The sequence below is a fragment of the Rhodococcus sp. MSC1_016 genome, from assembly GCF_023667485.2.
Classification (GTDB): domain Bacteria; phylum Actinomycetota; class Actinomycetes; order Mycobacteriales; family Mycobacteriaceae; genus Rhodococcus_F; species Rhodococcus_F oxybenzonivorans.
This window is the reverse complement of the sequence record NZ_JAMOZI020000001.1, coordinates 1,891,954-2,007,296: the sequence shown is the minus strand read 5'-3', so window position 1 is coordinate 2,007,296 and position 115,343 is coordinate 1,891,954. Positions and strand designations below refer to the sequence as shown.

General features: G+C 65.3%; 102 protein-coding genes and 4 pseudogenes (2 of these 106 only partly in view). 48 read left to right on the top strand and 58 right to left on the bottom strand.

Going from position 1 to position 115,343, the window contains the following annotated elements; translation table 11 throughout:
* A protein-coding gene (locus tag L1080_RS09405) for an MFS transporter (protein WP_250763342.1) crosses the window boundary here: on the top strand, positions 1-933 show its 3' portion. 504 nt of this gene lie to the left of the window's left edge; only the last 933 of its 1,437 coding nucleotides appear in the window; its start codon lies beyond the left edge, outside the window; the stop codon is at positions 931-933.
* Here L1080_RS09405 and L1080_RS09400 read toward each other — a convergent pair.
* Positions 930-2,126: an acetyl-CoA C-acetyltransferase gene (locus L1080_RS09400; RefSeq protein ID WP_250763344.1), complete on the bottom strand. Its 1,197-nt coding sequence runs from the start codon at positions 2,124-2,126 to the stop codon at positions 930-932. The two genes, L1080_RS09405 and L1080_RS09400, sit on opposite strands and share 4 nt — an antisense overlap.
* A 40-nt stretch (positions 2,127-2,166) precedes the next feature.
* Positions 2,167-3,351 carry an acyl-CoA dehydrogenase family protein gene (locus L1080_RS09395; RefSeq protein WP_250763346.1) on the bottom strand — a complete coding sequence of 395 codons (1,185 nt, stop codon included), beginning with the start codon at positions 3,349-3,351 and terminating at the stop codon, positions 2,167-2,169.
* A 358-nt stretch (positions 3,352-3,709) separates the two neighbouring features.
* Between L1080_RS09395 and fabG the strand changes: the two genes are divergently transcribed.
* Entirely contained in the window at positions 3,710-4,453 is a 744-nt protein-coding gene (gene fabG, locus L1080_RS09390; RefSeq protein ID WP_250763348.1) for a 3-oxoacyl-ACP reductase FabG, read from the top strand.
* Between the two features lie 42 nt (positions 4,454-4,495).
* A complete protein-coding gene (locus tag L1080_RS09385) occupies positions 4,496-5,365 on the top strand; it encodes a LysR family transcriptional regulator (RefSeq protein WP_250763350.1) in 870 nt (289 codons plus the stop codon).
* Here L1080_RS09385 and L1080_RS09380 read toward each other — a convergent pair.
* Positions 5,305-6,198 carry a LysR family transcriptional regulator gene (locus tag L1080_RS09380; protein WP_250763353.1) on the bottom strand — a complete coding sequence of 298 codons (894 nt, stop codon included), beginning with the start codon at positions 6,196-6,198 and terminating at the stop codon, positions 5,305-5,307. The genes L1080_RS09385 and L1080_RS09380 overlap by 61 nt on opposite strands.
* A 202-nt stretch (positions 6,199-6,400) precedes the next feature.
* On the opposite strand from L1080_RS09380, the gene L1080_RS09375 reads away from it, so the two are divergent.
* Positions 6,401-6,628 (top strand): hypothetical protein, encoded by a 228-nt coding sequence (locus L1080_RS09375; protein WP_250763356.1) that lies wholly within the window; start codon positions 6,401-6,403, stop codon positions 6,626-6,628.
* Positions 6,629-6,725: 97 nt separating this feature from the next.
* Here the strand turns inward: L1080_RS09375 and L1080_RS09370 are convergent, their stop codons facing one another.
* The 3 genes from L1080_RS09370 to L1080_RS09360 form a co-directional block, all read right to left on the bottom strand.
* On the bottom strand, positions 6,726-6,935 hold the full coding sequence (locus L1080_RS09370) for a hypothetical protein (RefSeq protein WP_250763359.1): 210 nt from the start codon (positions 6,933-6,935) through the stop codon (positions 6,726-6,728).
* A 284-nt stretch (positions 6,936-7,219) separates the two neighbouring features.
* Positions 7,220-7,816 (bottom strand): MFS transporter, encoded by a 597-nt coding sequence (locus L1080_RS09365; protein ID WP_250763362.1) that lies wholly within the window; start codon positions 7,814-7,816, stop codon positions 7,220-7,222.
* Positions 7,817-7,849: 33 nt separating this feature from the next.
* Positions 7,850-8,011 carry a hypothetical protein gene (locus tag L1080_RS09360; RefSeq protein WP_250763365.1) on the bottom strand — a complete coding sequence of 54 codons (162 nt, stop codon included), beginning with the start codon at positions 8,009-8,011 and terminating at the stop codon, positions 7,850-7,852.
* 357 nt (positions 8,012-8,368) lie between these two features.
* On the opposite strand from L1080_RS09360, the gene L1080_RS09355 reads away from it, so the two are divergent.
* A complete protein-coding gene (locus tag L1080_RS09355) occupies positions 8,369-9,061 on the top strand; it encodes a GntR family transcriptional regulator (protein ID WP_250763368.1) in 693 nt (230 codons plus the stop codon).
* Positions 9,062-9,448: 387 nt separating this feature from the next.
* Here L1080_RS09355 and L1080_RS09350 read toward each other — a convergent pair whose 3' ends face one another.
* The 3 genes from L1080_RS09350 to L1080_RS09340 form a co-directional block, all read right to left on the bottom strand.
* On the bottom strand, positions 9,449-10,168 hold the full coding sequence (locus L1080_RS09350; RefSeq protein WP_250763371.1) for a nitroreductase: 720 nt from the start codon (positions 10,166-10,168) through the stop codon (positions 9,449-9,451).
* A gap of 502 nt (positions 10,169-10,670) precedes the next feature.
* Positions 10,671-11,567 (bottom strand): HpcH/HpaI aldolase/citrate lyase family protein, encoded by an 897-nt coding sequence (locus L1080_RS09345; RefSeq protein WP_250763374.1) that lies wholly within the window; start codon positions 11,565-11,567, stop codon positions 10,671-10,673.
* Between the two features lie 33 nt (positions 11,568-11,600).
* Positions 11,601-12,776 carry a CaiB/BaiF CoA transferase family protein gene (locus L1080_RS09340; protein WP_250763378.1) on the bottom strand — a complete coding sequence of 392 codons (1,176 nt, stop codon included), beginning with the start codon at positions 12,774-12,776 and terminating at the stop codon, positions 11,601-11,603.
* A gap of 256 nt (positions 12,777-13,032) precedes the next feature.
* Here L1080_RS09340 and L1080_RS09335 point away from each other — a divergent pair, with 256 nt between their 5' ends.
* The 6 genes from L1080_RS09335 to L1080_RS09310 all read left to right on the top strand — a co-directional run bounded on the left by L1080_RS09335 (position 13,033) and on the right by L1080_RS09310 (position 21,250).
* The gene (locus L1080_RS09335) at positions 13,033-14,514 is read left to right on the top strand and encodes an aldehyde dehydrogenase (RefSeq protein ID WP_250763381.1); all 1,482 of its coding nucleotides are present in this window, start codon (positions 13,033-13,035) and stop codon (positions 14,512-14,514) included.
* 25 nt (positions 14,515-14,539) lie between these two features.
* Positions 14,540-15,934 (top strand): MmgE/PrpD family protein, encoded by a 1,395-nt coding sequence (locus tag L1080_RS09330; protein ID WP_250763383.1) that lies wholly within the window; start codon positions 14,540-14,542, stop codon positions 15,932-15,934.
* Between the two features lie 54 nt (positions 15,935-15,988).
* Positions 15,989-16,864, top strand: a complete 876-nt coding sequence (locus tag L1080_RS09325; protein ID WP_250763385.1) for an alpha/beta fold hydrolase — start codon at positions 15,989-15,991, stop codon at positions 16,862-16,864.
* Positions 16,865-17,420: 556 nt separating this feature from the next.
* Positions 17,421-18,524 (top strand): lactonase family protein, encoded by a 1,104-nt coding sequence (locus L1080_RS09320; protein WP_250763388.1) that lies wholly within the window; start codon positions 17,421-17,423, stop codon positions 18,522-18,524.
* Positions 18,525-18,574: 50 nt separating this feature from the next.
* Positions 18,575-19,489, top strand: a complete 915-nt coding sequence (locus L1080_RS09315) for a mycofactocin-coupled SDR family oxidoreductase (RefSeq protein ID WP_250763391.1) — start codon at positions 18,575-18,577, stop codon at positions 19,487-19,489.
* Positions 19,490-19,651: 162 nt separating this feature from the next.
* A complete protein-coding gene (locus L1080_RS09310) occupies positions 19,652-21,250 on the top strand; it encodes a sigma-54-dependent Fis family transcriptional regulator (protein ID WP_250763395.1) in 1,599 nt (532 codons plus the stop codon).
* 11 nt (positions 21,251-21,261) lie between these two features.
* Here the strand turns inward: L1080_RS09310 and L1080_RS09305 are convergent, their stop codons facing one another.
* A complete protein-coding gene (locus L1080_RS09305; protein WP_250763397.1) occupies positions 21,262-22,125 on the bottom strand; it encodes a helix-turn-helix domain-containing protein in 864 nt (287 codons plus the stop codon).
* 152 nt (positions 22,126-22,277) lie between these two features.
* On the opposite strand from L1080_RS09305, the gene L1080_RS09300 reads away from it, so the two are divergent.
* Entirely contained in the window at positions 22,278-23,174 is an 897-nt protein-coding gene (locus L1080_RS09300; RefSeq protein ID WP_250763400.1) for an alpha/beta hydrolase, read from the top strand.
* Positions 23,175-23,271: 97 nt separating this feature from the next.
* Here the strand turns inward: L1080_RS09300 and L1080_RS09295 are convergent, their stop codons facing one another.
* The 8 genes from L1080_RS09295 to L1080_RS09260 form a co-directional block, all read right to left on the bottom strand.
* Positions 23,272-23,643: a nuclear transport factor 2 family protein gene (locus tag L1080_RS09295; protein WP_249353712.1), complete on the bottom strand. Its 372-nt coding sequence runs from the start codon at positions 23,641-23,643 to the stop codon at positions 23,272-23,274.
* A 129-nt stretch (positions 23,644-23,772) separates the two neighbouring features.
* A complete protein-coding gene (locus L1080_RS09290) occupies positions 23,773-25,119 on the bottom strand; it encodes a phenylacetate--CoA ligase family protein (protein WP_250763403.1) in 1,347 nt (448 codons plus the stop codon).
* 16 nt (positions 25,120-25,135) lie between these two features.
* The gene (locus tag L1080_RS09285; RefSeq protein ID WP_250763406.1) at positions 25,136-26,290 is read right to left on the bottom strand and encodes a CaiB/BaiF CoA transferase family protein; all 1,155 of its coding nucleotides are present in this window, start codon (positions 26,288-26,290) and stop codon (positions 25,136-25,138) included.
* Positions 26,287-27,078: an enoyl-CoA hydratase/isomerase family protein gene (locus tag L1080_RS09280; RefSeq protein WP_250763409.1), complete on the bottom strand. Its 792-nt coding sequence runs from the start codon at positions 27,076-27,078 to the stop codon at positions 26,287-26,289. The genes L1080_RS09285 and L1080_RS09280 overlap by 4 nt, the downstream gene beginning before the upstream one ends.
* A gap of 54 nt (positions 27,079-27,132) precedes the next feature.
* Positions 27,133-28,254 (bottom strand): CaiB/BaiF CoA transferase family protein, encoded by a 1,122-nt coding sequence (locus tag L1080_RS09275; protein WP_250763412.1) that lies wholly within the window; start codon positions 28,252-28,254, stop codon positions 27,133-27,135.
* 25 nt (positions 28,255-28,279) lie between these two features.
* On the bottom strand, positions 28,280-29,446 hold the full coding sequence (locus tag L1080_RS09270) for an acyl-CoA dehydrogenase family protein (RefSeq protein WP_250763415.1): 1,167 nt from the start codon (positions 29,444-29,446) through the stop codon (positions 28,280-28,282).
* Between the two features lie 10 nt (positions 29,447-29,456).
* Positions 29,457-31,406 (bottom strand): AMP-binding protein, encoded by a 1,950-nt coding sequence (locus L1080_RS09265; RefSeq protein ID WP_250763417.1) that lies wholly within the window; start codon positions 31,404-31,406, stop codon positions 29,457-29,459.
* A gap of 51 nt (positions 31,407-31,457) precedes the next feature.
* Positions 31,458-31,922, bottom strand: a complete 465-nt coding sequence (locus tag L1080_RS09260; protein ID WP_109330439.1) for a MaoC family dehydratase — start codon at positions 31,920-31,922, stop codon at positions 31,458-31,460.
* A 210-nt stretch (positions 31,923-32,132) separates the two neighbouring features.
* On the opposite strand from L1080_RS09260, the gene L1080_RS09255 reads away from it, so the two are divergent.
* The 3 genes from L1080_RS09255 (at position 32,133) to L1080_RS09245 (ending at position 34,611) form a co-directional block, all read left to right on the top strand.
* Positions 32,133-33,467 carry an MFS transporter gene (locus tag L1080_RS09255; protein WP_250763420.1) on the top strand — a complete coding sequence of 445 codons (1,335 nt, stop codon included), beginning with the start codon at positions 32,133-32,135 and terminating at the stop codon, positions 33,465-33,467.
* A gap of 122 nt (positions 33,468-33,589) precedes the next feature.
* Complete coding sequence (locus L1080_RS09250; protein ID WP_459032222.1) at positions 33,590-33,937, top strand: WhiB family transcriptional regulator; 348 nt, start codon at positions 33,590-33,592, stop codon at positions 33,935-33,937.
* A 545-nt stretch (positions 33,938-34,482) separates the two neighbouring features.
* On the top strand, positions 34,483-34,611 hold the full coding sequence (locus L1080_RS09245) for a hypothetical protein (RefSeq protein ID WP_284707190.1): 129 nt from the start codon (positions 34,483-34,485) through the stop codon (positions 34,609-34,611).
* Between the two features lie 29 nt (positions 34,612-34,640).
* Here L1080_RS09245 and L1080_RS09240 read toward each other — a convergent pair whose 3' ends face one another.
* From L1080_RS09240 to L1080_RS09210, 7 genes are all read right to left on the bottom strand, one after another.
* Positions 34,641-36,002, bottom strand: a complete 1,362-nt coding sequence (locus L1080_RS09240) for an MFS transporter (protein WP_250763423.1) — start codon at positions 36,000-36,002, stop codon at positions 34,641-34,643.
* A gap of 219 nt (positions 36,003-36,221) precedes the next feature.
* Complete coding sequence (locus tag L1080_RS09235; RefSeq protein ID WP_109330448.1) at positions 36,222-37,271, bottom strand: zinc-dependent alcohol dehydrogenase family protein; 1,050 nt, start codon at positions 37,269-37,271, stop codon at positions 36,222-36,224.
* A 65-nt stretch (positions 37,272-37,336) separates the two neighbouring features.
* On the bottom strand, positions 37,337-38,851 hold the full coding sequence (locus tag L1080_RS09230) for a sugar ABC transporter ATP-binding protein (RefSeq protein ID WP_250763426.1): 1,515 nt from the start codon (positions 38,849-38,851) through the stop codon (positions 37,337-37,339).
* On the bottom strand, positions 38,848-39,954 hold the full coding sequence (locus L1080_RS09225; RefSeq protein WP_250763429.1) for a hypothetical protein: 1,107 nt from the start codon (positions 39,952-39,954) through the stop codon (positions 38,848-38,850). Before L1080_RS09225 ends, L1080_RS09230 begins: the two co-directional genes overlap by 4 nt.
* Complete coding sequence (locus tag L1080_RS09220; RefSeq protein WP_250763432.1) at positions 39,951-42,137, bottom strand: ABC transporter permease; 2,187 nt, start codon at positions 42,135-42,137, stop codon at positions 39,951-39,953. The genes L1080_RS09225 and L1080_RS09220 overlap by 4 nt, the downstream gene beginning before the upstream one ends.
* Positions 42,138-42,147: 10 nt before the next feature.
* Positions 42,148-43,227 carry a sugar ABC transporter substrate-binding protein gene (locus tag L1080_RS09215; protein WP_250763435.1) on the bottom strand — a complete coding sequence of 360 codons (1,080 nt, stop codon included), beginning with the start codon at positions 43,225-43,227 and terminating at the stop codon, positions 42,148-42,150.
* 50 nt (positions 43,228-43,277) lie between these two features.
* The gene (locus L1080_RS09210; RefSeq protein WP_250763437.1) at positions 43,278-44,291 is read right to left on the bottom strand and encodes an ABC transporter permease; all 1,014 of its coding nucleotides are present in this window, start codon (positions 44,289-44,291) and stop codon (positions 43,278-43,280) included.
* A 355-nt stretch (positions 44,292-44,646) separates the two neighbouring features.
* On the opposite strand from L1080_RS09210, the gene L1080_RS09205 reads away from it, so the two are divergent.
* Positions 44,647-45,711 (top strand): LuxR C-terminal-related transcriptional regulator, encoded by a 1,065-nt coding sequence (locus L1080_RS09205; RefSeq protein ID WP_109330459.1) that lies wholly within the window; start codon positions 44,647-44,649, stop codon positions 45,709-45,711.
* Positions 45,712-45,784: 73 nt separating this feature from the next.
* Here L1080_RS09205 and L1080_RS09200 read toward each other — a convergent pair whose 3' ends face one another.
* The 5 genes from L1080_RS09200 to L1080_RS09180 form a co-directional block, all read right to left on the bottom strand.
* Entirely contained in the window at positions 45,785-47,341 is a 1,557-nt protein-coding gene (locus L1080_RS09200) for an aldehyde dehydrogenase (RefSeq protein ID WP_308202096.1), read from the bottom strand.
* Between the two features lie 175 nt (positions 47,342-47,516).
* On the bottom strand, positions 47,517-49,007 hold the full coding sequence (locus L1080_RS09195) for an aldehyde dehydrogenase family protein (RefSeq protein ID WP_250763440.1): 1,491 nt from the start codon (positions 49,005-49,007) through the stop codon (positions 47,517-47,519).
* 63 nt (positions 49,008-49,070) lie between these two features.
* Positions 49,071-50,039 (bottom strand): zinc-binding dehydrogenase, encoded by a 969-nt coding sequence (locus L1080_RS09190; RefSeq protein WP_250763441.1) that lies wholly within the window; start codon positions 50,037-50,039, stop codon positions 49,071-49,073.
* A gap of 47 nt (positions 50,040-50,086) precedes the next feature.
* Entirely contained in the window at positions 50,087-52,045 is a 1,959-nt protein-coding gene (locus tag L1080_RS09185) for a hydantoinase B/oxoprolinase family protein (protein ID WP_250763444.1), read from the bottom strand.
* Between the two features lie 2 nt (positions 52,046-52,047).
* Positions 52,048-54,090 carry a hydantoinase/oxoprolinase family protein gene (locus L1080_RS09180; RefSeq protein WP_250763447.1) on the bottom strand — a complete coding sequence of 681 codons (2,043 nt, stop codon included), beginning with the start codon at positions 54,088-54,090 and terminating at the stop codon, positions 52,048-52,050.
* A 90-nt stretch (positions 54,091-54,180) separates the two neighbouring features.
* On the opposite strand from L1080_RS09180, the gene L1080_RS09175 reads away from it, so the two are divergent.
* The gene (locus L1080_RS09175; protein WP_250763450.1) at positions 54,181-54,333 is read left to right on the top strand and encodes a hypothetical protein; all 153 of its coding nucleotides are present in this window, start codon (positions 54,181-54,183) and stop codon (positions 54,331-54,333) included.
* 195 nt (positions 54,334-54,528) lie between these two features.
* Positions 54,529-55,509, top strand: a complete 981-nt coding sequence (locus L1080_RS09170) for an AraC family transcriptional regulator (RefSeq protein WP_250763453.1) — start codon at positions 54,529-54,531, stop codon at positions 55,507-55,509.
* A 220-nt stretch (positions 55,510-55,729) separates the two neighbouring features.
* On the opposite strand, the gene L1080_RS09165 is transcribed toward L1080_RS09170, so the two are convergent.
* From L1080_RS09165 to L1080_RS09130, 8 genes are all read right to left on the bottom strand, one after another.
* A complete protein-coding gene (locus L1080_RS09165) occupies positions 55,730-57,157 on the bottom strand; it encodes an MmgE/PrpD family protein (protein WP_250763456.1) in 1,428 nt (475 codons plus the stop codon).
* Positions 57,158-57,205: 48 nt separating this feature from the next.
* Complete coding sequence (locus L1080_RS09160) at positions 57,206-58,669, bottom strand: aldehyde dehydrogenase family protein (RefSeq protein WP_250763459.1); 1,464 nt, start codon at positions 58,667-58,669, stop codon at positions 57,206-57,208.
* 104 nt (positions 58,670-58,773) lie between these two features.
* A complete protein-coding gene (locus tag L1080_RS09155; RefSeq protein WP_250763462.1) occupies positions 58,774-59,538 on the bottom strand; it encodes an SDR family NAD(P)-dependent oxidoreductase in 765 nt (254 codons plus the stop codon).
* Positions 59,539-59,567: 29 nt separating this feature from the next.
* Positions 59,568-59,828 carry a hypothetical protein gene (locus L1080_RS09150; protein ID WP_250763466.1) on the bottom strand — a complete coding sequence of 87 codons (261 nt, stop codon included), beginning with the start codon at positions 59,826-59,828 and terminating at the stop codon, positions 59,568-59,570.
* Between the two features lie 13 nt (positions 59,829-59,841).
* Entirely contained in the window at positions 59,842-61,761 is a 1,920-nt protein-coding gene (locus L1080_RS09145; protein WP_250763467.1) for a hydantoinase B/oxoprolinase family protein, read from the bottom strand.
* A 10-nt stretch (positions 61,762-61,771) separates the two neighbouring features.
* The gene (locus L1080_RS09140; RefSeq protein ID WP_250763469.1) at positions 61,772-63,838 is read right to left on the bottom strand and encodes a hydantoinase/oxoprolinase family protein; all 2,067 of its coding nucleotides are present in this window, start codon (positions 63,836-63,838) and stop codon (positions 61,772-61,774) included.
* A 144-nt stretch (positions 63,839-63,982) separates the two neighbouring features.
* Complete coding sequence (locus L1080_RS09135) at positions 63,983-65,086, bottom strand: LuxR C-terminal-related transcriptional regulator (protein ID WP_250763471.1); 1,104 nt, start codon at positions 65,084-65,086, stop codon at positions 63,983-63,985.
* A gap of 83 nt (positions 65,087-65,169) precedes the next feature.
* Positions 65,170-66,537, bottom strand: a complete 1,368-nt coding sequence (locus L1080_RS09130) for an MFS transporter (RefSeq protein WP_250763473.1) — start codon at positions 66,535-66,537, stop codon at positions 65,170-65,172.
* A gap of 151 nt (positions 66,538-66,688) precedes the next feature.
* On the opposite strand from L1080_RS09130, the gene L1080_RS09125 reads away from it, so the two are divergent.
* The gene (locus L1080_RS09125) at positions 66,689-66,973 is read left to right on the top strand and encodes a hypothetical protein (RefSeq protein ID WP_250763475.1); all 285 of its coding nucleotides are present in this window, start codon (positions 66,689-66,691) and stop codon (positions 66,971-66,973) included.
* Positions 66,974-67,180: 207 nt separating this feature from the next.
* On the opposite strand, the gene L1080_RS09120 is transcribed toward L1080_RS09125, so the two are convergent.
* Both L1080_RS09120 and L1080_RS09115 read right to left on the bottom strand, forming a co-directional pair.
* Positions 67,181-68,080, bottom strand: coding sequence for an alpha/beta fold hydrolase (locus L1080_RS09120; protein ID WP_250763477.1), 900 nt, complete (start codon positions 68,078-68,080; stop codon positions 67,181-67,183).
* A gap of 281 nt (positions 68,081-68,361) precedes the next feature.
* Complete coding sequence (locus L1080_RS09115; protein ID WP_250763479.1) at positions 68,362-69,765, bottom strand: phenylacetate--CoA ligase family protein; 1,404 nt, start codon at positions 69,763-69,765, stop codon at positions 68,362-68,364.
* 449 nt (positions 69,766-70,214) lie between these two features.
* On the opposite strand from L1080_RS09115, the gene L1080_RS09110 reads away from it, so the two are divergent.
* From L1080_RS09110 to L1080_RS09065, 10 genes and pseudogenes are all read left to right on the top strand, one after another.
* On the top strand, positions 70,215-71,084 hold the full coding sequence (locus tag L1080_RS09110; RefSeq protein WP_250763482.1) for a MurR/RpiR family transcriptional regulator: 870 nt from the start codon (positions 70,215-70,217) through the stop codon (positions 71,082-71,084).
* A gap of 148 nt (positions 71,085-71,232) precedes the next feature.
* Positions 71,233-72,402, top strand: a complete 1,170-nt coding sequence (locus L1080_RS09105) for an ABC transporter ATP-binding protein (protein ID WP_250763485.1) — start codon at positions 71,233-71,235, stop codon at positions 72,400-72,402.
* Positions 72,402-73,760: an ABC transporter substrate-binding protein gene (locus L1080_RS09100; protein WP_250763488.1), complete on the top strand. Its 1,359-nt coding sequence runs from the start codon at positions 72,402-72,404 to the stop codon at positions 73,758-73,760. Before L1080_RS09105 ends, L1080_RS09100 begins: the two co-directional genes overlap by 1 nt.
* Positions 73,761-73,791: 31 nt before the next feature.
* Positions 73,792-74,541, top strand: a complete 750-nt coding sequence (locus L1080_RS09095) for a tyrosine-protein phosphatase (RefSeq protein WP_250763491.1) — start codon at positions 73,792-73,794, stop codon at positions 74,539-74,541.
* 25 nt (positions 74,542-74,566) lie between these two features.
* Positions 74,567-75,430 carry a phosphodiesterase gene (locus L1080_RS09090; RefSeq protein WP_250763494.1) on the top strand — a complete coding sequence of 288 codons (864 nt, stop codon included), beginning with the start codon at positions 74,567-74,569 and terminating at the stop codon, positions 75,428-75,430.
* Positions 75,430-76,383 carry a carbohydrate ABC transporter permease gene (locus L1080_RS09085; protein ID WP_250763497.1) on the top strand — a complete coding sequence of 318 codons (954 nt, stop codon included), beginning with the start codon at positions 75,430-75,432 and terminating at the stop codon, positions 76,381-76,383. The genes L1080_RS09090 and L1080_RS09085 overlap by 1 nt, the downstream gene beginning before the upstream one ends.
* Positions 76,384-76,391: 8 nt before the next feature.
* Complete coding sequence (locus L1080_RS09080) at positions 76,392-77,285, top strand: carbohydrate ABC transporter permease (protein ID WP_250763501.1); 894 nt, start codon at positions 76,392-76,394, stop codon at positions 77,283-77,285.
* 32 nt (positions 77,286-77,317) lie between these two features.
* Entirely contained in the window at positions 77,318-78,160 is an 843-nt protein-coding gene (locus tag L1080_RS09075) for a metallophosphoesterase family protein (RefSeq protein ID WP_250763505.1), read from the top strand.
* Between the two features lie 262 nt (positions 78,161-78,422).
* Positions 78,423-78,617: a Clp protease N-terminal domain-containing protein gene (locus L1080_RS09070; RefSeq protein WP_374432475.1), complete on the top strand. Its 195-nt coding sequence runs from the start codon at positions 78,423-78,425 to the stop codon at positions 78,615-78,617.
* 29 nt (positions 78,618-78,646) lie between these two features.
* Positions 78,647-78,969: pseudogene (locus L1080_RS09065) on the top strand (N-formylglutamate amidohydrolase); the annotation flags it as partial.
* Between the two features lie 305 nt (positions 78,970-79,274).
* Here L1080_RS09065 and L1080_RS09060 read toward each other — a convergent pair.
* The 3 genes and pseudogenes from L1080_RS09060 to L1080_RS09050 all read right to left on the bottom strand — a co-directional run.
* Positions 79,275-80,325: pseudogene (locus tag L1080_RS09060) on the bottom strand (hypothetical protein); the annotation flags it as partial.
* Between the two features lie 116 nt (positions 80,326-80,441).
* On the bottom strand, positions 80,442-80,978 hold the full coding sequence (locus L1080_RS09055; protein ID WP_250763508.1) for a VOC family protein: 537 nt from the start codon (positions 80,976-80,978) through the stop codon (positions 80,442-80,444).
* The gene (locus tag L1080_RS09050; protein WP_250763511.1) at positions 80,975-81,508 is read right to left on the bottom strand and encodes a 2,4'-dihydroxyacetophenone dioxygenase family protein; all 534 of its coding nucleotides are present in this window, start codon (positions 81,506-81,508) and stop codon (positions 80,975-80,977) included. Before L1080_RS09050 ends, L1080_RS09055 begins: the two co-directional genes overlap by 4 nt.
* 187 nt (positions 81,509-81,695) lie before the next feature.
* On the opposite strand from L1080_RS09050, the gene L1080_RS09045 reads away from it, so the two are divergent.
* Entirely contained in the window at positions 81,696-82,583 is an 888-nt protein-coding gene (locus L1080_RS09045; protein WP_308202097.1) for a LysR family transcriptional regulator, read from the top strand.
* Between the two features lie 114 nt (positions 82,584-82,697).
* On the opposite strand, the gene L1080_RS09040 is transcribed toward L1080_RS09045, so the two are convergent.
* From L1080_RS09040 to L1080_RS09020, 5 genes are all read right to left on the bottom strand, one after another.
* Positions 82,698-83,057 (bottom strand): SDR family NAD(P)-dependent oxidoreductase, encoded by a 360-nt coding sequence (locus tag L1080_RS09040; RefSeq protein WP_250763519.1) that lies wholly within the window; start codon positions 83,055-83,057, stop codon positions 82,698-82,700.
* Positions 83,058-83,487: 430 nt separating this feature from the next.
* On the bottom strand, positions 83,488-85,134 hold the full coding sequence (locus L1080_RS09035) for a flavin-containing monooxygenase (protein ID WP_250763522.1): 1,647 nt from the start codon (positions 85,132-85,134) through the stop codon (positions 83,488-83,490).
* A 151-nt stretch (positions 85,135-85,285) separates the two neighbouring features.
* Positions 85,286-86,431: an acyl-CoA dehydrogenase family protein gene (locus L1080_RS09030; protein WP_250763525.1), complete on the bottom strand. Its 1,146-nt coding sequence runs from the start codon at positions 86,429-86,431 to the stop codon at positions 85,286-85,288.
* A gap of 153 nt (positions 86,432-86,584) precedes the next feature.
* The gene (locus tag L1080_RS09025; RefSeq protein ID WP_250763527.1) at positions 86,585-86,851 is read right to left on the bottom strand and encodes a helix-turn-helix domain-containing protein; all 267 of its coding nucleotides are present in this window, start codon (positions 86,849-86,851) and stop codon (positions 86,585-86,587) included.
* A gap of 176 nt (positions 86,852-87,027) precedes the next feature.
* Complete coding sequence (locus L1080_RS09020) at positions 87,028-88,608, bottom strand: long-chain fatty acid--CoA ligase (protein WP_250763529.1); 1,581 nt, start codon at positions 88,606-88,608, stop codon at positions 87,028-87,030.
* 247 nt (positions 88,609-88,855) lie between these two features.
* On the opposite strand from L1080_RS09020, the gene L1080_RS09015 reads away from it, so the two are divergent.
* The 5 genes and pseudogenes from L1080_RS09015 to L1080_RS08995 all read left to right on the top strand — a co-directional run.
* On the top strand, positions 88,856-89,755 hold the full coding sequence (locus tag L1080_RS09015; protein WP_250763531.1) for an SMP-30/gluconolactonase/LRE family protein: 900 nt from the start codon (positions 88,856-88,858) through the stop codon (positions 89,753-89,755).
* A gap of 2 nt (positions 89,756-89,757) precedes the next feature.
* Entirely contained in the window at positions 89,758-90,732 is a 975-nt protein-coding gene (locus L1080_RS09010) for an NAD(P)H-dependent flavin oxidoreductase (protein WP_284707220.1), read from the top strand.
* A 20-nt stretch (positions 90,733-90,752) separates the two neighbouring features.
* Positions 90,753-91,637, top strand: a complete 885-nt coding sequence (locus tag L1080_RS09005; protein ID WP_250763534.1) for a crotonase/enoyl-CoA hydratase family protein — start codon at positions 90,753-90,755, stop codon at positions 91,635-91,637.
* Positions 91,638-91,856: 219 nt separating this feature from the next.
* Positions 91,857-92,225 (top strand): WhiB family transcriptional regulator, encoded by a 369-nt coding sequence (locus tag L1080_RS09000; protein WP_308202098.1) that lies wholly within the window; start codon positions 91,857-91,859, stop codon positions 92,223-92,225.
* Positions 92,226-92,293: 68 nt separating this feature from the next.
* Positions 92,294-92,723: pseudogene (locus tag L1080_RS08995) on the top strand (PhoU domain-containing protein); the annotation flags it as partial.
* Between the two features lie 661 nt (positions 92,724-93,384).
* On the opposite strand, the gene L1080_RS08990 reads toward L1080_RS08995, so the two are convergent.
* A complete protein-coding gene (locus tag L1080_RS08990; RefSeq protein ID WP_250763537.1) occupies positions 93,385-93,990 on the bottom strand; it encodes a TetR family transcriptional regulator in 606 nt (201 codons plus the stop codon).
* A 92-nt stretch (positions 93,991-94,082) separates the two neighbouring features.
* On the opposite strand from L1080_RS08990, the gene L1080_RS08985 reads away from it, so the two are divergent.
* From L1080_RS08985 to L1080_RS08975, 3 genes are read left to right on the top strand one after another with little or no spacing between them, the layout of a single operon-like run.
* A complete protein-coding gene (locus L1080_RS08985; protein ID WP_250763539.1) occupies positions 94,083-95,612 on the top strand; it encodes a class I adenylate-forming enzyme family protein in 1,530 nt (509 codons plus the stop codon).
* A gap of 52 nt (positions 95,613-95,664) precedes the next feature.
* Positions 95,665-96,855 carry an aromatic ring-hydroxylating oxygenase subunit alpha gene (locus tag L1080_RS08980; protein ID WP_250763541.1) on the top strand — a complete coding sequence of 397 codons (1,191 nt, stop codon included), beginning with the start codon at positions 95,665-95,667 and terminating at the stop codon, positions 96,853-96,855.
* 2 nt (positions 96,856-96,857) lie between these two features.
* Positions 96,858-97,790 carry a hypothetical protein gene (locus L1080_RS08975; RefSeq protein ID WP_250763545.1) on the top strand — a complete coding sequence of 311 codons (933 nt, stop codon included), beginning with the start codon at positions 96,858-96,860 and terminating at the stop codon, positions 97,788-97,790.
* On the opposite strand, the pseudogene L1080_RS08970 reads toward L1080_RS08975, so the two are convergent.
* From L1080_RS08970 to L1080_RS08945, 6 genes and pseudogenes are all read right to left on the bottom strand, one after another.
* Positions 97,760-98,909: pseudogene (locus L1080_RS08970) on the bottom strand (amidase). The gene L1080_RS08975 and the pseudogene L1080_RS08970 sit on opposite strands and share 31 nt — an antisense overlap.
* A gap of 31 nt (positions 98,910-98,940) precedes the next feature.
* Positions 98,941-99,108: a hypothetical protein gene (locus L1080_RS08965; RefSeq protein WP_250763548.1), complete on the bottom strand. Its 168-nt coding sequence runs from the start codon at positions 99,106-99,108 to the stop codon at positions 98,941-98,943.
* A 180-nt stretch (positions 99,109-99,288) separates the two neighbouring features.
* Complete coding sequence (locus L1080_RS08960) at positions 99,289-100,065, bottom strand: VOC family protein (RefSeq protein ID WP_250763551.1); 777 nt, start codon at positions 100,063-100,065, stop codon at positions 99,289-99,291.
* A gap of 259 nt (positions 100,066-100,324) precedes the next feature.
* Positions 100,325-100,507 carry a hypothetical protein gene (locus L1080_RS08955; RefSeq protein ID WP_250763554.1) on the bottom strand — a complete coding sequence of 61 codons (183 nt, stop codon included), beginning with the start codon at positions 100,505-100,507 and terminating at the stop codon, positions 100,325-100,327.
* Between the two features lie 384 nt (positions 100,508-100,891).
* Entirely contained in the window at positions 100,892-101,182 is a 291-nt protein-coding gene (locus L1080_RS08950) for a hypothetical protein (protein ID WP_250763557.1), read from the bottom strand.
* A gap of 6 nt (positions 101,183-101,188) precedes the next feature.
* Entirely contained in the window at positions 101,189-101,581 is a 393-nt protein-coding gene (locus L1080_RS08945; RefSeq protein WP_250765159.1) for a hypothetical protein, read from the bottom strand.
* Between the two features lie 256 nt (positions 101,582-101,837).
* On the opposite strand from L1080_RS08945, the gene L1080_RS08940 reads away from it, so the two are divergent.
* The 3 genes from L1080_RS08940 to L1080_RS08930 all read left to right on the top strand — a co-directional run bounded on the left by L1080_RS08940 (position 101,838) and on the right by L1080_RS08930 (position 103,181).
* Positions 101,838-102,101 (top strand): CD225/dispanin family protein, encoded by a 264-nt coding sequence (locus tag L1080_RS08940; protein ID WP_250763560.1) that lies wholly within the window; start codon positions 101,838-101,840, stop codon positions 102,099-102,101.
* A 160-nt stretch (positions 102,102-102,261) separates the two neighbouring features.
* On the top strand, positions 102,262-102,588 hold the full coding sequence (locus tag L1080_RS08935) for a hypothetical protein (RefSeq protein WP_250763563.1): 327 nt from the start codon (positions 102,262-102,264) through the stop codon (positions 102,586-102,588).
* Positions 102,585-103,181 carry an FHA domain-containing protein gene (locus L1080_RS08930; RefSeq protein WP_250763565.1) on the top strand — a complete coding sequence of 199 codons (597 nt, stop codon included), beginning with the start codon at positions 102,585-102,587 and terminating at the stop codon, positions 103,179-103,181. The genes L1080_RS08935 and L1080_RS08930 overlap by 4 nt, the downstream gene beginning before the upstream one ends.
* 295 nt (positions 103,182-103,476) lie before the next feature.
* On the opposite strand, the gene L1080_RS08925 is transcribed toward L1080_RS08930, so the two are convergent.
* Positions 103,477-103,617, bottom strand: a complete 141-nt coding sequence (locus L1080_RS08925) for a hypothetical protein (protein WP_250763568.1) — start codon at positions 103,615-103,617, stop codon at positions 103,477-103,479.
* 25 nt (positions 103,618-103,642) lie between these two features.
* Complete coding sequence (locus L1080_RS08920; RefSeq protein WP_250763571.1) at positions 103,643-104,908, bottom strand: Lsr2 family DNA-binding protein; 1,266 nt, start codon at positions 104,906-104,908, stop codon at positions 103,643-103,645.
* Between the two features lie 921 nt (positions 104,909-105,829).
* Between L1080_RS08920 and L1080_RS08915 the strand changes: the two genes are divergently transcribed.
* Positions 105,830-108,088, top strand: coding sequence for an ATP-binding protein (locus L1080_RS08915; protein WP_250763574.1), 2,259 nt, complete (start codon positions 105,830-105,832; stop codon positions 108,086-108,088).
* A gap of 53 nt (positions 108,089-108,141) precedes the next feature.
* Here L1080_RS08915 and L1080_RS08910 read toward each other — a convergent pair whose 3' ends face one another.
* Complete coding sequence (locus L1080_RS08910; protein ID WP_250763577.1) at positions 108,142-109,077, bottom strand: LysR family transcriptional regulator; 936 nt, start codon at positions 109,075-109,077, stop codon at positions 108,142-108,144.
* Between the two features lie 136 nt (positions 109,078-109,213).
* On the opposite strand from L1080_RS08910, the gene L1080_RS08905 reads away from it, so the two are divergent.
* The 6 genes in view from L1080_RS08905 to L1080_RS08880 are tightly spaced (at most 40 nt apart) and all read left to right on the top strand, a layout consistent with a single transcriptional unit that may run on beyond the window.
* Positions 109,214-110,413: an ATP-grasp domain-containing protein gene (locus L1080_RS08905; protein ID WP_250763580.1), complete on the top strand. Its 1,200-nt coding sequence runs from the start codon at positions 109,214-109,216 to the stop codon at positions 110,411-110,413.
* Complete coding sequence (locus L1080_RS08900; protein ID WP_250763583.1) at positions 110,410-111,315, top strand: succinate--CoA ligase subunit alpha; 906 nt, start codon at positions 110,410-110,412, stop codon at positions 111,313-111,315. The genes L1080_RS08905 and L1080_RS08900 overlap by 4 nt, the downstream gene beginning before the upstream one ends.
* Before the next feature lie 29 nt (positions 111,316-111,344).
* Positions 111,345-112,967 (top strand): acyl-CoA carboxylase subunit beta, encoded by a 1,623-nt coding sequence (locus tag L1080_RS08895; RefSeq protein WP_250763586.1) that lies wholly within the window; start codon positions 111,345-111,347, stop codon positions 112,965-112,967.
* A gap of 40 nt (positions 112,968-113,007) precedes the next feature.
* Positions 113,008-113,556 carry an acetyl-CoA carboxylase biotin carboxyl carrier protein gene (locus tag L1080_RS08890; RefSeq protein ID WP_250763589.1) on the top strand — a complete coding sequence of 183 codons (549 nt, stop codon included), beginning with the start codon at positions 113,008-113,010 and terminating at the stop codon, positions 113,554-113,556.
* On the top strand, positions 113,553-114,956 hold the full coding sequence (gene accC / locus L1080_RS08885) for an acetyl-CoA carboxylase biotin carboxylase subunit (protein WP_250763592.1): 1,404 nt from the start codon (positions 113,553-113,555) through the stop codon (positions 114,954-114,956). Before L1080_RS08890 ends, accC begins: the two co-directional genes overlap by 4 nt.
* Positions 114,953-115,343, top strand: the beginning of a protein-coding gene (locus L1080_RS08880) for an acetyl-CoA carboxylase biotin carboxylase subunit family protein (RefSeq protein WP_250763595.1). The gene runs 1,046 nt beyond the window's last position; only the first 391 of its 1,437 coding nucleotides appear in the window; the start codon lies at positions 114,953-114,955; the stop codon falls past the right edge of the window. Before accC ends, L1080_RS08880 begins: the two co-directional genes overlap by 4 nt.

Below are 115,343 nucleotides of genomic sequence, written 5' to 3'. Positions count from 1 at the left end.
TGGTTCGCGGCGCTGTTCCTAACCACCACCATCCTCGTCGTCTGGCGTGTCGTTCCCGCAGGCCCCGACGAGCAGGCGCCACGCAACACACTCGACGTCCCGGGCGCACTGCTGGTCGGCACCGGACTCGCCTCCCTACTCGTCGCCGTCAGCGAAGGCTCGCGGTGGGGCTGGGACTCGCCATGGACCATCGGATTCTTCGCCGGTGCGGCCACACTGCTGACGGCGTGGTCTCTTGTCGAACTGCGCACCCCGTACCCACTGATCAACCTGCGAGTCCTGCGCAACGGGGACGTTCTGGTCGCGAACAGCACCGCGATCGGCCTCGGCGCCGCCATGTATATCGGACTGTCGATCGGCAGCCTCATCGCCCAGGCGCCCGCCTCCACCGGATACGGCATCGCGCTGCCCCTGTTCTGGGCCGGATTCGTGATGCTTCCCCTGTCGGTCGCAAGCTTCGGCGCGAACCGGCTCGTGCGCGCCCTCTCGCATCGAATACGGATGAGGACTCTGCTGCTCGTCGGCGCCGGGCTGGTGACAGCCTCGAGCGCACTTCTCTGGGTGGCCCACGACGCGTTGTGGGAAATCCTGATCGGTATGTTCGGGTTCGGACTGGGGATGGGCATGACGTACGCGGCGATGCCGGCCCTGATCGCCCGGAGTGTGGCCGACACCGAACTCGGCAGCGCCGTGAGCTTCAACCAGGTGCTGCGCACCGTCGGCGGCTCATTCGGCAGCGCCCTCGCGGGTGCGGTGCTCGCCGCGAACCTGGCACCGGACCTACTTCCTACCGAAGGCGGGATCAAGCTCGCCCTTGCCGTGGGTGCCATCGGGTGCGCCGTCGTCTTCGTCGCACTCCTCGTCAATCACGTGATGTCGCGTCCGCCGACCCCGACGTCGGAGCCGGCGGACGCGCGTGTCAGTCGGGGCTAGGCGCCTTCGATGATGGCGGCCATTCCCTGCCCGCCACCGATGCACATCGTGACGAGCGCCTTACCGCCGCCGCGCCGCCGCAGTTCATGCAGCGCGGTGGTCGTCATCCGCGCACCGGTGGCACCGATCGGGTGTCCGAGTGAGATCCCGGACCCGTTGACATTCAGTCGGTCCCGGTCCTCGAATCCCCATTCCTCGAGCACGCCGAGCACCTGGCACGCGAATGCCTCGTTCAGCTCGATCAGCGTGAAGTCGTCGAAGCTCGCACCGGTCCTGCGGAACAGCTTCGACGTGGCCGCGACCGGACCGAGGCCCATCAGTCCCGGTTCGCACCCGGCGGCGGACCAGCCGGTGAGGAAACCCAGCGGCTCGAGCCCGAGTTCGTCGAGTTGATCCTCGGCCACAACGAGCATCGACGACGCCGCATCGTTCTGCTGGCTCGCGTTGCCCGCGGTGACGACACCGTCCGGTAGCGCACTGCGCAGGCGCGCCAGCGTCTCCGGCGTGGTTTCCGGGCGGATACCCTCGTCGCGGGCCACGACGGAGACGTTGCCCTTCCGGTCGGTGATCTTGACCTCGATCACCTCGTCGTCGAACTTGCCTGCCTCCCAAGCGGCGTGGGCCTTGGCGTGGCTTTCGGCAGCGAATGCGTCCGACTCCTCACGGCCGATTCCGCATCGTGTTGCGACGTTCTCGGCGGTCTCGATCATGCCGCTGATCTTCCCGAACCTCCATTCCGGCTGGGAGCGTTCCCGTCCGCGGTCGAGGCGGTCGTACAGGTTGAGCGAACCGGCGCGGGTCCCCCAGCGGGCCCCGGTGGTGTAGTGCTCGATGTTGCTCATCGACTCGACGCCACCGGCGAGCACCACGTCGGCTGCGCCGGTCTGCACCATCATCGACGCCGTCACGAGGGCTTGCAGGCCCGTGCCGCACCGGCGGTCGGTCTGCAATCCGGCGACGCTGATCGGCAGTCCTGCCTCGAGGGCGGCCCACCGGCCGATGCACGGGGCCTCGGAGTTGGCGTACGACTGGCCCATCACGACGTCTTCGATGAGGATCGGGTCGATCCCGGACCGCGCCACTGTCTCCTTGATCACGGTGGCGGCCAACGTCTCTGCCGGGACGTCGCGCAGTGCGCCGCCGAAACGGCCGACCGCGGTGCGGACCGGGGCGACCAGTGCTGCTCTTCGCATGTAACTTTTTCCTTGTCTCAGGGAACCAGGGCCCCACCGATCACTTGTGTACGGGTTCAGAGTGCTTCTTGGCTTCGCGGACGAGGCCGCCGCCGATGATCAGACGCTGGATCTCGCTGGTGCCCTCGTAGAGGCGAAGCAAGCGGATGTCCCGATAGATGCGTTCGACCGCAACACCTCTCATGTACCCGCTACCACCATGGACCTGCACCGCGAGATCGGCGACCTTGCCGGCCATTTCCGTGCAGTACAACTTCGCCACGGACGGGGCGATACGACGGTCCTCACCGCTGACGTACTTCTGTGCCGCCTCCCGCACCAGCGCGCGGCCCGCGGACACACCCACTTGCTGGTCGGCGAGCATGGCCTGCACCAGCTGGAAGTCGCCGATCGGGCTGTCGCCCTGCTTCGTGACCGCCGCGAAGGCGACGGACTCGTCGAGCGCTCGCTGTGCACTGCCGACGGCGAGGGCGGCGATGTGCACCCGGCCCCGGGCAAGGGAGGTCATAGCGGCCCGGTAGCCGGCCTCTTCACTGCCGCCGACCAGGGCGGATTCGGGGACGGTGACGTCGTCGAACGCCACCTCTGCGGTCCAGGCGCCCTCCTGGCCCATCTTCTTGTCTTTCGGACCGACCACGACACCGGCGGTGTCGGCCGGAACGAGGAACACCGCGATCCCGGTGCCGGTCTCGTCGGCGGGACGGGTGCGGGCAAACACGACGAACAGGTCGGCCAACGGTGCGTTGGTGATGAACCGCTTGGTGCCGTTGATCGTCCACGTGCCGTCTTTCAGGACGGCGCGGGTGGTCAGGCCCGCCGGGTTCGACCCTGCCTCCGTCTCGGTCAGCGCGAACGACGCGACCACCTCACCCGACGCGATCCGTTCGAGCCATTCCGACTTCTGCTCGTCGGTGCCGAAGTTCACCAGCACCTGACCGGCGATCCCATTGTTGGTGCCGAACATCGACCGCAATGCCAGGCTTGTGTACCCGAACTCCATCGCCAGTTCCACGTCCTGCGTGAGGTCGAGCCCGAGCCCGCCCCACTGCTGCGGAATGGCGTATCCGAACAGACCCATCTCCGCCGCCTTACGGCGAACGTCGTCCGGAATCACATCTTTGTCCGCGATTTCACTTTCTCTCGGAATTACTTCCTTCTGAATGAAGGTTCTCGTCTGCGCGAGAATGTCCTTGAAGTCTTCGTCACTTACTTCGCGCTCAGCCATGAAGGTGAATATCCAGCAAGCCCGGCCCTGGTGTCAAGTACGGGTCGCGCGCGGAAACGCGCTGTACAGAGACCCTTCCGACTCATAGGAAGGGGTTAACTCTCGGTTTCCTCGAGGGTCTTTGACCACAGCGGATAAAAGCGCTTCAATATGTAGCAAGCTCCGGGCTAAATACTCGTCTCAGAGAATTCACGCACGAAAGCTTTTCATCCAGTGAGACGAGACTCGATATTCCCGGACAGCTTCCGGATCCACGGCGGTGGCGGCTACTCCGAGTCGGGTCGCCTCATACGAGAGGCACCGTTTTTCTCATCGGTGAGGGCACCAGCCCCGTACAACTACGAACTTAGGGAAACACATGACACTTCTCGAGGGGCGGGTCGCCGTCGTCACCGGCGCGGCCCAGGGCATCGGTTTCGAGATGGCCCGCAAGTTCGCGAACGAGGGCGCCTCGGTCGTTCTCGGCGACATGCACGCCGACAACGTCAAGGCCGCCGCCGGGAAGCTGGAGGCCGACGGCTTCCAGGCCGTCGCCGTCGGCTGCGACGTCACCGATCCGGATCAAATGCAGAACCTGGGAAAGACGGCGCTCGACGCGTTCGGCGGAATGGACGTCTGGGTCAACAACGCCGGCATCACCCGCGACGCGACGCTGCGCAAAATGTCGCTCGCCGATTTCCGCTCGGTCATCGATGTGCACCTGCAGGGCGCGTGGCTGGGCACCCAGATCGCGTCGATCGCGATGCGGGAGGCCGGCAAGGGGTCGATCGTGAACATCTCGTCGATCTCCGGCAAGGTCGGCCTGGTCGGGCAGACCAACTACAGCGCCGCGAAGGCCGGCATGGTCGGCCTGACCAAGGCGGCCGCGAAGGAACTCGCCCATCTCGGCGTCCGGGTCAACGCGATCCAGCCCGGCGTGGTGAACACCGACATGATCCGCGCCCTGCGGGCCGACATCCTCGAAGCGAAGCTGAAGGAGGTTCCGATGGGACGCGGCGCCGAACCCGAAGAGATCGCCAACGTCGCCTTGTTCCTGGCCTCCGAGCTGTCCAGCTACATGACCGGCACTGTCCTCGAAGTCACCGGCGGACGCCACATCTGACAACCAGCGGATCAGTCACCGCCCAGGCAGTACTCTGCACGGGTGGAGTCGCGACACGTCGAATACTTCCTCGCCACCGTCGACAACGACGGCCTCGCGCTCGCCGCCGAGGCCCTGGGCGTCACCAAGCCGTCGTTGTCGAAGGGGCTGCGCAACCTCGAACGTGACCTCGGAGCCGAATTGTTCCACCGCGTGGGCCGCGGCCTCGTGCTCAGCGCGGCGGGAAAGGCATTCGTCGGTCCGGCCCGACAGATCGTGCGAGACCTGGTGGCCGCCGAAAGCTCACTCGTCGACATCTCGGGACTACCGCGCGGCCGACTCGACATCTGCGCGTCGGCACACGTGGCTGAAGGCCCGGTCACCAAGCTGATCGGATCATTCCGCAAGCAGTATCCCGGCGTGGTCGTCCGGCTCGCCGACCTGAGGCCTTCCGAGGTCATCGGGTCGCTGATCCGGGACGGACATTGCGAAATAGCCTTCAGTCATCTCCCTTTTGCGGCAGCAGGATTGACAACACGGGCACTCGGATTCCACGAATACTGGCTGGTGGTCTCCCCGAACGCCGAAATAGACTGGCGGGAACCGTTCCCCCTCGACGATCTCCCAACGATCCCGGTGGTGGGACTGCCCAAGGAATCGTCGGCGCGCACGGTGATCGAGAAGGCGTTGCAGGCGGCAGGGAGCCGGACGGTCATGTCGGCCGTCGTCGAGCAGCGAGAAGCCGTCGGCGCTTTCGTCGTCCAGGGAATAGGAATGTCGTTCATGGAACGTACCAATGCGGAACGGGCCGCAGTCGGCGGCGCCCGAATCTGCCCCCTCGACCCACCGATCACCGCCCCCTACGGGGTGATCTACGACGAAGCCCGACTGTCTCCGGCAGGACGCGCATTCCTCGACACGCTCGCGCCCTGAACCTCGTCGAGCGCGGCGATGAACGCCGCCGCAGCGGGAGGAAGCGGATCGGGTCGATGGACGAGACCGATGGTGCGCACCTCCCGCGGTGCGAGCGAGCGAACCACAACCCCCGGCAGTTCGTGCTCGGCGACGCGCCGCGGCAGCAGGGTCGCCCCCGCACCCTGGACAACCAACTCCCACATCGACTGACGATGCGCACACTCGACGGCGACGTTGTGCACCGGCAGTCGTGGACGCGACCCGATCTCCACGATCATCGGAATATCGGCGAGCAGGTCGACCGGCACCGGATCGGGTAGTTCGATCGCCAGATCCGCGTGCAGCGCGAGCACGATCTCCTGCTCCCCCACCACTCGGAACCCGAGCCCCTGGTCGTCGACGGGCAGTTCGGTGAGCCCGAGGTCACATTCACCCGACCGGACCGCGCGGCCCACGCCGTCGGGCACGTCCGCCGACACCGTGGACAGGAGCACCCGCGGGAACAGTCGATGAAACCGACCGACGAGACGTGGGAGTGGATCGGCAGCAAGGGAATTGAGAACAGCAATAGTCAGCGTGCCGGACTGCACGTCGGCAACGTCCTGCACAGCTGCCCGCGCCCGCTCGACGTCGGCAAGGACCTGCCGCGCCGCCGCCGCGAACGACGTCCCCGCCAGAGTGATCCGCAGCTTCCGTCCTCCACGGTCGAACAGTTCGACGCCCAGATCGCGTTCGAGAGTGCGGATCGCCTGCGACAACGACGGCTGCGCGATGAACAGCGCCCGCGCGGCCTCGGTGATGCTGCCGTGATCGGCCACGGCGACGAGGTACTCGGCGTCCCGGATATCCACCGGTCGAGTCTAGCGGCCATGCAGTTCGCGAAGGTTACGCAGTTCGACGAGGCCACGGCCGTCAGTCGTGTCCGGCGCGACGCCGAGCGAGCCCGGCCACGCATGATAAACAAAACGCCGCACAGCGCGTGCATTTTATATATCTGTACTATGCACTCAAGCCGGTGGCGCGGTCGGTCACACAACCTCTCGGAGGTGGCAGATGACATCGACCACCGGTGCACTGGCACTGAAAGAACTCCTCGAGCCGGAACGCCTGCTGATCGACGGTTCCTGGGTGCCCGCGGTCGAGGGTGCGTCGTTCCCTGCAATCGATCCCGGTACCGGAGAGCAGGTGGCCCGAGTTGCCGAATGTTCCGAGGCCGACGTCGACGTCGACGCCGCAGTGTCCACCGACTCGACGACATCAACCAGGAATATCGGGACTTGAAGGAGGCAGAAACATCCGCGGCGCCATCCTGTTCGACTGAGCGGCCGAGCACTCGAGAACGAGGGACCGCCCCGAAGATTCCCGGGCGGCCCTTCGCTTACTCCGGAGCGACCAATGTTCGGGGTTCGACGTTCGACGCCCCGGTCTCGACCGCACGGGTGACGCGCATGAGGAACGCCGCCGCCACCGCCGCCAGCACGAGAGGCACGATGACCGCGAGGTACATCGTGCGGGGCGTCATCACGCTGAGCGCGTAACCCGCGACGATCGGCGACAGAATGGCTCCACCGCGCGCGACGCCCATCATCGCGCCGTATCCCTTGGCGCGCGAGCACGGGGTAGACCGCGGTCGAGGTCGCGGTATACCCAGACATGGCCGCGAAAGTGCCGCCACCGAGCAGCCCAGCCATGGCCAACGCGAACGGACCCTGCAGCGTGACCGCGAAAGCAGCGATCGCCAGGGCGGACACGAGAGATGTCACCACGGCGATCCGCGCCCCCGGGAACCGAAGCCCGAACGCGCCGAAGAGGCTTCCTCCGACCACCGCACCGAAACCGATCATGATCCCGGCGAACGCGCCGCTGCCCGCGTCACCACTGGCATCTTTTGATGAGCTGCGGGGTCCACATGCCGACGAAGTAATACGCGGCGGTGAGCATCGAGTAGCCGAACACGAGGAGCTCCGTGCGGGTACGCAGTTTCCTGCTGAGCAGTCGAACCTGGACCTGCGGCTCGGCCGCGGGCAGATCCGACTGGTCCTTCGCACCCTTCCGGGCGAGAAAGTCCTCGGATTCGCGGAGGAAGGCGGCGGTCACGACGAACGACAGGGCCCCCAGGACGGCACCGATCCAGAACATGCCCTGCCATGCCCCACCCGCGAGGGAGACGAGTCCTGCACCCGCGAATCCGGCGAGCATCGTGCCGAGCGGGTACCCGACCATCACCAGGCCGAGCGCAACGCTTCGCCGATGGGGCGGGGCAACCTCCTGACCCAGGACGACGATGACGACACTGATGGTCCCGATCGCGATACCCGTGACGAACCGGGTGGCGAGGAGCGTCTCAAAACCGCTCGACAGCGCCGACGCTGCCAATCCGACAGTGTTGACCGCGAGACCGACCAACAGAACTCGCCGTCTGCCGAAGACGTCCGCGAATCGGGCGAGGCCGATCGCACCCACGGCCATTCCCGCTAGCGCAGCACTGATCAGATAGCCCTTCTACGGATTGGTGGCAAAGCCTTCGGGTAGGTACGGCATCGCGAAGCCCATGACGAGGACGTCATAGCCGTCCAACATGTTCAAGAACATGCAGAAGAAAACCGTCGCAATCTGATACGGGCGCATACCCACCCGTGACGTCCACTCTGTCGTACCGCTCATCAGGTCCCTCTCACTCGACGCGTATGCGTGTCCTTGCGCATGTTCGGTGGGAATGCCAAGGCTCCGGCCAGTGCGGATCGGAGCGTGCAACTTCTCCGCACATGCGACACAGATCACAGCAGTCAATGAATAATGCGTTGTGGATTATGTCCATACTGCATGCCGCGCGCTTCCGCTGCGGTTGTTGTATCCGCGCACAGGAAGATTTCGGTCCGGGCGATGCGGCGGCGTCGAGCGGCTCGCTGGGCATCGGCGCCGGCGGAGCGCGCCCGGCGACGTCGCGGGCGTCGGCGCGACGGGCCAGGCGCGAATGGTACATTATGTCGAGTGATCGAATCCGGGAAGGTGCGACCGACGATGCCCCTGAATGACAGATCGAGACGACAGCAGCTTCCCGAGGAAGTTGCCTCGTACGTGCGCGAGATGATCATTTCCGGTGAGGTCCGCGCGGGCGATTTCCTCCGCATCGAACGGATCGCCGAAGCTGTAGGCGTCAGCACGACGCCCGTCCGCGAGGGGCTCCTGGCGCTCCGGAGCGAAGGCTTCGTCGAGATGGTTCCCCGACGCGGCTTCGTCGTGGCCCCGTTCACCAAGCAGGACGTGCGCGACCTCTTCTGGGCTCAGGCGCAACTGGCCGCCGAACTGGCCGCACGTGCCGCGAAGAACATCACTCCCCAGCAGATCGCAGAACTCGAGGGAATCCTTCAGCGACACCAGGAGGCCATCGCGCAGGGGGACACCGAACGTATTTCATCCCTCGGCCACGCGTTCCACCGCAAGATCAACCTGACCGCGGACTCTCCGCGCCTTGCCCGCCTCCTGGGCTCGGTCGTCACGAACCTTCCGAATCGCTTCTACGCGACCATCGAGGGCCATGTCAGCACGACCCAGGAGGAGCACCCCCTCCTACTCGAGGCGTTGCGGAAGCACGCGGGCAAGAAGGCCAGGTCGATCATGGAAGCGCACATCTTGGACGGCGCAGATCACCTGATCGAAGAACTCGAGCAGCGCGGGCTGTGGGATACCGACGAAGAGGCGAACGCGGGCTGATCTGCGGCCTGCGGCCCCCGTCCCCTTTCTCAGCGTCGTGCGCGCTGCACCGTTTCCGAGGGCAGGAATCCGAACCGCGCTCGATACACTTGGGCGAATCGACCGGGTGGGACAGAAGCCCCACCGCGCGACGAGATCCGTGACAGATTCGGGTGCGCCGCAGAGAGTTCCGGTACACCCGGTCGGGTCGGACGCCCCGCAGGTAGGCGATGGGGGACATTCTACCTACCGAAACGTTACCGACCTCACCGGCACCGCGGGTTGTCCGTCGTCAGGTACTCCGCAGTACCTGACTCACCGTCCGATCGCGCCCTGCGTTTGCTCGCGATCGGGATCGCAACCACCGAATCACCCACCACGGCAACCGACAAGGTGGCCCGCGGTACGTCAACGATCGTGCCAGGTGGCTACCTCGTCGAGCGACGCCCGCTCCGTGCGGTAGCTGTTCGCTGGGTGGTCGAGGTCGGCGAATCCGAAGGATATCCCCAGGAGAATCCTGCGGTCGTCGGGGATTCCGAAGTGTTCGCGGATGAAGGGAGATTGGCTCGCCAAGGCGGCTTGCGGGATCGTGGCGATCCCCAGACTTCGCGCCGCAAGCAGGAGTGTGCCGACGTAGAGCCCGGAATCCACGGCACCGTAGACGCCCTGCTCGGCGTCGGTCGTGATGATCGCGACGTGGGGGGCGCCGAACAGGCGGAAGTTCTCGAACGATTGGCGAGCAGACGCGGCGCGATCACCCCGCTCGACCCCCACTGCCTGATAGAGCTGCCATCCGCTCGCCCGGCGCCGGTCGCGGTAGACACCGCGGTATTCTGCCGGCGCGTCGAACTCGAAGGCGGAGCTGTGGTGCCGTGCGTACTCCGCGAGACCGTCGCGGAATCGCTCGGTCCCCGCTCCACTGGTCACGATCACCTGCCAGGGCTGCGTGTTGCACCACGACGCCGACCGCTGCGCAAGGGTAAGCATGCGCTCGATGACAGGTCGAGGAACCTCGCGCGCCTCGAACGCGCGGCAACTCCATCGAGTTGCCAACAGGTTCTCCAGCACAGCGGTCCCGCCGTCGACGGGACCCAGCGCAGTCACTTCGGTCGATACATCGGCAGACATCGATCATTCACCCATCGTCGTTCGGATACAGAATGTATGCACACGCACCTCGGTGCGCGAGCGCAGTAAGGGTTCGACGGACAGCACATCCGCCTACACCCGTGTTCGATCTGCTCGGCGGTACACCTCCGAGTCCACCTGCTCATACTCGACGAACCCTGACATCGACAGCGCCGGCGCGAACGGGACGTCCACGCCGGAGAGCGCTCCCTCCCAGTGCTGAAGCGTCTGTCGCTCGAACTCCGCCTCCAGGATCTTCGCAAGCTCGAAATAGTTCGCCCCCAGCGGACGGATGATCGGCGAAGCGGGGATCGTCGGCGAAATTCATCATTCCGAGCAGGACACCGGCACACGGATCCCCCGGCTACACCTGCTGATGCAGCAGATCGGGCAGGCCATCGACCACAGGTGAGCGGTGCCCGGCCGCGACGAAGGGCCCAAGCATCGAAGCCCCGCATCCGGAAGGATGCAGGCGTCACAGGTTGGCTGCCGACCGCGTCCGTCAGACGTACGCCGCCGCGATGGCTTTCGCCTGCTCGATGATGCCCTCGGCGGTCTTCACGTGTGCGATATCGATGTGCTGGCCTTCGAAGTCGACGGCCGCACTGCCTGCCGCCTCGGCCACCTTGAACGCCTCGATCATGCGGCGGTAGAAGTCCACCTGATCGGCGGACGGCGTGAACACCTCGTTGGCAATGGCGATGTGTGAGGGGTGAATGCACACCATGCCGCGATATCCGAGCTGCTTGTTGTCCAGGCAGAACTGCCGGGCACCGTCGAGGTCCTTGATGTCCTGCCACACGCCGGCAACGGGGTGGTGCAGGCCGGCCGCGCGGGCTGCGAGAACGATTCGGCTCCGGAGGTACAGCGTCTCCAGGCCGGCCGGGGTGAATTCGAACCCCAGCTCGCGGCCTACGTCCGCGCTGGGTCCCGTGGCGCCCAGCAGGCTGCTGATGCGCGGGGTGGCGGCGGCCATCTCCTCGCAGTGCGCCATCGAGACCGCCGTCTCGTAGCTCACGATCAGCCCCACGCTGTCGGCTTCGAGGCCTTCCCGTGCTTCGATGTGTGACACCACCGCATCGATACGCACCAGTTCCTCGGCGTCGAAAACCTTGGGCAGGAACAGGCCGGCCAGACCCGGCCGGATCACAGCCTCGAGGTCCTTGCCCTGTATTCCGGACACGGACGCGTTGGGCCGCACCCACAGGTCGGCGCGAACACCGTCGGCATGCAGACGGCCGATGGTGTCGGCGACAACCAGACGCGCCTCGTCCTTGTCTGCGGCGGGCACCGAGTCCTCCAGGTCCAGGATCAGGGCGTCGGCACCAGAGGCGAGACCCTTGTCGGCCCAGCTCGGCTTGTGTCCGGGCACAAACAGCATGGAACGGTACGGTTTCATGAACACTCCTCAGGGATATGCGAATTCAGCGAATCAGGACTCGTCGGCGAACAAGACGCCGGACTCGATTAGTGCGTCGATCTTCTCGGCGGGAAGCACCTCGCTCGCCACGGCTCGGGTGTCGGAGCCGACCCTGGGGGCGCGGGCCCCGCGGTCCGGCCGCTCACCGTCGAAGGTCCATGGCGGGCGGATCAGTGGCAAACCGTCTGGCTGCCACTCGACCAGCTTCAGGTGCTCGACCTGCTCGTGCTCCAAGTAGCCGGTCATCGACAGGACGGGCGCGAACGGCACGTCGGCCTCGGTGAGGACCTTCTCCCAGTAGTCCTTCGACTGCTTGGCGAACTCCGCCTCGACGATCGGCACAAGCTCGAAGTAGTTCGATTCCCGCGGGCGGTACTCGGCGAACCGCGGGTCCTCGGTCAGGTCCATCCGGTCCATGGCGCGGCACAGCGCGTGCCAGAACTTCTGCGACGACGACAGGTGAACAGCGAGGTACTCGCCGGTCGATGTGGGGACGCAGAAGTTCTGTGCCTGGGGGTGCCTGCTTGTGCGGGCCGGGTTCTTGCCGAGTTCGAAGGATTGGGTGATGCCGTCGACGGTGAGCGCGCTGACCGCCTCCATGATCGACGTCTCCATCCGCTGCGGCTTGCCGGTCTTCAGCCGCCCGACCAGGGCCGCGAGGACGCCGGTGGCGGTGCTCAGGCCCGTGACGAGGTCTGCGCTCAAGCCACCGGCCAGTTGAGGGTGGTCGCCGTCGCTGAACAGCGAGTACAGACCGCCGAATGCGTGGCCGATAGTGTCGTAGGCGGGGCGGTTGGCCAGCGGGCCACCGGCACCGAACCCGGTGACGGAGCCGTAGACGATGTCGGGACGGAGCGCGCGGCAGTCCTGGGGACCCAGTCCCATCGCCGCCACCTTGCCCGGGCGCAAGTTCTCGAGTACCACGTCGAAGTGCGGTATGAGCGCCTTGACCAAGGCGACGCCCTCTGCCGACTTCAGGTCGACCGACAGACTGCGTTTCCCGGTGTTGTACTGCCGGAAGTATGGGCTGCCGTCATTCTGGTGCCGCCGGAAGTCCTCGCCCACTACCGGGCGCTCGACCTTGACCACCTCGGCGCCGAGCGCGCACAGCATCGACGTCCCGAACGGGAGCGCAATATACCCCCCGATCTCGAGTATCCGAATACCCTCGAGTGGCTTGTGCTGCATGTTGCCTCACCTTCGTGTCAGTTCAAATATTATATATAGTCACTACGGAGGTCAAGCCTTAACCGGACCATAACGGGCTATTGCGGACCTACGCCACGCGAGACGGCACTGGCGTTTCATCGATTGTCGGAACATAATATACTTTACATGGTGCAGCTCACATATCGAGCCGAAGACCGTCGTCCAGGCTGGACAGATGACTCCCACCCAAGATGCGGGCACGTCTATGACGAAGCGAATGCGAAGGAGCGGCACAATGAGTGCGCAGACTGAACTGTGGCAGGGGCAGTACGACACACTGTTCATCGGCGGACAGTGGGTGCAGCCGGCATCCGAACGCACCTTCGAGGTGATTTCCCCCGCCACCGAACAGCTCGTCGCGCGGATCCCGGAGTGCGTCGAGGCCGACATCGATGCTGCCGTCACCGCAGCCCGCAAGGCGTTCGACAAGGGCCCCTGGCCTCGGATGTCGCTCGACGAGCGCATCGGGGTTCTGCGGAAGCTCAGCGCGGAACTCGCCGCGCGTGAGGGCGAGGCGGCCGCGCTCGTCAGCGCGGAGATGGGGTGCCCGATCACCCTGTCCACGAAGATGCAGTCCATCGGCCCCCGGATGCTTCTCGACGTCTTCCTGGACATCGCGCCCACCTATCCGTGGAGCGACACCCGCACGTCCGCATCCGGCAACGCGCTGGTGACCCGCGAGCCGGTCGGCGTCGTCGCCGCCGTCGTACCGTGGAACGCTCCGCTGCTCATTACCATGATCAAGCTTGCCCCGGCGCTGCTCGCGGGCTGCACCATGGTCGTCAAGCCCTCCCCCGAGACACCCCTCGACGCGTATCTACTCGGTGACATGCTCGACAAGATCGGTCTGCCCGAGGGTGTCGTGAACATCGTCCCCGCCCAGCGCGAGGTCAGCGAGTACCTAGTGCGCCACCCCGGAATCGACAAGGTGTCGTTCACCGGATCCACGGCTGCGGGCCGTCGCATCGCCTCACTCTGCGGCCAGGACCTGCGCCGCGTGACCCTCGAGCTGGGCGGCAAGTCCGCTGCCATCCTGCTCCATGACGCCGACCTCGACGCCGCCGTCGCCGCGATCCGCGCCGTGTCACTGCGCAACAGCGGCCAGGTGTGCAGCAACAAGACCCGCATCGTGGTGGCACGCTCGCGGCGCGATGAGCTCCACGACCGTCTGCTGGACCTGATCGGCTCGATGCCGGTCGGCGACCCGTTCGACCCGGCCACCGAGATTGGACCGATGGTCAGCGACCGTCACCGCAGCCGGGTCGAGGGCTATATCGCCGATGCGAAGACGTCCGGCGCCTCCCTGCTGGTGGGCGGCGGCCGCCCCGAAGGCCTCGACCGCGGCTGGTACGTCGAGCCCACGATCTTCGCCGATGTCGACCCCTTCGCGAAGATCGCGCAGGAGGAGATCTTCGGCCCGGTTCTCACCGTGCACACGTTCGACACCGAGGCCGAGGCCATCGAGATCGCCAACAACTCGGAGTACGGCCTCAACGGCTCGGTGTTCGCCGCCGATCCCGAGCACGCACTGTCGGTGGCCCGCCACATCCGCACCGGCACAGTCGAGGTCAACGGCAGCCCGGTGGGCTTCACCGCCCCGATCGGTGGTTTCAAGAACAGCGGCATCGGCCGCGAGGCCGGCCTCGAGGGCTTCGACGCCTACGTCGAACTCAAGTCATACGGCATCTCGGCCGGGCTGCTCGGTTCGCTTTCCTGACCCCAACTCTGCAAAGGACACACACATGGGCACCCTCCCACCCGTCGAAGAAGCCGTCGCCCGGCTCGTCACCGACCTGACCTTCGACACCATCCCCGCCGACGCACTCGCCGGCGCACGCCGCCTCATGCAGGACCAGCTCGCCCTTCAGGTCGCCAGTGCCTCACTGCCCTGGAGTCGGGCGGTGCTGGAGTTGACGCGCGCTGCGCACGCCCCCGGCAAGGCCCATGTCGCCGCCAGCGGCGACCAGATGAGCGCCGCCGACGCCGCCTTCGTCAACGCCACCTACGGCCACGGCTTCGAATACGACGACGCCCACCGGGCAAGCTCGTCACACCCTGGCAGCTGCGTCATCTCCGCCGCACTCGCCGTCGGCGAAGAACTCGGCGCCACCATGCGCGAGGTCATCACCGGCATCGTCGCCGGCTATGAGGTGTACACCCGTGTCGGCAACCTTGCCGCACCCGAACTCCTCGAACGCGGCTTCCACCCCCACGGGCTGCTGTCGAACTTCGGCGCGGCGGCCGTCGTCGCCAAGATGCGCGGCTTCGACGCCGAGACCACCGTCCACGCCCTGGCCATCGCGCTCAGCCACGCCTCCGGCACCACCGAGTACACCTCCTCCGGCGGCTCGATCAAACGCGTCCACTCCGGCATCGGCACCCGCAACGGCATCCGCGCAGCCGAGATGGCCGCCGCAGGCATCACCGGTCCGACGACCTTCCTCACCGGCGGCAAGGGCTTCTACCGCACCTTCGTCGGCCGCCCCGTCGCCGACGACGCCGCCACCACGTTCGGCCTCGACAAGACCTTCGAGATCACCCGAATCTGGATCAAACCGTACTGCTGCTGCGGCATCAATCACGCCTACATCGACGGCGCCCGCCACCTCGCTGCCCGCGTCGCCGACATCGACTCGGTACTCCTCGGCATCCAGACCGGCGGCGACGTGATCATCGGCAACAAGAACGCCAACGCCTACGCGCCCAGGATTCTCGAGCATCTGCAATACAGCCTGCCTTTCCAATTCGCCCTCTCCACACTCGGCAAGGGCAACGGCTTCTCCACCCACCACGCCTACCTGGACGGGCGACTCGACATCGGCGTCGGCAGCGATGTCGCCGCCCTGGCGCAGAAGGTCAAGATCGAGGTCACACCCGAACTCGACACCGCCTACCCCGGCCGGTGGGTCGGCGACATCACCGTCACCTACACCGACGGCACCACCGAAAACCTGTTCATCGACAACCCCACCGGCACCGCCGAGAACCCGATGTCCCAAGACGACCTCGACGCGAAGTTCCGCGACGTCATCTCTGGGTCACTCGGCACCGAACGCGGCGACACCCTGCTCCGCGCCGTCCAGAGCGGCGATCCCGACCAGCCCGCCTCCGACTTCGCAGCCCTGCTGAAGGTCTGATTCCTCCAGCCGCCAGCGCCAACCGGGCGCGGCCGACGACGAGAAAGAGAGCTGATGCGCGCCCAGACCACAGCCCGGCCGATCCCCGTCGAGTTCACTGGATCCGGTGGGGTCCGCCTTGTCGGTGATCGGTGGGAGACCGACGATCGGCTGACCGATTCGACAGGGGGAACGGTCCTTCTCCTCCACGGCGGCGGCCAGACCAGGCACTCATGGGATCGCACGGCGGCGCGGTTGGCCGAGCACGGCTGGTGCGCGCTCACTCTCGATGCGCGCGGGCACGGCGACAGCGAATGGGCACCCGAATATTCGGCCGAGCTTTTCGCGGCCGACCTCGAGGCGGTTCTCGCGGACCTCGGCGGCCGTGTCGTCGTCGTGGGAGCCTCGCTGGGCGGCCGGACGGGCATCGTCGTCGCGGGCGGACGCGCCCGTTCCCTCGCCGGGTTGGTGCTGGTCGACATCACGCATCGGATCGACCGCACCGGCCAGCGGAGGGTCCGCGACTTCCTGGGCGCGGCGCCCAACGGGTTCGCCTCGCTCGACGATGCGTCCGCGGCCATCGACGCCTTTCGCGGTACGCCCTCCCGCCGTCGCCGCAGCGACGGGTTACGAAAGAATCTGCGTCTCAGGGAAGACGGTCGCTGGTACTGGCACTGGGATCCGGCGTTCGTCGGCTACGCGGACAATCGCGGCAATTCCGACGAACAGCGACTTGCCGACCTAGCCACTCGAATCTCGGTTCCCACCCTGCTAGTTCACGGGACGCGATCGGAGATCGTCCCGCGGGCGGCGGTCGACGAGATGCTCGCCCTGGTGCCGAACTCCGAGGCCGTCGAGGTGGACGCGGGGCACATGATCGCCGGCGACGACAACGAGGCGTTCGCCCTGCACCTCGAAAGTTTCCTCGAACGGGCGCTCCCGCCGCGCTGAGGCCGCAGACCCCGGCCCATCGCCGCGCTGAGGCCGCAGGCCCGGCCCATCGCCGCGGTCGACGATGGGCCGGATGTCACTTCGTACCCGCGACCATCACGGCGACCATCGTCACTGGCTTGGCTGTGCGGTTGCTTTCGTTGTCGAGGTGGAAATGTCGCCAGGCGGACGACGAGCCCACTGGCCGGCGGCGCGAGTTCGACCTCGGATTCGAGGGTGTCGTCGTCGGTGAAGACGGCCGGGAGCGCATCGACCCTCCACACGTCGTTCACGGAGAAGGCAGGCAGTGCAACCCGAGTGCCAGTGGTCTCGTCCACGACGATCATCGACTTGCCGTCGGCATCGACACCGGCGATCACGCGCCGGGTGGCATGTATGCAGCGGACTGTGCAGATTATTGGACACTTTCACCCCGGCTTCCCGGCCTACGTTCAGCGTGGCGAACCCGCCGAATCGAGGAACCACGGAGGTTGCATTGACGACTCGGAATCCATCGGCGCCCGAACGAAAGTGGTCGACCCGGAGGGTGCTGCGAGCGCGAGTACGTAGGACCATCATGGCGATCGGCGTTGCCGCAGGCGTATCCGTCGGTACCGTCATCTCTCCCTATGCAGGCGCAGCTCTGTCTGATGATGCGGCGGGCCCGAGCTACCTTCTGGTCGGTGGCACAGGCTCGTCGAACATCGGGGTGTTGCGCGAATCCGGCGGTCGGCTGATTCCCGTGGGGCAACCCGTGCCCACCGATACCGGCACGCTGTCGATCACGGTCACGCCGAATGGCCGATTCGCCTATGTCGCGCATACCGTTTCGGGAACGATTCAGGGATTCCGCGTCGGCGACGACGGCACACTCGAGCGCCTCGAGGGCGCCCACCTCACCCCCGGCCGGCCGATCGTGGGTGCCGTCGTGAGCATGGACGGGAAGTGGCTCTTCGCCACCGTCGGCTCGGTGACCAACGACGTGCAGACGTATGCCATCGCACCGTCCGGCGTTCTGACACAGGTCGATTCGGTAACGATCCCCGGTGCGACGAGCGGCCTGTCCATTCCGGTGGTGTCACCGGACGGCCGATTCCTGTTCGCGCCGAGCTTCATCGGAGCGACGATGGACTCCTACGCGATCGGATTCGACGGCAGGTTGACGCGGACCGGCTCGCAGGTGCCGACCGGTGATCGTCCGGCGCTGCCGTCGGTGACGCCCAACGGCAAGTTCCTGTACATCACCAACGAGGGAACCAATGACGTCTCCGGCTACCGCATCGCGCCCGACGGTGTACTGACCCCGATCGGGCGCTTCCCGACGAAGGCGATTCCGCACGGTATGGCCATCACACCGGACGGCAGGTATCTCTACCTTCCCCAGACCGGCGGTCAGGCTGTGAACGGATTCGAGATTCGAGACGACGGCGCCCTGGTTCCCGTGCCCGGCGCCGACGCACCCAGCGCACCGGGACACTTCCCCGGCCGCGTCGTGCTGAGTCCGGATGCCCAGCGGCTCTACGTCATCGACACGCTGACCACGACCGGCACCGAGAAGGTGTTCACCTACCGGGTGAAGCCGGACGGGGCACTCGAGGCCACGGGAGAACCGCCCGTCGATACGGGTGTGACGTTCTCCGACGGCGCAACCGGAGTGTTCGCATCCGTCGGCCCTGCGTGAACGACCCACCTACCCCGCACTACTGAATAAATTCTGGAAAGGACATCGACATGGGACTACTGGACGGCAAGGTCGTCTTCATCACCGGCGCCGCACGAGGGCAGGGGCGAGCGCACGCGGTGACTGCAGCGAAGGAAGGAGCCGATGTCATCATCACCGACATCTGCTCACCCGTCGACGGGATTCGATACGCGCTGGCCAGCAAGGAAGATCTGGACAAGACACAGGCCCTCGTCGAGAAACAAGGCCGACGGGCGGTCAGTGCCGTCGCCGACGTCCGTGATCAGGGCGCGCTCGACGCGGCAGTCGCTCTCGGGCTCGACGCATTCGGCCGCCTCGACGCGGTTATCGCCAATGCCGGACTGTGGGATCTGGGGCCCAAGTCCTGGGAGATCACCGAGCAGATGTGGACGACGGTCACCGACGTGGTGCTCGGCGGCACCTTCCGGACGATCAAGGCCACCGCGCCGCATCTCGTCGAGCAGCGTGGCGGTGCGATCGTCTGTATTGCGTCGGTAGGTGGGCTGGAGGCCACGGCCGGATACACCCACTACATCACAGCCAAGCACGGCGTCCTCGGCCTGATGAAGAACACCGCTCTGGAGATCGCGGAGTACAACGTGCGGTGCAACGCTGTCTGCCCCGGCGCGGTGGACGCGAAGATCTGGGACAACCCGATGGGCCACCAACTGTTCGTCGCCCCCGGCGAGACTGCCAACCGTGATGTCGCAATAGCCGCCACGTACGGATATGCGCCACTGGCCGGCCGGCCCGCGCTTCCGCCGAACGCCACCAGCAATGCCGCATGCTGGCTGCTGTCCGACTACGCCGAGCACATCACCGGTGTCGCCCTGCCGGTCGACGCGGGGCACCTCCTGCTGCCCGGCGTGAACTTCGCACCGCAGACCGAGGGCCCGGAAGCCGATCGCTACCGTTCACCGGCCCAGTCGCCCGACGATCTGTGACGGCCTGACCGACACCGGTCCCAACCGCTGCACGCGGTCGGGACCGGTGTCTATGCGTCCCCGGCCGACGCTTGCCCAAAGTTCGCATATATTATATTGTGTTCTCGCTCACGTGTGGTGTGAGTCCGTTCTCATTGCGCCTGGTCAGAAGGTGGTCTCGGAGTGCTCAGTAGCTCAGCGCATTCCACGGTCGACGCTCGTCCGGAGATCGCGTCGTCGTGGATGCGTTCGCAATTGTCGGGTCTCGACTGCGCTACGACGTTAAAGCTGGACAGGATCGACGTCGCCCCGGACGGGTGCCTCCGACGCGCCGCGACGCCTGTTCTGGAGCGTGTCTGCCGCGAGTTCGACGGTGCGCCACTGGTGTTCGTTCTCGCCGACCACGACGCCCGGATCCTGGATATCAGGCACGCCAGTCCGGCCGTCCGCGACGCGATCGACTGGATGGGCATCGAGCCCGGCATCCGGCTGGCCGAGGACGAGGTGGGAACCAACGCGGTGGGCACCGTCCTGGAAGCCCGGCAACCATTACTCGTCCACGGCCCCGAACACTTCATGTCCGCGTTCCACGAGTTCAGCTGCTTCGGGCAGCCGATCATTCATCCGATCACGCGACGACTCGAAGGCGTTCTCGACGTCGGAGGCGGCGCAGGCGAGGATCACCGGTACTTCGCGCCGATCGCCCAGCGGTTGGTCGGGGAGATCCAAGACCGGCTGGCGCTGAGCACCCCTATCGCGCAACGAAATCTGCTGGCGGCCTTTCATTCTGCGGCACGGCGGAAGGAACGGCCGGTGATGGTGCTCGGCGAGGGGATGGTGCTCGCGACCCCGGCGGCCCTCGACCTCCTCGATCCCGCTGACCATGCGGCCGTCCGAGCCAGCGCCGGCACCGCTCGCACAACTGCCGTCACCAATCGACTGACGCTCGAGTCCGGCCGAGAAGTGGAGTTCACCTGCACTCCGGTCGATGGCGGGAACGGCGTCCTGGTCGATTTCGCCACGACGAGAACGAGCCCGAAGCCGCAACCACGAACACCGGTCGAGGAATGGCCGCTTCTCGTCGTCGGAGAAACCGGCACCGGCCGGACGACCGAAGCAGTGCGGGTGGCCGGACCGGGCGGGGCGATCGTCGACGCCGCTGACGTGGTGCACAGGGGTGAGCAGGCCTGGGCCGTCGGACTCGACCGGCAGCTCGAGCAGGATGGTGCCGTCGTGATCATCGAGAACGTCCACTTCCTTACCGATTCGATGGCCACACTGGTTGCCCGTCTCATCCGGGGAACGCCGCGACACGTCGTTCTGACCTCGACGAGTGCGGATGACGACGCGGGGATCCACCCCTCCCTGGTGGGACTCTGCGCCGCACGACGTGAACTCGCTCCGCTGCGTCGGCGCCGCCACGAGATCCCCGCGCTGGCGCGTCGGATGCTGGCGGAGGAAGCCGTGACGTCCGACCTACGACTCACCTCGGCGACACTGCAGATCTTGGCAGCACATCCGTGGCCGGGCAACCTCACCGAACTCCGGCGGGTGATTCACGCCCTGGCCCGGACCCGCTCGGCCGGAGACATCATTCCGACCGACCTTTCCGCACCGTACCGGGAAGTCGGCACACCCCTTTCACCCATTCGACATGCCGAGCGGGAAGTGATCGTCGCGGCGATCGAAGCGGCGGGCGGAAACAAGCTCAAGGCCGCGCAGTCGCTGGGGGTGAGCCGGTCGACTCTCTACAACCGGCTCCGAGTCCTCAAGATCGCCTGACCTCTCCTGTCCTACATCCGGCCCAGCTGTGCCAGTCGCTCCTGGGTCGGCGAACCGTCCTCGGCGGAGTTGAGCACCAACTGCTGCTCGGGCGCGCCCGAGTAGCGGAAGATTTCCCAGTCAAGGGTCAGTTCACCGACGACCGGGTGATTGAGCACCTTGACGCCGAAGTCCTGGCGCGCCACGTTTCTCGCCGCCCACCATTGTCCGAACTGACGATCGGCGATCGTGAGTTCACCGACGAGCGCGGACAGGGCCGGATCGGCGGGATTGATGGCAGCCTCGCGGCGCAGGATCGCCACACACGACCGCGCGACCGCCGTCCAATCGGCAAACAGCTCCCGCATCCGAGCGTCGGTGAAGATGAGCCGCACATAGTTCAGCTCGTGCGGAGCCATCGCATCGAAATCGGCATACACCTTGGTGGCCAATGGGTTCCACGCCAAGATATCGGTCCGAGGGCCCAGGACGATGGCCGGAGTGTCGGTGAGCTGGTCCAGTAGCCGTCGCACCTGCGGGCGTACCCGGCTGCCGCCGGTGCGCGACTGCGCCGCCGGACGGGGCGTGGACCGGTGGGTGGCGTGATCGGCCAGATTGTCGAGGTACTCGGATTGGTCCGAGTCGAGTTGCAGCGCTCGCACCAGCGCGGCGAGCACCTGCTCGGACGGGACGAGCCGCCCCTGTTCGATCCGGGTGTAGTAGTCGGTGCTGATCGCGGCGAGCTGCGCCACCTCCTCGCGCCGCAGCCCGCTCACCCGGCGGCGCTGGTCGAGGTCCTGTAGGCCGACGTCGGACGGCGACAGCTCGCTGCGGCGGGTTTTGAGGAACGCGCCGAGCTCACGAAGGTGTGGGGCCTGGTGTACCGGACTGGGCATACAACGAGGCTAGGTCAGGGGCGCGGAATTATCCTGGGAAAGATCGTTCCCAGGATAAATGTCTCCCTTCTCCGGTTCCTCTGGAACTCCGAGACTAGGTATCGAGCGATCCGGAATGTGGATCGGAATTCTCGAACTACCACGGAGGCACAATGACCACCAAAACCGATGTTCGGTTCACCAGCAGCGGCCTTCAGCTCGCGGGCCACCTCTACACCCCGGCCGAGGCAGACGGGCGGCTCCCCGCGATCGTCGTCGGACATCCCATGACCGGTGTCAAGGAGCAGACTGCGGCACTGTACGCGCAGCGCCTCGCCGATCGGGGTTTCATCACCCTGGCGTTCGATGCCGCGTACCAGGGCGAGAGTGAGGGCGAGCCGCGCGGACTGGAAGATCCGTTCCAGCGCGCGGACGACTTCCGCAACGCGGTGACCTACCTGAGCACCCGCGACGACGTGGACCCGGAAAGGATCGGTGTCCTCGGCATCTGCGCTTCGGGCGGCTACGTGCCGTTCGCCGCACAGACCGACCACCGGATGAAGGCGGTCGCCACCGTCAGTGGCGCAGACGCCACCTGCTTCTTCCGGTTGCCGGACCCTGAGGCTTTCGCGAAGCTGGTCGATCAGGCCGGTGCCGCCCGGACCGCGGAGGCGAAGGGCGAGGAGATCCCCATGGTTCCGGTGCTGCCGGACTCGGTGGACGCGTCGACGCCGAAGGCCGTCGCGGAGTTCTTCGACTACTACAAGACTCCGCGCGCACAGCACCCGCGGTCGATCGGGAAGTTCGCGCTGCGCAGCGTCGACCAGCTCGACCAGTTCGACGCCTACGCCGGGGTCGCGAAGATTGCGCCCAGGCCGCTGCTGATGATCGCGGGAACCGAGGCCGAGACCAAGGGATTCAGTGAGGGCGCGGTTGCGGCCGGCGGCGAGACCGCCGAGCTCTTCGAGATCGACGGCGCCACCCACGTCGACCTGTACGACGTCGACCAGTACGTCTCTCAGGCAGCGGACAAGCTCACCGAGTTCTTCACCAAGAACCTGGCCGGATAGCAGTCGCGACTGTCACCGGTCGAGTGTGACCGTGCCCCGGCCCCGACCGGGGCACGGTCACATATCACTGACGGCGCAGCCCTGGGGGACGGCGATATCAGGGCTGAATGCCCATCTCCGGGCCGATGTACTCCCGCACGCGAACTGCCTTACCGTCACGCGCTTCGACGATCTGGACGAGGTGCAACTTGACCGGCTGGCCGCCCATCTCCAGTTCGACGGACGCCTCGTTGAAGAAACCCTTCTCGGTGAATGTGATGCCCTCGGGGCGGAAGTCCGGAATCGGACCGTCTCCGGCGCGTTCGTAGACCGCGGCGACAGCCTCGGACACCGAGACCCACTTGTCGTCGGCGCTGTGCCATACGGGGCAGTCCTCGACGCAGATTTCGAGGAACAGGTCGATGTTCGCCAGGGCTTTGACCCAGTTCTCCGAAAGTTCGATGGTCGCCTGGTCTGGGGTGCTGCTCATCTGTGATCGGGCCTTTCCGTCGGATTCACTGCAGGTGATCTGCATCACCCATGCTGCCCGCGCGTGAGCCGATCGAGTGTCCAGATATCTGGACACTGCGCGAAAGACTCTGATGCAGAGTCACCTTCGTCAGGAAACCCGTTCGATGAGATTCACCTTGACGTGGTCCGGTCGCGCGAGGGTGCGGTCGGGCACGAGTTCGACCACCGCCTTGACGCCCAGCGCCGACCGGACCCGCTGCTCGATCGACGAGCGCAGGTTGTCCTGCTGCTCGGCACCGAGTCCGTCGGAATACTCCACGACCAGCATGAGCGGCTTCTGGGTCGAATGCCCCTCGAAGTCGACGCGGATACGCATCTCGCCAGTGGTGGCCGGCGCCAGCTCCGACACCAATTGCTTGACCGCGGAAGGAAAGAGGTTGATGCCGCGCACAATCAGCATGTCGTCGGTCCGGCCGACGCACCGCACCTTGTACCCGGTGCGGCCACACGCGCAGTCGGTGCCGGTGACCACCACGTGATCGCGGGTCCGGAACCGCAACAGCGGCGACGCCTGCCGGCACAGCGCCGTGTACACCAACTCCCCCTGCGCGCCGGCCACGGGCGCGACGATCTCGTCCGTCTCCGGGTCGATCAGCTCGGCCACCATCAGATCCGGGGAGAGGAAGTGCATTCCGTCGCCCGCGTGGCACTCGCCCCAGTAGATGCAGGCGATGTCAGTGCCACCCAACATCTCCCGCGACGTGGCGCCCCACAACGACTCGAGCTTGCCGCGAACGGCGGGCAAGCCGCCGCCGGGCTCGCCGCCCACGCTGATCGCGCGCACACCCAAATCCCTGGCCTGTATGCCGAGAATCACCGGCGCCTGCTCGGCCAGATATGCCAGGAAGTTCGGCGTGCCTATCAGCGCGTCGGGACGCTGGTCTGCCTGCACACGCAAGAGTCGCTCCGCGCCCGCCTCCGCGCCGATCGGGATGTCGACGATGCCCATGTACTGCGCCATCTGCACGACGGGGATTCCGCCGACGAAGCCCTTGCTCATACCGAACCCGTGCAGCAACCGGTCGCCGGGGCGAAAACCGTTGGCGTGAAGGGCTCGCGCTCCGAGCTCGCACCAGACGTCGATGTCACGCCGCGTCAAACCGACGTAGGACGGGCTACCGGTAGTACCCGAGGACGCCTGGATCTGCACAATGTCGCCGGCCTCGGCCGCAACGTGGCTGCCCAGCGGCGGCGTGGCCGCCAGGCTGTCCCGCAGTTCCTGCTTTTCTGTGAACGGCAGGCCCGCGAGGTCCTCCACCGTCCGCACACGCGTGACGTCGACAGAATGCTCGGCGAACTTCGCCTTGTAGAAGTCGCTGTGGGCGGCCAGATACTCGAGTTGCTCGCGCAGCCGACGGTTCTGCAGATCCGCAGCGTCGCCGGGCGCGAGCGACTCGACCGCGCTCCAGTGCCGTGCCGAATGGGGAACAGCCATGGTGTGATCGCTCTTTCTACGCGAATTCGGCCCGGATGGCGTCGGTGTGCGCACCGAGAGCCGGCACGGCGCCGCTGCGCACCGGCCAGCCGTCGGCCACCGCGGGCGGCAGCAGCGCCGGCACCGGACCGGTCGGGGTACCCACCTCGCGCCACCGTCCCCGTTCGACCAGCTGCGGGTGCTCGGCCAGGTCGCGCACGCTGTTGAGGCGGGCGTTGCCGATCCCCACGGCGTCCGCGGTCTTCTGGATCTCCGCCAGCGTGTGCTCGGCGCACCACGCCCCCACGACCGCGTCCAATTCGTCACGCGCCTCGACGCGATTGTCGTTGTGCGCGTATCGGGGTTCGTCGGCGAGTTCTGGTCGGCCGATCATCTCGGCGAGGCGCCGCCACTCGCGGTCGTTGGTGGTCCCCAGTACCGCGGTCTGCCCGTCAGAAGTGGGGTACGCGCCGTAGGGCGCGATCATCGGTGAGCCCATACCCACCGGAACCGGCTCGGTGCCGGCATGGATGACCTGGTTGAGGGCGAACCCCATCATCTCGGCGACGGTGTCCAGCATGGCGATCGGGATGACCGCTCCGCGCCCGGTCCGCTCCCGGTCATAGAGGGCGGCCAGCACCGCGGAGTACGCGTACAGCGCCGTGCCGACGTCGGCCACCGGGATGCCCGGCTTGGCCGGATGTCCCGGTGCACCGGTGATGCTGCAGGACCCGCCCTCCGCCTGGATGAGCAGGTCGTACGCCCGCTTGTGGTCGAGGGGACCGCCCTTTCCGTAGCCGGAGATGTCCACGACGATCAGGCGCGGAAAGTTCCGCGAGAGTTCCCGGGTGCCGATCCCCAGCCGGTCGAGCGCGCCGGGCGCGAGGTTGCTGACCACGACGTCGGCGGTGGCGAGAATGTTCCGGAAGATCCCCATGTCGGCTGCGGACTTGAGGTCCAGCGCCGCCGACTCCTTACCGTGGTTCAGCCAGGTGAAGTGCGCGGACATCCCGCCGACCACGGAGTCGTAGGCGCGCGTGGAGTCGCCGAAGCCCGGGGCCTCCACCTTGATGACACGGGCCCCAAGGTCCGCGAGGTGGCGCGTGCAGAGCGGCGCCGAGATGGCCTGCTCCAGTCCGACCACGGTGATGCCGGCGAGCGGCCCCTGCGTTTCCTGTTCGGTTCCGGTCACGAGAACTTCGGCTCCCGCTTCGCGCGGTGCGAGGACACGCCCTCGACCACGTCGGGACCGCCGAAGCCGTAGAACTCCAGTCCCAGCGACGCGTCGAAGATCGGCATGGCCTGCCGGTACCAGCCGTTGAGGGCCATCTTGGTGCCCTGGATACCGGCCCGGGAGCCGGCGGCAAGCTTCCGCGCGATCTCCATCGCCCGGTTCTGCACCTGGTCGTCGTCGACGCACAGCGACACCATGCCGATCCGCTCCGCCTCCTCACCGGTGAGCACCTCGTTGGTGAGCAGGTGGTACTTGGCCTTCGCCATGCTCGTCAGCAGCGGCCAGCAGATGGCCGCGTGGTCCCCGGCGGCGACACCCAGCCGGACGTGGCCGTCGACGATCTTGGTGCGGCGTCCCGCGACGGAGATGTCGGCTAACAGCGCGGCCACGAGGCCGGCACCGGCGGCCGGTCCGTTGATTGCGGAGATGATCGGCTGCGGGACCTCGATGATGTTGCGCACCAGGTCGCGTGCCTCACGCATCACCCGCGTCCGCGACGAGTAGTCGCCGATCATGGCCTCGACGAGATCGAAGCTGCCCCCCGCCGAGAAGGCCCGCTCGCCGGCTCCGCGAATGATCACGGCGCGCACCGACTGGTCGAGCCCGATCACCGGCCAGATGTCGGCCAGCTCGCGGTGCGCGTCCGGGCCCACCGCGTTGAGGTTCGGCCCGTCCAGCATGATGCGGAGAATGCCTTCTTCCGGGCGGTCTACCTTCACGGACGTGAAGTCCTCGTAGCTGGTCACTTGTATCGTCCTTCCTGGGAAATTTGCGGGTCGATCGGTACGCCGGCGGTTCGATCAGGCGCCGACGCCCCACCGCGACGCGACTTCCTCGGTCGCGACCGTGCCCACCCGCGGGATCTCGGGTTCGCGAGCGGGTGTGCCGCTGAAACGCGGCGCAGGCATCGGATGCAGGACCCCGCCGACGGTCCGGTACACGCCGCGCTGGGTGTTGTGGGGATCCACCGCGGCTTCGTCGAACGTGAGCACCGGGGTGACACAGGCATCGGTACCGGCGAACACCTTCTCCCATTCGTCACGGGTGCGGCGCTCGATCGCGTCACCGATGAGCTTGCGCAGGTGCGGCCACGACGCGCGATCGTTCTGGTCGGGCCAGTCGGCGGTGTCGGGGCCGAGGCGCGAGACGAACTCCCGATAGAAGTCGGGTTCGAGTGCACCGACGGCGATGTATCCGCCGTCGGTGCATCGGTAGGTGTCGTAGAACGGTGCTCCGGAGTCGAGGAAGTTCGTCCCCGGATCATCCGAGTAGAGGCCCGCGGCGCGCAGGCCCTGCAACTTGGCGGTCAGGGCCGCGACACCGTCGACCATCGCCGCGTCGATCACCTGCCCCCGCCCCGTGCGCGCGGCGGAGACCAGGGCACACGCGATGCCGTACGCCCCCATGGCGCCGCCGGCCGCGTAATCACCGAGCAGGTTGATCGGCGGGCGCGGCGCACTGTCGGACCTCGCCATGGCGTGCAATACGCCGGACTGCGCCACGTAGTTGATGTCGTGGCCGGCGTCCCGTGACCGCGGCCCCGTCTGTCCGTATCCGGTCAGCCGCACGTAGACGAGGCGCTCGTTGCGTGTCATCACCTCGTCCGGTCCGAGCCCGAGCCGTTCGGTCACGCCGGGGCGGTATCCCTCGATGAAAATGTCTGCGGCCTCGGCTAGGCGCAGCACACGCTCGCGTCCGGCCGGATCCTTCAGGTCGACGGCCACCGCGTCGACGCCCCGGTTGACCACGTCGACGTCCTCGGTCAGACCGTCCGTCTGGCTGAGGGCGCGAGCCGACCGGTTCGGTGGCCGCACCACCCGCACCACGTCGGCTCCCATGTCGGCGAGCAGCATCGAGACGTACGGCACCGGGCCCATTCCCGCGAGCACCAGTGCCCGGACTCCAGCCAGCGGACCGGTCATCGTCACACTCCTTCGTCGGTGGGGCTCAGTACGACCGCGGCAGGCCGAGCACCTGCTGCGAGACGTAGTTGCGCACCATCTCCTGCGAGAACGGCGCGTTGCGCAGGAGTCGCACCTCCCTCCACAGCCGCTCGATGTGGTACTCCTTTGCGTACGCGTAGCCGCCCAGCGTCGAGAACACCCGGTCGCACGCTTCGAAGCCGGCCTCGGCACCGAGGTACTTCGCCGCCGCGGCCTCGTGCCCGCACTCCTGCTTGTCGTCGAAGAGTTTCGCGGCGTGCATCGCCATCCGCTCGGCCGCCTCGAGACGGATCCACGAATCCGCGAGCGGATGGGCGACGGCCTGGTTCTGGCCGATCGGGCGATCGAACACCACCCGGTTCTTCGCGTACTCGGTGCCGATCTCGAGGGCCGCGCGACCGAGGCCGATGCCCTCCATCGCGACGACGATGCGTTCGGGGTTGAGTCCGTCGATGATGTAGTAGAAGCCCTTGTCGACCTCGCCGACCACGTCCTCGTCGGCCACAAACAGGTTGTCAACGAACAGTTCGTTGGTGTCGATGGCCGCGCGGCCGAGCTTGTCGATCTCGCGGATCGTGACGTGCTTGCGGTCGAGTTCGGCGAAGAAGATCGTCATCCCGTGCAGCGGCTTGTCGTCGCGCCGCGGCGACGTGCGGGCCAGCAGCAGGATGCGGTGTGCGTTCTGGGCGTTGGTGATGAACACCTTCTGGCCGTTGATGACCCAGCCGCCGTCGACCTTGGTCGCCTTGGTCTTGATGCGCGAGGTGTCCACGCCTGCGGTCGGCTCGGTGATGCCGAACGCGGTGAGCATCTCACCCGAGGCCAGCTTGGGGAGATACTTCTTCTTCATCTCCTCCGAGCCGTACCGGACGATCGGCGCCGGCGGGAAGACGTAGAAGTGGATCGCCGAGCCACCGCTCATGCCGCCACCGGAGGACGCGATCTCGCCCATCATCACCGCGGCCTCCTGGAGGCCAAGACCGATCCCGCCGTACTCCTCCGGGATCATCGCGCCGAGCCAGCCCCCGTCCGCGAACGCCTTGACGAAGTCCCACGGGTATTCGTGCTTGTTGTCCTTGTCGAGCCAGTAGTTGTTGTCGAACTTCCGTGCCAGCTCGCGAGTCGCCTTGCGGACGATGTCGATATTGCTTTCGGTGTCGAAATCTGCCATCTCAATACTCCTAGTCTTCGCCCGCGTACACGGGAATGTCCTCGAGCGGCGTCGCCGGGTCGAGCGACGACATGTCGCCGATCGGGGCACCGATGAACCGCGACCGGATGGCGCGGCGCATGATCTTTCCGTTCTTCGTCTTCGGCAGCGTCGGCACCGCATACACTTCGGGCGCAAACGATTTGCCCGCATTCGCCAGCGCCGTCGCCTGCAGATCTTCGTTGTCGACGCCGTCGGCGCGCAGCACCGCGAACGCCACCGCACGCTGACCGCGCATCTCGTCCGGCACGCCGATCACCGCAACCTCCGTGATCCGGTTGTCCCGCAGCAGGGCCGCCTCGATCTCGGCGGGCCCCACGCGGCGCCCGGAGAGCTTGATCGTGTCGTCCGAGCGGCCGTGGATCCGCCACATGCCGGCATCATCGACGCTCGCGAGGTCGCCGTGCACCCAGACGCCGTCCCAGCGACTCCAATAGGTGTCCAGGTAGCGGTTCCGGTCCTGCCAGAAGGCATGCGTCATCCCGGGAAACGTGTTGAGCACCGCGAGTTCGCCGATCTGGCCGACGACGGGCTTGCCGTCGTCGTCGAGCACGGCCGCATCGACGCCGGGCAGTGGCCCGGTGAACGCCGCGGGTGCGGCGGGAAGGAACGGGTAGCCGACGAGGATACCGCCGCCGACCTCGGTGCCGCCGCTGTAATTGACGATCGCGCGCTCTCGCCCGCCCACCTCGTCGAACAGCCACCACCAGGTCGGCTCGTCCCAAGCCTCCCCGGTGGAGACGAACGTCTTCAGGGTCGGCATCGCCGGAGCGCTGCCGTCACCCGCCGCCTTGAGTGCGCGTGCCGCCGTCGGTGCGATGCCCTGCACGGTGACGCCGTTACGGTTCACGATCTCCCACATCCGATTCGGTGTGGGATGGGTCGGCAGGCCCTCGATCATCACGATGGTCGCGCCGAGCTGCAGCGGACCGGTCATGAGCATCGGGCCCACGAGCCAACCGAGGTCGGTGATCCAGGAGACCACGTCGTCGGCGTGCACGTCGAAGCCGTAAGCGAAGTCGACCGCGGTCTTGGCCGCGAAACCGCCGTGCGAGTGCACAATTCCCTTCGGCCTGCCCGTGGTGCCGGACGTGTAGACGATGGCCAGCGGGTCGTTCGACTCGGTCTCGGCGGTCGGCACCGGCTCCGGATCGGCTGCCAGTTCGTCGTAGTAGACGTCGCGGCCTTCCTGCATCGGAACGTCGGTTCCCAGGTGCCGGACCACCACGACGGAGCGCACCGTCGGCGCCTGGGCGAGTGCGGCGTCTGCGGTCGCCTTCATCTCGACGACCTTGTCGCGGCGCGTCGTGCCGTCGGCGGTCACCAGAAGGACGGCGTCCGAATCCTGCAGTCGCGTGGCCAGGGCGTCTGGCGCATATCCACTGAACGTGGGCACCGCGACCGCGCCTATCATCGCGATCGCGAGGAAAGCCACGGCGGCCTCGGGCACGACCGGCATGAACAACACCACCCGATCACCACGGCGCACTCCCAGGCCCGCGAGGTGCGCCGCGAACCGGCTGACCTCCGCTGCGAGTTCCGCGAAGGTCAGCGTGCGCCGCGCTCCCCCGTCGCCCTCGTAGACCACCGCCGTCTTGCCGGCGAGGTCACCGCGGGAGTGCCGGAGGGCCGCCAGTTCGGCCACGTTGATCCGGCCGCCCGGGAACCATCTCGGGAATTCCTTGCCCTCGGACTCGTCGAGAACCCGGTCGAACGGCACCGAGAACGCGACGTCGAGGTCGGCGAGCGCCTCGCGCCAGAACCACTCGGGATCGGCGACGGCGCGACGGCCCAGCTCGGCGACGGCAGCAGCATCGTCGCCGAGGCCCCAGCTCTTCATCGCCGCGAGCAACCTCGCACGCTCGCGCACCGTGGGGCCGGGAACCCAGGCCATCTCCTCGGGCCGGCTACTGATGCCCATTTCCGTCTTCTCCTCGTCTGGGATTGTCGGTCGTCCGGTCGGGGTGTGCGATCAGGCCTGCTCGTCGGCCGACTTCTTGAGCATCAGGCCGACGCGGGTGGCGTCGCACACGATCTCGTCGCGCTGGTTGATGCCGTAGTGGCGGAAGGTGACGATGCCGGAATCATTGCGGCTCTTCGATTCCCGGGCCGACACGATCTCGGTGCGCACGTGGATGGTGTCACCGTGGAACACCGGCTTCGGGAACTTGATCGAGTCGAAGCCGAGGTTGCCGAGGGTGGTCCCGTACGTGGTGTCGTGCATCGAGATACCGGCAACGAGACCGAGGAGGAACAGGCTGTTCACCAGACGCTGCCCGTGGATGGAGTTCTTGCTGTACTCCGCATCCAGGTGCAGTGGCGCCATGTTCAAGGTCATCGTGCTGAACATGACGTTGTCGGTTTCGGTCACGGTGCGGCGCACCTCGTGATCGATGACCATTCCCGGTGCGAATTCCTCGAAGTACAGACCCGGCATGTGACGTCCTTTCTCTCGAGCGACGGCGAGTACGACCCTCGGTCGCTGCAGTGCGTATCCTCACAATAGAATAAATATATTATGCATGCAACTGTCGATGTTTTGTGCCTGATGTATTGCACAACCGTGACACTGGATGAATAGTATATGATGTACAACACAGAATGTTGATGGCGTGATCTCGACAACAAGATTGAAGGACACCCTTACGTGAACAACACTGAAGAACACCTCGTGGCTGACCCCGTGCCCACGAAAGTCCCTCGGTCCGAACCGGCAACCGAACCGCGCAAGCTGACGGCGTGGGGCATCACCGGAATGCTCGTGGTGCTCTACCTGATGAACGCTTCCGACAAGGCGGTGTTCGGCCTCATCGCCCAACCGCTCAGTGAGGACCTCGGACTCAGCGCGTCACAAATCGGCTTCACCGGCAGTATGTTCTTCCTCGCGTTCAGCTTCGGCGGCTTCTTCGCGGGGCCGATCAACAAGGTCCTCGCCCTCCGGTGGTCCATCGCGATCATCGCCGTGCTGTGGGGCGTCGTCATGCTGCCGCTCGTCGTGTGGTCGACGTTCGCCGTGCTACTCGCGAGCCGGATGCTTCTCGGCCTCACGGAGGGCCCGACGTCCGCGTTGCTGCACACCGCCGCCTACTCATGGCATGCGCCCGCAAAGCGGGGACTACCGAGCGCACTCATCATCAGCGGAAGCATGCTCGCCAAAATGGCCGTCGTCCCGATCCTCGCACTCGTGGTGGCCGAGTACGGGTGGCGGGCAGCCATCATCGTGCTGGCGTTCGCGACGACGCTGTGGTGCATCCCGTGGCTGCTGACCTGGCGTCCCGGCCCGTACACCGTGGGTGGCAAGCACACATCCATGGAGACGACCACCGACAGCGAGCCTCCGGTCGCCTGGAAGCGCCTGCTCACCTCTAAGACCTTCGTGTCCGCCGTCCTTGTCGCAATGAGCGCCTACGCGCTCATGACCGTTGTGCTCACCTGGTTGCCTTCGTACTTCGAGCAGGGATTGGGATACTCCCGCCTCGAGTCGGGCACGTTGTTCGCCGCGCCGAGCTTCGTCGGGCTCGCGACGCTCGTCGGCGGATCCTGGCTGAGCGATCACGGGATCAGCCGTGGCCTGTCGATCCGCCTGGTCCGCGTGGTCGTGCCGTGTGTCGGCGTCATCGTCGCCGGCGTGCTGCTGGTGAGCCTGCCGGCCCTGGGGTCTCCACTCCTCGCGGTGTGCGCCGTGTCGGTCGCGTACGGGCTGGTTGTCGCGATATTCCCGCTACTCAATGCTGCCGTGATCGCGACGTGCCCGCCGCGCCAAACCGTCGGTGTCATCGGCGCCTTCTTCGCGATCCAGGCAATCGGAGGGATCATCGGGCCGTGGTCGATGGGGATCGTCGTCGACGCCTCGGCTACGAAGATCGACGGATACCAGGCGGCATTCCAGTGCTTGGGCATCGTGGGTGCCGTCGTGGCGATCCTCGCGCTGATTCTCGCCGACCCCGCGCGTGATCGCGAGCGCCTCCGCCTCTCCCGCTGAGCCGCACGCTTACGCAATGTGCCCAGCACTTCTGGCGACCGCCAGCAGTGCTGGGCACAAACGACTGCTTTCCAGACCGTGATCGCTCGGGCCGGTTGACCCATTTCGCCAGTCGATATATTATGTTTTCTGTGCTTGCACTGGCAAAGACATCTCACGTCCAACGATCGGAGCGTGTCCAGATGACTGCATCGAGCGCTGCCCCGGATGTCAGCCCTGAAGAATGGCAACTTCGCGCACGTTGCCGCGGCATGGACATCACCGTCTTCTACCTCGACGACGACACTGCGAAGCCCCAACCGCAGCACCTGCGCAGGGCGAAGGATGTTTGTCGACGGTGCCCAGTGATCGATGAATGCCGCCAGTACGCCATCCATTTCGGTGAACAACACGGAGTGTGGGGCGGATTGACTCCGCGCGAACTCGGGGCTGCCAGAAAGTGGAGTCGCTGGCAGCGGAAGCCTGGATAAGTCTGTAAGGAGTGCCGACACGGAGTAGTTCGATCGGTTCAGTCTGCGGGGTTGGCCGCAATCGGTTCAGGATCGTCGCGATGTCGTCGGCGTGCTCGAGGTCGTACACGGCTTCGATGACGGCCTCCGGGCTGCGTCGTTTACTGTTCCGTCGATGTTGTGGGGAGCGTAACGATCAGTTCGTCGTCGGTCATGTAGGCGACCGAGTCGGGGGAAGGACTGCCCTTGGCGTAGCCGCGTTCGCAGGAGGACGGGTGCCGCGGGTGTAGACCTCGAAGCGTCAGCGGGGCGCTCCGGGCTGAACCCACCACCGGCCAATGAACATTTGTCGTACCTACCTCCGCCACAACTAGCTCCAAAAATGCTGTCGTGGGTGGGCGATCATCGCCGTCCTGCCTTCGCCGGTACCGCTGCTGGAGGTAGCGGCCACCGGAGTGTCGATGGCCACCGGCAATACGGTATTCGGCCGGAATCCCCGCGTCGGTTCATCGAGCGCCGTCCTCTTTCGGCAGTGGAGCCGATGGGGTCGAGTCGAGGAGTTTGTGATGACGCGAGTGCTCGAGGATTCCATAAGTCGGGAGATGATCTCCGTCGATCCGCACATGGCAGCGTGGACCGCAGCGGCAGTGGACGTCTCGCCGCGGCCGGCCTCCAGGGCTTCGGCAGTGGAGTAATCTTGTACTCAGCTCGTTCCGCGGGCAACTCAGGCCGATGCAGAGGTGCGCGGCGCGGCGTCCGTCGCCTCAGTCGGCGGGGTGTCGATCGTCCGGTCCCGCTGCACCAGCGCGAGCACTCCCACCAATGCGGCACCAGCGATCGAGGGCACCATGAACGCTATTAGGCCGCCTCGCGGGGTCGCGAATATCGCCCCGAGCTGAGGGCCCAGGATCGCCCCGAGACGACCGATGCCCAGTGTGAATCCGATCGCGGAGCTGCGGCTAGATGCGGGGTAATGCGCGGCAATCACTCCATACATCAGTGTGCTGGTACCGATGGTGCCCACCCCGGCGAAGAACGCAGCAATGAAGATGCCGACCACACCCAACTCGGTACCGTAGGCCAGCGCGCCCAGCGCCGCCGCACCCAGTAGGAAATACGGCACGATGGTCTGCGTCGCGCCGCCGCGGTCGATCAGGATCGCGCCGATGATCGTGCCCACCGCCGCGCCGATCTGCAGCATCATCAGCGCCAGGATGCCCTGCATACCGCCGAAACCCATCTCTTTGGTCATGCTGGGCAGCCAGGTGTTGGGGCCATAGCTCAGCACCTGGGTGCAAAACATGATCAGCGTGAAGATCACCGTCGCCACCAGGTATTTGCGCGAGAGCAGGAGCCGATAGCCACCGCCTGCGTCCGTCTCCTCATCGGCGCGTTGCTCGGCCACGATCCGATCGAAATCCATTCCGAACCGGTGCGCGATTGCTGCCGCCTCGATGTCGCGACCGCGCGCGATCAGGAAGCTAGGCGACTCGGGTAGCCGCCGCCACATGAACGGGATCACCAGCAGGAACGTCGCCGCGAGTCCGTACATGACCCGCCAGCTCTCGTCCGGAGGGTTCGAGGCCTTGATCGCCTCGGCGCCGGGGATAATCGCCAGCGCGACCACCGTGGTGAGAATCCCGCCTACCGCGTAGCCGGTCAGCGTGATGCCGTTGAACAGCTGCCGCCGACCCGGCGGCGCGAACTCGTTCGCCAGCGCTACCGCCGACGGAACTACTGCGCCCAACCCGAGCCCTGCGAGTACGCGGGCGACTCCGAAGGTGGTGAAGTTCGGGGCGAGGGCGCACAGCGTGCACAACACCGAGAACCATGAGCCGCCAGCGATCAGCACGATGCGGCGGCCGTACCGGTCAGCCAATGGACCAGCGACAAGGAAGCCCACCATCAGGCCCGCGAGCGTCATGCTGTGAACATTGGCCAGCGCCGCCTTACTCAGGCCCCACTGTTGCATCAGCGACGGCAGGGTGGCGCCGAAGATAATTAGGTCGAACCCGTCGGCGAGGATCGTAATGAAGCAGATCGCGAGCACCATGAGGCTGCTCTGCTGTGACCGAGATTTGTTCATGGCTTCCTTCGAATGGATTGAGCCGGATGAGCCGCGTCAGTTCACGGCCATATGCGACAACCGACGCGCCGTATATGCTCGACCGAAGCGAGCGGCCCCAGAACGTGATCGGCCGCAGGCCTACCCAATGTCGTGGGGCCAACAGCGACGACGGCACGACATCTACCGCCTTCGGCATACATCAATATAGTTGGGGTGCGGCACAGTCGACACCGACGATCAGAATTCGATTACCGCCTTGCCGCCGGTTTGCAGGTCGAAGTTTCGGTACGCGTCCACCGCGTCGTCCAGCCGCCAGTGGTCGGTGAATACTTTGTCGACCTCGACTTCATGTCGCGCAATGAATTTCGCACAGTCGGCCTGGCCCACCGTGGAGAAGGTGTACGAGCCCATGATGGTCAGCTGCTTCCGAATCATGTCAGGGCTGACCTCCAGGGTAACCGTGCTACCTTCGCCGACGAACGCAACGCTGCCCCACTTCGCGGTGGACTTCACGGCCGCCGCGCGCGCGGCGGGCGCCCCCGAGCAGTCCAACGCCTTGACCACACCCTTGCCGCGTGTGAGTTCCTTGATCGCCACGACCGGGTCGGTCTCGGCCGAGTTGATGGTGTGCACCGCACCAAACTCCCGTGCCCGGGCCACCCGCTCGGCCGCAACGTCCACCGCGATCACCTCGGCGCCCATGGCGGTGGCGAGTTGCACAGCCGCCTGGCCGACCGGCCCCTGCCCGAATACCGCCAGCGAATCCTTCGCGTTCACGTTCAACCTCACCAGCGCCCCGAAGGCGGTACCGGTGCCGCACGAAATCGCCGCGCCAGCCGCGAAACTCAGCTCATCGGGCAGCCGGACCAGGGTGCGAGCGGGCACCTTGATGTAGTCCGCGTGCCCGCCGTGGGCGGTCGCGCCGTAGATCACGTTGCCGCGATCGCACAGTTGAGGCCAGCCGGTGCGGCAATTGTCACAGAACCCGCACCCGTCGTAGTGATGCACCATCATCCGGTCACCGATACGGATCACGCTCGGATCGATGGCGGCACCGACCTCGACGACCACCCCGCACGGTTCGTGTCCCCCGATGAATCCGGCGTCGTCACCAACCATGCCGAACGCGGCAAGCGCCTGCCCAGCGGGCGCCCGGTAGAAATGCAGGTCGCTGCCGCACATCCCGGACGCCTTCATCTCGAGCACCACCTCGTCGGGGCCGGGGTGGGGATCCGGGAAGTCCTGGATCTCGAGCACCCGCTCGCCCTTGAAGATCACTCCACGCATCTGGCACTCCTTTGATTTCTGTAATCGTTTGGTTTTTGTAACCGAATGTGATTGCCGGACTACCGCTAATGCGCGGCGGCGAACATCAGGCTCTCCTCGTCGGCCTCGTCCGGGGAGAATTCCGCCGCAATGCTGCCCCCGCGGGCGACTAGCACACGATCCGAGAGGGCCTGGATCTCTGGGATGTATGACGAGATCACAATCACGGCAACACCTTCGTCAGCGAGGGCGCGGATCATGGCGTGAATCTCGGGGATGGTACCCAGGTCCACACCGCGGGTGGGCTCGTCGATGATCGCCACCCGCGGCTTGCGCGTCAGCCCCTTGGCCAACACGACTTTCTGCTGGTTCCCGCCGGAGAGCTCCTCCACCACAGCCTTGCTCGGAGCCAGGGTCCGGACTTCGAACTGCTCAACAAACTTCTTCGCGATCGCCCGGCCCATCCTGGGACGGAACAGCAGCGGCAGACGTAGCGCGCTGCACAAATGCCCGAGGAAGATGTTTTCCGAGATGGTCAGGTGACCGAAGAAGCCCGATGCCTTCCGATCCTCGGTGATGTACACGATCCCAGCTTTCCGAGCATGTCGTGGGGTGCGGAAACGGACCCGCTCCCCACCCAGCCACACCGTGCCGCCACGCATGTGCCGACGCTTGACCACACCGCTGATGATCTGTGCGACCTCCGAACGCCCTGCCCCCACCAGCCCGTACAAGCCGAGGATCTCGCCGCCGTAGGCGGAGAACGACATGCTGCGAACTGCCGGCAGCAGGGTGAGATCCTCGACCTGGAGGGAAGGAAAGATGTCCGGCCTCCGGCTCGACGACTTTCGGCCCATCTCGACGGTGCGGCCGACCATCATCTTCACCACCCGGTCGTGACCGAACTCTGAGCGATTCAAGGTGCCCTGGACCACCCCGTCCCGCAGGACGGTAATCCGGTCCGCCTGCTCGAATGCCTCATCCAACATGTGGGTGATGAAAACGACTCCGATGCCGCGCCGACGAAGACTCTGCATCGACATGAACAACTGCAAGCGCTCCTCCGGGGTCACCGATGCGGTGGGCTCGTCCAGGATCACCACTTTGGCATTGCGGTGCACGGCCCGCGCGATCTCCACCATCTGTTTTTGCCCGATGCCCAGCGCACCGGCCTCGGCATCCGGCCGGATGTGGAAGTTGTGCGATTCGAGCAGTTCGCGGGCGACCACATTCAGAGTCCCGAAGTCGTTGAATGCCCGCTCGTCCCCGAGGAACAGATTTTGCGCCACTGTCATGGATTCGACGAGCGAACCCTCCTGGTAGACCATCGCCACCCCGGCCTCGGTGGAGTCCCGCGGCGCGGCGAAGCGCCGCTCTGCACCCTCGACTTCGAGAGTGCCCGCATCTTGGGTGATGGCTCCCGAGATGATCTTCACCATCGTGGACTTGCCGGCGCCGTTCTCTCCCAGCAGCGCGTGGATCTCACCAGGGCGCACGTCGAAGTCGACACCCTGAACTGCGAAGGTTCCGCCATAGCGCTTGCTGACACCGGTCAATCGGATGACTGGGGTGATGTCGAGGCCAGTGCTGTGCTCGGTCATGAGTGCACCTCCTGTGCAATCTCGTCGGTGTGCAGTCGCAGAACTGAGCCGTGACCGTTCAATGCGGTCACGATCCGGCCGTCAGCGACGGCCACGCCGGTGACTCCGTGCCGGGGACTGTCCACCCGGGCATGTGCGCTCTCCGCGATGCGCCCGGTGTCGTCGAGCCGGAACACCACGCCACAGGACCTGGCGGGCGCCCAGCTCTTGACCTGGCCGAGCACCCGCAGCTGCCCCATCTGCATCGCTTCGGTAAACAGATTCCCGCCGCGCAACTGCGGGACGAACCACTCCTCCCGATCGATCGTTTCGACCATCTCCGACAGCAGTGGCCGCTCATCGAGGAGCATCTCGGTGATCCGGTTCCGCGGGTACGGCGCCACCACCCAGTGGCCATCCGGCACGGCGACGATTCGTCCGGGGTACACCGGTAGGTTGGTCGCTACGGATTGGACTGGCTCGCTCGGATCGCTCAGCGACCGGATCTCCAGGCGGTGAGTCAGGCTCATTGCCACGATCACCTGACCATCGCCGCTGGGGGCGATCCCTGACGGCCAGGCCAACCCCTCAGCGACCACTGAGGCGGCACCGTCTCGTACCCGCACGATCCGTCCCGACGCGTCGCCGGCGAGCAAGGCGCGCGCCCAATCGCCGCGCACATCGGCGGTAGTGGATCCGACTGTGACCAGCAGGTCTCCTCCGGGTACGGCGGTCAGCGCGGTGACACCGCGCGCGACTGCTAGGTCGGCACACTGCGAGGTCACCGCTCCGCTCGCGTCGACCGCGACCAGACCGGTGCCTTCGACGGCCGCGACCACCGCGTTCCCGACTGTCGTGACGGCGGCGATGCGCGCGCCACACCGGGCGATCAAGCGGATACCGTCTCGCTCCAAACGCAGCAACTCACATCCGCTGGAAAGTACGACGGTGCCGTCCGCGGTGACCGTGATGTCGTCCGGAGTGTGCACACCGGCGGCAAGCAGCTCCTCGGCCTCGTCCAGGCGCAGGTTCGGGCGGAGGCCGGTCTCCATCCGGGGCACAGAGCGATGCCGCACCCTGTCCGGATTGATCCACTCTTTGATGGTGTCCAGGACCGAACTCATGAGCCCACCTCCGCGGCGGTCCGGGTGCCGAAGGTGCCGGGCACCAGATTGGTGTCGATAGTGCCGATCTCGTCGGGGTCGAGCGCGAGTCGGCCCAACCGATTGTTCGAGACGCCGGCGAAGTAGAGGTAGCCATCCCGCTCGGTCGCGGCTGTCACCATCGGATAGTTCTTCAGGCTCTTGTCCCACTTGACGGCAATGATCTCTCCTTTGTCGGAGAACTTGACGATGCAGGAGACGTTGAGCTGCGGCACCATCCAGTTGTCCAGCGAGACCTCACGCGTCATCCGCCGCCGCACCTCCGGATAGCGGTTGAGCAGATCCGACATCGGAGTCCGCAACGCGACCAGCGGCATCCAGTAGTTTCCGTCCGACGAGCGGTGGATGTTGTCCGGATAGCCCGGCAGATTCTCCAGCACCGGCTCGAGCACGCCCTCCTTCGGTCCGGAGATCCACAGCCGATCGACCCGGCACAACCCCGTGCTGGAGACGAGGATCGATTGGCCGTCGTGCGCGGTGCACACACCGTTCGGGAAGATAAAGTTCGTGGCGACGACCTCCGCCTTCCCGTTCGGAGCTATTTTGATCAGCCGGCCGTTCGGGCGGAACTCCACCAGTTCCAGTAGGAAGTCGGTGGAGTTGTTGCGTACAGAAAAGTCCGAGGCGTAGATCGATCCGTCAGGTGCCACGTCCAGGTCGTCGACAGCGCGCAGACCGGAGTCGTCAACCAACGACAGCGGGCTCCGTGCGACTCGGTTCGCCACCATCTGCGGCTCCCCGTCGGCGTCGATGCGATAGACGCCCATGCCGCCGACCGCCACCAGCATCCGCCCCTCCCGGTCCCATGCGTGCCCGCACGGGAATCCTCCAGTGCGCGAGAATATCTCGCCCTCGGTGTCGTCCGGTCCCCGGAAGCGCCATACCCAGCCGCGCTGGTCACCCGCGTAGATGTTGCCCTCGGGATCGACTGCACACGCCTCGGCGCCCCGGATCTTGCCAAGTCCCACAGGCGGTGCGTCGGTCAACACGCAGTTCGGGGTCCAGACAGTGCCTGGCGCCGTAACATCGGTCAGCGGACCGAGCAGCACGCGCGCGGGATCGATCTTCAGCTTCTCCACCGCACGTCGGCGGTACTTTCCCCATTGCAGGTCGAGGATGGTGAACGCGAGCAGCGCTGCGGCGAGAATCACCGTGTAGTAGTTGAAGTCGAGTCCTTCGGCGATGGTTGCCTGCCGGATGACGGCCACGACGATGACGCCGACGGTGGCACGCAGGACCGACCCGCGACCTCCCTTGAGGCTGACTCCGCCTAGTACAACGGCGGTAAGCACGATGAGTTCCCAACCGCGTCCGATCGCCGCATCGGTGCGACTCAGCCGGGCCGTGGTCAGAATGGCGGCGCTGCCCGCCATCGACCCGGAAAGCACGTAGGCCCAGAACGTCACCGCGCGCACGGGGATGCCGTTGCGGCGGGCGGACCGGCGGTCGGATCCGGTGGCGGTGACCCACCATCCCCAGCGCGAACGAGTAAGCATCACGTGCGCGACAACGAGCACGCACAGGAACGTGAACCACGCTGTCGGGATGCCAATGATCTTGCCGTAGGGGATGGCGTCCCACACCAGCGCCGGGCGTGCGATCCCAATCTGGGTGGTGTGCGCGTTCTGCAGGGCCACTGCTGCACCACCGAATGCAATGAGCGTTACCAGGGTGGTGATGAACGGCCGCATACGCAGGAAGGCGATGAGATACCCGTTGACCGAACCGAGCAACGCACCGAGAACCACGGTCGCAGGGATCACCCATCCCGGCGGCCAGTACCAGACCCGGTCGGAGATCAATGCGAACATCGAGCACAGACCGACTATGGACCCGATGGAAAGATCGATGCCGCCGGCGACCAGCACCACCGTCAGACCGATGGCGAGCAATCCCCATTCGGCGACGTCGTCGATGGCGAGCGGTGCGTTCGCGGTGCCCACATCCGTCGTGGCGATCACTACGAAACACAGCAACAGTGCCAGCACCAACGGCACCGCTCCCTCCATCCAGCGTTTCTCGAACAGATCAGAAACGGTGCGGTAGCGGGCGATCCGATCGGAGGCCCGGCCCCCGGTCATCCGGTAGGCGTCAATTCCCCGGCGAAGCGGATTGGGTCCGCGGCGGAGCGTGGTCGTCGTCATTCGTCGACTCCTAGTTGGACCGGTAGCAGGCGATGGTCGTCTCGTCGGCGGTCTTGCCGTCCACGACGTGGTACGAGACGTAGCCCACGTCGTGGCGGCTCCCCGCGGGCGCGCCGTTGATCAGGAGGTTCTGCACCGCTACCGCGCCTGCAGCCCCGATTCCCTGAACGTCGTACGCCGCTGTGGCGGTAACCGTGCCGCGTCTGAGTTCCTCGCAGGTCGCCGAGTTCGCATCCAGGGTGTAAACCCCGATCGCGGCGGGCTGAATCTGTCTACGGCTCTCGGCGGCCTTCACTGTCTGGCCGACTGACACTGCGTTCAGGTCGAAGGTGACCAGGAAGCCACACAGATCGTTGCCGTTCTGCTGCATCGCCGCCTCGGCCGCTGCCTGCGCCTTGGAATTGTCGAACTGTGAATGGCTGACCTGTACCTCGTAGCCCTCGTGCTCGGCCACATCCTTGATTCCGGCGTTCCACAGCAGGGACGCCGGGTCATTGCCCATGCCGTCGATGATCGACAGCCTCTTGGTGGTGCCGCGGGCATTACAATCCTCCACGGCCCGCTTGGTGATCGCCTGCGCTGCACCGTATACATCGACGCCGACGAACGCGTCGCTGAGCCGGGTGGACATCATGTTCAACACCACGGTGTAGATGCCCGCCTGCGCTGCACGTTCAATGACGTTGTCCAACAGTCCCTGCGCCGAACTCTGCAGCACCATCACATCGGCCTGTTTCCGCGCGATTATGTCGTTGAGGATCGCCAGCATGCGATCGGGGTCGAAATTCGGATCGTGGATGGTGACCTGGGCTCCGGATGCCTCGAGCGAGCGTGTGAGCGACGTGCCCCAGTTTTCCGTGAGCTGATACCCCTTGTAGAGCATCGGAACGAATGCCACCCGTTTGCCCTGCATGATGTCCTGCACTTTCTGCCGCGCCGGCAGCAACTCGACGTTGGCGCTGAAGCCCTGCCCGTCGCCGCGCTCACCGCCGGTTCCGGCGCCGGCACCGGTGTTCACTGTGCAGCCGGCGATCATGCCGGCTGCGAGCAGCACCGCACTGACAGCTGTCCACTTCCTGTGTGATGACATGTGGTTCTCCTACGTTGGGATGATGTTCGGGGAGCGACGCCGGCGCGGCGTCAGAGCTCACCAGACTTGTCGGTCTCGTCGTTGCGTGGATGCAGCCAGGCGTCGAATCCGATGGCCCCGAGCAGAACCGCTCCCCGGATGAGGTCCTGGACCGCGGTGGACAGTCCGTGCATGACCAGCAGGCTGTTCAATATGCCGACGAATAGCGCACCGGCCAGCACTCCGAGGACAGTTCCGCGACCACCCGACAACGAGACACCGCCAATCACCACCACCGTCAACGCGGTGAACAGGATCGGGTCGAACGAGCTGGATGTGGTCTGGATACTGCCCTGGATTGCGACGGCGACGAATCCGGCCAACGCAGCCAGCAGCGCAGACACTACGTAGGTGAGCACCTGCAGAGGACGAACCGGGGCACCCGACGACCGGGCAGTAGCGAAGTTGTCGCCCATCGCCCGGATGAGCCGGCCCGGTGTAGTAAAAGTGAGGAACAGCCATGCCGCGAGGAAGATGATCGCCGCGATCAGCACGGGCCGCGGAATGGACCAGAACGCGGTACCGCTCAGCCCGGCCAGCACAGAGTCCGGCGGAACTGTGTACACGTTCTGGTCAAGAATCAGTATTCCGATCCCCCCTATCGCCAGCATTCCGGTGGCCAGCGTGACGAATAGCGCCGGAACCTCGACAAAGGCGATGATTACACCGTTGACCAATCCGATGAACGCCGCGAGTAAAATCATCGCCCCGACGGCCTCCCACTGTCCCCACCCCTGGTTTATCAGCGCGAGGGTGGCCTGGGCGCAGCCGAGGCCGATTCCAGCAATCGACAGGTCGAGGCCCTTTCCGATCACCACGATCGCCTGCCCGACCGCCATGATGCCGAACGCAGCGGACAGATTGAGGATGGTGCTCAAGTTCCCCGTGGTGAGGAAGTTATTGGTGGTGGCACCGCCGACAAGTACCAGTGTCACGGTGATCGCCAGCACCAGGTATGCCTGGTCGAACGACCCGATCCTGGCCCGTAGCGAGACCCGGGGTCGCTCGGTAAGGGCTGCGGTCATGTCATCTCCTGGTCTGTGGGTGGGGCGTGGCTCAGCGACGGGGTTTCGTCAGGTCGAGCAGAACTGCGACGTCCAGGACACCCCCGTCGACGTCGTGCCGGAGCTTGGTAATCAGCTGTTCATCGGTCATGTACGTCTCCGGATCCGGCGATGGCGCACCCTTCGGGTATTGGCTGGGAGGGAGCCGTGGCGGCCGGAGGGCCAGGTGGTAGCAACCAGTGTGAAGCCAGACACATCTGGCGACATCTGCCGTGGGTTCGATCTTCAGTACGACCTATGGACGATGTTCCAGATCGCGTATAGTATATTATCTGTGATGTGAAGCACTCCCTGAGACGACGTGGAGGCTGTGGTCATGCGACCGAGTGATATCCGCCCCGCGCACGACGGCGTACTGTCCACCGACCTGCACGCAGAGGTCCGGTCAGTGGGCACGCATGCCGAAGCGGTCCTCGACCGCCCCTTCATCGAACACGGGGTGATGTCCACAGGATCGGCGAAACGAATTCTCGATCGCGTGTGGACGGTCGCGCTCGGCGAGCTCACCCAGCTTCCGCCCACGACTGCTCCTGACAGAATCAGATGCTTGACTTCACTGCTCGGTACCGTCCGCGATCTCGAAAGCCGCATCAACGAGTCGCGTGTGGCGTCGAGCGTCGAAGTGATGCGGTCGATCCACCGCTCCCTCGTACGATTACAGTCCGCCAAGACAGTCGACGAATTACTCACAAGCGCCGCTGAGGAAGTAATCACCATCGGTTTCGATCGCGCCCTGATCTCCACTGTCGAACGCGGACGCTGGAATCTGCACACGATGGTAATCGAGAAGGACCCTCGCCTCGCCGAGGAAATGGTGGCCGCCGGACGAGAACATCCGCCGACCTTGGACGGCACTTTAGTGGAGTCGGACGTCGTTGACCGAGGCGAACCCGGTCTCGTCTACGACGTACAGGACAACCCCAGGGTGGATCGCACACTCGTGGCGATATCCGGGTGCACATCCTACGGCGTCGCGCCGATCAACGTGGGCGGGCGGGTCATGGGTTTGGTCCATGCCGACGCCCACTATGCACGTCGTCCAGTCGACAACACCGATCAATCAATCCTCACCTTATTCGGCGAGGGTCTCGGCTACGCGCTGGCTCGGGCTACCGTGCTGGAACGAGTGTCGGCGCTGACCACCACACTGTCCGACCTCACCGGAGGCGCAGTCTCTCCGAGTGTGCAGAGTTCCTCCTACGGCCTGTCCGGCCGCGAAGTCGAAGTACTCGAGCGAATGGCTGCCGGTGACAACAATCGCATGATCGCCCGCCGCCTGACGATCTCCGAGGGCACCGTCAAGACCCACATCACGCACATCCTGCGGAAGCTGGATGCCGGCAACCGCGCCGAAGCGGTGGCGTATTGGCTGCGCCGCTGACGCGTGCGCACTGTGCCAAAGCTTCCCAACGGCGGTGGGGGCGACCTTGATCGATCGCTCCCCCGCCGCATCATCACTTGGCGCGGAACAAAGTCTTGTACTCGAGATAGGCGTCGAGCGCCTGCGGGCCGAGCTCGCGCCCCATCCCGCTATTCTTCACCCCACCGAACGGGGTTTCGATCGGCAGTGTCGAGGTATTGATTCCTACGCTTCCGCTCACGATCCGGCGCGCCACCTCGGTGGCCTTCTCACGATCTGAGGAGAACACCCCACCGCCCAGGCCATACTCGGAATCGTTGGCGATCGCCACAGCTTCGTCGACCGTCTCGTACGACATCACTACCAGTACCGGGCCGAAAATCTCCTCACGCGCGATGCGCATGTCGTTGGTGACGTCGGTGAAGATGGTCGGCTCCACGTAATAGCCCCGCTCGAGACCTTCGGGCCGTCCACCACCCAGAACCACAGTGGCGCCCTCCGCGCGGCCGAGAGCTATGTACGACTCGACCCGCTCACGCTGGAGAGCGTTGACCAACGGCCCGAACAAGTTCACCGGATCGCTCGGATCGCCTTGTGGGATCGAGCGCAGCGTCTCCTCGAGCATTTCGACGATCTCATCGTGACGGGACGAAGGCACCAGCACTCTGGTCAGTGCGCGGCAGGTCTGGCCGGTGTTCGGCGAGCACGCCGACAATACGAGCGGCCGGAATTCATCGAGGTCGACATCATCGAGAAGAATTCCGGCGGACTTGCCGCCCAGTTCCAAAGTCACGCGCTTGAGTTGAGCTGCGCATTCTGCGGCGATTGCCCGACCCGCGCGGGTAGAACCAGTGAATGCGATCTTTCGAACGCCTTGATCGGCAACCAAGGCCGCGCCCGTTTCTCGTCCTCCGGTGACGATATTGACCACGCCGTCGGGTACGTCCGCCTCGGTGAGGATCTCGGCGAACAAAAACGCATCGAGCGATGTCTCCTGCGCCGGCTTGATCACCACCGTGCAGCCCGCTGCCAAGGCCGGACCCAGCTTCCAGGCGGTCAATGGCTGCGGACCATTCCACGGGATGATCGCGCCGACTACGCCGACCGGCTCTCGCCGTACGATCGCATCACCACTGGCGGTTTCCACCAGTTCCTCTGGTTCGAATACGTCGGCGAGATCGGCGAAGTAGCGGTAAACCACGGGCACCTGGGACTGCATGGCCCGGGCGATCGAGATCGGCGTTCCGTTCTGCCTGGGGACCAGTGCCGAAATCTCATCCATCCGCGCTTCGAAGGCATCCGCGATCGCCCGCAACACGGTCGCGCGTTCGGCCGCGCTCTTTGCCGCCCAAGCGGGTGCGGCCGCTTCGGCTGCTCCGACGGCTGCTGCGATGTCACGGGCGTCACCGTCGGCGATCGTCCCGATGACCTGCTCCGTGGCCGGGTCAATCACTTCGATGCGACCAGCGGAGTGTGATTCGACTAGCTTCCCACCGATAAAATGCTGATGGTGCTCGATCATCATGTGAATGGTTACCTCATTCCGGTGAACAGAACCTGGGGTCGTAGCTGGGAAATCATCATCGGGCTGTTGACAGTGAAGCTCATTGCTGCGTTGCGTGCATCTGCCGCTGTTCGTATTGCGCATCATCCGAAAGGGGGACGGGTGACGACGCCGGGCCCTGCGATTCGGCATTCAGGTTCCACTCCTCCGGCGGAGTATGCGCCGGCGGTTCAATGAAATCGGACCCGCCGACGGCGGGTGCGTCGGCGGGTCTGACTCCTCGGCAGAATCCGAAGCTTGATCGGACTACACCTCTACCCCATCAACCGAGGTTGATGTAGACCGCCTTCGGGTAGAGGTAACTTTCGACATGCTCTTTGGCGCCCTTCCAGCCGTAACCGCTCATTTTTGTGCCGCCGAATCCGATGGCCGGATCGAGTACGCCGTAGCAGTTGACCCAGACCGTGCCCGCATTGATTCCGCGTGAGACCTTGTGTGCCGTAGCCAAGTTTTGCGTCCACACCCCACCCGCCAGTCCGAAGGGTGTGTCGTTGGCGATGCGCAGCGCGTCTTCGGGTTCATCGAATGGGATCACGGATGCGACGGGACCGAAAATTTCTTCTTGCGCGATCGTCATCTGGTTGGACGCGCCCGCGAAGACGGTTGGCTCCACGAAGAAGCCGTTCGCAAGTGCTCCACCGAGTCGGCTACCGCCGCTGGCCAACTGAGCGCCTTCACCTCCGCCGATGTCGATGTAGTTCATGACGCGGTCGAGTTGCCGTTGCGAAATGAGTGGGCCGAGTTGAGTGTTCGGGTCGAGTCCATCTCCGACCTTGATCGTTTTCGTGAATTCTGTCATTCGCTCTACGAATTCGTCGTGTATCGAGCGCTGAACGAGTATGCGTGTGCCGGCGACGCATACCTGACCGCTGTTGGTGTACACACCCATGGACGCACCAGGAACGGCCTTGTCCAGATCAGCATCGGCGAAGATGATGTCCGGTGATTTTCCCCCCAGTTCCAACTGGAGACGTTTGAGGTTGCCCGCAGAGGCTCGGACGATCGATTGGGCTGTGCCGATGGACCCCGTGAACGCGATTCGGTCGATGTCCTTATGTTCCGCCAATGCCTGTCCCGCGTCTCGACCGTATCCGGTCACGACGTTGATCACGCCGTCGGGTAGACCGGCTTCCGACATCAACTCCGCCACGCGTAGCACCGACAGTGATGCGTCTTCGGCGGGCTTGAGGACCGCGGTACAACCGGTGGCAAGCGCCGGACCGAAGATCCACCACAGACCGATCAACGGCCCGTTCCAGGGGATGATGCCACCGACCACACCTACAGGGGCAAGGCTTCGAAGGGTGAGGAAGTCACCTGGCAGCGAGTTCTCCGGAGTCGCTACGGTTCCGGCGCCACACTGAGAAGCGAAGAAGTGCAGAACTTGCGAGGTCCACTCTGCGAGACCCTTCGTTCGCGACAGCGGCGCACCCATGTCGAGGGTTTCGATCAGAGCAAGCTCGTCGAAGTTCTCCAGAACGAGATCGTGAATCTTCAACATCAACTTGCGGCGCTGGTGCGGAGTCCACCGACTCCACTCACCTTCGAACGCCGACCGGGCCGCCGTTACTGCGAGATCGACGTCGGTGCTGTCACTTGCTGCGATCTCGCACATCTTCCCGCCGGTAGCGGGGTTGACGACATCTATTGTTCTTCCGGATGCAGCGTCGACCCAACTTCCGCCGATCAGATTCTTTTTCCTACCCGCGATGAAATCGGGACGGTGAGGTGAAATCGCTTCTTGTGTAGTCATAATGACTCCTTCTTGTTCTACCACGTTCGCTTGTGATGTCGCCTGAGTACGGACGGGTACGGATCAGTCGAACTCGAAGACACCCTTGCCCGCGTCTTGCTTGTCGAACCACTCGTAGGCCTCGGCTGCCTGATCGATCGTCCAACGGTGCGAATAAAGGTCGTCGACCGGCAGATCGTGGGAGACCACGTAGTCGGCGCAGCGCGCTTGTTCGATGGACGACATGGTCCACGAGGTCATGACCGTCCACTGCTTCTTGTATACGGCTTGCGTCGTGAACTCCACTTCACCAGGCAATCCTGTGAAGCACGCTCGGCCGAATGTCCCCAGCACGCTGAACGCGTCTTTGGTCGCCCGCCCGGACGTCTCCATCACGACATCGGCCAAACGCCCACCGGTGTAGTCACTGACAACGTCGAGCAACGATTCCTCGCGAGAGTTGACGACGACGTCCGCACCGAAGTGCTTCGCGCGCTCCAACCGCCGCGCATCGATGTCCACGCCGATTACCATCGCACCCATGGAAGCCGCAAACATCGTGGCGGAAAGTCCGACTGGACCCTGGCCGATAACAACGGTGACGGTGTCACTGACTCCGCCGAGTCGCTTGATCGCACCCCAGGCAGTTCCGGTACCGCACCCGATCGCCGCGCCGGCTTTGAAGGACATTCCGCCGGGCAGCGGCAGTATCGAAGTAACCGGTACGACTGCGAACGGTGCATGTCCCCCGTTGACGTGGACGGCCATCGTCTTGCCTCGACCTGTCTCACACATCTGTGGCCAGCCCGCGCGACAACGCCTGCACATACCGCAACCGAAGTAGTGGTGGATCATGACGCGGTCGCCGACGGTTGCGGCGGTGGGTGCGACGCCTTCACCGATTGCGTAGATCTCTCCGCACGGTTCGTGTCCCTGGATGACAGAGTGGTCGAAATCGAAACTGCCGTGATAAAAGTGCAGATCCGATCCACACATCCCTGAGGCTCGGATCTTGACGACCACCTCACCAGGGCCGGGGGTCGGCTCCGGCATGTCCCGCAGCACCGTAGTGCCATCACCTGGGAACAGTACGCTCTTCATCACTGTGCCTTTCCACGTAGCGCGTCGGTACCGGCAACGTCGATCCGCAGACCTTCCGGGTCGTTGCGTGGGTCACCGACGACGACGACGCCGTATTGTGCTGCAGCAGCCTCGATGCTGACGTACTCGTTGCGTACGTCGGCCAGAACTCGTTCGGGGTCTCGAGCGAAGGGATCACCCCAACCCCCACCTCCGTTCGTCAAACAGCGCAGGATGGTGTTCGGTGCGGTCGCCCACACCTGCCGACGTGCGAAATAGTTGTACTCGCCGTTTTCGGGGTCGAGCGCATGCGTCGACGGATTGAGAACACCCGCGACCGGTTCGCTGTGTTCGTACGCGCTGTCTGCGGTATCGACGAGGCCTTTCACCGGAGCATCGGTCGTCGGTGGAAATAGCCACATCGCCCCGTTCGGTCCTGCATTGCCTCCGTTGGCGCCGACGCCGCTCGGCTTCTTCGTCCGGAAGGGTGACAAATAATGCTGGCCGGCCGTCAGCCATAAAGTGTCTTTCAAATTCGCCGCTCCGCCTCGGAACGTACCCGCGCCACCCGTGTCGATCGCGTGCTCTTTTCGCAGAACGACGACCGGTGAGTCGTGTTCGATCGTTTCGGTAGCCGGGTCGAGGTTGTTGAGGGTCAGGAGCACGGTGTAGCTGTCGCCGTCACCGGCCTTCGATGCACCCCACGGGCCGTGCTCCCCTCCGCATTGGGTCGCGCTCGTCCATGTTGTGCCGTCCGGCCGCACGCCAGAGGCATTGTGGGTATTGGTAGAACCGTAGTCTCCGCCCACACCCTGCACTCCGAGAACAGGATTGAGCGCATCGAAGATAGCCGACGCGATCGCGCCCGATGCCTCCCAGAACATCATGATGCCGCCGTCCGGGGGTAGCGAGGAGACGATAGTCCCAGCGGGAGCGGCGATGTCGATGTTGCGCCAGGTTCCGGATGTGAACGGAACTTTCGGATCCAGCAGGATGGTCAAGGCGACACCCACTGCAGTCTTTGCATCGAGTACACCGCAGTTTATGCATGTCCGCGCTTGAGCCGAGGTCCCCGACAGATCGACCTCGATATCATCTCCTCGTTTGCGCACCAGCACGCGGACCGTGTAGTCGAGGGTGTCGTCCAATCCATCCGCATCGATCAGCGCAGACCCGGCGTAGTCGCCGTCGGGAACGCGTCCGATAGCGTCGCGCATTCGTTCGGCCGACGTGTCGCACGAATAGTCGAGTGTCCCGAGGTAGGAGTCGAGTCCGTAGCGGTCGATGTTTTCCAGGATCAACCGCTCCCCAAGCTTCAATTGCTGATAGATGCTCTTGAAGTCGGGGAGCAGCATTCCGCCCCATCGGGTGTTGTCGAAGATCAGACTGAAGGTGGATCGGACCGGCTTGTCTTCCGACCACAACAACATCGGTGGGATGACGAGGCCATTCTCGTAGACGTTCGACTTGGTGGCCGAAAATCCGCCCGGGACCGTGCCACCCATGTCCAACTGGTGGGCGCACAGGTTGACGTAGGACACGATCTTTCCGTCCACGAAGACCGGGCGCGTGAACGCGACATCGTTGACGTGTCTGCCTCCGCGGTAGGGGTCGTTGCAGATCAGAACATCGCCAGGGCGCAGATTTTCGGGGCCGTACTCCTCGACGGCGTTGCGAACCGCGTCACCCATGGTTCCCAGGAAGACGACGAGGCTGTTGCTCACAACGGCCATCGGGTAGTCCCGGTCTGCCGGCCCACTGATCGTGCACGCGAAGTCGTACCAATCGCGGATGATCGGCGAGAACGCCTCTCGCATGAACCCGGTGGACATGTGCTCTACGGCGTATCGCAGCCGGTTCAAGATCACGGATGCGCTGAAGCGGTCGCACCCGTAAGTGTCCTTGAATTCGCTGTCGCTGAGGTCTCGAAGTCGCCGAGTCGATTCCGGCGACACGGACGGGACGGTCAGAGTGGACATAGTTATTTCCTCCGAATGATCAGTTCGCCGTACTTGCCGACGGTCGCCTGCTGGCCGGCGCCCACATGGGTGGTGGACAGTCCCTCATCGATGATCGTCGGGCCGGGAAGCACATCACCCGCGCGCAGCGTCGACCGCTCGTATACGTGGGCCTCCTGCGCGCCGTCGCCGCCCCCATCGATGTCGCCGAGGAAACGCAGTGTGGTTGTGCGCACTGGCAGTAGGGGCTCGTCGGCTCCGCGAACGGGGACACGGGGGAACTCGATTTTCGACGTCTCGACCACGGCGCGTATCCGAAATGTCACGCCTTCGACCGGCATGGCTTCGAAACGGTTGCCTGAACGACTCTCGTACGTGTCGTGGAACGAGGTCACCATCGTTGCTACGGCGTCTGCGTCGATCACCCCGTCGGGTACCGGCACAAACGGTGTATCCCAACTCTGACCGACGAGATGCGCGTCCATGCTGCGGAGGAATGTCACCGCGGTGGTATCGCCTACCTGTTCGCGAAGCTGAGTTTCCATCTCGGTGAACACTGCGTCGATCGACGGTGCCTTGTCCGGCGACAGCAGCAGGTAAGCGCTTCGGTTGACCGTGAACACCTGGTCAGCGGCCAGCAGACCGATAGCCGAGAACAGACCGGGATTCGGCGGCACGATCACCTGCTTGCAATGCACGGTGTCGAGAACGGCGGGTAACAACATCGGTCCGGCTGCACCGAAAGCAACGAGGCTGTAGTCACGCGGGTCGACGCCGTTCTTGATAGCGACATTGAATACGCCCTCGGCCATGTTGTTGACCGCCATCTCGTACGCGTAGCGGACTCGCTGCGCGAGGCTGAAGTCGGTGTCGAGCCCCTCGAACGCGCGCTCGGAGGCCGCGATGTCGAGATCGAGTTCGCCGCCGGCGAAACCTTCCGGGTCGATGATTCCGATCATCAGACACGTGTCTGTGGTCGTGGGTACGGTACCGCCGCGCCCGTAGCAGGCGGGGCCGGGCTGTGCCCGTGCACTGTCGGGACCAACCAGAATTTCCCCGGACTGGCCGATCGCGACGATGCTTCCGCCACCGGCGCCGATGCTGGAGATGTCGTTGGCGAGTGCGTTGACGACCAGATCGTGTTCCAGTTCGAAACTGGTGTTGACGAACGGAGCCCCGCCCGTTACTACGCTGATGTCGCACGAGGTCCCACCGACATCGGCACACAGTAGGTCTGTTTCACCGATAAGGTCGCCGAAGTGAGCGCATGCGACTGTGCCTGCGGCCGGTCCCGAGAACACGATCCTGAACGGCAGGTCCATTGCGCGCGAGGCGGGAACGAGGGTTGCCGCGCAGTCCGCGAAGTTGAGTTGGCCGGTGAAGCCGAGCTCGGTCAACCCTTCTCCCAAGCTCGCCGAGTACTTGGTGTAAATGATTTTCATCAAGGTGTCGATCACGGTCGTCGATGCGCGTGCGTACTCTTTGGCGAGGGGCGACACCTCACTGGAAATGGAGCACGGGACGTCGCCCAGCACCTCTGTGACCAGCTCGCGTAGCCGAATTTCGTGGACGGGGTTGACGTACGCGTTGATGAGGCAGATCGCCACCCCGGTCACATCGCACCTGCGCAGCACTTCTAGCTCCGCACGGGCCTGCTCCTCGTCCAGTTTGAAAAGCACGCTTCCATCCGAAGTGAGCCTTTCGCGGATGCCTCGGCGAAGGTAGCGATCAACGATCGGCCTCGATGCGTCACCGAAGCTGCGGCGCCAATGCGGATCGAGTATTGCTTCTGTGGGTCGCCAGACCCGTCCCATGTCGAGAATGTCGCGATGTCCCTCGGTGGTCAGGAAACCGATTTTGGGTAGCTTTCGAGTGATGACCGCGTTGAGGCCGTGGGTGCTGGCGTGGTTGAAGACATCCGAGCCTTCGACTCCAAGCAGCTGTGCGCCCTTGAGTACCGGTCCTGCGACCTCGGTGTAGTCGGTAGACACCTTGGTAGTCAGAATCTCGCCGTCGCGCCATGCGACGACATCTGTGAAGGTGCCCCCTACATCGACTGCAATCATATTGTCGTACTCCTCGATGGTTGGCGTTTAAACGAGATCGGCGAGCAGTTGGATGTGTCCAAGACGCGACCACCGCTCACGCTCGACGGAATGGAGACAGTTCTGACACTTGACGACGTGGAGCCAGCCGGTCTCGGCGACGACGGGATACGCGCGCAGCTTCTCCTGCCCGCATCGGGGGCACGCTCCTTCTCGCGGGAGCCTCTCGACTTCGAGCCTTGGGGCCTCGTGCGTGGGTTCTGACATGGATTGAGTCCTCCTGTGGGAAGCGACGGTCTAGTCCCAGAACGCTGAATCACAACGCTAAGCAGGAGAGACGCGGGTCACAATCCTCAAAGCGAAGGCGCGGTGTCCGCGAAGCGAAGGTGGCGCATTCCGTCGGTAAGGCATAATATATTCACTAAATGTGATACGGGTCACCAGAGGAAGGGAAGGGTCTTGCTACAGGTAGCAGCGGCGTCGAGCCTCCGGAAGTTTCGAACCGGTGATCCCGACGTTGCCCACAGACACGTAGCCACGACCTTCGCGAACCACGAGTTGGCTTTGGACGATCGGCAGCCAGTCGACTTTCGTCTCGACACGATTTCGTCGGGACGCCTGACGCTCGGTCGCATGTCCTACGGGGCGGCGGCCATTCTCAACGGTCCCCCGATGCAGTCCTGCTATCACGTCAACTTCTTGATAGAGGGCAGCAGTGTCGTCGAGCAGCGGGGCGTTCGGAGGAACTTGGATGCGAGGCAAGACGGCGTGGTCTTCGTACCCGATTCACCCGTGATGATCAACTGGAGCGCGGACGCAACGCAATATCACCTGAAGTTGCCCATCGACACTCTGGAGACCCATGCGGGTACGTTGCTCGGCCGACCGGAGAAGCAGGAAGTTCGCTTCGACTTGACCTTCGATACAGCCGCTGGAACAGGTCGGTCGCTGCTTGCCGCCGTGAAATTCCTCTACCGAGAACTCGCACGTGAGGACGGCATAGCCACGATGCCTCTCGCACGTCACGATTTCGAGTCCTCGCTTATGACCCAACTGCTGCTCACCGTTCCGAACCAGCTGACAGAAGCCCTCGTCGGGCCGTCACCGCGTGCTGGGTCGCCAACGGTGCGCAACCTGATCGACTTCATCGACGCACACCCCGACGAGGCAATGACGACCGCCGACCTTGCCGCCAAGGCAGGCGTGACCGCGCGGGCTTTGCAGCTCGGATTTCAGCAGGCCGTCGGAATGCCGCCCAGTGAGTACGTTCGTTCGGTGCGGCTCGATCGAGTCCGCAGCGATTTGGCGGCGGGTCGGTCGGAATCGGTCAGCGCTTCTGCCGCACGGTGGGGCTTCTTCCACCTCGGTAGGTTCGCCCGACAGTACCGCGAGAAGTTCGGCGAATTACCCTCCGAGACACTGAACCGTTCGATGAGATAGAACGAAGAACGCCGCACCGGATGCTGTTACTACACCAACCATTTCGTCGAACAAGACGGCGTATGGGAAGCATTGACTCCGCGGGGGACTCGGCGCTGCAAGAGAAATGGAGCGGCTGGCAGAGGTAGCCCGGGAAAGGACTGTAGCGAGTGCCTACACAGCACTGCGCTGCTCTTGCCGTCGAACTCTCCGGCAAGAGCAGCGCAGTGTTTCGATCCGATCAGTCAGCGGAGTTGGGCTGCAATCGGTTCAGGATCGTCGAGATGTCGTCGACGTTCTCGAGGTCGTACACGGCCTCGATGACAGCGTCCGCGTCCGCGTCGCTCACGACTCCATCGATGTTGTGGCGGAACTTGGCGATCAGTTCGTCTTCGGTCATGTACGTGAGCGGGTCGGGGGAAGGACTGCCCTTGGGGTAGCCGCGTTCGCCGGAGAACCGGGTGCCGCGTGCGTGGACCTCGATGCGCGATCGGCGTGCAGCCGGGTTGCTCGCCAGTGCCGCGGTGTAGTCGGGGTGTTCCTGGAATGTCGTCTTCTTGGTGAGCTCGAGGACGGACGGGTCGAGGACCGCTTCCGGGGTCTGCCAGTCCTTGCCGGGGGGAATCCGGTGTGCGGCGAGGGCAAGGCCGTGAGTCATGCTGAACTGCGCATCACGCGGATTGCGGATGGTCTCGTTGACCCACACCGGCTGCATCACGAAGCTCTCACCCCAGGCGTTGATGGCCTCGATCTCGTCGGGCTTGATGTCGTTGACCTCGATGATCTCGGTGAGGGCATCGAACAGCGCGTGCATCACCCGGCAGTGCGGATACGGCTTGAACGACTGGAACGGGGTGAAGGTCCACTCCGTCCCCAAACCCGCGGTGATCGGCGCCGGCTCCCAGCGTGAAGTCCCGATGAATCGGGGGAAGCCGTACTCGCGGTCGTCGAGCATCTGGCGGTCACCGGTGTGGCCGAACTCGGCCAGCTGTGCGGCCGTGACCGCCGACAGGGCCATACCCCCGGCGAGCTGGTACTTGATCGTCGTCGACGGCGCGTGCATCATCCATGCCCGCTGGGTGTTGGTCGGCATCGTCGAGCCCATGATCCCGAGCGCATCGGCAAGCATGTCGTTACCGAACCCCTTGACCACGCCGATCGCGGCCGCCGCACCGAACAGCGTGCTGCTGTAGCCGATGACCTTCGGGATGGTGACCACACCATCTTTGATGTCGCGTAGATAATCAGTGGCCTGGCCGATGCGGTACGACATTTCGTGCGCCACTGCGATCGCCGTGAGCAGGCGTTCGCCCGAGGAGTGCAGAGCTTCTGCCGTCGCCAACGCGCCGGGCACCACGTAGGGGGTCACGTGACCGGGCGGCAGGACCGCGTCCTGGTCGAGTGCGTTGACCAATTCGGCGTTGGCGAACGCCGCACCGGGTACCGACGTCTTCACACCGGTTCCGATAATCGACGCCGGGCCACCAGACCCGCCGAGAAACTGGCCGTACTCGATGCCCCTGCGCGCGCCCGCGTCGCCGAGCGACGCCACCGCGCAGCCGAGGGTGTCCAGCAGAATCCGCTTGGACTCGGCAACCACGTCACCCGGGAGTGACCGTGCTTCGGCGCCGGCGGCGAAATCCGCGAGATCTTCGACAATTGTTGGCATCAGATTCTTCCTCTTGTTGCTGTGATGGTGATCGTGACGTTGGTTCGGTTACACAGGCCACTGAATGTGCTTGACCTCGAAGAACTCACGGAATCCCTCTTCGCCACCTTCGCGACCGATGCCGCTGTGTCCGGGTCCGCCCCACGGGGCGTCCCCGCGCATTCCGCCCCCGCCATTGATGGTGACGGTGCCCGACCGAAGACGACGAGCGAACGCGAGTGCGTCGGGGGTGGGGCCCCACACGTTGGCGTTGAGGGCGTACTTGACACCGTTGGCCATGCGGACGGCTTCGTCCAGGTCGGTATAGGGCATCACCACCCCGACGGGCGCGAAGAGTTCCTCCTGCGCGATCTCCGCGTCGTTCGAGATACCGGTCACCAGAGTCGGTTCGAGGAAGAAGCCGTCATCGAGGCCGGGCGGCCGGCCCCCACCGACGGGAACCTCGGCGCCCTCCTCCCGGGCGCGCGCCAGAAAGCCCTCCACATTTCCACGATGTTCACCGGTGATCAGCGGTCCCAGGACGGTGTCAGGGTGATGGGGGTCGCCGACCGTGAGGCCACCGAGGAACTTGCCCGACCTCTCGACGTACTCGTCGAAATCAGCCTGAGGCACCAGGGTTCGTGTCGTCGCCCCACAGGCTTGGCCGCTGTTTCGGGTGAAACGCAGCGCGGAGGCGGGTACCGCCTTCTCGATGTCGGTGCCGGGCAGCACGATGTTGGGTGATTTGCCGCCGAGCTCGAGGACGACCTTTTTCAGCGTCGGGGCAGCCAAGGTGAGAATCCTGCTGCCGACCGCGGCCGAACCAGTGAACGTCACCAGGTCGACCTCTGGCGCGCTGACCACTTGCGCGGTAACACTCGGCGGACCGAAGACCAGGTTGACCGCACCCGGCGGGAATCCCGCCTCCTCGATCAGCCGCATGATCGCGGCCGTCAGCAACACCGCCCGCGGCGAGGTCACCAGCACGGTCGAGCATCCCGACGCCAGTGCGGGGCCGAGCTTGTACGCGCACATCATGACCGGGACGTTGTAGGCGACGACCGCGGCCACCACACCGGCCGGGTCCCGCACCAGCATGCTGCTCGAGACCACCGGGTCGTGATGCAGCGGAAGGGGCTGCTCGTATCCGTCCCTGGGCCCCCGTGCCGCCGCGTCGGCGAACCATCGGAAGAACCTGACCGGCAGATCGACGTGCAAGGCGGCGGCGCTGCTGATCGGTGTGCCGATCTCGGTGGCGGCGAGATCGACAATCTTCTCCCGGTCCCGCTCGAGCAGATCCGCCAGCCGGTGTAGCACGGCACTACGCTCACCCGGCCCGAGGCGGCTCCACTCGCCGTCGTCGAACGCCCGCCTGGCAGCGGACACCGCTGCGGCGACCTGCGCCGGGCTCGCCGCCGGTGTGACGGCCAGTTCCCGACCGGTCGTCGGGTTGATCGACCGAATGGCCTCCCCCTCACCCGCGATCGGGCGCCCGTCGATGTGGCACTCGGCCTCGGCAATCGGTGCGGTCATGACAGTGAACCTCTACCTCTCGATCGTGGACAGCACACTCCCCGGCTCACGGCCGGACAGGGACTCAGTCCTCAATATATTATGTTCTTTGAAAGCTTGCGGCGTTATCCCGCCATGTATCCGCCATCGACGACGAACGAGCCGCCGGTCGCATAGCCGGCGCGATCGGAGAGGAGCCAGCACGCCATCTCGGCGATATCGTCGGGTTGAGCGAGTGCGCCGAAGGGAATCCGGGACATGATGGTGGATCCGCTGCGGCGCTTGGCATCCTTCATCAGATCGGTGTCGGTGTAACCCGGGCACACCGCGTTGATCCGGATGGTTGGTGCGTATTCGATTGCCGCAGTCTTGGTCAGGCCGACGACGCCGTGTTTGGCCGCCGCATACCCGGCCGTGGTTTTGAATCCGGTGAGACCCGCGAGCGATGCGGTATTCACGATGACGCCCCCGCCCTGTGTCACCATCTGCTTCAACTCAGCGCGCATACAAAGCCACACGCCCTTGAGGTTCACTGCGATGGCCCGGTCAAACGCCTCCTCGTCCCAATCCGCGACGGATCGACCACCCTGACCGATCTGCCCGCCGCTCACTCCCGCATTGTTGAACGCTCCGTCCAGGCTGCCGAAGTGGTCGACGGCCGCGGCGACCACCGCATTCACCGCCGATCCGACCGTGAGGTCGGCGGGAAGCGCGATCGCCTCACCGCCCGCCGCGCGAACTAGGTCTGCCGTCGCCGCGACGCCTTCCTCGGACACATCGGTCACCGCGACCCGGGCGCCTTCCTTTGCGGCCAACAGGGACGTCGCGCGCCCGATGCCTCCCGCCGCGCCGGTAACGAGTACCACTTTTCCGTCGAGTAGTCCTGACATTTTCCGTCCTTCTTCCGATGTGTTGGTACCTATCCGACGCGTGATGCCGGCCAGTCGCGGGCCGGCGAACGCCATGCGGGCCAGTTGTCCTCGGGCGCGGGACGGGTCACCGACACATGGTTAAAGCACTCTTGGCACTTCACGACCATGCGGGGCCCGAGGTGGTTGGCGACGGGATAGCGAGCGAGACTCGTTGCGCCGCAAGACGCACATTCACCGTCGACGGTGGTGCGTTCGACGTAGACCCGGTCGGTCTCGGGACGGGGAAACAGGAGACGGTCGACTGCCATGGGGATGCCTTTCTCAGAGATTCCAGTTGCGGGGGGTGGCCACCGGCACGCTCCAGCGCCCCTGGTCGCGGTCGGCGGCCAGCTGCGCTCGTCGTGCCGATGTGGCGGCCTCGTCGACGTCACCGTTCGCGATCACGACACCGTGGGCGTCGGCCGCGAACTCGGGGCTGACAAGTCCGCTACGGACGTCCTGCAGAACCTTTTCCGGGATACGGGCCAGGGGGTCACCCCAGCCGCCGCCGCCACCGATGACGAAGCGGAGCGCATCGCCGGCTTTCAGGACCAGCCCGGAGAACTTGCCGGTCTGGTAGCGTGCGCCGCGCCCGAACTCACCCTTGTTCGGGTCCGGCCGACCGTGATCGTCGAACATGCCGAACAGCGGCTCGGCCCCACGCAGGTCGAGTGGGTCACCGTGCTCGGCGAGGTCGAAGTTCTCGATGTACCAGCCGTATGCCGGCGAGCCGGCGCCACCTCCGTTCGAGCCGGGGGCGCCGCAGCGGACGCGGTCGGCGGTGATGGTGACCATCGTGTCGGACTCGGCGAAGATCGAGTAGACCGAGCCGAGACCGCCGCGGAATTCTCCGGCTCCGGCGGTGTCGATCACCATTTCATGTTGGACGATGACCAGGGGGCTCTCGATCTCGACGTGTTCCTGCACCGACGTCCGGCAGTTGCCGATCGGAATCACGCAGAAGGAGACACCGTCGTCTTTCCACGTGCCGCCCCAACCGCCACCGGCGAGCGCGAATGCACCCCACGGCGTGCCTTCGTGGCCCGGGCGAGTGTCGACACCGCCGAGGCTGACGACGACGGCAGTGCCTGTGTCACAAGCAAATGCCTCGTCCATCGCCTGGCTCAGGGCCTGGGTGACTACATTGATCCCCCGCGCGCCGATATCGGCGTGGTTGGAGCAACTCGACGGCGGCAGAACCTGCACCACGCTCCCGGACGGCAGCAGAGTCTCGATCGGGCGCAGCGTGCCACTGTTGACCGGTGTCGACGGATCGACCATCAGCTTGACCGCCTCGATGCAGCGCGAGGCCTCGCACCAGGCGGTGCCACAGTTGCCGAGGGGCTGCCGACCCGAACCGGAGAAGTCGATCTCCATGGAATCTCCGCGGACCTTGACCGTCACGTTGACCGGGATCGGTTCGTCGGTGACACCGTCCTCGTCGAGGAAGTCCTCGGCGGTGTAGTCGCCGTCCGGGATGCTCGCGATGCCGCGCCGCATGCTCGCCTCGGTGGCCTCGATGGCGTAGCGGCCGGCCGCACGCACCTTCTCCAGGCCACCACGGGCGATCAGATCCTGCAGCTGGCGCTCGCCGACCACCAGGCAGCCGTGCAGGGCCCGCAGGTCGCCGAGCACGAGCTGCGGCACCCGGTTGTTCTCCAGGATGAAGTTGAACAGCGGCCGAACCGGAACGTCGTTGGCGTACAGCAACGTCGGCGGCAGCTTCAGCTGCTCCTCGAAGTGCGTCTGGGTGCCGTTGGAGAAGCCGCCCGGGATCGCACCACCGAGATCGACGAGGTGGGACGTCGAGTGCAACAGGAACTCCACACGGCCATCGACGAAGACGGGCCGGAGCAGGTTGACGTCGGACTGGTGGATGGTGCCGCGCCACGGGTCGTTGACGAAGATGACGTCACCGGGCTGCATGCTGTCGATGTCCCACTCGTCCATCACGAAGTTCGCGATGTGCGGAGCGGTGAAGGCGTGCTGCATACAGCCCTCCCACAGCGCGACGGTTTCCCAGCCGTCGTCGGTGCGCATGTGAATGGCGCTGGTGCAGTCCAGGATGTCGCGACAGACCGGGGAGAAGGCGCTGCGCATCAGGGAGTCGAGCATCTCCCGGGCGACCTCGGTGAGGCCGTAGCGGAGGATGTCGAGTTCGACGTCGACCGAGGGGCCGGTGTCAGGGGTGATGATCGTCATGGTCTGCTCCTCAGCTCTGGGGCTCGATGATGAGATTCAGGTCGCCGTCCACATAGGCCGTCCGGCCCGGAAGGACGAGGGTTGTCGCGAACTTCTCGGCGACGAGGGCGGGGCCCTGCACCCGCTCGAAGGGCTGGAGGCGCTCCCGAACGTAGATGGACACCTCGACCTGCCCGGTCGTGCCCGGCAAGGTGAGCTCCGTCGTGCGGAGGAACGCCTCCCCGTCGTCGGGGGTGAGGTCGGTCTTGTGCTGCTCGCGCGGGATGATCGCCGTCACCTCCACCGTCGAGATCACGACGGGGATCTCCGTCGCCGCGAAACCGTATGACTCCCGGTAGAAGTCGTGGAACTGCGGCACCAGATCGGTCACACTGTCGGCAGTGAGTGCGCCGGAGTGGATGGGCATGCGGTTGTCCCATGTCTGGCCTCGATACATCGCGAATACGGCCCGCTCGAAGAGGATTCGACCCACGTCGGCGCCCTGGCTGTCGAGTTCGCCGCGGATGCGGTCCTGCAGCCCGACGAAGGCGGCCTCGATCGCCTCGGCGCTCGACGGTGCGAGCGGGCTCATGATCGACTGTGCCCGGGTGACCATCAGGTCGCTGCGGAGCAGCCCCATGGCCGAGAACTGGCCGGGGTTGCGAGGCACGATCACCTTGTCCAGGCCCAGGATCTGCCCGACGCGGTCGGCGAGCATCGGGCCGGCCGACCCCGAGGGCTGCAGGGCGAATTCGCGGACATCGAGTCCCCGGTAGACCGAGATCGTGCGGACCTTCGCGGCGATGTCCTCACACGCGACCTCGTAGGCCGCCGAGGCGAGCTCGAGGGCCGACATGCCGAACTGCTCCCCGGTCTTCCGAAGCGCTTCGAGCGACGCGTCGACGTCGAGCTGAATGGAACCGTTGGCGAACAGGTCCGGCTGGAGGACCCCGAGAGCCGCGCACGCATCGGTGAGCGTGGGCTCGACGCCACCGCGCCGGTAACACACCGGACCGGGATTCGATCCGGCCGAAGCCGGACCGACCGCCACATTGCCGAGCGTGCTGGGCCGGATCAGGCTACCGGCACCCGAGCCGACGCTCTCCACGTCGACCAACGGCATGGTCAGGGTGAGACCGGTTTCCAGCGTCCACAGATCGGTGAGCGGCGTCTTGCCGTGCACGATCGCTGCCACGTCCGTGCTCGTGCCACCGACGTCGATGGTGAGCAGGTTCGGCGAACCGCTCTCATTCGCAAGCTTGACGCTGCCGCTCACGCCGCCGACCGGGCCGGAGACCAGCTGGAACACCGGGGCACGCCCCGCGTCGGCGAACGTCGCGACCCCACCGTTCATCATCATGATCCACAGCGTCCCAGCGTAATTACGCTCGGACAGCTGGCTCATCAGACGGTCGAGGTAGCCGACGACGGCCGGGCCCACGTACGCGTCGAGGGCGACGGTCGTGGTGCGCTCATGCTCCTTGGTTACCGGGTAGAGCGCCGAAGTTTGAATGTAAGCGTCCGGCAACTCTTCTGCGACGATCTCGGCCGCCCGCTGCTCGTGGGAGGGGTTGATGTACGAGTTCATCAAACACACCGCCACCGACTTCGCACCCTGGCTCGCCAGGGAGCGTGCAGCGTCGCGAACGGCATTCTCGTCCAACGGCAACAACTCCGACCCGTCGTACCGCAGGCGCTCGGGAACGCCAAAACGCGATTCACGCTGCACGATGGGCCGTTCCTGGTGCGGCCGAAGCCAAGTGGGATCGTAGAAGCGGTCACCGAATTCGCGGTGCATGCGACCGATGTCGAGCAGATCGCGGTGACCGCGTGTCGCGATCAGACCGGTGCGCTCGCCGGTGCGACTGAGCAAGGCGTTGATGCCCACCGTATGGCCATGCACAATTTCGGCGACATCCGGGATCTCGACGCCTATCGCCGCGATACTCTGCAGGACGCCTTCCTCCTGTTGGAGCGTCGAGAGCACCTTGCCGTCTCGGGTTTCTCCCGTTCTGCGGTTGAGCCCGATAATGTCGGTAAAAGTGCCGCCGACATCAATGCCGACGATCCAGTCGGCCACCCCGTCACTCTGCGTCATATTCTGGCCTCCGTGCTGTGTGCTGCAGTGACATACGCAGTGCATTTGCGCCACGCTTGTGTTAGAGGTCACTCTTCCGCACGGAGGTGGCGGGAACATCTGCCCGAGGTCGTAGATTCGTACGACCTTCGGTCGGCGACAGCCTCAGGTGATAGTGCGCGTGACGTCGGAATTGCGCAGCCAGATCGACACAGCCTCGGCCCTGTTGGATGCACCGAGTTTGCGCAGGATACGGGTGATGTGAGTCTTCACGGTCCCCTCGGAGATAACCAACCTGCGGGCAATCTTGCCGTTGGAGTCGCCATCCGCCATGAGTCGCACGATCTGCACCTCACGGCGGGTGAGGACGGAGTCGTCGTCGCGACCGAGCGCGACGGACTTCGCTAACCCGGGGCCGGACGCCTTGGTCCAGCGCCCGAGGCCGTCCAGCTGCGTACGCAAAGCCGACAAACCCTCCAGCACACTGACTCTCGCCAGGTTCTGGCTCATCCCTTCGGCGAACGTCGACAACAGCGCTTGATCGACACTGGTCAGATTGCGTTGCTGGTGATAGCAGTCGCCGTGCACCAGTCCGACGACGTCACCGTCGACCATCAGCGGCGCAATGCCATACGACGAGGATTTGGTTATCTCGGCCAGCGGGCGGTTGACGCGTGGGTTGTCCTGCACCTCGTGGACGAGCGTCGCACGTGCACCGACCACGGTGTCGTTCTCGACGAGCATGCGGTCGAGAACCGGCGGATCCTCCCTACCCACAGCCACGATCTCCTCCGCCCAGCGAGGGTCGCGGACGACGTGCATCGAATGCAACCGCCACGACCCGTCCACCGTCGACAACAGCGCACGATCGAAGCCGAGGCTGCACACCGCCTCGGGAGCGCGGGCCAGCAGCGCGTCGACCGTCTGCGCGTCGCCGACCCGTGCCAACGCCGACTGGACCTTGGCCAAAATCTCCGCGTGGTCGGCCAGCCCCAGCTGCGCCACCGCAGCCTCCGCCTCGCGTATGCGACCCAGAATCGCCATCAAGGATGTCAGAACATCGGACGACGGGTCGTTTCGGCCGATCGCACGCGTCATCTCGGCGGTCACGAGGTCCCACAGCCAGCCCAGCGCCTGACCGTGGGACTGTGCACCGACCGGGTGCGGACCGCTGAGGTCGCGGTCCAGCAGCACACTCACGTCGTGGGTGATGCCGGCGATCGCAGCGTGCAGCGCCACGGCATCGTGCCGGATCGACGTGTTGCGCATACTGCACTCCCATGAAGTCGCTGACCTACACCATGGTAGGCATCCCCGTGATCCACGTCACTGCCCGCGACCCGCGGCGCGGTCTAGCGGCGCTGCGATTCCAGCGCCGCGGCCTCCGGGGCCTCGGACGATGCGGTCGCGTCACGTGTCACCCGACGGGATTGGTCGAACAGCCCGCCACCGATCACCAGTACCGCACACCCGATGATCAGCAGCGATACTCCCCACGTCGCGTGGCTGGACGACATGGTCACCATCGTCAGCGCAAGGATCGGGGCCAAGCCCCCTGCTGCGGCGCCGCTGACCTCCCGGCCGGTGCCGATGCCGGAGGCGCGGACCTCGGTGGGGAATTGCCGCGCCATGTACGGGCTTGCCGCCACCATGATCATCGGTGCCAAGACACCGGTCGTGACCACCATGACACCCCAGATGAGCGGGGATCGGCCGGTGTCGAACAGCCAGAAGGCAGGGAAGGCCATCAGCGCGACCCCGATCGCGCCGCCGATCATGACCTTGCGGGTGTCCACACGGTCGGACAGGCGCCCGATCAGCGGACACGCGATGATCGCCGCGATGCTCGCGAACGTCACCCCGAGGGCGCCGACATTCTTCGCCACACCCTGAAACTCCGTGAGGTAGGACAGCGAGAACGTCTTGAAGGTGTAGGAGAGGGCGGAGTACCCGCCGTACACGGCCGCGACCACGACGAGTCCCTGCCAGTTACCGCGCACCAGGTCACGCAGAACCTGGAAGCCCTTACGCTGCCGTGCCTCGGTCGCCACCTTCTCGAACTCCTCCGACTCGGGCATCGCGCGGCGAATCCAGTAGCCCACGATCACGATCGCAAAGCTCGCGATGAACGGCACCCGCCATCCCCACGTGTAGAGGGCCTCGTCGTCGAGGCTGGTGACCGCAGCGACCGCGAGCGACGCCGCGAGCAAGCCGATCTGTGCGCCCATCACCGGGTAGGCGCCGTACCGGCCCCTGGTCTTCTCGTCGGCATGCTCGTAGGCCACCGTGATTGCACTGCCCAGCTCGGCACTCGCACCGAATCCCTGCAGAATCCGCAGAAAGATCAGTAGCGCCGGTGCCGCTACGCCGATCGCGGCATACGAGGGCACGAGTCCGATGAGCCCGGAGGCGATTCCCATGATCAGTAGGCTGATCGACAGCACCGCCTTGCGCCCGATGCGGTCACCCAGGATTCCGAAGAGGATGCCACCGAAGGGCCTGGCCAGGAATCCGACCGCGAACGTGGAAAACGCCGCGAGGGTGCTGGCCGACGAATTCGCCGACGGGAAAAATACCTTCCCGAAGACGAGCGCCGCCATCGACGCGTAGAGGTAGAAGTCGAACCACTCCAGCGACGTTCCGATGATGACTGCCGCGCCGACCTTCTTCACCCTTTGCGGGGATTTCTGCCCAACGGATATTTCGCGTTTCTTCGCCACGCGTCAAGTCCTCTCTCAGTGGCCAACCTGTCGCACAAATCTATTATGCATAATCTTTAAAATCAAGCGACCGGGATCACTGCGTGGGACCGCCTGAGAGGTGCGCCACTCCCCCGGCGGTGCGAAAGAAACATGGCTGGCCTCTGCACACGTGCCGTTACTCCGATCGGGCCGCCATCTCGCTCCGATCGCTCCGCCCAGCTGTGCCGAACGGGAGCTGTTCGACTGCAGGGGAATTGAGAACCTCAACCGTCTGCCTGCCGGACCGCAGTTCGGCGACGTCATGCACGGCCGCCCGCGCCCGCTCGACATCGGCAAGAATCTGCGGCGACCGAACACGGCCGAGGACGCACTCGGCATCCCGGACGGGCACAGGGGCGTTCACCGACCAGCCACCCTCGTCAGTCTTTCCGGGGCGGCGCGATGGGTCACATGAGTTCACTAATAAGGAACCCTTGTGAAGACCAAGTGGAATACACAGGTCCAGGACGGGCAACATTGCACAGCGATCCGCCCTATCTCGGGCAACTTGCTGCAATGCCGCGCCGGGCGGCCCGGACCACATCGACCGCGGACTGATGACGGGGCGTGTCCGAGCCGAAGATGCCTGGCTCACTTGGTTCGTTCGAAGGCCTCGATCGCGTTAGTGACGCGCTGCGGCAACGTCTCCGTCGAGGAATTCCTTCAATCCCCCACTGAAGACATCGTTGTCGTCGCCGGCAACCATATGGCCGGCCCCCGCGACATCGATCAGTGTGGCGGTCGGGATCAGTTCGAGCAGTTCCTTAGCGCCTTCCTCGCTGACCACATGGGATTGCTTGCCACGGACGAGCATCGTCGGAACGGTGATTGCCGCGGCGGCGTCCCGGGCGCGTTCGTAGCGCATGATCGAGTCGGCTTGGCGAGTGGGTTCGTCACCCTGGCGTAGGAACGCCGGATCCCAATGCCAATACCAGCGACCATCACGCAGGCGAAGGTTCTTGCGCAACCCTTGCGGGTTGGGCTTGCGGACACGGTTCGGGGTATACGCTGCGATCGCCGCTGCAGCGTCGTCGAGGCTGCCGAATCCATCGAGGCCGCTGCGCATGAAGTCCATTATTTCCGCGGTGCCGGCCGTTTCCACCTTCGGTGCGATATCGACCAAGACCAGACCGCGCGCGAGTTCCGGGTTCTCCCCTTGCCCGATCAACGACGTCATCCCGCCCATCGAGGCACCGACGAGTACCGGCTTCTCCCCCAGCTCGCCGATGATTGACATCAAGTCGGCGACCAGCGCATCGATGCCGTAGTCCCCGTCCGGCGCCCACTCACTGTCTCCATGCCCACGTGCGTCCAGCGCGATCGCGGACCACCCGTCCGCCGCGAGGCTGCGCCCGGTGTTCCGCCAGGAATGCCGGGTCTGCCCGCCGCCGTGCAACAACAGGACCAAACCTTTCCTGTCCGCGCCTGATCCGCCGGCATCAGCCGTCGGTGGATCCCACCGGTCGGCGGCAAGGGTGACACCGGCACCACGGAATTCGGACTGTGTGACTACGGAATTCATCAAGGTTCCTCACCAACATTTGTCGAGTCGAGCATTCCCCACCATGTGCACCACGGGGTGAACGGAGTTTCACCTCGTATTCGTTGCGACAAAAGATTTCGCCGCGCACCGCCCGGCCGGGAACGGACGCAAAGGCCGCTATCGAGTATCGAGTGCCAGGCGTTCCGGCGCTCGTCCAGCGCGGATCACCGCTTCCACGAGCGACCAGGCCCAGCACGCCCGGCGACGCGAGTTCATCGCGATGACCGTCGAGGCGGCGACGCGCACCGCACTCGAGCGGCTCAACGCAACGGGATGAATCGCGGCAGTTTCCCGGTGGTCTGATGACGCTGAAGACGCTCGACGACGCGGATCTGGACCTCCGGTTCGCTCAGCCCGTGCCGGCGCAGCGCGGCGATCACCGACACGGTCAGCCGGTCCACGTCGGGGGTACCCACGGCGAGGATCTCCGCACCGCCGGCGGTCTGCCTGACCTGGTATTCGGAGACGCCGGGATCCGTGCCGAGGACGTGTCGGAAGACACTCGCGGGGATCGTGCACGTCGAGTAGCGGAAGTCGTCGTCGCGCCGCCCGCCGATGTCGGCCAGCCGCGTGAATGCGCTTCCACATGGGCATTTTCCGGGTAGCCACGTGACCTGATCGCCGAGGTCGTAGCGGATGAACGGGAACGTGCGGTTGGCGAGACCGGTGGCCAGCGTGCGGGCGGCGGGCATGTCGGCAGCGACCGGAGTCCCGTCGTCGTCGACACGTTCGAGAACGACCTCGTCCTCGCACACGTGCAGTCCCTCACCGTGCCCGCACCCCACCGCCTGCACCCCGATCTCGGTCGATCCCCACAGGTTGTGCACGGGAATGTTCCATACCCGCCGAATCGCCTCGCGATCCTCCTCGAGCAGCGGTTCGGAATTGGTGCTCACCCGCACCGGGCTGATCTGCAGATCGCCCACCGCCGCCGCGCGGGCAAGGCGACCGATCACCGTCGCATAGCCGACGAGGTGCGTGGGCCTCGCGGCCGCCACGGCGGCGAGGAGCTCGTCGAACGGTGCGCCCGCAGGGATCACGACCGTGCTCATTTCCGGTGCGGTCGGCACATCGAACAGCGGTGTGCTGGCATGCGGTGGGCCGCCCGCAGCCAGTACGGCCAGGCGGGCACCCGACGTCGGCGACGACCCGCGCCGCTCCTCCCGCGCCTGCATCCGCCAGGCCAGGGAGGCGGCGGAGACGAAGAAGTCCCAATCCCACACGTACACGCCGCGCACGCCGCTCGACCCGCCGGAGCTGAAGATCTGCTGGTTGCCCCGAGTGTACGAAAACCATTGCTGCCCAGCCAGTATTCTTTCGGCGCGCGTGCGGTCGAGGTCGGCGACCGTGACGATGGCGTCCCACTCGTCCTGCGCGTCGCGTTTCGTCATCATCGGCAACCGCGCCAGGTCGGCGACCGTTGCCGACGAAGGATCGAGACCACGCAATCGGCGTGCGTGAAAAGGCGACCGTTCGACGGCGTAACCGAGGAAGGCCCGTAGCCGCTGGTCGCGGTACCGATCGATCTGCTCCCGCGTCCAATCCAGGCGCTCGACGTGGTCCTCGAGCGCCGCCTGCACCCCGTGGAGATGGGCGGCACGCATGCGCTCGTACGCCGTTCGCTCGGCGATCACCGATTCATCCTCGGAGACCGATCCCACCATCCGGGTTCCTCTCGCTCCGTGCCGTGCCCAGCGCCGGTCACATCGACCATCGCACGCGGGCGAAACTCGGCGCGTAACGATTCGTCGTCGAAATCGGACGTGCGTGTGAAAAACCGGAACGTTCCACGCGGCACCGTAGACGCTAGAGGTCGAGGACCACTCGGTCGGACGTGCAGCGAGATACGCAGATCATCATGATGTCACCGCGTGCACGTCGTCCTCGGTCAGGACGATGTCGCGGTGATCGGGTTCGCCGGTGCGGGCGAATACGACATCGAAGGCTGCGTCGCCCGAGTCGGATTGGGTTGGTATCTCTCGCCGACCAGCGGCCGTTGCGCGCAGACGGCTGCCGGCCGACCATCGCGATGCGCAGACACCGTCGGGCGCCGAACGGGAATCGTGGCGCCTGGCGTGGCCCTTCGTTCACCGTGGTGTGTTATTCAGGGCTCATGACTGCGTCGTCGATCGATCCGCCCGTGGGGGCCACCCTCTCCGCCATCCGAGCCGTCGCACCCAAGCTGGCGCCCAGCGAGCGTCGCGTAGCGGACGTGTGCGTGGAGCGCCCGCAGGATGTTGCCTGGTGGTCCGCGGCCGATGTCGCGGAACACGCTGAGACGTCGACTGCCACCGTGATCCGTGCGTGCCAGAATCTCGGATTCAAGGGGTTTCAACACTTACGAATGTTGCTGCTGAGAGATCTGGGGTCGGCCGATCCGGGGTCAGAGGGAAAAACCGCCGCCGACGAGACCGGCACCGGACTGGTGCGGGCCGTGTTCGCCGAACTGGCGACGGATCTCGCCGGCGCCCTTGCTCCGCTCGACGAAGACGCGTTCCAGCGGGCGGTGACGGCACTCGCAAAGGCGGAGCGGGTGCTCGTGGTCGGCAACGGTGCCTCGGGACCGTCGGCGGCGGCCCTCGCCGTGCGGTTCATCCTCAACGGCCGCCACGCCGAAGCGCCGACCGACGCCGTGATCCAGCAATTGACCGCCGGACACCTGACCTCCCGGGACGTGTGCCTCGCGGTGAGCGACAGCGGATTGAACTCGGTCACCCTGCGGCCGGTCGAGGCCGCCCGCACGGCCGGGGCCACGGTCATCGGCGTCACCAGCTACGCCCGCTCGACCCTCGTGGAGAAGTCCGACATCGGGCTGGTCATCGGCGGCGGTACGGGACCGTGGGGTGGACTGGGCGCATCGGCCACGGTGGTGCAGCTCGCGTTCCTCATCAGTCTGCAGATCGCTGTCTGCCGGGCGCGGGGCGGCTCGGCCGAGGCCGCAGCCGAAACGTTCAAACAAATTGTGCCGCTGATCCATCCGTGACGGCATCGCGCTCCAGCCGTTGCGCGAAGCATCACCGATGATTGGATCGCCATTCGCCCGCCATTAACCTGACCCTGGCTAACTACCGATGTAACGAAATTCCCCGTCTCGCCGAGATTGGGTAACGTCATTTCATCGGGAGAGGCCAATGGGCAGGATTCGGATCGAGAATCTGAGTCGAAAGTTCGCAGATTTCACCGCAGTCGACAACATCGACCTCGACATCCGGGACGGCGATTTCCTGGTCCTCCTCGGGCCCAGCGGATGCGGAAAGACCACGCTGCTGAGGATGCTCGCGGGCCTGCTCGAGCCGACCAGCGGACGGATCCTGCTCGACGACGACGACATCACCGCCGTACCGTCCCGGCGCCGGGACGTCGCGATGGTCTTTCAGAGTTACGCGCTGTACCCCCACCTCAGCGTCGCTAAGAACCTCGCGTTTCCGTTGCGCGTGAAAAAGATGCGCAAGTCGGAGGCCGCAGAGCGCGTCGAGGCCGTCGCCCGGCAACTCGACATCGCGCACCTGCTCGGCCGAAAGCCGAAGGAATTGTCCGGTGGCCAGCGGCAACGTGTCGCGGTCGGGCGCGCGATCGTGCGTGATCCGAAGGCGTTCTTGATGGACGAGCCGCTGTCCAACCTCGATGCGAAGCTCAGGACCGCGACGAGGCGCGAGCTCACCGAACTCCATCGCCGGCTCCGGGCCACGTTCGTATACGTCACCCACGATCAGGTCGAGGCGATGACGATGGCGACGCGGATCGCCCTGCTGAACAACGGCGCACTCGAACAGGTCGGAACACCCGAGGACGTCTACGACCGGCCGGCGTCCGTGTTTGTCGCCGGTTTCCTCGGCAGTCCCGCGATGAACCTGCTCGACGCACGCGTCCGCACCGTGAACGGCACTGTTGTCGCGTCCGCCGAGGGCGTGATCGCACCGCTGTGGCCGGGACAAACAGACGGCCGCGACGTCGTCCTGGGCATCCGGCCGGAGCATCTCCGCGTCGTCGACCCTACGGATCATCCAGGGGTGCGGCTGTCGGTCGATGTCACGTCCGTCGAGAATCTCGGCAGCGAGCAGGTCGCGTACTGCGAGGTCGGGGGTGCCACGGTCTGCGTGCGAGCGCCGCGGCCGATTGCACTGCGCGCCCATCGATCCGCCGTCCTCACCGCCGATCCCGCCCACGTGCACCTCTTCGACCGCGAGACCGGACGCCGCCTGGAATGGGTCGACGTCCCCGAACTCACCGACCTCGACTCCGCGGCCCCCTCGGCTGTGGACCATTCTCCCGAAATACTTTCCGCAACAGGAGCAGCGTGATGCGTAGATCGACATTCTCTGCCGTCGTAGTGGCGGCTGTGGCCGCCGCTCTGACCGGCTGTGCCACCGGCGGTGCCGCGCCGGACGCCTCGGGCACCGGCGCACCGGTCCCGGAACTGGGCCCCGACCAGCAGGTCGACATCGTCTTCGAGTCGTACAACCTCCAACAGGCCGGGCTCTGGTCGGACACGATCAACGGCCTCGTCGCCGACTTCGAGGCGCAGCACCCGAACATCGACGTGAAGGCCCAGCCGCCGCAGGGCAGCGGCACGGCCGGCGCCGGAACCGCAAGTAGTGTGCAGACGCAGTTGCTCGCCGGATCCCCGCCCGATGTGGCCCAATTAACCTTCGACACTCTCGATTTCGCCGTCAACGAACTCGGCGCCCAATCGCTCGACGGACTGTTCGGCACCGAGGCCGTGGACGCGACGTTCGGCGGGGAACACCCGTTCCACCCGCGGGCCGCGACCCTCGGCGACTGGGACGGCGAAACGTACGGCATCCCGTACGTGTTCTCCACACCGACCCTCTTCTACAACGCGACCGCGCTCACGAAGGCCGGACTGCCCGCCGACGCCGACCTGTCGACGTGGCCGAAGGTGGCGGCTGCCGCCAAGGCCGTGACCGCGGCGACCGGCAAGCCGGCGCTGTCCGTGTCGTGTTCGGTCAAGGGCGGCAATTGGTGCATGCAGGCGCTGTTCCGCTCGGCAGGCGGCGATGTGCTGTCGCAGGACCGCAAGACCGTCGAATTCGGTACACCCGAATCGGTGTCAGCGGTGACGATGCTGCGGCAGATGTACGACGACGGCGTCCTCGCCAACCTCGATTCGACCACCCAATACGAGAGTTTCGCGAAGGGCGACGTGGCGATTCAGCTACAGACGTCGGCTCTACAGGGGATGTTCATGAAGTCGGCGGCGACCGGCGGCTGGGACCTGCGCGCCGCACCGATGCCCGCCTTCGAAGGTCACGCCGCCGTGCCCACCAACTCGGGATCCGCTCTGTTCACGTTCTCCCAGGATCCTGCGAAGCAGCGCGCGTCGTGGGAGTTCATCAAATTCATGACGAGCGACCACGCATACACCCAGATCTCCAGCAAGATCGGCTACCTCCCGCTCCGCCCGTCCCTCACCCAGGACCCGGCTTCGCTGAAGGAATGGGCCGACAACAACCCCCTCCTGGCACCCAATCTCGGCCAGCTCGACAAGCTCGAGGCCTGGAAATCCTACCCCGGCAACAGCTATGTGCAGGCCGACGACATCCTCGGCCAGGCGGTGGAGGACGCGGTCTACTACGGCAAGGACCCGGCCGCCACCATGCAGGCGGCGCAGCAGCGCGTGCAGGAACTCATTCAATAACCACTTCCGAACAGGACGAGACACCGACACCATGACCAGCACTCTGCCTGCGTCGACCAATCATCGACGCCTGAACCTGACCGGCACCTACAACTTCCGCGATCTCGGCGGGTTCCCGACTGATACGGGGACCACCAAGTGGAACAAGCTGTTCCGGTCGGATGCGCTTCACCAGCTCGACCAGCCGGCCCGCAATCTGCTCCGGCAGCGGAGACTCGCTCTGGTCATCGATCTCCGCGAACAGCAGGAGCTCGACGACAGTCCGAGCGCACTCGACGGCGTCGGACACCGGGTGGAGCACCTGCCGGTGTACGAGGGCGAGATCGACCTCGACGGCGCGAACTTCGACCTCGCGGTCGTCTACCGCGTCATGGTCGAGAACTACGGACATCGTTTGACCCGCGCCGTCCGCGCCATCGCCGCCTCGGGCGATGACCCGACCGTCGTGCATTGCACCGCAGGAAAGGATCGCACCGGGCTGGTCGTCGCTCTCACCCTCGCGGCGGTGGGTGTCGATCAACGCGACATCGTCGCCGACTACGCGATGTCCGAGACCCTGTTGGCCGGCGACTGGGCGCTCGCCATGGCGGAGAGGATGCGCGCCCGCGGCCTTCCCGACTGCGTGGACGTCGATCACCTGGTCGGCGCCAGCCCGGCCGCGCTGATGCGCACGACCCTCGACTCCATTGCAGCCGCGCACGGCGGTGTCCGCGACTACCTCCTCGGCCACGGCATGACCGAGCGTGAACTCGACGACCTGCGCAGCGCACTCGTCGCCTGACACCCACTTCCACAGGAGAAACTTCATGTCCCAGTACGGGGAACCCGAGCATTACATCCTGCATGTGAGCGACACTCACTTCGTCACCGACGGCGCCCTGCTCCACGACTGCGTCGACAGCGACGCCAACCTCACCCGCCTGTTCGAGCGCCTCGAGAAGGCCGGTAGGCGGCCCGAGGCCATCGTGTTCACCGGCGACCTCGCCGACAGGGGCGAGCCAGAGGCGTACGTGCGTCTGCGCCGGATCGTCGAGCCCGCCGCGGAGCGCCTCGGCGCGAAGGTGATCTGGGTGATGGGCAACCACGACGCCCGGCCCGCCTTCCGGAGCGGTCTGCTCGACGCCGAACCCACCGAGGACTCGGTCGACGCGGTCGTCGATGTCAACGGATTGCGGATCATCGTGCTGGACAGCACGGTTCCAGGTTTCCACCACGGCCTGATCAGCGACGAACAGCTCGCCTGGCTGACGGACGTCCTGGCCGAGCCGGCACCGCACGGCACGCTGCTCGCCCTGCACCATCCGCCGGTGCCGGGCCTGCTCGACGCCATCGAGTCGGTGGAGTTGAAGGAACAGCACCGGCTCGAGACGGTGCTCGCGGGCACCGACGTTCGCGGCATCCTCGCCGGACACCTGCACTACTCCACGACGTGCACGTTCGCGGGCATCCCGGTGTCGGTGGCATCGGCGACCTGTTACACGCAGGATCTCTTCGTCGACGAGGGCAGCATCCGGGGTCAGGACGGTGCGCAGGGTTTCAACATGGTGCACGTCTACCGCGACCGCGTGCTGCACACGGTGGTTCCCCTCGACGTGTCCCCCGCCGTGTACGAGATGACTGCGGAGGAGATTCGGCAGTCGATCGAGCAGCTCACGGCGCCCGGCGTCTGATGTTCGTCGAAGTTCCCGCCGAAGCCTCCGCCGGCCACGCCGACACACCGGCAGTTCCGTCGCGGGCCGGTCGGGTACGGCGCGGTCTCGCGCCTTACCTGTACCTCCTGCCCGCCGTCGTTCTGCTGATCGTGTGGATCTACAAGCCTCTCGGGGAGACCATCGGCCTGTCGTTCTACAAGTGGAACATGGTGCCCACCAGCGCGAAGGTCCCGGTGGGACTGGACAACTACGTTCGCGTACTGTCGCTGCCCGAACTTCATCAGGCACTGCGGAACACGATTGTGTACGTCCTCGCGTTCATGGTGTTCTCGTTGCTGCTGCCGATGGTCGTCGCGCTGCTGTCGAACCGGGTCGCCGGACGATGGAAGACGCTCTACCAGGCCCTGATCTTCGTCCCGTTCCTCATCACCCCGGTGGCCGGCAGCGCGATCTGGCGGTGGCTGTTCAATCCCGAGGGCGGCACGATTCCCCGGATGGCCGCGACTCTGGGATTCGAGTTAGGCAACGTCTTTCGGGAACCCGGCCTCGCGATGCTCGGTGTCGTGCTGATCGTCGGGTGGCAGATGCTCGGCTTCGGTGTGCTCGTCATCTCCGCCGGACTGGCCGGGATCAATCCCGACTACGCGTCGGCGGCGGCCCTCGACGGCGCGTCACCAGCGACCATCACCCGCAAGATCACCCTGCCGCTGCTGTCCCCGACGCTCGTGTTCCTCGGCCTCATGACGATCCTGCTGGGCGCGCAGTGGGCGTACCCGATCATCGACATCGTCACGCAGGGCGGCCCGAGCGGTGCCTCCACCAACATCTACTACCTGCTCTATCAGTTCGGATTTCAGAACTTCGACGCCGGATTGTCGGCTGCCGCGGGAACCCTGTTCTTCCTGGGTTTCGGACTGATCGCCGTCGTGTTCGTTCGTGTGTCGGACCGACTGAGCTTCTACGACAACTAGGACACCTCATGTCATTTGCACTCGTCGATGCGCCGGCCCGATCGACCACCGTCGCCGCACCGACCCGCGATCCCGGCGACGCCCCGGTCGCCACCCGTTCCCGCAGCCGGGTGGCGACCGGGCACGTGGTGCTCGCCGCCGTCACCGTGTTCAGCATTTTCCCGGTGTACTGGATGTTCGCCACCGCATTCCGTCGTCCCGAGGACTCCCTGTCCGTCAGCCCCGTGCCGTCTCCGTTCAGTCTGGACAACTTCCGCTACGTGTGGGAGACCATTCCGATGGCATCGATGCTCGTCAACACGTTCGTCATGGCACTGGCGATGTCCGTCAGCCAGCTTCTGGTCGCGATCCTGGCCGCCTACGCGTTCGCGCGGTGGACCTTCTTCGGGAAGCAAATGTTGTTTCTGCTGTTCGTCGGATCCTGGCTGGTGCCCTTCCAGGTCACCATGATTCCGAACTACCTCCTCATCTCACAGATGGGCCTACTCAATACCGTTGCCGGCATCGTGATTCCGAACCTGTGCTCGGCGTTCGGTGTTCTGCTGATGCGCCAGCACATGGAAGCGTTTCCGCGGGAACTGCTCGACGCCAGCCTGATCGATGGCCAGAACTCGTGGGCCACCCTGTGGAAGGTGGTGCTACCCAACATGCGTCCCGCCCTCGCCGCCCTGGGCATCATGCTGTTCATCTCGGCATGGAACGAGTACCTGTGGCCGTCGCTGATCATGCGCCAGTCGAATGCCGTCGTCCAGATTGGAATTCGCGGCTTCCTCGGCGCGGAAGGCAACAACTGGGGTGCGGTGATGGCCGCGTCCGGCCTCGCGTGCCTGCCCATCTTCCTGATCTACCTGTTCCTCCAGCGCTACGTCCGCGACGCATTCGTCCGGTCGGGCCTCAAATGATGTTCGACCTGCCACAACCCGAAGGAGCTCCGATGAAGATCGTCCAGATCAGTGACACACACCTGTCCGCCCACGGAGGGCGCACCCAGCAGAACTTCGAACTCATCGTCGACTACGTGAACAATCAGGTCCGCCCCGATCTCATCGTGCACTCCGGTGACATCGTGATCATCCACCCCGACGATGCCGACGACCGCGCGCACGCCCACACACTGATGCAGCAGTTCACTGCCCCCGTGCTCGTGGTGCCCGGCAACCACGACATCGGGGAGCCTGGCCCTGCGCCGTGGAAGGGAATCGGCGTGACCGACGCGCGGGTCGCCGCCTTCGAGGAGGTGTGGGGTCCCGATCACTGGCGCCACGATGTCGAGTGCTGGACGGTACTCGGACTGAACAGCGAGCTCTTCGGTTCCGGCCTCGACCGGGAAACCGCGCAGTGGGCCTGGATCGAAGACGTGGCCGCGGACGTCCCCGACTCGCAGCGGGTGATCGTATTCCTGCACAAGCCGATCTGGAGTGCGCTGGACGAGCCGGTCGGGCACTCCGTCGACATTGGGGAATCCCGTACCCGGTTGCTCGCGTCCCTGGGAAAGATGTCACTTGCTGCCGTCGGCAGTGGGCACCTGCACTGCTACCGGCAAACCGTCCGCAACGGGGTGCTCGAGGTCTGGGCGCCATCAACCGGATTCGTCGCCGGCGAGGGTGAATCCCTCCCCGGGCCGCTCCATCAACTCGGCATCGTCGAATACGACTGCACCGGCAGCGTTGTGCGCGCCGGCTACCGATCCGTGCCAGGTCTCGACGACGTCACGATTGCCGCCGTGCCCGAGGTGACCGCGGCCATCGACGCACTGCAGGACAGCCCCATCGGGTAAATCCAGGCGAGTCGTCACCCCCGACACGTCATCCCGGGCGATGACCCCCTGATGACGCGACTATCGCATAGGTGGCGTCCGCCGAAACGATTGTTCCACCGAACCGGGGTGGAGCCGCAACCATCTGATCTCTGTCCGCACAGTGGTGGATCACCGTCCGAGTGCCGCGTTGTGCGCGGTGAGAATTGCACCCAACAGGAGTGTCCGTCGGCGGAGTCGAGCGCGATCACGCCTCCGACCGCGGTGACGGCGGGATGGAAATGTGTCGAGGGATCACCGGCCAGCATCCAGGCGCGTCGGCACCGACCACCTCCTTCTGGCCTTGCTCGACGACGCCGCCTCCACCGGCGCTCAGATCCTCACACGGACCGCGCAACTCTCGGTCTGTTCGTGGAGGTCGAACACCCGCTCGGCCAGGGCCAGGTCATCCAGCACCAGAGCCTCGGTCGTCGCCTGAACGGCATCCCCGGCCAGGCGACACATTCGTTCCCCGCCGCGGCCGGGTTCGCCGTGACGGTCATCGTGCACACCGTCGACGCCGAGACGGGGCCGGCACGTTATCGCCGCCCGCCGAGCCCGCCGAGTGGGCGCACGCGATCTTCTCGACCGTCGATACTCCGCAGGGAACCTTCCTCGGCGCCGTCGACCCGACCACCGACACCCATCGACGCGGGCAGCTCGCCTACCGCCTCTACCTCGGCACCGACCGGCAGGCGATCCCGGTGCCTCCTCGGGTGCTCACCTGCCCGCACTATCTGCTCTCCGCCGTCGCCGGCAACGAGCAGATCACCAATCCCACGCCGGCCTGACTGTCACCGTCGTTGCGGCGCAACGTAATCCGATCTCGACATGCCATGACGACCTGCCCCCCAGTAACCACTACACGCGGCCCCAACCGGGTCGGCTGGTACGACGCGAATTGTTTCGGTGAGGTCGGTGACCGTGGTCGCGATGGTCGCCGCGACGATGTGGGCGTGGGCCAGAGGATCTATGCGAGTTGAGGACTCCTCGAGGCCGGCCACGGTCGTCCTCGGCGGCAGCGAGTTCGGAGGACCGGGTCGGCCCCAGTGCCCGCTGCCTCACGCAGCGCCCGAATGGCGTCTTCGATGTGGGTTCACGCTCGCCACGTCGCCAACCGGAGTTCCCGGCTCCCAACCCTGATCGCCAGATTCACCTCGTGCACATCCGCAGCCGACGCCATGGAGGCGAGGCGGGTGTTGGTGAGGGCCACGTCCTTTTCCACCGTCATCTTTCCCAGCGCCTCGCTCGGGTCGGCAATGTCCTCACCCCCGGATAGGAGATACACCCAGGAGTCGGTGACGGTGCGGACCGGCCAACGATGATGTTCGCGGGCGATCCGTATCGCGACGCGGCGGCCACGCCACCGGCAATGCGCGATGATCGACGCCCGCCACAACGGCTGGTGATGATGCTGCATCCGGGTCGCGGTCCACATGTCCGGGTTCACCATCCGCCCGAGATACCCCTTGTAGCAGGAACCGATAAACCCCTTCATCGCCGCATCCCGGGTGTCCCACCGCGGTCTTGCGGGCCTCCCGCAGGATCTTCGCCCACTTGTCCAGCACCCGCCCCTGCTGCGGATACACCCACGCCTCGGTGATGTCCACATCGTCGAGGTCGTCGAGATCGGCCGCCGATCCCACCGTCCGCGACCGGCTCCCGAAGGGCATCGAGGGTGACGGTGGTGACCCAGGTCTGCACCGGCTGATCGGCGAGCATGTGCGGGTGCGGCAGAGGCAGCTTCTCGGGCAACGACAAGGTCTGCCCCGCCGGCAAGGTGATCCGCCACAACCCGAACGGGGCGCCCTTCTCCCCCACCGCCGCGGCGGCCGCCGCACACCGGTCAGATGCTTCGGTTGCCCGTAGCCGAGTTCGAGCATCACGGCCGAGGCCAGGTAGGCGGCGCGTTGGTCGATCGACACCAACCGGTCCGCATCCTCGAGGTCACTCACCTCCGGTACCCGGGTCCAGCCGACCGCGGGCTCGAGGTCCCCGCGCGGCGCCCCATCGAGCGGCGGCACCGGTCCGGCGGTCGTCACGACGATGCCCTTGCCCGATCGGGTGCGTTCGCGTTTGATCTTGTCAATGATTGCCGCCCCGGTGCGGGCCGGTGTCGGCCCGGGGAGCTTGCCCAACGGCCTCGCGGGCTGTGCCGTTACGAACCCACGTCCGCAGCGACTCGCCACTGAGGCCCAGATCCGCGGCCACTACTGGTACGTGCGTTGCCCCTCGGCTGCTCGGCACAGCGGAGTGGTGCGAATCAGCCTGCGGGGTTAAGGATTCTGACCCGATCGGCGCCGTCCCAGCTCTTCGCAGCTTCTTCGAATGCTGCGAACATCTCTGTTACGCCCGTTCCGCCTCCGACGTCACCGATCTCGACGGCGAGGTGCTGACCTACCGTGTCGAAATAGGCGAATCGGCCGAAGCCGGTGATGCTGCCTGTGAAGGTTGCGGCTTCGCCCGACGCCTGTGCCAGCCGAACCGTGTCGTCGAAGTCGTCGGCGAACACAGCGAGGTGATGCAGTCCCGGGCCGTGCTCAGCGATGAAGTCGCGGTAGGGCGACGGGCCGGCGTCGTTCTGCTGAATGAGCTCAATCTGCATGGATCCGCTATAGGCGATCGCGACGGTCAGGTCGATCTCGACGCTCTGCCCGAGGTAGTGAACGTCCTCGAACGGGGCGTGCTCGACAACGAAAAAGGGGCCGACGCCACGCTTTTTCGTCCAGTAGTCGAGTTCGGCGTCGATGTCGGTGACCGCGTAGCCGAGCTGCCGGACCGGTCCGAGCGAGCACTTCACTTCGCGGCCTCGGGGACCATGCTGTGCATGCCGACCGACGGATCGGTTGCGTAGTCGACGAGCTGGGTGTGGCCGACGGCGTCGTTCGCTGCAGCGATGTAGTAATGCAGGCGGGCGTCCGCGATGGCGCCGAGCTCGCCCTCGGGCGCGTAACCGGCGATCGGGCCGTCGACCATGGCGAGCATCGTCGTGCCCTGTGGCGAGGCCGGAGAGTGGACAGCACCGGCGACCTCGCACGTGTACATCCCGGTCTCGCCCTTGTCGTCCTCTTCGTAGTAGAAGCCGCCGTCGATGATGTACGCCTGAACGTTGCCGATGTGCCAGTGCGGAGGGGCTACGCTGCCGGGGTCGACCTGCAGGATGACCGTGAACGATCCGGTGACGAGGTTGCAGTAGAGGAGCTTGAAACGGGTGCCGGGCATGAGCCAATCGGTCCACGGGATCCGCTCGGGATCGATGAATTCCTTCCGTGCTCCCTTTGGGGTGATGCCGGGATTGGTCATCCAGTAGTCGGGGCCTGCAATGCGCATGGTCGCGTCCAATCTTCGTGGGGAGAATGCCCGGAATTGTGATGTGACTGCCGTGGTCCGGGTTGCCTCGGGAGTAATTTAGAATCTCCTCGGTAACGAATGTGATGTCCATTACACTTGTTTTCACTTCGTTAACCTGTTGATTATCGCGGCAGGTCAGAGGTGCAGAAAGAGGCGGCGCGGCCAGGTGAACGATCTGAATTTGAGGCTCGTCGCATACTTCGTCTCGGTGAGCGAAGAGAGGCATTTCGGCCGCGCGGCGGAGAAGCTCTTCATCAGCACGCCTGCATTGAGTCAGCAGATCAAGAGGCTTGAAAAGCAGTTGGGCGTCGAACTGATCGACAGATCGGCGCATCCGTTGCAGCCGACGGCGGCCGGACGCCGATTCCTGCCCGAGGCCCGGGCGGTTCTGGCCGCCGCGCGACGCGCGGTGGAGGCGGCGACGTCGGAGCTTCCGCCGGTTCGGCTGGGGTTCATGGCGGCTTCCCTTGTCGGGCAGACCCGTCGTTTTCTGGAACTCGTGAGAGAGCGCCGGCCCAGGCTCGAGGTGACCTTGGTCGAGCTTCAATGGGCCGATTTGGCAGGCGCGGTCCGATCCGGTGAGGCCGACGCATCGATTCTCCGTCCGCCGATGTCGGACCGGTCTGGACTCAGGCTCGACGTGCTGTGTGACGAGGCGCGTGTTGCGGCGCTTCCGATTGGGCATGCGCTCGCGGGCCGCGACTACGTCGATCTAGGCGATCTCGACGACGAACCGCATGTCCGGTCGGACGGCGCCGACCCCGAATGGGTCAGATGGTGGGCGTGCGACCCTCGACCGAGTGGTCGGCCGGTGGTCTACGGCCCGTCGGTACGCACCATGGACGAGATGCTCGAGGTCGTGGCGAGTGGGGCGGCGATTGCGCTAACCAGCAAATTCGTGGATGACACGCGACGGCATGAGGGCGTCGTCTTCGTGCCGGTCAGGGATGCGCCGCGGTCGGCGGTGTGCCTCTGTACGCGGCAGGACGACCTGAGCGCGGGTACACGTGCGCTGATCGACGGTGCCATGGAGTTCAGAGACGACGTCCGATAGGGGCGAGTGACACGATTCGGTATCGGTGGGAAAGCAGTCAGACGGTCCCGTGGTCGGATCCTCGATGACGAGGCACCCGGTCCGGGACCGTCTGACATGGTGAGGAGCTGTTGCTCAGCGCAGGCCGGGAAAGCTACTGACGTCGGAGCCGCTGAGGTCGGGGTAACTGCCGATTTCGGAGCCGCCGTCGACGACCAAGCTAGTGCCGGTCACGTAACTGGCGTCGTCGGATGCCAGGAACACTGCCGGCGCTGCGAGCTCGTCCGGCTGGGCCGGACGTTTGAGGACACAGATTCGATCGAAGCCCTCCATCAGCTCCCTGTCCTCGATCAGGGGCTTGGCCAGCGGTGTCTCGAAGAGACCGGGAAGTACTGCGTTGACGCGAATGCCCTGGCGCCCTAACTCGAGTGCTGCGTTCTTGCTGAACATCTCGACGCCCGCTTTAGCGGAGGAGTAGGCGGAGGCGCCGAACATCGGGATGTGCCGCCCGCCGCGATCAGTCGTTCTGCAATGGCAAGTCCGATTCCGGATGCTGCGCCGGTGACGACGGAGTTCTGTGGTGAGTTCATATTTCCCTTGCCGATGGAAACCCGCGGGTAAATCCTCGGGCAAGGGAATTCTGTTCCAGGTGGTACCGGGGCTTCCATGTCGTAAATCCGAAGCCACTTAACTGGACCATTAACCCCGCAGGTAGGCGGGCCGGCGGAAGACTGAGGACCGGGCTGCTGGGGCACTTACGTCACTGTGCTGAAACGTTTCCCTCCCTCGCCACGAGGGGCACGACATTCAATCACCGACCGCTCAGCAACTGAACGATGCGCTGCGCGAGCACTTCCAGTGCACCGTCGGGACGCCGCCGCGTCGGCCGCGAAAATGCACCGTGACCCACGCGTCCTCTCTTCGGTCAGCTCGTCTCGAAGGCGTTGTAGCCGTTGGTCTTGATCTCGTCCCACCGCGCGAAGTACTGGGGAACGCCGCCCGAGTAGTTGAGCATCTGCGCCGGCTTGCCGGGCACATTCGCGCCCCAGTACCACGAGCGGGCTTTCGTGAACATCGAGTTGACGAACAGTTCGTCGACGTGTGCACGCCACTGCTTTTCCGATTCTTCGGTGTTTTCGAACCGGGTGATGCCGTTGTCTCGCAGGTGCTGCAGGAACTTTACAACGAGCTCACCCTGGTACTCGGCGGACGTCGGGCCGTTGCAGAAGCCGGAGGGGCTCTGCGGGCCGTAGAGGAACATCATGTTGGGGAATCCGCGGGTGGACAGGCCCATGCAGGTGTCGACGCCGGACTTCCACTTGTCCTGGATACTCAATCCGTCGACGCCGGTGATGTCGATGGCCATGATGCCGCCGCTGTTGTTGTCGAAGCCCGTCGCCAGGACGAGCAGATCGCATTCGATGACGCCGTCGTCGGTCTCGATCCCGTGGGGCAGCACCCGGCGGATCGGGGTGAGGTTGGAGTCGATGACATCGACGTTGCTCTGGTTGATGACGTCGAAGTAGTCCTGCTCGAGGGAGGATCGCTTGACGCCGTAGGGGTGCGGCGGTGTCTCGGGCGCCACGATCGCGGCCTTCCTCGGATCGGTGACTCGCTCGAGGACCTTGTTGCGCCAGAAGTCGTAGAACGTGCGGTTGGCCTCCTCGTCGACGAGGATGTCCTGAAAGTTTCCGAGCCACATCTCGAAACCGCCCTCCGCCCACATCTTCTCGTAGATCGCGTCGCGTTCCTCGTTGCTCAGGTCGGCGGCGTTCTGCGGCAGAAAGTCGAAGTCGAATCCGGCAAAGGCCTTGTAACGTGCCTCGAACCGCTCGGGCAGTCCCTTCCGGAACTGTTCGTTGTCGTCGTGCGTGAGTGTGCGTTGTTGCATTGGAATCGCCAGGTTCGGGGTGCGCTGGAACACCGTGACGTGTTCGGCGACGTGACCGGCTTCCTGGACGACCTGCACGCCACTGGACCCGGTGCCCAAAACGACGACCTTGCGGCCGGTCATGTCGACGCCCCCCTGCGGCCAGCGAGCGGTGTGGTAGCAGTCGCCGGCGAACGAGTCGAGCCCCTCGAGGTTCGGATACAGCGGCTTGGCGCCGAATCCGGTCGCGATGATTACCTGACGCGCCTTCTGTACCTTGCCGTCCGCCGACCGTGCGGTCCACTGCCGGATCTGCTCGTCCCATCGGCAGGACTCGGCGAAGGTGTCGAACACGACGTCGCGGGTGAGATTCAGTTGTGAGTCGACATACTCGAAGTAGTTCCGGACTCCGTCGTGCCCCGGATACAGTTCAGCGAAGTCGTACTTCTTCCATAGTTCTTTGTGCGAGAACTGGTAGATCTGACCGGTGCTGTCGGTGCGTGCACCGGGATAGCAGTTCCACCACCAGATTCCGCCGAGTCCGCCGGCGGCGTCCCAAACCTTGGCGGTGAAACCGAGATCGCGAAGCCGGTCCAGCGCGTACAGGCCGGAGAAGCCTCCGCCGATGATCAGGACGTCGAGCACGTTGTTGTCCGAGTGTGAGCCGGTGCGGGTGGCCGTGTCGGCCTGGGATGCCGTCATGTCGTTCCTCCTCGAGATTTTCCCGGGACGTGTAATCCCGCCCGGACGCCCATGACGTTAGAAGCGATTGTGTGATGTGAAGTGTCCGAAATCGAATCACGGACACATGTCATATTTCGTTCACATACGCAGTGCCAGAACACTATCGGGTTCAGAATCCGAGATCGCGGCCGATCAGTTCCTTCATGATCTCGTTCGACCCTGCCCAGATCCTCGAGACCCGCGCATCCCGCCACGCCCGCGCCACCCGGTATTCGTTCATGTAGCCGTAGCCCCCGTGCAGCTGCACGCAGTGGTCGATCACCCGGTTTTGCACGTCGGCGGTCCACCACTTCGCTTTCGCCGCATCGACGGAGGTGAGGTCACCGGCCACGTGCGCCTCGACGCACCGATCGACATATGCCTGCGTGACCTCGATCTGTGTCACCAGGTCGGCGATCAGGAACTTGTTGTGCTGGAAGGTTCCAATCGCCTGACCGAATGCCTTTCTCTCACGGCAGTAGTCGACGGTCTCGTCGAGAATCTGCGCAGCGTGCGCGAGGTTGGCGATGGCACATCCCAGTCGTTCCTGGGGTAGGAACGACATCATGTGGATGAACCCGCGATCGAGCTCGCCGATCACATCGGCGTCGGTGACCCGCACGTTGTCGAGGAACAATTCTGCGGTGTCCGCTTCGTCCTGGCCGACCTTGTCGAGTTTGCGGCCGCGCTCGAATCCGGGCAGGGATGTCTCGACACCGAAGAGAGTGATGCCCTTGGCCTTTTTCTCCGGCGAGGTCCGTGCCGCGATCACCACCAGATCTGCCGAATACCCGTTGGTGATGAACGTTTTCGCGCCGGAGAGCACCCAGCTGCCGCCGTCGCGTACCGCGGTGGTCTTGAGCGCGGCCAGATCCGAACCTCCGCCTGGCTCGGTCATCCCGATCGCGGTGAGCATCTCGCCCGAGCACACCCCTGGCAGCCACCGGGCCTTCTGCTCGTCGGTGGTCAGATGCACCAGATACGGTGCTACGACGTCACAGTGGATACTGACGCTCGACGCCAGGGCTGCGTTGACCTTCGCCAATTCCTCGATGAGCACCGCGTTGAAGCGGTAGTCGCCCGCGTCACCACCTGTGTACTCGGCCGGGACTTCGAGCCCGAGCAGATCGTGTTTTCCGGCTTCGAGCCAGAAGTCCCGGGGCAGCGCCTTGTCGGCCCGAACGTCCTCGGCGCGCGGTTCGAAATACCGCGCCAGGAATTGGCGGACAGAGTCCCGATAGGCCGCGTGGTCGTCGCCGTAGACTGTGCGTTTCATCGTTGATCATCCCTTCGGGGTGGTCCGACGTCACCGCCTGCTGCGGTGGCGCGCGAGGAGTCGGGTAACCCGAGGGTCACCCGTCCTTCGCCCATCGTCTCCGCTCCGAGTCAGGTGGGGATGTCCCGTTATGCGACAGGGGCTTTCGGGAGGTCAGGATCCGTAGCGTCTGTTGTCCATGCCGAGCGCACCGATTGTGCGGTACAGCGGCGATCGGGCGACCTCGAGCCGATCCGCGGCGAGGGACTTGTTGCCGTCGGCTTCGTCGAGGGCACGCACGATCGTGTCCCGCTCGCTGCGTTCGAGGGAAGTGAGTTGTCGACCCGACCCGAGTGCGCGGTAGTCGTCGGGGACGTGCTCGAGTCTGATGTCGAACCCCATCGACCTCGAGATGGCCGTCGACAGCACCGCCGACGCCACGACTGCTCGATCTCCGGCCGCAGCCCCGATGGAGCACTCTCGTACGCGTCGATGTCACGATCACCCACCCGCGCGCAGATCCGGTCGGTCACCACCCATCACCACCTCGTATAACCTTGCAGCCAGTAGACCCATCATGTAACCGAGGTCACACCAGTTGTGAGTGTCCCAGACTGCTACACGTCGACGTCCGCGCACCACATGTGCCGCATCCGCGTCTTGTCGAGCTTGCCCACCGACGTCTTGGGGACCTCGTCCACCCGCACGAACATGTCCGGAAGCCAGAATTTCGGCAGGGTCGCCGCCAGATGTGCCCGCAGTCCGTCGTCGGAAACGTCGTCGGTCAGCCGGACCCACGCGACGGGACGTTCCTGCCACGTCTCGTGCGGCACCGCGATGACCGCGGCCTCGAGCACGGCCGGGTGCAGCAGCAGCGTGTTCTCCAGCTCGACGGAGGAGATCCACTCCCCGCCGCTCTTGATGAGGTCCTTGACTCGATCGCGGATCTCGACCTGACCGTCGGGGTGGATGACAGCGACGTCGCCGGTCCGCAACCAACCGTCATGGAACGCGTCGCCGGCACGGTCGTCGCCGAGGTACGTGCCGGTTACCCAGGGTGAACGAGATTCGAGCTCACCGGTGGTGAACCCGTTCCACGGCAGACTTCGACCCTCCTCGTCGACGATGCGCACCTGGAACAGCGGCAGGGGCCGCCCCTGGCTCGCCGGGACGTGACCGAAGGTCCCCATCGGCGAGGTCTCGGTCATACCCCACCCGTTGACGGTCGAGACTCCGTGCCCGGCCCACCAGTTCACCAGCCCCGACGGCGGTACCTGACCGCCCAGCCACAGAGTGCGCACGCTCCCAAGGTCGTAGCGGCCGGGATCGGCGTCGAACCGCTCGCGCATGAGCGCGGCAACGGCCGGTGCGCCCACGACCACGTCCGGGGTCTGCTCGGTAGTGATGCGCAGCAGCTCGGCCGGCGAGGGGTGTGGCCCGGGAAGGACGAGGCGAGCGCCCTGCAGTACCCCCGCGTGTGGAACACCCCAGCCGTGGACGTGGGACATCTGCGTGGCCAGCAGATACGAGCGCGACCCCTCGATCGCGACACCACCGGCCGCACTGATCGCCATGGCATGCAGCACGGTGCTGCGGTGGCTGTACACCACTCCCTTGGGCAGCCCTGTGGTGCCGGAAGTGAAACAGATCGACGACGCGGTGGTCTCGTCGAACTCCGGAAACTCCTCGATCGGTACGGCCTCGAGCAGGAGCCGATCGAAGGACCACCACGTCACCGTCGAGGACATAGCACGATCGATGCCGTCGAGAGTGCCGAAGACGACCACGTGCCGGATGCGCGGCAGACGCGGGAGGACTTCGGTGAGCACCGGCAGAAGGTCGGCGTCGATCAGGACCACCTCGTCCTCGGCTTTGTCCATCGTGTACGCGATGTGGTCAGGCGACATCCGATGGTTGACGGTATGCAGGATCGCCCCGGACGCCGGGACGGCATAGTAGGCAACGAGGTGGTCGAAGGTGTTCCACGCCAGCGTCGCAACCCTCGTCCCGAACCCGATTCCCATGTCGTCGAACGCACCGGCGAACCGGCGGGTGGACATGCCGAGATCGCGGTAGGTGAACTCCCGGTCTCCACGGGCCGCGTCGCACGAAACTCCGACCCGGTCGGCGAAGACGTTCTCGGCGTGCCACAGCAACGAGCTGATCAGCAGTGGACGATCCATCATCGTGGTGAGCATGGCGGTTTCCTCCGGATCCGGTGGGTGAGCGTGTGACCAGCGTCCATGCCGACCGCCTTATAGACCGTCCGAATTCGCGACATCCACCCGATCCACACGCCGCTTTGCAATGCACTGTCGCGTTGTCGGACACCCGCATCACATCCCAAGTCGCGAGACTGGGCTCACACCACCCGTACGGGTCAATCGAACTTCGACGGATGGCACGGCACGTGGCACGAGCAGAATCCGGGAAAGAGGTACCGACATGTCCGATCGTCAGCTCACCGAGATCGCGGCGGGCTTCACCTACACCGAGGGACCCCGCTGGCGTGAGGGCCGGCTGTGGTTCGTGGACTTCTACACCCACTCGGTCAACGTCGTGAACGCCGACGGATCCGTCGAACGGGTCTGCACCGTCGATCACCAGCCTTCCGGCCTCGGCTGGCTCCCCGACGGGCGCATGCTCGTCGTCTCGATGAAGGACCGCAAGATTCTGCGCCGCGAAACCGACGGCTCGCTCGTCGAACACGCCGACATTTCCGCCCACTGCCGCGGCTACGCCAACGACATGGTGGTCGCTGCGAACGGACAGGCGTACGTCGGCGAATTCGGGTTCGACCTCATGGGCGGAGCCGACCACGAGCACGGCGTCGTCGTCCTCGTCGACACCGACGGCACCTCCCGCGTGGCCGCCGACGGGCTGTCCTTCCCGAACGGCATGTGCATCTCCCCGGACGGAAAAACGCTCTACGTCAACGAATTATTCGGCAACCGCATCTCCAGGTTCGACATCACCAGTGACGGAACACTCGGCCACCGAGAAGATTTCGCCTCCTTCGGAGACCTCGGCGATGAACCGAACGTCGAGAAGCGGCTCGCGGCATGCGCGATAGCCCCCGACGGCCAGGCCCTCGACGCCGAGGGCGCTATCTGGATCGCCGACTGCGTCAACCAACGCGCCGTCCGCTTGGGCGAGGGCGGAGTCGTCCTCGACGAGGTGAGCACCGCACCGCTGGGCGTGTTCGCGGTCGCCCTCGGCGGTGACGACGGATGCACCCTGTTCCTTTCCGTCGCACCGGATTTCGACGAGGCCCAGCGCAGTGCAGCGCGGGAGGCCAAGGTTCTCGCGACGACCGTCGACGTTCCGCACGCAGGAAGGCCGTGACGATGCTGAATACACGCTTCACCGAGGCTTTCGGTGTCGAACACCCCATCGTGTGCGGAGGAATGACCGGCGTAGGCACCGCGGAGCTGATCTCCGCAGTCGCCGAAGCCGGCGGACTCGGGTTCCTCACCGCATTGACCCAACCCACACCCGAAGCACTCGCGGCCGAAATCGTCCGGTGCCGGGAGATGACCGACAAGCCGTTCGGCGTGAACCTCACCCTTCTCCCGACTGTCAATCCCGTCCCCTACGACGAGTACCGCGCAGCAATTATCGACGGCGGCATCACCATCGTCGAGACCGCCGGCAGCAATCCCCAGGAGCACGTCGCAGCGTTCAAAGCCGCAGGGATCAAGGTCATCCACAAGGCGGTGGCAGTTCGGCACGCCGTGAAGGCCCAATCAATGGGCGTCGACGCGGTGAGCATCGACGGGTTCGAGTGCGCCGGCCACCCCGGCAACGAGGACATCCCGGGGCTCATCCTCATCCCCGCCGCGGCCCGCGTCCTCGACATCCCGATCATCGCCAGCGGCGGGTTCGCCACCGGGGACGGGCTCGTAGCAGCACTCGCCCTCGGGGCTTGCGCGATCAATATGGGCACCCGGTTCGTCGCGAGCGACGAAGCGCCCGTGCATCCGAACGTCAAGGCACAGATCGTCGCGAACGACGAACGCCAGACCATCCTCGTGTTCCGGGAGTTCCGCAACACCGCTCGAGTGGCCCGGAATTCGATTTCCGAGGAGATCGCAGCCCTTTCGGCCCGGCCGGGCGCAGAATTCGCCGATGTCGCGGACCTCGCATCCGGGGTACGCGGACGCACCGAGGTATTGCAGAACGGCGACATGGACGGCGGAATGTGGTGGGCTGGCCAGTCCCAGGGCCTCATCGAGGCCGTCCTGCCCTGTAAGACGATCATCTCGGACATCGTGAGCGACGCCGAAACCGCCATCCGCAGGATCACCGCCGACCTCACCTGACATGTAGGCAAGGAACAATCATGCAATACACGACCATCCGCCACGAGATCGAGGACGGCATCCTCACTGTCGTGCTCGACCGTTCCGACCACCTCAACGCATTCACCGTCGAGATGGCCGACGAACTCGAGCACACCTTCGTGTCGGTGAACCACAACGACGAGGTCCGAGCGGTGATAGTCACCGGTGAGGGACGCGCCTTCTGCGCCGGCATGGACCTGTCGAGCGAAGGAAACGTATTCGGCCTCGACGAGTCGAAAAGGCCGTCCCTCGCCGACATGCACAATCTCCACGACCCGGGGCTGCGCCGGATCCGCGACACCGGCGGCCGCGTCACCCTCGCGATCCACGCCTGCCGCAAACCGGTGATCGCCGCGATCAACGGTGCGGCTGTCGGAATCGGCGCGACTATGACGTTGGCGATGGACGCGCGTCTCTTGTCGAACAGGGCGCGATTCGGGCTGGTATTCGGCAAGCTCGGCATCGTGCCGGAAGCCTGCTCGACCTGGTTTCTGCCCCGGCTCGTCGGCCTGCCCGCAGCGCTAGATCTGGTGTACCGCGCAGAGATTCTCGATGCCGCCGCCGCGCACGAGACCGGCCTGGCGCAGGCCATTCACGAGCCCGATGCGCTGCTCGGTGAAGCGCGGGCACTGGCGGACGCGTGGACACGCGACCGGTCCCCGGTATCGGTCGCACTCATGCGCCAGATGCTCCTGCGGAATTCGGCGGCACCGCATCCTGTCGAGGCCCATCGCGTCGATTCCCTGGCCATGTTCTACACGAGCATCGGCGACGGCGACGAGGGCGTGCGAGCCTTTCTCGACAAGCGCCCACCCCAGTTCCGCGGGAAGGCATCCGAGATGCCGCCGTTCTACGAGACGTGGGTCGATGCCCCTTCCTCATGAACGTCCGACCGAGCGCAAACAGACACAGAAGGGCTACTGGCAGATGACCACGGACCGAATCGTCGTCGTGAACCGTGCACGCACTCCCTCACCAACGAGATATTCGGTTTCGTCTATCGGAAACGAGGCATAACCGATACCCGTCACCATCGAAAAGCTTCCCGGCGTGGTCCGGATCCGTCTCGACGGCTCCCACGTTCCGGGAAGGAAGGAACCGCAGTGCTGCCCGTAAGACCCTCGTCGCCGCCCACCGAGGAGATCACCCCCGGCGACCGGGACTGGCGGGAGGACGCCGCGTGCCGCGGTATCGAATCGTCGGTGTTCTTCTCCCCCGACAGCGAGCGCGGGACCGCCCGAGCCCGCCGCGAATCCCGCGCCAAACAGATCTGCGAGGGGTGCCCGGTTCTCGTGCAGTGCCGCGATCACGCGTTGAGCACCGGCGAGCCGTACGGCGTCTGGGGCGGCATGACCGAAACCGACCGCCGACGACACGCCCGCCGGCTGCGTCGCGGCGAGCACCGGCCCCTCCCGCCGCGGCACCTCGACCGACCGACCTCCACCTTCACCGGGGACGCGGCCTCCTGGTAACCAGCGGCCTCCCGATAACTACGCGGGACGAGCGCGAAGCCCCCTGCGGAGTGCCCGACGATGATGCGATGCGGCTAAAGTGTCACGAGCAACTCGACGACCTGACCGGCCGGCTGGCGTCGATGTGCCACCCGGCCGGGGAGGCCATCGCCGCCCTCATCCGGACCGACCTACCGCTGACCGAGCGGGTGTTCGACCTCACCGAGCAGATCGAGCAGTCACACGGTCCGGGTGAGGAGCAGACACTGGCGCTGCAGGCCCCCGGAGTGCATCTGGTGTCGGATCTGAGCCGAATGGGCGGGCCGGCGAGAACTGCTCGCCCGGATGGGGCGGGTGGCGGGCGAGCTGGCCCGACTCGCCGAACAGGTGCTCCGCAAGCGTGATCCCGAGCTGGCCGCCGACCTCGGCCCGCGCGACGACGAGCTCGACGACCTGCACCTACGACTACTCACCCTGATCCAAGACCCGTCCTGGCCCGGAAGCATCCCGGCCGCGGTCGGCCGCGGGGCGATCTTTTGGTTACCGAAGAACAGTTGGCGCAGTAGCCTTTTCCGATTCACCTGGACCAGATCCGGGTCAGGTGTCGGTGCCGCGGCCGCCGGCGTCGGAGAGCATTGCGGTCTTGGAGCCGTCGGCGTCGCGCAGAATAGGAGCGCCGACCACCGCTAACCCGCACACTGCGAGTCCGAAACGGGCCGACGTTCCGCCCTGTAGCTAACATGCGACTGGCTTGGATCCCGACCTGCCACCATGGGGCGGCGTGCCGCCACGCACCCAACCGTTTCCAGTCGTCGAACAGCATCGCTTACTGATCTGCAGGAATTCGGTGCAGTATCGCGTAGCTCGTGCCCAACGCGGGTGACTCCCCACCCTCCCGACGCCATGGCATGCGGGACTCCAACCCATCACCTACAGCGCAGACTGTCACCCGGGTACTGCGGGATGTGATCGGAAATGTCAGTTCCGTTGAGACTTGACCGAATTTACTAACGACTATAGTTTATGCGTATGAGACAAGTCGCGCTCGATGTAGCATCGTCTCACGCCACGTATCGTCCAACGCCACGGACACACGCTTCAGCAGCCCGAGGAGGCTCGGAGATGTCTTCACCGCCTATCGCCTGCCCATCGACCGGCACCCACCGGAGTCGGTCGCCGGTCAGTTCCCACCGTCGATTTCGACGCCGACCAGGAACGCTCTGAGCATCTCGACGAACAGCACCTCGTCGGCATCCTGCGCCGCAACCGACGCTCCCGCGGAGGGTTCCACCGACGCGTTCGGCGGCAATTCCATCAGAGCGGGCCTGCCGGTCGCAGTGCACATCGCAGATCCGACCGTCATGCGGTGGGTGGCCTCGAGAAGGAACAGATGCCGGGACGACGGAACTCCCTGGTCGTCCAGCAGCCTCGAATACTGCGCGTAGAGCTTGTGCAGAAGGTTCTCGGGAAACCACGTGAACACCACCGGAACAACATTCGGGTGACGGAGCAACGAATTCCGGAACTCGAGCGACTCGGCGATCAGCCAATCCCGCCACTGCCCCGGTGCCGGGTCCGGAAGCCGCGGCGTCGCCAGGACGACGGCGCGGGCGATCTCCGACAGGATCTCGGTCTTGTCGGCGAAGTGGTTGTACAGCGAGGGCGCCCGCACATTGAGCGCTTGTGCGATCCGTTCGAGGCTAAATCCCTCCATGCCGTCGCGATCGATGATCTCGATCGCGGCAGACACCACGGCGCTCCGCGTGATCGCCGGCTTGCGTCCCACTGATCCTCCTCAGGTCCGCGCGAATCGTACCCCCGACTCCCGCCCACCCGCGGGTCCGAGACACCCCCATACCTATGACAAGGAGCACGTCGATGCGTGACACCACCATTCTGCGCGCCGTCCAAGCCTGGACGGTTCGCCAACCCGACGCACCGGCGTTGACCTGTCACGACCGCTCGTTGACCTGGCGCGAATTGACCGTCGCCATGGATCGGTCAGCCGCACACCTGGTGTCGTCGGGCGTGCGTCCCGGTGACCGTGTCGGTGTTCTCGGCGGCCTCTCCGTGGAGTGGGCGATCGCCGCACTGGGTGCGATCCGCGCCGGCGCCATCCTGTGCCCGCTGAACGAACGGCACAAGACCACCGAACTCAGCGAGGTCTACCAGAAATTGACGCCGAAAGTCGTCGTCGCCGCGGCGCTCAACCGGGAGTTCGCAGAAGCGGCCTGCGCGGGCATCACCGAACCGCCGCAGATCGTGGACTCCCAGATGCTGTGCACCACCGATCCGGACGTGCCCCTCCCCGATCCCGGAAGCGATCCCGCCGATCCCGTCTGCATCATTCCCACGTCCGGATCGACCGGCCTGCCGAAGGGTGTCGTCTACACCCACGAGTCGTTGCTCGGCGCGTTTTTCGAGTGGTCGCTGCAGGCGCCGGAACTCATGGGCGCACGCACCCTGAACGTCAGCTCGATGTCGTTCGCCGCGGGCCTGCTCAACGGATTCCTCGCGCCCCTCGTCCTCGGTGGCAGTATCGTCATGCTGCCCAAATGGGATCCGCAGGTCGCGATGTCTCTCATTTCCTCCGAGCGCGTGACGACGATGGCTGGCACCACCATCTTCTTCGAGCAGATTGCAGCGCTCCCGTCGTTCGAATCCACCGACCTCTCGTCGTTGAAGGTGGTGTTCATCGGCGGAAACCCGGTGACGCTGGGCCTCATCGAAGCCTGGTCGGCGAAGGGCGTCGGTCTGCGCCAGGCATACGGACTCACCGAGTCGCTGTCGATGGTCACCTTCCCCAGCGTCGAACTGTCCATTCGCAAACCGGAATCAGTCGGCTTCGGAGGCACCCTCACGAAGGTCGACATCATGGATCCGGACGGCACACCCTGCCCCGCGGGCACATCCGGTGAGATCTGGATCTCCGGTCCAGGAGTCGCCCGAGGCTACTGGCAGGACGACGCACTCACCGGGCAGACGTTCGCGGGAGGATGGCTGCGTACGGGCGATGTCGGCGTCAAGGACGACGAGGGCGCGATCCGTGTCGTGGGCCGAACCAAGGACGTGATCATCTCGGGCGGGATGAACATCTACGCAGCAGAACTCGAGCGCGCCGTCCTCGAACTCCCGGCTGTCCTCGAGGCCGCGGTCATCGGCGTCGTCGATGACGAATTCGGTGAAACACCAGCCGTTCTGCTTCGCACCTCCGGTCCCGTTCCCTCACACGAGATTGTCGATCACTGCCGCACTCGGCTCTCGAACTACAAGGTGCCCCGGTATGTCGTGTTCCGCGACGACCCGTTGCCGCGAACATCCAGCATGAAGATCGACAAACGAATTCTGCGAGCCGAATACGCAGACCTTGCGGAGCATCACGATCGCATCGGCCGAACCGCGTCCTAGACGCACCGCGCACCCGCATGCGACACCTCGACCACATTGGAGTCCCTTCACCATGAGCATCGATCACGACATGCAGACAGTGCGAGACCGCGCACTGCGAAAACTACTCACCCACCTCAGCGATTCCGTCACCGACCAATGGAACGAGATCGCACCGTTCCAGTCGACCGACTACCACGATCCTGCGATGGCCGAACTCGAACGGGACCGAATTTTCGGTGAAGTTCCGTTCATCGTCGCCCACAGCACCGAACTCGCCGGCAAGAACGATTTCATCTCCGTCGAACTTCCCCGGAACAAGGCCATCGTCATCCGGCAGAAGGACGGCAGCGTCAAGGCATTCGTCAACGCGTGCCGGCATCGCGGAGCCGAACTGGTGACCGAGAAGTCCGGCGAGTGCCGAATCTTCTCGTGCCCGTATCACCGATGGTCGTACGATCCCGACGGCCAGCTGCGCAACGTGACCCTCGACAACACGTTCGGCGAATTCGACCGGTCCCGATTCGGTCTCGTCGAGCTTCCCGTCGAGGAGCGTCACGGCTTCGTCTGGATCATCGACAACGCCCGCCGAGAAATCGACGTCGCGGCCTGGCTCGGTCCCGAGATGGACGAAATTCTCGCCGGGTTCGGCATCGACCGCCTCGTCAGCATCGATCCGCACACCTACCGCCGCCCCACCAACTGGAAGATCATGCAGGACGGGTTCCTCGACAACTACCACGTGAAGTATGCGCATCCCAACACGGCAGGGAAGATGCTGCACACCAACGCTGTTGCCATGGAGGACTACGGACGCCACTTCTGGTTCCTTACCAGCCGCAAGAGCATCGACCAGTTCATCGGCCAGGACGTGACCTGGGATCCGTCGATGGTGAACCACACCATCGAGAGTTGCTTCCTCGCACCGAACACCATGCTGCTCAAACACGCAACCCACATCGAGCTGCTCACGTTCCGTCCGGTGGGGGCGGATCCGAACGAGTCCATCATGCAGATGCGGGTGATGGCCCCGACAGTCGAGGACAGCGGGCTGGCCGAGGAACACTGGGAGAAACGGTGGAACAAGAACTGGGACATTCTCATCTCGATCCTCCACGACGAGGACTTTCCGATCCTCGACGGTTCGCAGCGAGTGTTGTCGAGCATGGACGCGGGCACGATGCTGCTCGGCCGGAACGAGTTGGCCAGTCACCTGTTCCGGCGGGAAGTGCGGCGTCTGGTCGACACGACGCCGGAGGCGTGAGCATGCCCACCACCACCGAGGCCGAGCTGATCTCGCTCCGGTACTACGACGGTCCCCCGTCCCACGACACCACTCACCTGTTCCAGGCAGCGCGTGACGCCGACGCGGAGATGGGTTTCTCCGCAACGGAACAGTCCTTTTTGCGCTCCTCGGCTCGCTACCTGACGGCCGAGGTCCGCACCCTGCTGCACCGGTGGACCGCGGCAGCGCCGAGCGAGCCCGTGCTCGCCGCGGTGGTCACCGCGCGGGAACTGGAATCGTCGCTGTGGGCCGTCGACATCGTCGTCGATCCGCGGTACCGGTCGATGGGAGTCGCCACCGTCGTGTTCGAGACGCTCGGTGCCGGCCTGTCGGGTCTGCCGACACCGTTCGGGACCGTCGACGGCGCGACGTTCGTCGGGTGCTCCTACGGCTCACATCCGGCGTCCGGCCGGCTGGCGCGGCGATTCGGCGCACAATTCGGGGGCAGGCGCGACCGACTCCTCCTGCCGTCCCGCGCCGACTATGCCGCGTCTCGCATGGCGCGACCCCCGCAGCCGACTTTCGTGGTGACCGCGGACGCCGGCCCTGACGCCGGTGCGCCATCTGTGTGGCAACACTTCGAGGAGGCCGACGCCACCGACACGAAGCGGTTGTGTGTCACCGACGCCGACGGGGCCGTCGCAGGCCACGTCCGGGTCAGCCTGACCGATGAACCGCACCGTGTCGGCCTACTTCGCCTCGACGCGGCCGCCGACACCCGGGACCGGTCGGCGGGCGTCGTCCGGACCGCAATCGAGCACCTCTGGGCATGCGGCGCCATCTCCATCGAAACCAGCGTCGACGCAACCGATGCCACCACACTCGACGTGCTCAGGTCCGCCGCATTCCAGCACGACCGGAGCGACGCCCTGTTCACGCTCGGTCAGCCGATGAGCGAGGGCCGCTGCGTGTGAAAGCTGGTCGCATTCTGGAAGGCGATGGCCGCGTTCAGCAGGACGGTGTCTTTCCGGTATCCCGCTGTCATCTGCAGTCCGATCGGCATGCCGTCCGAACGGAGTCCGCACGGAATCGATATCGGCTGCACGAAGTTGTTGCGCGACACGTCCATCATTTCCGAGTGCTCGAGCTTCCCGAGTCGAGGTGTTGCGATCGGCACTGTCGGGCAGACGAATACGTCGATGCCGTCGAAGAGATGCTCGAGGTTGCGGACGAACAACTGCCGGTACATTGCCGCCTCGGCGAATTGGGTCGCCGTGACCGACCGACCGTGTTCGAGTGACATCACCACTTCGGGATCGAGATCCTCGGCGGGCCGATCGAGGTGCTCGCCGTAAAGGGCGAAGAAGTTCGCCGTGACCATCGGATAAAAATGCGTACGGCAGTCCTCGGCACCCGGCACGCGCACATCGGCGATCTCTGCACCGAGGTCGCCGAGGGTGCCGATGGCGGTGTTCACCGCTGCCAGGATCTCGCAGTCCACGCCGTCCATGAAGTAGTTGGTCGGGACGCCGATCCGGAGGCCTCGGAGTCCCTCCCGTCCGAGGGCGAGGGTGTGGTCGCGACGTCGGTCGACCGACGTCACATCGGCCGGGTCGTACGCGTCCATGGTGTGGAACAACCGGGCGGCGTCGACGGCTGTGCGTGCAAGGGGTCCCCCAACGGTGAAGGTCGCCACGCGGGTGGATGCGGTGCGGCGGTTGGAGAGGCGCCCCGCCGAGGGTCGCAGTCCGACAACACCGTTCAGGCTTGCCGGGATCCGGACCGCCGGAGTCGCTTCCGATCGATGCCGTTGCGATCCCCGCGGCGACACCGGCGGCCGAACCGCCGCTGGATCCGCCCGCGATGCGGTCCAGATCCCGCGGGTTCCGACACGAACCGTGATGAACGTTCTGGTTCGTGACGGACTGGCAGTATTCCGACTGATTCGCTTTCCCCAGGATGACAGCGCCCGCCTCTTTCACTCGGTCGATGACGAAGCAGTCTTCGGAGGCGTGCGGTGCGTAGGCGAACGCGGTTCCGTTCGTCGTCGGTATACCCGCCACATCGAAGTTGTCCTTGACGGTGCGGGTCATTCCGTACAGCGGTCCTGGCCAGACGCCGTTCTCAAACCGGAGCGAACTGACCGCCTACACGGATTCTGACGGGTCCATTGGCACCACCGAGGAGGGCGTCGGTGATGGGTCGAGGCAGGGACAACGCGGTCATCTCGAGTAGGGCGATCATCGCACGACCGGCTCGGCGGTACTGGAGCAGCGCTACCGCCTCGCGCACGTCATGTCACCAGCGCATCGTGGCGGTACCTGGACTGCTCCGCGCCGCCGCCGGTCCCTCCGACGCCAGGCCATCCGAACGCCCACATTCCACGCCAAAGCCACCTAGGGTGACGGCCCGAGATCACCCTCGACGCCACCTCGCACGCACCCGTCGTAGCCGGGGTAGCCCGACGGTTGCCTACCCCTGAGCACCCGGCAGCGGCGAACCCACCGTGAACGTGGCACCAAACGGATCGGTGATATCCGCGGTCCGCCCGTACGGCATGTCCTTCGGATCCTCCGCGGTACCCCCGCCGCCCCGGGCCGCAGCAACGACCGCGTCGGCATCGGCAACCTGGAACAGAGTGCCCCAGGAGGACGCCGAGGCGGCCGCGTCCCCCACGATGCCGCCGATCTCGTGCCCGTCCGGCCTGCGCAGAAAGGTGAAGTCCACGCCGGGCAGGTCGTCGTTCCCGTCCAGCGTGAAGTCGAACACCACCGCGTAGAACTCCCGCGCCGGGCCCGGATTCGGGGTCACCAAGTCGTTGCGCAACAACGTGTTCGGCTCGTTCACGAGCTCGCAGCCCACGTGTGCCCGCCCCTGCCACAGGCCGAACTGCGCCCCAGACGGATCCCGCACCATCGCCATCCGACCCTGGTCGGCGATGTCCATCGGCTCCACCAGCAACGTGCCACCCGCGGCAACGGAGCGAGCGACCGTCGCATCGAGATCATCAGTCGCCAGGTAGACGTTCCACCAGAACTCGGTCGCGTTCTCGTCGGGATTCGGCATCAGCGCGGCGACCCTCTTGCCGCCGAGCAAACACATCGTGTACCTGCCGTACTCCTCGGGACCCACGTCGAACTCCCAACCGAATACCGACCCGTAGAACGCCATCGCCCGGTCGAGATCCGGGATGCCCAGGTCGATCCAGGTGGGGGTACCGAGTGGTTGATTTGTCGTGACCGTGCTCATCGCTGCTCCTCCGTCTGCCGGGTACCCACTCGACGCTAGCCCGCGGCACCGACGTTCGACGGCAGAGTCACGGGACTCGCTGTCGCGCTTAGCGAACCCCTCTGCAATCGACAGGACCGAATCCACCGATGCCCAGTATTCACCTCGCCGAAGCCTCCTTCCGGTCACCTAGAGCGGGTACCGGCAAGAACATCAAATCCCAGGTCCGAACGCCCGTGTCCATGCGGCTCGCACTGCATTGTCGGGACCGTACCCCGCTTCAGAGATTCTGGTCCCGAGCACTTCGGCGAAGCGCCCTCGTCATCCCGGACGGCACAAAGATTTCGTCGTCCGGTGCACCGCCGTACCCATTGGCCCGCTGATTGCCCACCCGCACCGGTTCGGTGAACAGCGTTCCTCCGCCACCACCGACCGGATCGTCGATGTCCGCACCGCGCCGCACCTGGTCGCGGATGCCGGGTCATGACGGCCTTCGATGCCGAGTTCCCATGAGCTGCCCCCACCAGACCGGCCGGGCTTCCCCGCGGATCGGTCCGATCCGGGTTCCCGCCAGGCTCAACTTCCGCCATCATCTGAGGATAGAACTGCCGCCCACCGCCAAACAGCCGACGACTCCGGCCGCCCCGGTCAACTTCGGTTCGGCATCGGCCCTCGAAAGGCGGTGACACTTGTTTCGGGGCAACATGTTTGTTTTTTCCCTTCCCAACCTGGCGTTGACGACCTCGGTGTCCGGCTTCCGGAACCCCACTCGACGCCCCCGACTTGTCCGGCGCGGTCGGGCGTGACGATCGGGTGGGAATGCCCGTACCGTCCACTCCCACGAGCACTATCCGACATCGCCTCCGTCACCGCCCACGGCGCTGCCGCCGCGGTTGCCGACACCGTCATCGGCCGAGCCGCCGGCGCAGTCGCCGCCGTCCCCACCCCGGGTGCCGCTCCCGGGCGCACCCGGCCGGCAGTCGGTGGCGCCCGGACCGACCGGGACGGCAACTCCGGGGACGGCGGCCGGGGCTATGTTCGGCCCGTCCGTCGAGGCGGCGACCCCGCACCCGAGTGCAACGACCGCCGTCGCCGCGGCAGAGGCAACGATCACCCCGAGCGTGGCCCTGTAAGACATGATGCGTTACTTCCCGACACTGCCGCCGGCCCCGCCGGTACCGTTGCCACCGGTATTGCCGTTCCCGGTGCCGGCGTCGCCACCGGTGCCGGCACCGCCGTTGCCGCCCTTCTGATTGTTCTCGAAGCCGATGTTGATTCCGCCGCCGCCGACGTCGCCGCCCGCACCGCCGGTACCGGTTCCCCCGGTGTTGTTGTTGCCGTTGCCGGCATCCCCGCCGTTGCCGGCACCGCCGGTGCCGCCCTGCTGGTTGTTCTCGAAGCCGATATTGATCGGCACATCGAAGGGGAACGGGGCGGCGGACGCGGCACCCGCACCGAGGACGAGCATCGGCACCGCGGCGGCGCTGACGAGAAGGGCACGGACAGTGGTCTTGACGGGCTTGGTGGTGTTCAACATGTTATTTCCTCCGGTGTGAGTTGAGTGGGTGACGCTTTCGATGCCGTCAACATTGCCGGTCGAGGCAGGGGTCTCTCATCCCCATCAGGGTGAACATCACTGCACCCCCCAAGCCGGAACCCTCTTTGTTCCAATGCATTGCGGTACCTGCACGGGGTGATCGAAGGACCACCCTGAAGGGGATGCGGGTCGGGTTCGGCGTCGACCAGTGTGGACAGGGCAATCGCACCCCACCCACACTCCCTAGGAGAACTCCATGACCCAGCCCGAACCGACCACAGCGCACACCCCGCCGCCCCCACCCTCGAACGTCGGATGGGCCGTCGCGGCGATGATGTTCTTTTGGCCCCTCGCGTTCTTCGCGTTCAGCGACGCACTCAAAGTGTTCCCCCGCTGGTACAGCGGTGACCTCGACGGCGCCCGCGCCGCGTCGTCGCGAGCGAGAATGCTCGGCATCATCGCCCTGTGCCTCGGCGGCCTCCTCGCCGCCTGGTGCTTGATCACGGCCTTCCGAACCTGACCGACACCCGGAAGCGCAGAGATGCAGCAGCGTTCCTGGGGGTGGCCACACACCACCCGAGGGTGGCTAACCCGAGTAGCCCCGGTCCACGACGATGGAAGGACAGCACCAGAAAGACCGAAACGTAGCGACCCGTCCCCGACTCCGAGAAAGCACACCGATGACCTCGAGCACCTCCAATGACCCGCCGACCGCAGACCCCCGACCTCAACAACGCACCGCGCTGATCGAATACCGCGAGCAACTGTCCCGAGCCCGGTGGATCGCCGTGGTCTTCCCACTGCTGGTCCTGACCGTGTTGTCGGGGTTCTTCGCCGACATCCTCACCGCGTGGCTGCCCCTCGCCTGCCCCCTCGCCCTCGCCGTCGGCATCGCCGCAGCACTCATGATCGGGCAGTGGCTCCACACCGTCGAGCAGATGCTGGCACCGGCGTCCACCACCTCGCCCGTGTCGATGGGCGCCTTCCGGAAAGATCACCACCAGTGACGAACCCGGCCCTGATCTACACCGACCGCGGGCACACCCACGAAATGCCCCTGACCCCGGACCGCTCCCCCATCACCATCGGCCGCGCCACCCACGCCGACCTGTCACTGCAATCGGACCCGGACATCTCCCGCCTGCACGCCACCGTCGAACACCTCGGCACCTACTGGACCGTCACCGATAAAGGCCTCTCCCGCAACGGCACCATCGTCAACGGCACCCGGCTACGGGGACGCCACACCCTGCACCCCGGAGATGTCATCCGGATCGGCGCCAGCACTCTCACCTACCACGGCCAGCCCGCAACCGACTGCGGTATCACCAATATCGGCGACGCCCTCGGCACACCGCCGCACCTCACCCCCGCCCAACGCACCGTCCTGACCGAACTGTGCCGGCCCTTCTACGACGGCAGCGACTACCCCATCGCATCGAACCAACAGATCGCCGACGCCCTGCACGTGAGCATCGAAACCGTCAAAACACACCTGCAAGCCCTCTTCATCACCTTCCAAATCGACGACCTTCCCCCACACCACAAACGCGCCCAACTCGCCGCCCGCGCCCTCACCCACAACATCCCCACCCCCTGAGACCCACACCCTCACCGGTTGCCTTCGCAAGCGGTAGTCACCCTGTACTGCACGCCCGGTCAGCACCCCGCTTTGGCGGGGACATCTCCTGCACCGACTCCTCGAGCCCGTACATCGACAGGTCCTTGCAGTTCTCCTCGATCACCCCCTACCGCCACCCACGGGCCTCACAGCCAGCGCTATCGACCCCATCCATCAACCCTATCCACGACGGCTGCGCAACCGCCTCCCTCGAAGAAAACAGGAACCGTGGCGGCGGATGGCGGTTCCCTTCTCTCACACACAGGAGGCACCGTCAGTGCGGCGCAGCATCCTGGTCACGGTCAGGGACTTGGCGTTCGAGTAACTCCGCAAGCTCCTCGATGGTGACCTCCACGGTGCCGAACATGGGATCACCCCAGAAGGCATACCGCGGCAACAGCAGTCGGCCGGTCACGCTCAATAGCGGCCCTCCACCCGTTTCAACCGAGCGGGAGCGGCAACTTTGCCGCAGCGTCATGGAATGCTCGCACAATCGCGGCCGAAATCCGCCCGCGGAAGGACACTTTACGGCCCTCCCCGGTCGCCCACTCGCGAATCTCCTTGGTCGTCGCCTTCGCCGGAGCGGTGCCCGCCGCCGGAGCCTCCTTCACGGCCGCCGACTCCACAGCCACCGACTTCGCGACCGACGTCGTCGCCGGAGCCTTCCTCGCGACCTTCTTCTTCACGGCCGTCGTCTCCGCAACCGCCGCATCCGCAGCCGACTCCACAGCCGCCGACTTCGTTGCCGCCCCCTTCGCGACCGACTTCTTCACGACCGACGTCTCCGCCGGAGCCTTCCCCGCGACGACCTTCTTCACAGGCGTCTTCTTCGCCGGAGCCTTCTTCACAGGCGTCTTCTTCGCCGGAGCCTTCTTCGCAGCCACCTTCTTCGCCGCCGGTGCCTTCCTGGCGACCGTCTCCTTCGCGGCCGTCTTCTTCGCGGCCAATGATTTCGCGGCTACTTTCCCCGCTGGCGCCGTTCTTACCTGAGCGTCATGGAAAGCCTGCTCGATCTCGGCCGAAATCCGACCACGGGGCGACACTTCACGGCCCTCTCCGATCGCCCACTCCCGAATCTCTTTAGTCGTCGTCTTCGGCGCTGTTGTCTTCGCCGCCGGTGCCTTCTTCTCGCCTGCCTTCTTCGCGACCGTCTTCCTCGCGACCGTCTTCTTCGCGACCGTTCCCTTCGCCGGCACCGCTTCTGCCTGAGCGTCATGGAAAGCTTGCTCGATCTCCGCCGAAATCCGACCACGGGGCGACACTTCACGGCCCTCTCCGATCGCCCACTCGCGAATCTCTTTAGTCGTCGCCTTCGCCGGAGCCTTGCTGACCACCGCCGCGCTCTTCGCCGGCGCCTTCGGCGCGGCTACTTTCTCCGCGGCCGTCGTCTTCGGCGCTGTTGTCTTCGCCGGTGCCTTCTCCGCGACCGTCTTCTTCGCCGCCATTGCCTTCTTCGCGGCCGACGATTTCGCGGTCGTCTTCTTCGCGGTCGTCTTCTTCGCGGTCGTCTTCTTCTCGGCCGACGATTTCGCGGCTACCTTCCTCGCTGGCGCCGTTTCTGCCTGAGCATCATGGAAGGCCTGTTCGATCTCCGCCGGAATCCGACCGCGGGGCGACACTTCACGGCCCTCTCCGATCGCCCACTCGCGAATCTCTTTGGTCGTCGTCTTCGCCGAACCTTCGGAATTCCTCGGTGATACCGCCATCGCGCTCTCCTTCTACATCGGCAATCGTCGACCGCACACAGTAACGGCAGGTCCGTCCCGGTACGGAGGAAGCTCACCCGAACTGACATTTCAATTGTCTAAAGACATTGTCGATGTGGGCAGACCAACACGACCCACTTCGAGCTCACACTCAGATCGCACCCAACCTCCTACAGGACGAGCGCGGCTCGCCATGGCAGTGGATAATCTCCAACGCAATCCCGAATTGCCCCTGCGGCTGCAAATTCAATGTGGCGGCTTTGACGATTTCGTGTTCAGGGCGGCGAGCGGTCGTGCGCCTTACGGCCCACCATCAGGTCGAGGGGTGTCGGGCCAATGATTCTGCCATTTCACCCGGTCTGCTAGAAGCTCGGAAAGGGTGGTTCGAAGGACGCTGATGATTGCGGTTCCTTCTGCCGCGTTGGTCTCGAGCTGAACTTCGATGATTCGGATTCTTGGATCGGCCAGCGATCGAAGCGTTCGCGAGACATGCCATGAAGCGCAGGCAGGCTCCGCGCAGAAGAGTGGCCTGCTACTCGATACCGTCACCGCCACGAATCCCTACACCTGGCGCTGCGCATGCGGACCAGGAGCGCGGCGCAAGAGACCGCGGCCGCGTCGCTCCCGCCCACCGGATGTGATCGGCAATAGCGATCGCTGATGTGGTCATTGACATCTTCCTTGAATCGGGAGGCCTGCTCCACACTGATTGGGCAAACAGGGTCGTCAGGCACGCCGGGTGGCGCATCGGGCGGAGTGTTTGTCAGAGCACTGCGGGTCCACCGAGGGCGCGATCTCGAGTCAGCGTGAAATCTTTTTGTGTGCGCCGCCCGCTCACCGGCGTGCCCCGTTGTGGGGAGAGGAAATTTGAGTCGAATGGCGGCTGTCGTAGCGGAACGAGTAAGGAACGTCCCCCTCGAAATGACCAGTTTCGTCGGTCGGCGAGGTGAGGTGGGGGAAGCGAGGCGGCTACTCGGTTCCTTCCGGCTGGTCACCGTCACCGGCGTGGGTGGCGTCGGAAAAACCAGGCTCGCGGCGCGTATCGCCGCGGATGCTCGGCGAGCATTCACTGACGGAGTGTGGTTCATCGAGCTCGGTGGTTGCTATTCGGGTCAACGGCTAGCGGCTGCGGTGGCCGGCGCCCTGGGACTGGACGTCGATCTCTCCGACGCCTCCTTCGAAGATATCGTCGATTTTCTTTGTACCCGGCAGGTACTTCTCGTACTGGACGGCTGTGAGCACCGGGTTGGGGAAGTCGCAGTTGCCACGGCACGACTGCTACGCCGATGTCCCGATCTACGAATTCTGGTGACGAGCCGGGAGTTGCTGGGGATCGGCGGAGAGGCGACATTTGCCCTGCTGCCCTTTCCTGTTTCGAATGGACAGGTTTCGCGCTCGCAGAAGGGTGTGCCTGACCATGACGCGGTGAAGCTCTTCACCGAACGCGCGTGCGCTGTCGTGCCCGGATTCACTTTGACCGCGAGCAATAAGGCTGTCGTGACGAAGATCTGTGAACGTCTCGATGGCCTCCCGCTCGCAATCGAGTTCGCGGCTGCTCGGTTGCGAGTGATGTCGGCGGAGCAGGTGTTGCAGAACCTGAGCAGTCGGTATCGGTTTCTAAACATCGGTAGTCGGGAGGAGCCCCCCCGACAGCGGAGCTTGCAAGCGTGCATCGACTGGAGCTACGAGCTGTGCACTCCTCGCGAACGCATGGCGTGGAGATCGCTTTCGGTATTCGCCGGCGGCTTCGAATTGGACGCCGCGGAGGTGATGTGTGATGCCGACCTCGCTGCTGACGAGTTGCTGGATGTGGTGACCGGACTGGTGAACAAGTCGATTCTTCTCGCGGAGGAATCGGACGGACTGATGCGGTACCGATTCATCGAGACACTGCGCGAGTACGGCCTCGACAGGTTACGCGAGAGCGGCGAGTACATGATGCTGAAACGGCGGCATCGAGACTGGTGCGCGCGGTTGGCACTGACTGCAGATACCGACTGGATAAGCTCCCGGCAGGCGGAGTGGATACACCGGCTCGATCGCGAGCGACCGAACCTGCGCGAGGCGATGACTTACTGCCTGTCCGATCCGAGCGAGTCGCCACTCGGGCTCCAGATGGCCAATTCGATGAGTCGGTTCTGGACGTCCCGGGGTCTGCTCCGCGAAGGAAGGCGTTGGCTGAGCCGAGCACGATCCTGTCAGCTCGAACGCTCCTCCACTGCGATTATCACTGCGCTGTGCGCTGAAGCGATCCTGGCCGGAATGGAGGGTGACACAACGAGTTCGGCCGCGCTGGTGGAGCGGGCATGCCGAGACGCCGTCGGCTTCTCGGATCCCGCTGTGGATCAGGTGGTCACCCACGCCGAGGGCGAACTGGCACTCCTGAACGGGAACGCACTTCTGGCCGCCGCGTGCTTCGAGAGAGCGCTGGACGCCACGCCGACTGGCAACCTCGACATCAGGCTCCGGGCATTACTCGGTCTGGGACATGCCTCCCGGCTCCGCGGAGACACCGCACGGGCGATTGCCTGCTATGAGGAGGCTCTGGCGGTCACCGAGGCATTCGGTGAATCCGTGTATCGCGCGCACGTGCTCACGGCACTCGCGTCCGAGGTCTGGCACGATCAACCTCGCCGCGCAGAACAGATGTTGAACCGCGGGCTCCGACTGAGCCGGCGGGTCGGCAGCCCCATCGCTGCGGCCGGCTGTCTCGAGCGGTCCGCATGGATCGCCTCCGCTCAAAGACGCACCCAGCACGCGGCGGTACTGCTCGGTGCGGCCGAAAGGCTGCGACAGTCTGCGGGTCATCCCGCACGCGACCTGCGCAACGTGCACGCCGACCACCGGAAACAGCTCCGTTGCGAGCTCGGTGACCGGAGCTTGACGGCAGCAGTCCGGCGCGGTCATGGTCTGGCGTTGTCCGACGCTGTCGCCTACGCGCTGGGAGAAAAAGCGGGCAGTGACGAGTCGGCGAAGTCAGGCTCGAACGGGGACTTGACGGCACGCGAGCAGCAAGTCGCCGGCCTGGTGGCACACGGCATGACCAACAGGGAGATCGCGGAAAAGCTGGTCATCTCCCCACGAACGGCCCAGGGGCACGTCGAACATATCCTCGCCAAGCTCAGATTCACGTCGCGAGCCCAAATCGCGGCGTGGGCTATCGAGCAGAACACGGTGTGACGAGCGAAAATCGCGAGTGCAGACGCCTCTGGGTGCTGGTCGAGCGAGCCCGATCACGGTCTCTGCTCGTGGGCGGACGGGCCTGCCGGGTGGTCGTGGGACCATTCCGCGCTGACCTCGCGTAAAACCTGAATGAGTTTGCGCACCGCGGGCGACGGTTGTGTGTCCGCCCTCCTGATCATGCACACGGTCAGTCGCGGCGGAGCCCAGTCCGTTGTCGGAGTGACGACGTCGTCGGCGCAGTGGTCGCGCAGCGCATACCGGGGCAGCATGGCGATACCCACCCGGGCCCCTACCATGAGCAGGCTGGTGTGCGGGTTAGTCGTCTCGTAGACGATGTCCTGTGCCGGCGGCGCGAAGGTGGAATCCACCAACTCCCGCAGGGCATAGCCGTGCGTGGAGACCACCCAGGATTGGCCGGCCAGGTCCTGCATTGTCACCACAGGCTTGTCGGCCAGGGGATGTCGCCGGGAGACGCACAGTACGACGTCATCGCTGATGAGATCGGTCGCCGTGAGGTTGGTGTCGGCGGCCGAATCACCGGTGTTCACGACCAGTCCCAGATCGAGTTCGCCACTGGTGACGCTCTCGCGTACGGCCTTCGAACCCGATTCCCACACCGAGAAGCGCACGTTGGGGAACGAATTCCGGTAGAGGGGAACTACTTTCGGCAGGAGAATCTGACTGGCTGTGGTGACTGCGCCCAGGCGCACGCTGCCGCTGCGCAGTCCGTTGATCAGCCCCGCCTCCTCGCGAAGCGCACGATTGGCCTGCAACACCTGCCGGATGTGCGGAAGCAGAATCCGGGCCTCGGCGCTGGGGAGAACCCCGTTGGCGCGCCGGATCAGCAGGACGACGTTGAGGTCCTCCTCGAGTCGCCGGATCTGCTGACTGAGAGTCGGCTGCCCGACGCCCACCTCCTGAGCAGCCTTGCGCAGCGAACCGAGGCGGATCGCCGCCTCCAGGTAGCGCATCTGTTCCGATCGCATGGAGGAACACTAAGCCTTGGTGATCGATGATGGCAATCACGGTGGTTGCCAGTGCACACTTCCTTCCATCAGTTAGCCGGATCACACTGGGAGGGAATCGAGAGCCCACCTACGGGCCCCAAATAAAGGAGACGCGATGTCCCGCGCCACTGAGAGCGCCGCAATGCCATGGCTGCGTGAGGTCGGCCTTGCGACCCCCGAGTTGGTCGTCGTGACGGATGAGCGAGATGTCGTGACGGATGAGCCTGCGTTCGGACCGCCATGGGTGGTGAAGCCCGACGTCGCCGGTAGCGGCAAAGGCCTCGCCGGCCTCGTGCACATCTGCAGGTCCCAGGACGAGCTGGCGTCCGCCGTCACCGCGACCCTGTGGAGTGGTGCGCCCGCAGTGGTCGACGAGTACATAGAAGGCGACGAGTGCTACCTGTCCATCACCTTGGACGAGAACGCACGCGGGGCCGTTGTGCGGGTCAGCGCCACGGGCGGTGTCGGGTTCGACGCGCTCGAGGCGGCAGCCGTGACGGTCGGACTCATGCAGGGCATCAACGACGAGACGGTCACTGACCTGTTGGACCGGGCCGCCGTGACCGATCTCGAGCTCCGCTCCGCGCTGACCAGTGCACTGCTGGTCCTGTGGACCGCCTTCTGCGACGCGGAGGCCGTCCTCATCGAGGTCAACCCGTTCCGCTGGGACGGTCAGCGACTGGTCGCCGTCGGTGTGGCGGTCGAATTCGACCCTCACGGTCACCCCACCGCACAGGCAGTTCGCCCGTCGGTCCTCGTCGATCCCGACGCTGTCGTGGACCGCGCACCCACCCCACGCGAGCTGGCAGTCCGCGAGGCCGATGCCGCCGAACCGAACAGGGCGGGCATCAAGTTCTTCGAACTGGACGGCGATGTCGCCTGCATGATCACCGGCGGCGGTGCGGGGCTTCTCGCCCTGGACTACCTGACCGACCTTGGTATCCGTCCCGCCTGCTACCTCGACGCCTCGCCGGGTGCCGGTAGCGCGAAGCTGCAGACACTGTTCAGTTCGGCACTCTCGGTCCCCGGACTTCGCGGGGTGCTCTTCGGCGGCGCCGTGCTCAGTCTCGCCGATGCCCGCGACGTCGCCCTCGAGCTTGCTGTGGCCGCGGATCGGGCCGGATTCGACTCGACACGGGTGCCGACCGTCGTCCGGCTGGCCGGCCCACACGAGGCCGAGGCGCACGCGCTCCTCCGTCAGCGCCTGCCCGGCGCCCTCGTCCTCGATCGCGCCGCCTCACTCGAAGACGCATGTGACCTACTGCAGACCGCCATGGAGCAGTCGTCGCAGGAACTGGAAGGACTCGTCCGATGATTCGTGAGCTTCTCGAGGCCCGTTCGGGTCTTCTCGTGCAAGGCATCACCGGCAGGCAGGGGCAGCTGGAAACGCGGTGGATGCTTGATTCCGGTGTCGACGTGGCCGCCGGTGTCACCCCCGGTAAGGGTGGTTCGGCGGTGCACGGCGTGCCGGTCTTCGACACCGTCGCCGAGGCAGTTGCGGCGACCGGTGCGTCGGTGGCGATGAGTTACGCGCCGCCGCATGCTGCCGCGGATGCGGTCGTCGAAGCCGCCCAGGCGGGCATCGAATTGATCGTGGTCAGCTCGGAGAACATCCCGCAGCATCGCTGGCTCCGGGCGCTCGAAATCGCGCGAGAGCAGCATTGCCGCGTGATCGGCCCGAACTCCCAGGGTGTCGTCGTCCCCGGCGTGGGCAGGATCGGCTGCCCCGGCGGCAACGAACCGTGGCAGCGATTCGCGCCCGGTTCGGTGGGCATCGTCTCTCGCAGCGGCGGTATGGCCTCCGAACTGGCGATGCTGATGCGCAACTGGGGATGCGGCACCAGCTTGCAGATGTCCATCGGCGGCACCCCCGCGGTTGGAACCACCCTCACCGACGGTGTCGAACTCGCCGCATGTGACCCGAACACCCGCGCTGTGGTGGTGTTCGGCGAACCGTCGAGTACCCAGGAGATCGACCTGGCGGCCGCGGTGGCGGACGGACGAATCGATATTCCGGTCATCGCGATGGTGGCCGGGCGCGCCGGCGATTCCCTCCCGACGGCGCTGCCGTTCGGGCACGCACCCCGCGGCGCCGACGGACCGACCGTGCAGGACAAATTGACCGCTCTTGCCGACGCCGGTGTCCTCGTGGCCCGCTCCACCCACCACGTCCGCGCCCACCTCGCAGACGTACTACCGGCCGCGGCGCTTCACTGACCGGTGTCCAGACAGACAGGAAACTTGCTGTGACCCAGATCGAATCCCGAGCGGCCGCCCCGGCTCTGACCGTGGGCACCAGTGCCGCGGATAGTACCGGCCGGCCGTGGTTCGAAGCGGAAATAGCCAAGCGCCGTGAGTTCGCTCTGGCGATGGGCGGCCCGGACAAGATCGAGCGCCAACACGCGCGCGGCCGACTGACAGCGCGCGAACGCATCGAACGGCTGGTCGACGACGGATCGTGGCGCGAGATCGGCATGATGACCGGATCGGCCCGCTACGACGAACGCGGGCAGCTGATCTCGGTCGAGCCGTCGAATGTCGTGTGTGGGCAGGCGAAGATCGACGGTCGGGACGTCATTGTCGTGGCCGAGGACTTCACCGTCCGAGGGGGATCATCGGAGGCGACCAACCCCGAGAAATGGCAGTACGTAGAGCGTTTGGCATTGACGTACCGGTGGCCGGTGATCCGGCTGGTCGAGACCGCCGGCGGTAGCGTCAACCTCCTCGAGCAGATGTCCGCCACCAAGATCCCCGGGTACCCGCACTGGCCGATGGTGGAGTTGCTGGCCACGGTTCCCGTCGTCGGCGTCGCGCTCGGCGCAGCCGCAGGCCTCGGCGCTGTGCGGGTATGCGCGAGTCATCTGTCGATCATGACTGCCGAGGGTTCATACCTGTTCGCGGGTGGACCCGCAGTCGTGAAGAAGGCGGTGGGCGAGGACGTCACCAACGCCGAGCTCGGCGGCGCGGGTGTGCATGCGCGTGCATCGGGTGTCGTCGACAACGAGGCGGCCGACGAATTCGAGGCCCTCGAGCACGTCGTCCGATTCCTGTCGTACCTTCCGTCGAGCGTTCACGAGCTCCCCCCGGTGAGGGCCTGCGCCGATCCGGTGGATCGTCGTGACGAGGCCCTGTCCACGACCATCCCGGAAATCAAGCAGTACTCGTACGACATGCGCACGCTGCTGGCTTCGGTCTTCGACGGCGGCAGCCTGTTCGAGATCGGGCGGTACTTCGGACAGTCTCAGATCACGATGCTCGCCCGTCTCGATGGTCACGCCGTGGCGGTCCTCGCGAACGATCCCATGTGGCTCGGCGGATCGTTGACCGTCGACTCCGCCGAGAAGATCACCCGGTTCGTCGACATGGCCGACACATTCCACCTGCCGGTGGTGAACCTCATCGACCAGCCCGGCACCTTCGTCGGCACCGATGCCGAGCAGAAGGGCACCCTCCGCAAGGGGATCAGGACGGCCATGGCCCTCGAACAGGCGTCCGTCCCCTGGCTCTCGCTGTTCGTGCGCCGAGCCTACGGACTGGCCGGCGCCGCCTACGGGCCGATGGGTGGGGGCAGTATCAACCGGCGTCTGGCCTGGCCGACGGCGCACTGGGGATCGATCCCCATCGAGGGCGGCGTCGAGGCCGCCTACCGCCGCCAACTCGCCGAATGTGACGACCCGGACGCGCTCCGCAGGGAACTCTATGCCCGATTCCAACCCGTGGAGAACCCGTTCCGAACCGCGGAAAGGTTCGGAATCCAGGACGTCATCGATCCCCGCGACACCCGTCCGATGCTGTGCGAATGGGTACGTCAGGCCTACCGCATCCTGCCCGACCAGCTCGGCACCACCGCACGCACCATGCGGGCCTGACCGACACCTCATCGCGAACGCCACCTACCAGGAACGGAACATGAACCTCCAGCACGCAGACGTCCGACGCATCCTCGAACTACTGGACACCGCAGAGCATCTCGATTCACTCGATCTCCGGATCGGTGAGGTCATCCTGCAGGCACGCAAACCAGGGGCCGCACCGATGAGTGCACTGCCGGTCGAGCCCCTGGCAACCGCCCCCGCCCCTGAAATCTCCGCGACCCCGGTCACGGCACCGGCCGTGACTACGCCGGCGCCCGCGTCGGTCGCTCGGACGGCCACCCCGGTCACCGTGAGCAGCCCGGCACCTTCCGACGTTCCGGAGCACATGATCGCGATCCGGGCACCCATGCCGGGCACGTTCTTCCGCACGCCGGCACCGACTCAACCGCCGTTCGTGAACGAGGGGCAGCAGATCGAGGCGTCGGCGACCCTGTGCCTGATCGAGGTGATGAAGATGTTCAACACGGTCTCGTCCCAGTCGGCGGGCCGAGTGCACTCGATCCTCGTCGAGCACGGTCAGGCCGTTGAGCACAACCAGATCCTGATGATCGTCGATCCCACCGAGGCGGAGGCCGCAGCATGACCGGCGACATCCCCGTCGTTCGGCACGACATCCGGAGGGTATTCGTCGCCAACCGGGGCGAGATCGCGGTCCGCATTATCCGGGCCTGCCGTTCACTCGGCATCGAGACGGTGGTCGGGGTATCCGAGGCGGACGTCGACAGCCTGGCCGCGCGGGTGGCCGACGAGATCGTCGTCCTCGGCCCGCCGCAGCCGACCCACAGCTACCTCCGCGCGGACCTGCTGATCCGGGCAGCGAAGCGGACCCGTTGCGACGCGGTCCATCCCGGCTACGGATTCCTCTCGGAGCGAGCGTCATTCGCCCGCGCCTGCGGTGACGCCGGCCTGATCTTCATCGGCCCGACACCCGAGTCGATCGACAGCATGGGCGACAAGATCACAGCCGTGGGACTGGCCGCGGAGGCGGGGGTCCCTTGTGTTCCCGGTTCCGGGGCGGTGTCCGATCCGGACGAGGCTCTGACAATCGCCACCCAGATCGGATTCCCGGTGCTGATCAAGGCCACCGCGGGCGGCGGGGGCCGCGGCATGCGGGTCGTAGCGTCGGCCGACGAACTTCCCGACGCGTTCGCATCCGCATCATCGGAAGCGCAGTCGGCCTTCGGCGACCCGACGCTGTACGTCGAGAAGTTCATCGAACGCGCACGGCATATCGAGATCCAGATCATCGGGGATCAGTTCGGCAACGTCGTCCACCTCGGTGAGCGAGAGTGTTCGACGCAGCGGCGGCATCAAAAGCTGATCGAAGAGGCCCCTTCACCAGTACTGGGAGAGAACGAGCGGGCAGCCATGGGCGAGAGCGCGGTCCGCCTCGCACAGAACGTGGACTACGTCGGTGCGGGCACCGTCGAGTTCGTGGTCGACGACCGCGACAACAGCTATTACTTCCTGGAGATGAACACCCGTATCCAGGTCGAACACCCCGTCACCGAGATGATCAGCGGGCGTGACCTGGTGGCCGAGCAGATCCGTATCGCCTCCGGGCTGCCGCTGTCCTTCACGCAGGACGACATCGTCCTGAACGGCCACGCCATCGAGTGCCGCATCAACGCCGAAGACCCCGACCGGGGCTTCTTCCCCAGTCCCGGGACGGTCGCGCAATGGGCACCGCCGAGCGGGCCCGGCGTTCGGGTCGACACCCATTGCTACCCGGGATACACGGTCTCGCCGTATTACGACTCACTTCTCGCGAAGATTATCGTGCACGCCCCCACCCGAGCCGAAGCGATCGAGAAGATGAGCGCCGCATTGTCCGAGTTGACGGTCTCCGGCCTCACGACCACCTCAGCCTTCCACCATGCGGTGCTCGCCCACCCACACTTCCGCGACGGATCGGTGACCACTAGATGGGTCGAGGACACCTTCCTTCGCCAGTCCCTCACCGAGGCGGGAGCATCGGCATGAGCAACCATCAGATCAGCTTCACCGACACCAGCCTGACCGACGGCCAGAGCGCCGTCTGGGCGGGAGCTATGGACAATCGGATGCTTCTCGCCCCGGCGAATGCGTTGTCGTCCAGTGGACTCGCCGCAGTCGAGGTGCTCAGTCCCGCGGTCCTGGACGAATGCCTCGCCCGCAACGAACATCCTCTGCAGCGAGTGGAACTCGCCTCTCGGCGCTACGGTTCCGTGCCATTGCGCGCCACCGTCAACCTGCTGACCGAGCACGGATGCCCAGGCGCCGACGTCCTCGGCCCCACGGCGCTCGACGGCTGGCTGACGGCACTGGCAGCGGCGGGCCTGCAGCAGGTGGTCCTGCTCGATCCGCTGCTGGACCTGGTCCGCCTCAAGG

Bases quoted from the DNA above. Each gene is read 5' to 3' on its own strand.
- L1080_RS09400 (WP_250763344.1), bottom strand. From the start codon at position 2,126: ATGCGAAGAGCAGCACTGGTCGCCCCGGTCCGCACCGCGGTCGGCCGT.
- L1080_RS09395 (WP_250763346.1), bottom strand. From the start codon at position 3,351: ATGGCTGAGCGCGAAGTAAGTGACGAAGACTTCAAGGACATTCTCGCG.
- fabG (WP_250763348.1), top strand. From the start codon at position 3,710: ATGACACTTCTCGAGGGGCGGGTCGCCGTCGTCACCGGCGCGGCCCAG.
- L1080_RS09375 (WP_250763356.1), top strand. From the start codon at position 6,401: ATGACATCGACCACCGGTGCACTGGCACTGAAAGAACTCCTCGAGCCG.
- L1080_RS09370 (WP_250763359.1), bottom strand. From the start codon at position 6,935: ATGATGGGCGTCGCGCGCGGTGGAGCCATTCTGTCGCCGATCGTCGCG.
- L1080_RS09365 (WP_250763362.1), bottom strand. From the start codon at position 7,816: ATGGCCGTGGGTGCGATCGGCCTCGCCCGATTCGCGGACGTCTTCGGC.
- L1080_RS09360 (WP_250763365.1), bottom strand. From the start codon at position 8,011: ATGAGCGGTACGACAGAGTGGACGTCACGGGTGGGTATGCGCCCGTAT.
- L1080_RS09355 (WP_250763368.1), top strand. From the start codon at position 8,369: ATGCCCCTGAATGACAGATCGAGACGACAGCAGCTTCCCGAGGAAGTT.
- L1080_RS09350 (WP_250763371.1), bottom strand. From the start codon at position 10,168: ATGTCTGCCGATGTATCGACCGAAGTGACTGCGCTGGGTCCCGTCGAC.
- L1080_RS09345 (WP_250763374.1), bottom strand. From the start codon at position 11,567: ATGAAACCGTACCGTTCCATGCTGTTTGTGCCCGGACACAAGCCGAGC.
- L1080_RS09340 (WP_250763378.1), bottom strand. From the start codon at position 12,776: ATGCAGCACAAGCCACTCGAGGGTATTCGGATACTCGAGATCGGGGGG.
- L1080_RS09335 (WP_250763381.1), top strand. From the start codon at position 13,033: ATGAGTGCGCAGACTGAACTGTGGCAGGGGCAGTACGACACACTGTTC.
- L1080_RS09330 (WP_250763383.1), top strand. From the start codon at position 14,540: ATGGGCACCCTCCCACCCGTCGAAGAAGCCGTCGCCCGGCTCGTCACC.
- L1080_RS09325 (WP_250763385.1), top strand. From the start codon at position 15,989: ATGCGCGCCCAGACCACAGCCCGGCCGATCCCCGTCGAGTTCACTGGA.
- L1080_RS09320 (WP_250763388.1), top strand. From the start codon at position 17,421: ATGGCGATCGGCGTTGCCGCAGGCGTATCCGTCGGTACCGTCATCTCT.
- L1080_RS09315 (WP_250763391.1), top strand. From the start codon at position 18,575: ATGGGACTACTGGACGGCAAGGTCGTCTTCATCACCGGCGCCGCACGA.
- L1080_RS09305 (WP_250763397.1), bottom strand. From the start codon at position 22,125: ATGCCCAGTCCGGTACACCAGGCCCCACACCTTCGTGAGCTCGGCGCG.
- L1080_RS09300 (WP_250763400.1), top strand. From the start codon at position 22,278: ATGACCACCAAAACCGATGTTCGGTTCACCAGCAGCGGCCTTCAGCTC.
- L1080_RS09295 (WP_249353712.1), bottom strand. From the start codon at position 23,643: ATGAGCAGCACCCCAGACCAGGCGACCATCGAACTTTCGGAGAACTGG.
- L1080_RS09290 (WP_250763403.1), bottom strand. From the start codon at position 25,119: ATGGCTGTTCCCCATTCGGCACGGCACTGGAGCGCGGTCGAGTCGCTC.
- L1080_RS09275 (WP_250763412.1), bottom strand. From the start codon at position 28,254: ATGACCGGTCCGCTGGCTGGAGTCCGGGCACTGGTGCTCGCGGGAATG.
- L1080_RS09270 (WP_250763415.1), bottom strand. From the start codon at position 29,446: ATGGCAGATTTCGACACCGAAAGCAATATCGACATCGTCCGCAAGGCG.
- L1080_RS09265 (WP_250763417.1), bottom strand. From the start codon at position 31,406: ATGGGCATCAGTAGCCGGCCCGAGGAGATGGCCTGGGTTCCCGGCCCC.
- L1080_RS09260 (WP_109330439.1), bottom strand. From the start codon at position 31,922: ATGCCGGGTCTGTACTTCGAGGAATTCGCACCGGGAATGGTCATCGAT.
- L1080_RS09250 (WP_459032222.1), top strand. From the start codon at position 33,590: ATGTTTTCTGTGCTTGCACTGGCAAAGACATCTCACGTCCAACGATCG.
- L1080_RS09245 (WP_284707190.1), top strand. From the start codon at position 34,483: ATGACGCGAGTGCTCGAGGATTCCATAAGTCGGGAGATGATCTCCGTC.
- L1080_RS09240 (WP_250763423.1), bottom strand. From the start codon at position 36,002: ATGAACAAATCTCGGTCACAGCAGAGCAGCCTCATGGTGCTCGCGATC.
- L1080_RS09235 (WP_109330448.1), bottom strand. From the start codon at position 37,271: ATGCGTGGAGTGATCTTCAAGGGCGAGCGGGTGCTCGAGATCCAGGAC.
- L1080_RS09230 (WP_250763426.1), bottom strand. From the start codon at position 38,851: ATGACCGAGCACAGCACTGGCCTCGACATCACCCCAGTCATCCGATTG.
- L1080_RS09225 (WP_250763429.1), bottom strand. From the start codon at position 39,954: ATGAGTTCGGTCCTGGACACCATCAAAGAGTGGATCAATCCGGACAGG.
- L1080_RS09220 (WP_250763432.1), bottom strand. From the start codon at position 42,137: ATGACGACGACCACGCTCCGCCGCGGACCCAATCCGCTTCGCCGGGGA.
- L1080_RS09215 (WP_250763435.1), bottom strand. From the start codon at position 43,227: ATGTCATCACACAGGAAGTGGACAGCTGTCAGTGCGGTGCTGCTCGCA.
- L1080_RS09210 (WP_250763437.1), bottom strand. From the start codon at position 44,291: ATGACCGCAGCCCTTACCGAGCGACCCCGGGTCTCGCTACGGGCCAGG.
- L1080_RS09205 (WP_109330459.1), top strand. From the start codon at position 44,647: ATGCGACCGAGTGATATCCGCCCCGCGCACGACGGCGTACTGTCCACC.
- L1080_RS09200 (WP_308202096.1), bottom strand. From the start codon at position 47,341: ATGATGCGCAATACGAACAGCGGCAGATGCACGCAACGCAGCAATGAG.
- L1080_RS09195 (WP_250763440.1), bottom strand. From the start codon at position 49,007: ATGACTACACAAGAAGCGATTTCACCTCACCGTCCCGATTTCATCGCG.
- L1080_RS09190 (WP_250763441.1), bottom strand. From the start codon at position 50,039: ATGCCGGAGCCGACCCCCGGCCCTGGTGAGGTGGTCGTCAAGATCCGA.
- L1080_RS09185 (WP_250763444.1), bottom strand. From the start codon at position 52,045: ATGTCCACTCTGACCGTCCCGTCCGTGTCGCCGGAATCGACTCGGCGA.
- L1080_RS09180 (WP_250763447.1), bottom strand. From the start codon at position 54,090: ATGATTGCAGTCGATGTAGGGGGCACCTTCACAGATGTCGTCGCATGG.
- L1080_RS09175 (WP_250763450.1), top strand. From the start codon at position 54,181: ATGGAGACAGTTCTGACACTTGACGACGTGGAGCCAGCCGGTCTCGGC.
- L1080_RS09165 (WP_250763456.1), bottom strand. From the start codon at position 57,157: ATGCCAACAATTGTCGAAGATCTCGCGGATTTCGCCGCCGGCGCCGAA.
- L1080_RS09160 (WP_250763459.1), bottom strand. From the start codon at position 58,669: ATGACCGCACCGATTGCCGAGGCCGAGTGCCACATCGACGGGCGCCCG.
- L1080_RS09155 (WP_250763462.1), bottom strand. From the start codon at position 59,538: ATGTCAGGACTACTCGACGGAAAAGTGGTACTCGTTACCGGCGCGGCG.
- L1080_RS09150 (WP_250763466.1), bottom strand. From the start codon at position 59,828: ATGGCAGTCGACCGTCTCCTGTTTCCCCGTCCCGAGACCGACCGGGTC.
- L1080_RS09145 (WP_250763467.1), bottom strand. From the start codon at position 61,761: ATGACGATCATCACCCCTGACACCGGCCCCTCGGTCGACGTCGAACTC.
- L1080_RS09140 (WP_250763469.1), bottom strand. From the start codon at position 63,838: ATGACGCAGAGTGACGGGGTGGCCGACTGGATCGTCGGCATTGATGTC.
- L1080_RS09135 (WP_250763471.1), bottom strand. From the start codon at position 65,086: ATGCGCAACACGTCGATCCGGCACGATGCCGTGGCGCTGCACGCTGCG.
- L1080_RS09120 (WP_250763477.1), bottom strand. From the start codon at position 68,080: ATGAATTCCGTAGTCACACAGTCCGAATTCCGTGGTGCCGGTGTCACC.
- L1080_RS09115 (WP_250763479.1), bottom strand. From the start codon at position 69,765: ATGGTGGGATCGGTCTCCGAGGATGAATCGGTGATCGCCGAGCGAACG.
- L1080_RS09110 (WP_250763482.1), top strand. From the start codon at position 70,215: ATGACTGCGTCGTCGATCGATCCGCCCGTGGGGGCCACCCTCTCCGCC.
- L1080_RS09105 (WP_250763485.1), top strand. From the start codon at position 71,233: ATGGGCAGGATTCGGATCGAGAATCTGAGTCGAAAGTTCGCAGATTTC.
- L1080_RS09100 (WP_250763488.1), top strand. From the start codon at position 72,402: ATGCGTAGATCGACATTCTCTGCCGTCGTAGTGGCGGCTGTGGCCGCC.
- L1080_RS09095 (WP_250763491.1), top strand. From the start codon at position 73,792: ATGACCAGCACTCTGCCTGCGTCGACCAATCATCGACGCCTGAACCTG.
- L1080_RS09090 (WP_250763494.1), top strand. From the start codon at position 74,567: ATGTCCCAGTACGGGGAACCCGAGCATTACATCCTGCATGTGAGCGAC.
- L1080_RS09085 (WP_250763497.1), top strand. From the start codon at position 75,430: ATGTTCGTCGAAGTTCCCGCCGAAGCCTCCGCCGGCCACGCCGACACA.
- L1080_RS09080 (WP_250763501.1), top strand. From the start codon at position 76,392: ATGTCATTTGCACTCGTCGATGCGCCGGCCCGATCGACCACCGTCGCC.
- L1080_RS09075 (WP_250763505.1), top strand. From the start codon at position 77,318: ATGAAGATCGTCCAGATCAGTGACACACACCTGTCCGCCCACGGAGGG.
- L1080_RS09050 (WP_250763511.1), bottom strand. From the start codon at position 81,508: ATGCGCATTGCAGGCCCCGACTACTGGATGACCAATCCCGGCATCACC.
- L1080_RS09040 (WP_250763519.1), bottom strand. From the start codon at position 83,057: ATGTTCGGCGCCTCCGCCTACTCCTCCGCTAAAGCGGGCGTCGAGATG.
- L1080_RS09035 (WP_250763522.1), bottom strand. From the start codon at position 85,134: ATGACGGCATCCCAGGCCGACACGGCCACCCGCACCGGCTCACACTCG.
- L1080_RS09030 (WP_250763525.1), bottom strand. From the start codon at position 86,431: ATGAAACGCACAGTCTACGGCGACGACCACGCGGCCTATCGGGACTCT.
- L1080_RS09020 (WP_250763529.1), bottom strand. From the start codon at position 88,608: ATGCTCACCACGATGATGGATCGTCCACTGCTGATCAGCTCGTTGCTG.
- L1080_RS09015 (WP_250763531.1), top strand. From the start codon at position 88,856: ATGTCCGATCGTCAGCTCACCGAGATCGCGGCGGGCTTCACCTACACC.
- L1080_RS09010 (WP_284707220.1), top strand. From the start codon at position 89,758: ATGCTGAATACACGCTTCACCGAGGCTTTCGGTGTCGAACACCCCATC.
- L1080_RS09005 (WP_250763534.1), top strand. From the start codon at position 90,753: ATGCAATACACGACCATCCGCCACGAGATCGAGGACGGCATCCTCACT.
- L1080_RS08985 (WP_250763539.1), top strand. From the start codon at position 94,083: ATGCGTGACACCACCATTCTGCGCGCCGTCCAAGCCTGGACGGTTCGC.
- L1080_RS08980 (WP_250763541.1), top strand. From the start codon at position 95,665: ATGAGCATCGATCACGACATGCAGACAGTGCGAGACCGCGCACTGCGA.
- L1080_RS08975 (WP_250763545.1), top strand. From the start codon at position 96,858: ATGCCCACCACCACCGAGGCCGAGCTGATCTCGCTCCGGTACTACGAC.
- L1080_RS08960 (WP_250763551.1), bottom strand. From the start codon at position 100,065: ATGAGCACGGTCACGACAAATCAACCACTCGGTACCCCCACCTGGATC.
- L1080_RS08950 (WP_250763557.1), bottom strand. From the start codon at position 101,182: ATGTCTTACAGGGCCACGCTCGGGGTGATCGTTGCCTCTGCCGCGGCG.
- L1080_RS08945 (WP_250765159.1), bottom strand. From the start codon at position 101,581: ATGTTGAACACCACCAAGCCCGTCAAGACCACTGTCCGTGCCCTTCTC.
- L1080_RS08940 (WP_250763560.1), top strand. From the start codon at position 101,838: ATGACCCAGCCCGAACCGACCACAGCGCACACCCCGCCGCCCCCACCC.
- L1080_RS08935 (WP_250763563.1), top strand. From the start codon at position 102,262: ATGACCTCGAGCACCTCCAATGACCCGCCGACCGCAGACCCCCGACCT.
- L1080_RS08920 (WP_250763571.1), bottom strand. From the start codon at position 104,908: ATGGCGGTATCACCGAGGAATTCCGAAGGTTCGGCGAAGACGACGACC.
- L1080_RS08915 (WP_250763574.1), top strand. From the start codon at position 105,830: ATGACCAGTTTCGTCGGTCGGCGAGGTGAGGTGGGGGAAGCGAGGCGG.
- L1080_RS08910 (WP_250763577.1), bottom strand. From the start codon at position 109,077: ATGCGATCGGAACAGATGCGCTACCTGGAGGCGGCGATCCGCCTCGGT.
- L1080_RS08905 (WP_250763580.1), top strand. From the start codon at position 109,214: ATGTCCCGCGCCACTGAGAGCGCCGCAATGCCATGGCTGCGTGAGGTC.
- L1080_RS08900 (WP_250763583.1), top strand. From the start codon at position 110,410: ATGATTCGTGAGCTTCTCGAGGCCCGTTCGGGTCTTCTCGTGCAAGGC.
- L1080_RS08890 (WP_250763589.1), top strand. From the start codon at position 113,008: ATGAACCTCCAGCACGCAGACGTCCGACGCATCCTCGAACTACTGGAC.
- accC (WP_250763592.1), top strand. From the start codon at position 113,553: ATGACCGGCGACATCCCCGTCGTTCGGCACGACATCCGGAGGGTATTC.